Genomic DNA, 111,742 nt, shown 5'->3' with positions numbered 1-111,742 from the left:
GTGCTCAGGTTGGCGCCGTTGCGGGTACCCGAGCTCGCGGCGTCGGACTTGTCGTCCCTGCGCACGCCGGACGCGCCCGCGCCACCCTCACCCGAGGAGTTCAGCCCGTCCAGCAGCGCCGCGAACATGTCCAGCTCGGCGGGGTAGGTGTGCTCGGCCCTGTCGTACTTTCGTGAGATGGGCCGGAACACCTCGGCGGCGGCCTGGTACGCCTGGTTGACCAGTGCCCCGGCCTTCTTGGGGGTTTCGAGATTGATCATGATGACCTTCCGAAGTCGGTGAGCGGGGCGCTCAGAGCAGGACGACGCCTTCCAGCACGCCGATGGCGCGCAGGTCCCGATACCAGCGCTCAACCGGGTGTTCCTTGACGAAGCCGTGTCCGCCGAGCAGCTGAACTCCGACACTGCCGATCTGCATTCCCTTGTCCGTCGCGAGCTTGCGGGCCAGCGCGACCTCCCTGGCGTACGGCTTGCCCTGCTCGGCCCGCGCGGCCGCCCGCAGCATCACCAGCCGGAGCCCTTCGAGCTCGATCGCCATGTCGGCAACCTGGAAAGCGACGCCCTGCCGGTGGCTCACCGGCTCGCCGAACGCCTGACGCTCGTTGACATAGGGGACGACGTAGTCGAGCACGGCCTTGCCGGTGCCCGCCGCCAGTGCCGCCCACCCCAGGCGGGAGAGCCGGACGACCTCCGTGACGACCTCGGCCTTGCCGTCGCCGAGCAGCGCGCCAGCGGGCAGCGAGACCTTGTCCAGGTGCACACTGCCGGTCGCGGCGCCGCGCAGGCCCATCGCGGGCTCGGCCTCGATGCTCACGCCCGCCGTGGACGACTCGACGATGAACAGCGCCGGGCCGCGCCCCTCCAGATCGGCGGACACGATGAACAGTTCGGCCTGTGCCGCGCGCGGCACGAGCGACTTCACGCCGTCGAGCTGGTAGCCCTTCGGGGTACGCCGGGCCTTTGTGGTCGGCTTGAAGGGGTCGAACAGCGCGACTCGCTCCTGCAGTGCGAGCGCCGCCGCGGGCACGTTCTCGCCGACGAACGACGGCAGGTAGGTCGCCTGCTGTTCGGCGTCGCCCCACTGCACGAGTGCCGTGCTCACCGCGGACGGCGCGAGCACAGAAACCGCGAGGCTCAGATCCCCGTGTGCCATGGCCTCGGCCACCAACGCGCCGGTCACCACCGAGCGCTCGGTGCCGATGCCGCCGAGTTCCTCGGGAATCCCGACGAGGGTGACACCCAGTTCGGTGGCCCTGCTCAGCAGACCGTCCGGTGCGGCGGCCTTCGCGTCGGCCTCCGCCGCGGCCGGGCGTAGCTGCTCGGCCGCGAAGTCGGTGACCGTGTCCACGATCATCTGCTGCTCTTCCGACGGCGTCAGGTCGAACAACCCGGTGTCGTGGCTCGGCGCCAGGCGGGCGGGCTTGCCGAGGCGCTGCACCGACTTGAACGTCCGGTTGGCCGCGCCGGCGGCCCGGAAGCCGTTGCGGGTCCCGGCCGAGACCAGATTCTGCACCGGCTTGCGCAAGCCGATCCGGTCGATCGCCTTGGTTCCGGCGAGCCGGGTCAACGCGGCAAGGCCGAAGCCCATCGCGTCTCGTTTCTTCTGCGGCGCAACCATCGTCGCGTCTCCCATCAGCCGGGGTCCGGCCTCGCTTACCTACTCGCCAGTAGGTTAGCGTCTCGCGTCCACCCACGCCAGTACCGGGTCACGTCCCGCGGTCGAATTGGCAGTTCCGGCGCGTGAGTTGGCAGTTCCGGGGCTCGAACTGGCAGTTCCGGTGGGGTTCCCCGGGATCAGAGCCCGAGGACGGCGCTCATCATCGCCGTCAGCTCGGCAGCGAGATGCGGCCGTCCGCTCGTCCGCCGGGTACGCGCCAGGTCGTTGGCGACGGTCAGCGCCGCGTGCACGGTGATCTTGACCTCGCGCGGCCCCAGTTCGGGGCGCACCACGGCGAGCAGGTGCAGCCATTGGGCGACGTAGTCCCGCTGGATGCGGATCAGCTCGGCCCGGTCGCGTTCGTCGGTGACGCCGAGCGGACCACCCGCGAAGGAGACCGCGAGTTCGGCGCTACCGGTGAGCGTGCGGACGTAGGACTCCGCCAGGCGCCGCAACGCCTCCCGTTCGTCGGCGGGGGCACTCGTGCGCAGGGCGTACTCGGCGCCCAGTGCGAGCCGTTCGGCCGCCCGCTTGCCGATCGCGGTGACCAGGCTCGCCTTGCTCGGGAAATGCCGATAGACGCTCGGGCCCGCGATACCGGCCGCGGCGCCGATGTCCTCCATGCTCACGGCGTGGAAGCCGCGCTGGTGGAACAGGTCGGTTGCCGCGCTGAGCACCTGCTCCCTGCGGGACGCCGTGCCCAGGCCCAACGCGGGTGGCACGGGGGAGTGGTCGGCGTCCTGCTCGGGGAGCCGTACGTGCAGTACTCGCTGCGCGAGCTGGACCAGCAGTTCGCAGAACCGCTTCTTCGCGATGCTGGTGTGGTGGACCGACACGCTGCCGAACACGCTCATCCCGGCCCAGCAGAGCAGTTCCGCGTCGTCCTCGCCGAGTTCCGGACGAATCTGCCGCAGGGCGTGGGACCAGGAACGCAACATCGCCGCGGAGCGGTGGCGGATCTCCCGCTGGTCCTCCTGCGCCAGGTGGCGCCCCTCCCACCGCCACAGGGCGGCGGCCTCCCTGCGCTCGACGGACTTGCGGGCAAGTTCTGCCAGCAGGGCTTCGACCTGGTCCGCCGACGGCTGCCCTGGACCGGCCAGGGTCTGCTCGGTCGCCAGTTCCATCTCCTCGATGCCGGCGAGCAGCACGTGCGCGAGGATCGCCTGCTTGTCGGCGAAATGCCGGTACAGCGCGGGGCCGGTGATCCCGGCCTCGGCGGCGATGTCGTTGATCCCGACGCCGTGGTAGCCACGGGCACGAAACAGCTGCGCCGCGACGGCGGCGAGCTGGCTCTTGCGGTCGCGCGGGCGGCGGGTACGCGTGGCGGTCGGTTCCATAGGTGAGAACACTGTAGCTGCCTTTGTGGGGATCGCCAGTGCTGCGTTCCCCGTCAGGTAACCCCTGGTGTGGAGTAGGTCCCAACCCATTGACAGGGTCTGCCGAAGGTGGATTATGTTAGTCAGGATTAGCATGAACGACCTGCAAGTTCCGGTCGTTGTAACCGCCCCGTACACGCAGTGCTGCAGGAAGGACCGTGGGTGTGAGTAATGAGGCGTTCATCTACGAGGCGATTCGTACGCCTCGTGGTAAAGGCAAGAAGGGGTCCCTGCACGGGACCAAGCCGCTGGACCTCGTCGTCGGCCTGATCCGGGAACTGCAGGTCCGGCACCCGAACCTCGACCCGGCCGCGATCGAGGACATCGTCCTCGGTGTCGTCTCGCCGGTGGGTGACCAGGGCGCCGACATCGCCCGCGCCGCGGCCATGGCCTCCGGCCTGCCGGACACCGTCGCCGGTGTGCAGCTCAACCGCTTCTGCTCCTCCGGTCTCGAGGCCGCCAACCAGGCCGCGGCCAGGGTGCGTTCCGGCTGGGAGGGCCTGATCCTCGCCGGTGGCGTCGAGTCGATGTCGCGCGTGCCGATGGGCTCCGACGGTGGGGCGATGTTCACCGACCCGGCCACCAACTACGACACCTACTTCGCCCCGCAGGGCATCGGTGCCGACCTCATCGCGACCATCGAGGGCTTCTCTCGCGAGGACGTCGACCGCTTCGCCGCCTGGTCGCAGGAGAAGGCCGAGGCCGCCTGGTCCGCTGGGTACTTCGCCAAGTCCGTGGTGCCGGTCAAGGACGTCAACGGCGTCACGATCCTCGATCACGACGAGCACCGCCGCCCCGGCACCACCGTCGAGGCGCTCGGCAAGCTCAAGCCGTCCTTCGAGGGCATCGGCGAGATGGGCGGGTTCGATGCCGTCGCGCTGCAGAAGTACCACTCGGTGGAGAAGGTCAACCACGTGCACACCGGCGGGAACTCCTCCGGCATCGTGGACGGCGCCGCGCTGGTGCTGCTCGGCAACGAGCAGGTCGGCAAGGACTTCGGCATGGCTCCGCGGGCGCGCGTGGTGGCAACGGCCATCACCGGTTCCGACCCGACGATCATGCTCACCGGCCCGACCCCGGCCACCCAGAAGGTCCTCGACATCGCCGGGCTCACCGTCGACGACATCGACCTCTTCGAGCTGAACGAGGCCTTCGCGTCGGTCGTCCTGAAGTGGATGAAGGACCTGAAGCTGCCGGAGGAGAAGGTCAACGTCAACGGCGGCGCCATCGCCATGGGCCACCCGCTCGGCGCGACCGGCGCGATGATCCTCGGGACCATGGTCGACGAGTTGGAGCGTCGCCAGGCGCGGCGCGCGCTGCTGTCGCTGTGCATCGGCGGCGGCATGGGTATTGCCACCATCATCGAGCGCGTCTGAGCGCCGGGGCGAGAAGAAGAGGCGACAAGCAGATGACCGAAGCGAAGACCATCCGTTGGGAGCAGGACTCCGACGGGATCGTCGTGCTCACGATGGACGACCCGAACCAGTCCGCGAACACGATGAACTCCGACTACATCGAGTCGATGGGCGCCACCGTCGACCGGCTCGAGGCGGAGAAGGACTCCGTCACCGGCGTCGTGATCACCTCCGCGAAGAAGACCTTCTTCGCCGGTGGTGACCTCAACGACCTGATCCGGGCCACGCCGGAGCACGCCGAGGAGCTCACCAAGCGCGGCAACGAGCTCAAGGCCCAGTTGCGCAAGCTGGAGACGTTCGGCAAGCCCGTCGTCGCCGCGATCAACGGCGCCGCCCTCGGGGGCGGCCTGGAGATCGCGCTGGCGACGCACCACCGCATCGCGGCCGACGTCAAGGGCAGCCAGATCGGTTTGCCCGAGGTGTCCCTCGGCCTGCTGCCCGGTGGGGGCGGTGTCACCAGGACCGTGCGGCTGCTGGGGATCCAGAGCGCGATCATGAACGTGCTGGTGCAGGGACAGCGGCACAAGCCGGCCAAGGCGCTGGAGCTGGGCCTCGTGCACGAGCTGGTCGGTTCCGTCGAGGAGCTGCTGCCCAAGGCCAAGGAATGGATCAAGGCCAACCCTGAGGCCTCCGTGCAGCCGTGGGACGCCAAGGGCTACAAGATTCCCGGGGGCAGCCCGTCCAACCCGTCGTTCGCGGCGAACCTGCCCGCGTTCCCGGCGAACCTGCGCAAGCAGCTCAAGGGCGCGCCGATGCCCGCCCCCAGGGCGATCCTCAGCGCGGCCGTCGAGGGCGCGCAGGTGGACTTCGACACCGCCTCGCTGATCGAGACGCGCTACTTCGTCAGCCTGGCCACCGGCCAGATCGCGAAGAACATGACCAAGGCGTTCTTCTTCGACCTGCAGCACATCAACTCCGGCGGCAGCCGCCCGGACGGGTTCGAGAAGTACACCGCCAAGAAGGTCGGTGTGCTCGGCGCGGGCATGATGGGTGCGGCGATCGCCTACGTCTCGGCCAAGGCCGGGATCGACGTCGTGCTCAAGGACGTCTCGCAGGAGAACGCCGAGCGCGGCAAGGGCTATGCGGCCAAGATCGAGGAGAAGGCCCTCTCCAGGGGCAAGACCACCCAGGAGAAGTCCGACGCACTGCTCGCGCGGATCACCCCGACCGCCGACCCGGCCGACTTCGCCGGTGTCGACTTCGTGATCGAGGCGGTCTTCGAGAGCACCGAGCTCAAGCACAAGGTGTTCGGCGAGATCGAGAACATCGTGAACCCGGATGCCGTGCTGGGCTCGAACACCTCCACGCTGCCGATCACCGGCCTTGCCGAGGGTGTGCAGCGCCAGGAGGACTTCATCGGCATCCACTTCTTCTCGCCGGTGGACAAGATGCCGCTCGTGGAGATCATCCGCGGGGAGAAGACCTCCGACGCCACGCTCGCGAAGGTGTTCGACTACACGCTGCAGATCAAGAAGACACCGATCGTCGTCAACGACAGCCGTGGCTTCTTCACCAGCCGCGTGATCGGCACGTTCATCAACGAGGCCATCGCGGCGCTCGGTGAGGGCGTCGAGCCGGCGAGCATCGAGCAGGCCGGTTCGCAGGCCGGGTACCCGGCGCCGCCGCTGCAGCTGATGGACGAGCTCACGCTGACCCTGCCGCGCAAGATCCGGCAGGAGACGCGGGCAGCGGTCGAGGCGGAGGGCGGCACCTGGAAGGAACACTCCTCCGAGGCCGTGATCGACCGGATGATCGAGGAGTTCGACCGCAAGGGCCGCTCCACCGGCGCCGGGTTCTACGACTACGACGAGAGCGGCAAGCGCGTCGGCCTGTGGCCGGGGCTGCGGGACGCCTTCAGGTCGGGCAGCGGTGACGTGCCGTTCAAGGACCTGCAGGAGCGGATGCTCTTCGCCGAGGCGCTGGAGACGGTGAAGTGCTTCGACGAGGGCGTGCTCACCTCGGTGCAGGACGCCAACATCGGTTCGATCTTCGGCATCGGGTTCCCGCCGTGGACCGGTGGCGTCATCCAGTACGTCAACCAGTACGAGGGTGGGTTGAAGGGCTTCGTCGCGCGCTCGCGTGAGTTGGCCGAGCGCTACGGTGACCACTTCACCCCGCCGCAGTCACTCGTGGAGAAGGCCGAGAAGGGCGAGATCTTCGAGTAGGCACCGCGGTCTGACTGAACGGCCCGCCGCTCGCATCCCGCGAGCGGCGGGCCGTTCCACGTCGCACTCCCTCCCTCCCTCCCTCCCTCCCTCCCTCCCTCCCGCGCGGCCCCGCACTTTCCCGGGAAAGTGCGATACCCCGCGCGTGCAACGCCCGCACTTTCCCGGGAAAGTGCGGGAGGAGAGGGGGAGGGCTCGCGGCTTGATTTGATGTCTGTCAATATAGATACATGTCGAATCAGCTCCCCCCGGCCGAGACCGGCGCCGAGGACGTGTGTTGCACGCCGCTGGCGAGTGAACCGCTGTCCGGAGACCAAGCCGCCGAGTTGGCCCACAAGTTCAAGGCGATCGCGGATCCGGTGCGGCTGCGCCTGCTCTCGATGATCGCCTCGCACGACGGGGGAGAGGTGTGTGTCTGCGAGCTGACACCGCGGTTCGCTCTCACCGGCCCGACCATTTCCCATCACCTCAGGGTGCTGCGCGAGGCCGGTCTGATCACCGGGGAGCGTCGCGGCACGTGGATCTACTACCGCAGTCATCCCGCGGAGCTCGCACGGCTGTCCGGCGTGCTGGTGCCCGAGTTGGCGATGGCGGTGACCGCATGACGGACGGAGTGGTCGCCAAACTGTCCACCCTGGACCGGTTCCTTCCACTGTGGATCGGCGCCGCGATGGTGCTGGGCCTGCTGGCCGGAGACTGGATCCCGGGCCTCGACACGGCGCTCAACGCGGTCGCGATCGACGGGATCTCGCTGCCGATCGCGATCGGCCTGCTGGTGATGATGTACCCGGTCCTGGCCAAGGTGCGCTACGACAAGCTCGACTCGGTCACCGGTGACCGCAAGCTGCTGTGGTCCTCCCTGGTGCTGAACTGGCTGATCGGGCCCGCGCTGATGTTCGCGCTGGCCTGGGTGTTCCTGCCGGACCTGCCGGAGTACCGCACCGGGCTGATCATCGTCGGCCTCGCCCGCTGCATCGCCATGGTCATCATCTGGAACGACCTGGCCTGCGGCGACCGGGAGGCCGCTGCGGTGCTGGTGGCGCTGAACTCCGTCTTCCAGGTAATCGCGTTCGGTGCGCTGGGTTGGTTCTACCTGTCCGTGCTGCCCGGCTGGCTCGGCCTGCCGCAGACCGACCTGGCGGTGTCGGGCTGGCAGATCGTGAAGAGTGTGCTGATCTTCTTGGGTATCCCACTGCTGGCCGGGTACCTGTCCCGGCGGATCGGCGAGCGGACGAAGGGCCGCGACTGGTACGAGTCCAAGTTCCTGCCCCGCATCGGCCCGGTCGCGCTCTACGGGCTGCTGTTCACCATCGTGATCCTGTTCGCGCTGCAGGGAAACCAGATCGCCAGCCGCCCGCTCGACGTCGTGCGGATCGCGCTGCCGCTGCTGGCCTACTTCGCGGTGATGTGGGCGGGCTCGTATGCGTTCGGCGCCGCACTCGGACTGAACTACGAGCGGACCACGACCCTGGCTTTCACCGCTGCGGGGAACAACTTCGAGCTGGCCATCGCGGTGGCGATCGCGACGTTCGGCGCCACCAGCGGGCAGGCGCTCGCCGGGGTCGTCGGCCCGCTGATCGAGGTGCCGGTGCTGGTGGCGCTGGTCTACGTCTCGCTGGCGCTGCGCAAACGTTTCACCCCCAAGCCCGCCGAATCCGAGCGGATGCGGTCATGACGCACGACGAGTACGACGAGACCTGCCGGGACACCGAGGACTGCCGGCTCGACGATCCGCACGTCCAGCTGCTGCTCGACCGTGAGGCCGAGGAGCTGGCCCGCCGCTTCGACGGAACGTTCTCGATCGAGACCGTCCGCGCCTGTGTGCACAACTCCTTCGAACAACTCAACAGTGGCGCCCGCGTCCACACCTACCTACCTGTCCTCGCCGCCCGCTTCGCTCGCGAGCGGCTGGAGTCCACAGCCAAGAACCAGGGAGACACCGTGTCCGAGATTCCCGAAGTGCTGTTCGTATGTGTGCACAACGCGGGCCGATCGCAGATGGCCGCCGCGCTGCTGCACCACCACGCCAAGGGCAGGGTGCTGGTGCGCTCGGCCGGTTCGGCTCCCGCGGAGTCCGTCAACCCGGCCGTAGTGGAGGCCATGTCGGAACTGGGACTGGACCTGACCCAGGAGTTTCCCAAGCCGTTGACCACCGAGGCCGTGCAGGCCGCGGACGTCGTGATCACGATGGGCTGCGGTGACGCGTGCCCGGTGTTCCCCGGCAAGCGGTACCTCGACTGGCAGCTCGACGACCCGGCCGGCCAGGGCGTGGACGCCGTGCGCCCGATCCGTGACGAGATCGACCGAAGGGTGCGCGCGCTGCTGGACGAGCTGGTTCCCGCGGCCACCTGATCCGCTGAATCGGTGACTTTCTGACGTTGGCCATGGGACTATTCGGTGCACTGCTGACACTGGGGAGGTCTCATGTACCGCCGTCTCGCGTTCGTCACCGCACTGCTCCTGGCGCTCACCACCGTGGTACCCGGCACCGCGTTCGCCGCGACACAGGTACGAGTGCTTCAGCTCAACATCTGCCACAGCGGGGCCGCGAGCTGTTTCACGGGCGACAAGGTGATCACGAAGGCCCGGTCGGTGATCAGTACGACCAAGCCGCACGTGCTCTCGGTGAACGAGGCCTGCTCGGGTGACGTCGCGACCTTGCGTGACGCGATGGGCGGTGCGCGGACGAAGTTCGTCGCCGCACAACGCCCGGACGGCTCGGCGGTGAAGTGCCGGAACGGCCAGAACTACGGCAACGCGATCATGGTGGTGAATTCGGTCGCCACGGGCACGGGGGTCAGTGGGCGGTTCCGCAATCAGGACAGCAGCAACGAGAAGCGGGTGTGGGCCTGCCTGCCCGCCGGTGCGCTGAGCGCCTGCACCACGCACCTCGCGGCCCGCGACGGCGCGGTCGCGCTCGCCCAGTGCAAGGAGTTGATGAGCCGCGCGGTCGACTACGCAAAGCGCGCGCCGGTCGTGGTGTCCGGTGACATGAACCTGCGCTACGGCGGCACGCCGAACGCTCAGGACTGCAACCGCAGCGGCTTCTACCGAAAGGGCGACGGCGGGCTCCAGCACGTGTTCGCCACGAAGACGCTCACGTTCGTCAGCGGCAAGAAGATCGACATGGCCGGCACCACCGACCATCCGGCGTGGCTGGTCACGGTCACCAAGTCCTAGCCCGACCCCTGACTTTGCGGTTCCCGCGCGCGAGTTGGCAGTTCCTGCACGGGAGTTTGCCGTTCATGTACACAAGTTCGACATTCGCGTACGCCCGAACTGCCAACTCGGGTCAGAGGAGGGGTGGGATCATGGCGTCGATCAGGTGGGGGCCGGGTTCGGCCAGTGCGGTGCGGAACTGGTCGGCGAGTTCCTCGGCCGTGGTGGCTCGGGTGGCGGGGACACCGAGGCCTTCGGCGATCTTGACGAAGTCCATGTCCGGCGTGGACAGATCGAGTAGCTCGGCGGCCTTTGGCCCGGACCCCTCGGCACCGACCCGCTGCAACTCCATCCGCAGGATGGCGTAAGCCCGGTTGTTCAGCAGCACCGTCGTTACGTTCAGGTTCTCCCGTGCCTGCGTCCACAACGCCGACATCGTGTAGAGCGCACTGCCGTCGGACTCCAGGTTGATAACCGGGCGATCGGGCGCGGCAATCGCGGCCCCGGTCGCCACCGGAATGCCCTGGCCGATCGCCCCACCAGTCAGGGTGAGCACATCGTGCCGGGGCGCGCCCGCCGTCGCGGCCGGCAGCAGCAGCCCCGACGTGTTGGCCTCGTCGGAGATGATCGCGCCCTCCGGCAGCAGCGCGCCGATGACGTCGACCCAGTTCTGCGGCGTCAGGTCCCCCGTGGGTAGCGCGGGCCGCCCTGCCTCCTGCACGACGGGCTCGGTGCCGGGAGCCACCAGATCGGCCAGATCCGCCAGCGCCGCGACCATGTCCTGATCCACCTCGGCCAGGGTGTGCACCTGCGCGCCCTCGGGCACGAGGTCGCCTGCCTTGCCGGGGTAGGCGAAGAACGACACCGGCGGCCGTGTCCCGGCCACGATCACGTGCTTGACGCCGTCGAGCTGGTAAGCCACCTGCTCGGCCAGGTACCCGAGCCGCTCCACCATCGGCAGGCCCGCTCCGCGCTCGATCCGGGCGGGGAATGTCTCCACCAGAACCTTGGCTCCCGTGGCGGCACCGATGCGCGCGGCTGCGCGCAGCCCGGCTTCCCGGCAGGCTCGCCCGCCGATCAGCAGCACCGCTGGCTCGCCCGTGCGCAGGACCTCGGCGACCGACTTGATCGCGCTCTCGCTGACCGAAGGAGCCGTGCGCGGCGGCACCGGCTCACACGCCTCGCCACCCTCCCCCCACGACACATCCGCGGGCAGGATCAGCGACGCGACGCGGCCCGGCGGGTCCATCGCCGCCGCGACCGCGGCCGCGGCGTCGGCGCCCACCTCGGCAGTGGAGGCAGACCTGCGAGCCCAGCCGTTGAGCGTGCCGGTCAGGGCCTCGATGTCGGATTCCAGTGGCGCGTCGTACTTCTTGTGATAAGTCGCGTGGTCGCCGATCACGTTGACCACCGGTGTGTTCGCCCGTCGCGCGTTGTGCAGGTTCGCGAGTCCGTTGGCCAGTCCGGGGCCGAGGTGCAGCAGCGTGGCGGCCGGCTTGTCCGCGATCCGTGCGTAGCCGTCGGCGGCGCCGGTCACGGCGCCCTCGAACAGGCCGAGGATCCCGCGCATCTCGGGCACGGTGTCCAATGCCGCGACGAAGTGCATCTCCGAGGTGCCTGGGTTGCCGAAGCAGACATCCACTCCGGCGTCGACGAGGGTGCGGATCAGGGACTGCGCGCCGTTCATGCTGCTCACTTTCTACTGGTTCTCAGAGTCTTTTGATAACGCGCGTCACGATCGACTCGGCGGGGCTCGGACTCACAGTCGGCTCTCACCACCGCGAGTCATCCGCCCCGCCTCGCCACTCGTGGGCTTCGCCGCGCGCGTTCTCTGGTTACCTTCGCCATATCGCTCCAGTTCACCAGGTGGTTCTCAGAGAAGAACGCCGGGGTTGAGGATTCCGGCCGGGTCGAACGTCTGCTTGATCCGGCGCAGCAGGTCCAGTTTGGCCGGGTCCTCCAGTTCCAGGAAGTGCTCCTTCTTCGCCCTGCCGATCCCGTGTTCCCCGGAGATCGCCCCGCCGAGATCCATCCCCACGGCGAAGATGTCGTGCAGCAGGGTGGCGCGGCGCTGCGGGTCCTTCTGGAAGACGGCGAGGTGCACGTTGCCGTCCCCGGCGTGCCCGCAGCCGACGACACCGGACTCCGCTTCGGTGGCGAGCTCCCGTGCCTTGGCAAGGAAGGCGGCCATCGCAGAGCGAGGAACCACGACATCGATCACGTCATCGGCGCCCGCCGCCTTCGCCGTCCAGAAGGCCTTCTCCCGTGCCTCGATCAGCTTGCGCGCACTGGTGCCCTCCAGGACGTAGACGTCCGCGGCGCCAATGCCGGTGAGCAGTTCGCCCAGCGTCTCGACGTCGCTGTGCAGCCGCTCGGAGTCGCGGTTCTCCATCCCCACGACCAGGTAAGCCTGCGATGCCTCGCGCACGTCGTCGGGCACGCCGAGGGTCAGTTCTGCCGTGTAGGTGATCGCGGCCATGGTGAAGGCGTCGATGTACTCCAGGATGTTCGGGGCGAGACCGCTGGAGATGATCTCCGGGACCGCGGCGAGCACCTGGTCGAGATCGGTGAACGGTGCGAGCACGGTGGCGGTGTGCGCCAGGCGGGGCTGGAGCTTGACGATGACCTCGGTGGCCAGTGCGAGGGTGCCCTCGGAGCCGATGATCAACTGGGTGAGGTCGTAGCCGGAGGAGACCTTCGTCGTCCTGCCACCGGTCCGGATGATCTCGCCGGTGCCGAGTACCGCCTGCAGCCCGAGCACGTTGTGCCGGGTGACGCCGTACTTGATCGCCCGCATACCGCCCGCGTTGCTCCCCACGGTGCCGCCGACGCTCGCACTGAGCTCCCCGGGGTAGACGGTGTAGCTGAGCCCGGCCTCCGCTGTACGTTCGTCCAGTTCGGACAGTGTCACGCCCGGCTGCACCACGGCCACATGGTTGACGGTGTCGATCTCCAGCACCGCGTTCATCCGCTCGAAGGAGATCACGAGTCCGTCCGGCTGTGGCCGGGCCGCGCCGGAGAGGCCGCTGCCGGAACCGCGCGCTGTCACCGGAACACCGAGCTCGCCCGCGGCGACGAGAAGCGCGGACACCTCCTCGACGGTACCGGGGCGGACGACGTGGCGGGGAAGTTGTGGTTCACCGGTGAGTGCCTCGTCGTGGGCGTAGTCCTCGGGGACGTCGGGGCCCGTGATTACGTTTCCCGGGCCGACGATCTCCGCCAGCCGCACCGCCACCTCTGGGGAGTCGACCTTGCTCATGGCGATGCACCGCCCTCTCGTTCCCGCGCCTCACTGCACTGTTGACGCGAAGCCTAGTCGGCGGGTCCACCAACCCGCCATGAAGGATATTCATGTTCTGTGGATTTAGGGAGAGCTAAATCTCTCGCGGTCCGCCGCTGCTGGGCTGACGCTGCCGGCATGACTGTTTCACCCACCTTCTCTTTCGACGACACCCTTTCGGTGCGCCGTGTGGGCTTCGGCGCCATGCGGCTGACCGGTCACGGTCGCAAGCCGCCCGGTGAGCACGAACAGGCGGTGGCCGTTGCCCGCCGGGCGGTGGAACTCGGCGTCGAGTTCATCGACACAGCGGACTCCTACGGTCTCGGCGCGAACGAGGAACTGCTCGCCGAGGCGCTCGCGCCGTATCCCGCGAACGTGCTGATCGCGACCAAGGCAGGCCAGAGCAGGCCGGGTGGCGCGTGGGTGCCGCTCGGCAGGCCCGAGTACCTGCGGCAGCAGGCGGAGCTGTCGCTGCGGAGGCTGCGGATCGAGCGGATCGAGTTGTTCCAGCTGCACCGGATCGACCCGCTCGTCCCGCTGGAGGACCAGATCGGCGCGCTCGCGCAACTGCGCGCGGAGGGCAAGGTCAACCGGATCGGGCTGTCCGAGGTCTCGGTCGAGCAGGTCGAGGCCGCGCGCGGGATCACCGACATCGCGAGCGTGCAGAACCGCTACAACCTGAGCGACCGGGCGTGGGAGGACGTGCTGGAGTACTGCGAGGCGGCGGAAATCGCCTTCGTTCCCTGGCTTCCGATCGCGTCCGGGCAGCACGCGGGGTCACGGGGTGCGCTGGGCAAGGTGGCAGCCGAACTCGGCGCCACGTCCGCGCAGGTGTCGCTCGCCTGGCTACTGCGTCGTTCGCCGGTGATTGTGCCGATTCCCGGAACCGGCTCGATGGAACATCTTGAGGAGAATTGTGCCGCTGTGTCACTGGAATTGTCCGAGGAACAATTCCGGACGTTGAGTTCCGTGGGCTGACTCGAGTGTGGCGTGGGGCCGGTCCGCGCCAACGATCCGGCCCCACGCCTCAGTTCCGGCTAGCTCAGATCAGCCATCCGAGAACGTGTGCCAGTGATGCCAGCACGCTCGTGACGATGTCGTCGGCGTGGTGGGCATGCGCGGCAAAGAACTGCATTGAGGGGCTCCTTAACGGATTCGAATTAACAGAGATGTGCGCGCACTGCTTTCGAAAGCGAGAAGAAGATTTTCACCGATCCGGGGACGTGTCAAAGCGCGCTGGGTCGGCGCGACGGGCGAGGCGAAATCCTCTCAGGATAAACACGTAACTCTTTCGGATTTTGCGCGGGGCGCGCTGCTCGGCGCCGAGATACCGACGGTGGCCACGAGCTGGTAGGTCGCCTGGCGTGTTGTTGGGCTTGATGCGACATACGGGCGCTCCGGCTACCCGACCGGGTGATCTTCCTGCCACGAATGGTGATCTTGAAATTCGGTGCCACTCTCACTCGGACAGGTGAGGGCTTGCCCGGGGTGCAATCCGTCAGGGCCGCCTCGGCGTGCCCGACGCAGCCAAGACGGCCCTGACGGATTCCGGTCCTACTCGGCCCTGGCGAAGCTCAGCGTTTCGCCCTCGACCCCACGCAGCCACAGGTCCTGTGCCGCCGCGGCCATCTCGTCCAGGCCCTCGGTGATCGAGGCGAACACGTTGCCCGGCACCCAGCCCGCGTCGCCGTTGATGAGCAGGTTGTTGCGCCCGTAGAAGATCGCCAGGTCGGTGGCGCCCTGGTCGCTGTGCGCCTCGCTTCCTTCGTCGTAGCCGTAGGCGGGATTGCCGATCTCCCATGCCTCGAAGCCGAAGTACACGACGTCCCCCGGAATCGGGGTCACCGTCGGGTTCTCCCGGCCGGGCTTCGGTTCCGCGAACGGCGGCACGAGGGTGTAGACCTCGTTGCGGGCGTACTTGGCGTGATAGGCCGAACCGCTCTGCGGCAGCGAGTCCCAGACCGCTTTGCAGGTGCGCGGCGCCTGGTCGTCGAGCAGCAGCGCCCGGCAGGAGACGCCACGCTTGTCCAGCGTGATGGTGATGTAGCGGGCCACGGATCGGACCTCTCAGTTCTTGGTGGCGGCGGCGACCGCGTCGGCCCAGATCGCCAGTGCCTCGTCGATCTGCTCCGCGGTCACCACCAACGGCGGGATCATGCGCACGACGTTCATGTGCGCGCCGCAGGTGAGCAGCAGCAGCCCACGCTCGGCCGCGGCCTTCTGCACGGCCTGTGCGGTGGCGTTGTCGGGGCCGCCGTCGGCCGTGGTGAACTCCGAGCCGACCAGCAGGCCCAGCCCTCGTACGTCGCCGATCTGCGGGGTCTTGTCAGCCACCAGCTTGGCGCCGTCGAGCAGTTGCCTGCCCCGCGCCGCGGCGTTCTCGACCAGACCCTCTTCCTGGATGACCTCGAGTGTGGCCTTCGCGGCGGCGCAGGAGACCGCGTTGCCGCCGTAGGTGCCGCCCTGCGAACCGGGCCATGCCTTGGCCATCAGCTCGGTCGAGGCCGCGATGCCGGACAGTGGGAAGCCGCTGGCCAAGCCCTTCGCGATGGCGATGACGTCCGGTCGGACGTCAAAGTGGTCGTGACCCCAGAACTTGCCGGTGCGGCCGAAGCCGGTCTGCACCTCGTCGATCACCAGCAGGATGCCGTGCCGGTCGGCGCGCTCCCGCAGTCCGGCGAAGAACTCGGTGTTGCCCGGGACGTAGCCGCCCTCGCCCAGCACCGGCTCGATCACGAAGGCGGCCGTCTCGTTGGGCGCGCTCATCGTGGCGAAGAGGTAGTCCAGTTCCTGCAGCGCGAACTTCGTCGCCGTGGCCTCGTCCCAGCCGTAGCGGAACGCGTTCGGGAACGGTGCCACGTGCACGCCGGCCATCAGCGGCGAGATGCCCGCGCTGAACCGCGTGCCGGAGGTGGTCATCGACGCGGTCGCCACGGTGCGGCCGTGGAAGCCGCCGTGGAACACGATCACGTTCGGCCGCCCGGTTGCCTGGCGGGACAGCCGCAGGGCTGCCTCCAGCGCCTCGCTGCCGGAGTTGGCGAAGAACAACGAGTCCAAGCCCTCGGGGAGCACATCACCGAGGCTTTCGGTGAGCTCGAGCAGCGGCTTGTGCATGACCGTCGTGTACTGACCGTGAATCAGCTTGCCGATCTGCTCCTGTGCTGCCGCGACCACCTTCGGGTGGCAGTGACCCGTGCTGGTGACGCCGATGCCCGCCGTGAAGTCGAGGTTGCGTCGCCCGTTCGTGTCGTACAGGTAGACACCCTCGCCGTGGTCGACGACGACCGGGGTGGCCTGCTTGAGCAGTGGGGAGAGCTGAGCCATGGCAGCGTTGCTCCTTAGGGTTGCGAGGGGTGTTGTCGATTGTTGACAATATGCATAGCATGGTACTCGGACCAGGCGCAATCAAGCGAGGAGCACGATGAGCGACATCAGCGAGGCAGGCGTCGTCGACGCGGTCGGCAAGGACCTGTTCATCGGCGGCAAGTGGACGGCCGCCACGGGGGGCAAGAGTTTCCCGGTGCACGACCCGTCGACCGGCAAGGTGCTCTGCGAGGTGGCCGACGCGACACCGGAGGACGGCAAGGCCGCCCTCGACGCCGCGGTCGCCGCACAGGCGGATTTCGCCGCCATGGCACCGCGTGAGCGCGGGGAGATCCTGCGCAGGTCCTACGAACTGCTGATCGCCCGCGCGGACGAACTCGCACTGCTGATGACCCTGGAGATGGGCAAGCCGCTGGCCGAGGCCAAGGGTGAGATCACCTACGCGGCCGAGTTCTTCCGCTGGTTCGGCGAGGAGGCGGTGCGGATCGACGGTGGCTACGCGGTCGCGCCCAACGGCAGCGGCAGGTTCCTGGTGCACCGCCAGCCGGTGGGTCCGACCCTGCTCATCACACCGTGGAACTTCCCGATGGCCATGGGTACCCGCAAGCTCGGCCCGGCGATCGCCGCGGGCTGCACCTCGGTGATCAAGCCCGCTGCGCAGACGCCGCTCTCGATGCTCGCGCTGGCCGGGATCCTCGTCGAGGCGGGACTGCCCGCAGGTGTGGTAAACGTCGTCACCACCTCGAACTCCGGCGGCTTGATGGAGCCGCTGATCCGCGACGGGCGCGCTCGCAAGCTGTCCTTCACCGGCTCCACCGCCGTGGGGCGCAAGCTGCTGGAGCAGTGCGCGGACAAGGTGCTGCGCACGTCCATGGAACTCGGCGGCAACGCGCCGTTCCTGGTCTTCGACGACGCCGATCTCGACGCTGCGATCGAGGGCGCGATGCAGGCGAAGATGCGCAACATCGGTGAGGCGTGCACGGCCGCCAACCGGTTCTACGTGCAGCGCGGGATCGTCGAGGAGTTCTCCCGCAGGCTCACCGAGCGGATGTCGGCGCTGCCGATGGGCCGCGGCACCGAAGAAGGTGTCGTGGTCGGTCCGCTGATCGACGAGGCGGCCGTGGAGAAGGTCAGCAGCCTGGTCGCGGACGCGGCCGATCGCGGTGCGCAGGTGCTCACCGGCGGGTCCGCTGTGGACGGCCCGGGCAACTTCTACCAGGCCACTGTGCTCACCGACGTGCCCAAGGACGCGAAGCTGGCCACCGAGGAGATCTTCGGGCCGGTGGCGCCGATCTCGGTGTTCGACACCGAGGACGAGGCGGTCGCCGCCGCCAACGACACCGAGTACGGGCTGGTGTCCTACCTCTTCACCAACGACGTCAAGCGGGCACTGCGGGTGTCGGAGCGCCTTGAGGCCGGGATGATCGGACTGAACCAGGGCATCGTCTCCAACCCCGCCGCGCCGTTCGGCGGGATCAAGCAGTCCGGCCTCGGCCGCGAGGGCGGCACCGTGGGTATCGACGAGTTCCTCGAGACCAAGTACATCGCGGTGAGTCTGTGAGTTCTGCCGACCGGAGCTACCGGATCGCGAGCATTCCCGGCGACGGGATCGGGACCGAGGTCACGGCCGAGGCGACGAACGTCCTCGGCCGGGCGGCCGAGGTGTACGGCTTCGATCTGCGCTGGTCGGAGTTCGACTGGAGCTGTGAGCGCTACGCCGAGACCGGCCGGATGATGCCGGAGGACGGGATCGACCAGCTCGCGGTGTTCGACGGCATCCTCCTCGGTGCGGTCGGGTTCCCCGGAGTCCCCGACCACGTTTCGCTGTGGGGTCTGCTGCTCCCGGTCCGCAGGGCGTTCGCGCAGTACGTGAACCTGCGGCCCGTGCGGCTGCTGCCGGGGACCGCGAGCGCGCTCGCGGGCCGCTCGGCCGACGAGCTGGAGATGGTGATCGTCCGGGAGAACTCCGAAGGTGAGTACTCGGAACTCGGCGGGCGGCACAACAGAGGGCAGCCCGGCGAGTTCGTGCTGCAGGAGTCGGTGTTCACCCGGGTTGGCGTGGAGCGGATCATCCGTTACGCGTTCGACCTGGCGCGGACGCGCACGGGACGGGTCTGCTCGGCGACCAAGTCGAACGGGCTGGTCCACTCGATGCCGTTCTGGGACGAGATCTTCGCCGAGATCGCGGCGGAGTACCCGGATATCCACAGTGAACAGATGCATGTGGACGCGCTCGCCGCGCGGATGGTGCAGCAGCCGGACCGGCTCGACGTCGTGGTGGGGTCGAACCTGTTCGGCGACATCCTCAGCGACCTCGCGGCGGCCGTCACCGGTGGGCTCGGCATGGCGCCCTCCGGCAACATCAATCCGCCGGGGCAGCACCCCTCGATGTTCGAGGCGGTGCACGGCAGCGCACCGGACATCGCGGGCAAGGGCATCGCGAATCCCGTGGCCCAGGTGCTGGCGGGCGCGATGATGCTGGAGCACCTCGGCGAGCCCGAGGCCGCGCGGGCCGTCCGTTGCGCGGTGGAAAAGGTGCTCGCCGACGGTGCTGTGGCGACGCCCGATCTCGGGGGTAGCTCCACCACCGCCGACCTCGGCGCCGCCGTCACCGCCGAGCTCTGACCGCGTTCGCGCAGCCCGGGTTCGTCACTCGGGCTGCGCGAACGCAGGGCAGCTGAGCTGGTCAGCTCGGTTCTCGGACGCTCTCTCAGTCCGCGTGCAGACTCGTGCCCGGGACGAGGCGCTGGACGGCATCCTCCATATGGGCCTCCAGTAGCGCGAGGACCAGATCCTGGTCGCCCTCGCGGATCGCCTCGATGATGCGGTTGTGCTCGTTGACCCGCTCCTCGACGCGTTGGTAGGTCTGCTGGAGCAGGGAGAGGCACATCCGGGTCTCGATCAGCAGGGTGCGGGCCATACGGACCAGTCTTTGGCTGCCCGAGGCGCTGATCAGGGCCTCGTGGAAGCGCAGGTCGGCCTCCGACAGCGCGGTGGGATCGTCGTCGTCGGCGGCGGCGGCCATGTCCTGGACAGTCTCGTCCAGCACGGCCGCGGCCGCCTCCCGGTCCCCGCGCAGGATGCGGATCGCCGCCGCCCGCTCGATCGCCGACCGCGCGACGTAGATGTCGTAAACGTCGCCCGGTTCGAGGTCGATGACGAACAGGCCGCGATGCCGCTCGCTGCGCAGCAGGCCTTCCGAGACCAGTCGCTGCATCGCCTCCCGGAGCGGCCCGCGTGACACCTCGAACCGGGCGGCCAGTTCGGTCTCGCCGAGTTGGGCGCCGGGCGGCAGCGAACCGTTCATGATCGCGTCCCGCAGCTGCCGCGCGATGATCGCCGCGGTGGACTCCCGGCTCACCGGTTCGATGTCGGCCAATGGCATGTCAGCGGCCCCCTGCCCCAACCGGCACCGAAAGGGTGCGGAACAACGCGCCGAGGGACTCCACGACGCGCCCGGCACCGGCCAGGCGAAGTCCTTCCCACACGGTCACCTGGTTGGCGGTGAGAACCGGCTTGCCGAGGTGTTCTTCGATGTCGCCCAGGAGTGCGAGGGTGCGCATCGCCGTGTCCGGGATCAGCACCGCGTCGGCGTCGCGATGGTCGTGCGTGCGGACCAGATCCAGCACGGCTTCCGGCGTGAGCCTGCCGACCTCAGCCGCGGTGTCGATGTCCGCGCTGGACATCGAAACGACCTCGACACCGCCCGCGGCGAGGAATTCCACGAAGAGGCGGGCGACGTCATCGGGGTAGCTGGCCGCGACGGCGACGCGGCGCAGGCCGAGCGCGCCGGCGGCGTGGACGAAGGCGAAGGAGGTGCTGGACGCCGGGATGCCGCCAGCGGCCTCGGACAGCTTCGCCACCTGCTCGGCCGCGCCTTCCGGGCCGTAGACGAAGCTGCCGCTGGTGCAGGCCCACACGATGGCGTCCGGCCGATGCGGCGCGAGCAGCTGGGCGCCCTCGGCCAGTCGTTCCGGACTGCCGAGGTCGAGCAGTTCGGCGACCGCGTGCAGGTCAGTGCCGTAGATGTGCTCCACCGCGAGCCGGACGTCGCCGAGCAGGCCCTCGGCCAGCGGGTAGTCGTCCTCGGCGGCGTGGTCGGGATAGATGAACCCAACGGTCGTCATCGAGTACCTCCAGCAAGATTGTCAACAATCCTAGTAGATGCGCCAACGTCGACGGCGTCAAGGGTGTGGCGGATCAGGTGACCTCACGCAGCCATTCGCCCGGGCCGACGACCGGCAGCTGCATCCGCTTCAGGCAGGCCCACATCGTGAGCTGGTTCGCGGTCAGCACCGGCTTGCCCAGTGCCTGTTCCAGCGGCTCGATCAGGTCATAGGTGGGCAGGTTCGTGCAGCTGACGAAGATCGCCTCGGCGTCGTCGTGGTTGGCGGCGATGATCCGCTCGGCGATGGTCCGGTAGCTCACCTTCCAGATGCCGCCACCGAGGCCGAGGTGGTCACTGGAAACGGTGCGTACACCCAGCTCGGTGAGGAAGTCGTGCAGTGCGCCGGTGAGGTCGGCATCATACGGCGTGAGTACCGAGATGCGGCTCAGATTGAGCTGCTGCAGCACTTCGGCGAGGGCCCCGGAGGTCGTGACCGCGTCCGGAGCGCCCGCGTCACAGATCGCCTTGCACAGGGAGCGCTCGTAGTCGATGCCGTTGACGAAGCTGCCCGAGGTGCACAGGTACGCGACCACCTCGGGTTCCACGTGCAGCACGTCCCGGGTGGCCGCCGCCAGGTGCTGGCTGTTGCTGACGAGGTGCGCCATCTCCATGCTCACCGGCACGGGTTCGTACGGCGTTCGGGCCAGGTGCAGGGAGACCTCCATCGGTACCCAGCGCCAGAGCTCCCGCTCCAGCGCCAGGTCGAAGGGGGCGATGACGCCGATACCGCGCTGGGCCAATGGCCCTTCGAACGCGGGGAAGTCCAGCGCTGTGAAATCCAAGGCTCAGCCTCCGGCCGATCTCTGAAGGAGTGCCTCCGGGGTGGCCCTCGGATTGTTGACAATCATACGACCGACTCATACCGTGTCAATGTGAGCGGCACGGAGACCCCGGTGCTGGCGGTGTTGTGTGGCGATCAACACCCTCCAGCCATGGGCAGCATCGAGCAAACGGCAGAAGTTCGTTACACCCGCGCCGACGGCCTCGCCGAGGCGCTACGCGGGGCAGACGCACTGTTCGTCTACGACTTCCTTTCCACCGCGGTCCCCGACGCGTGGCACGGAGCGGACAGGTTGCGCTGGCTGCACATCGCGAGCGCGGGCGTCGATCCGGTCCTTTTCCCCGAACTGCGTGACAGCGATGTGGTCCTCACCAATTCGCGTGGTGTGTTCGACGACCCGATCGCCGAGTACGTGCTCGGCGTGATCCTGGCCTTCGCGAAGGACTTCGCCGGATCGCTGCGGTTGCAGGACGAGGCCCGCTGGCAGCACAGGGAGACCGAGCGGATCTCCGGAACGCACGCACTGGTGATGGGCACCGGCCCGATCGGGCGTGCGATCGCCCGGATGCTGCGCGCCGCGGGCATGAAGGTGGCGGGCGTCGGGCGCAGGGCCCGTGAGGACGACCCCGACTTCGGCACGGTGCACGCTTCCGACCGGCTGGCCGAGCACCTTCCCGCGGCGGACTACGTGGTGGCCGTCGCCCCGCTGACCGAGCAGACCAAGGGCATCTTCAACGCGACTGCCTTCGCGGCGATGAAGCCGACAGCGCGGTTCGTCAACGTCGGCAGAGGCGAACTGGTGGTGACCGGCGACCTGATCGAGGCGCTCCGTTCCGGACAGCTCGCCGGCGCCGCGCTCGACGTCTTCGACACCGAACCACTGCCCGCGGACAATCCACTCTGGAGTATGCCGAACGTGCTGTTGTCGCCGCACATGTCGGGCGACTTCATCGGCTGGCGCAACACGCTGGTAGAGGTGTTCGCGGACAACTTCCGGCGATGGACCTCGGGTCTTCCGCTGCGCAACGTCGTCGACAAAACACTTGGCTACGTGCCGTCACCCCCGCAAGAGCGCTGAGGAGAAGAATGCCAGCCAACACCACCACCCTGCTGACGGCGAGCGAGCTCGTGGCCGCCTACTCGTCGGGGGAGGTGTCACCGGTAGAAGCTACGCAGGTCGCGCTGGACACGATCGCCGAGCGGGACGCGGAACTGAAGTCCTACTCGCTGGTCGACCCCGAGGTGGCACTCGACCAGGCGAAGGGCTCCGAGGAGCGCTGGCGCGAGGGCAACCCCATCGGCTGGCTCGACGGTGTGCCCAGCTCGATCAAGGACATGTTCCTCACACAGGGTTGGCCGACACTGCGGGGTTCGCGGTGCATCGACCCGGACCAGCCATGGGATGTCGACAGCCCGGTGACCGCGCGGATGCGGGAGAACGGGCTCGTGCTGCTCGGCAAGACCACCACCCCGGAGCTGGGCTGGAAGGCCGTCACCGACAGCCCGCTGGTGGGGGTCACCCGCAACCCGTGGGACCCCTCGCGCACGCCGGGTGGATCGAGCGGTGGCAGCGCGGCCGCCGTCGCGGCCGGGATGGGTGAGCTCTCGGTCGGAACCGACGGCGGCGGCTCGGTGCGGATTCCCGCGTCGTTCTGCGGAATCGTCGGCTTCAAGCCCACCGGCGGCCGGATCCCGCTGTTCCCGGCGAGCCCGTTCGGCGCGCTGGCGCACGCGGGCCCGATGGCTCGTTCCGTGGACGACGTCGCGCTGATGCTCGACGTGCTGGCCGCGCCCGATCATCGCGACCCGAACGCGCTTCCCCCGCCGCTGAGCGTGTACCGCGAGGCGGTGCGCCGGGACGCCCGCGGGCTGAACGTGGCGTACTCCGGCACGCTCGGCTACGTCGACGTCGACCCCGAGGTCGCGCGGATCGTGCTGTCCGTCGTGGCCGCGCTGAGCGAGGCCGGGCTGCAGATCGAGGAGACCGATCCGGGATTCAGCGATCCGCTGGACGCGTTCGACGTCCTCTGGTCGACGGGGGCGGCGAAGTGGCTGAACACCTTCCCCGAGGGCTCGGACGAGCTGGTCGATCCCGGCCTGCGCAAGGTCTGGGACAAGGGCATGACCTACTCGGCCGCCGACTACCTCGAGGCCAATGCGCAGCGGGCCGCTCTCGGGATCCACATGGGCGAGTTCCACACCCGCTACGACGTGCTGATCACCCCGACCGTGCCGATTCCGCCGTTCGAGGCAGGTCACGACGTGCCGCCGGGCAGTGGTGTGGAGAGCTGGCCGCAGTGGGCCCGGTTCAGCTACCCGTTCAACCTCACCATGCAGCCCGCGATCAGCGTGCCTGCCGGGTTCACGGCGAGCGGGCTCCCGGTCGGGCTGCAGATCGTCGGCCCGAGACATTCCGACGACCTGGTGCTCGCGGTGGCGAAGCTGGTCGAGGAGATCCGTCCCTGGCCCACCTCCCACCCCGCCGGCATCAAGCACTGATCACCCCGCCGACGCGGCACACCCCCAAAGCATGGAGTGCCTGCAAGTACCACCAAGCAAGATCATTACTGCGTTTTCCGCTACCAAGCCACGTCCCAAGCGGTCGGGCTTGGTAGCGGTTAGCGGTGATGTCGATCTTGCTTGGGGGTACTTGCAGACGTACCAACCTGGGTGCGGGAGGTTAGGGGACGGGGGCCGTGCTCGTGCGGGACAGGGTGCGAATGTCTTGGCAGAGCAGGGCTGCTCCGGTGGTCAGCACGATCAGGATCGCGCCGCCGGTCAGGGTGACCGCCGTGCCGAAGCGCTCGGCCAGCGGACCGGCGGCCACCTCGCCTGCCGGTAGCGCGATGAACGACCCGAGCATGTCGTAGGAGTACACGCGCGCGAGCCGGTCCTGCGGGATGTTCTCCTGCAGCGATACGTCCCACGCCACCACGAACTGTTCGATGGCGACCCCGGCCGTGAACATCGCGACCAGCAGCGGGATCACCGCGGGCGCCCAGGCCAGGGTGAGCATGGGAATCGCCTCGACCACGATCACGGCGACCCCGATCCGCAACAGGTGCCGCGGTCGCCAGCGGGCGGCGAGGAAGCCTCCGGCGAAGGCGCCCGCCGTCTGCGCCGCCAGCACGAACCCCCAGGCGCCGCGCCCGATGGTCTCGTCCGCGATGGCGGGTCCGAGCACGACCACACAGCCCGCGATCACCGCGTTGACCACCATGAACTGTGCGACCACCACCCACACCCATGTCCGGGCGGCGAACTCGCGCCATCCCTCGGCGAGTTCGGCCAGCGGCCGGGCGCGCTCCGTGCGGACGGCGACGGGCAGCCGGACCCCGCGATAGCATGCCGACGCGAGCAGGAACAGCGCGGCGTTGACGCCGATGGTCCAGCCGGAGCCCATTGCCGCCACGAGCACGCCACCCAGTGCGAGCCCGGTTATCCGGCCGGAGTTCGACCCGATCCGAACGAGAGCGTTGGCCTGGGTCAGCAGACTGCCAGGCACGGTCTGTGGCGTCAGCGACGCGGCCGCGGGCAGGGACAGCGCCGCGGCGGCACCGTTGACGAAGCTCAGCGCGACGAGTAGCGGGATCGTGGCGAATCCGGACAGGACACTCACCGCGATGGCTGCCTGGGTGACAGCGGCCAGCAATGTGGTGCCCTGCAGGATGAACGACCGCGGCAGACGATCGGCGAGCATGCCGCCGAGCAGGACGAGCAGCACGTTCGCCACGGAGCGCGCACCGACCACGATGCCGAGGTCCACAACGGACCCGGTGAGGTCGAGCACCACGAACGCCAGCGCGACCGGTGCGATCGCGTTGCCCAGCTCGGTGGCGGTGCGTCCACCGGTCAACGCGCGGAAGTTCCTGTGCCGCAGTGGTTCCGTAAGCCCCGCGCTCACCGGTTCTGGTCCATGGCGAACATCGCGATCGTGGTGCTGACGCGCCGGGTCCCCGGTGTACGCGGTGGTTTCGCTGCCTCGTGCAGTACCCGGCTCAGCTCCCTCGCCTGATCGAGGCAGTGTTGCCAGACCCGGGGATCCACCCACAACTCCGCGTCGGTCGTGGCGCCGGAACCGGGCAGCCGGTACGCGGTCCGCCTGCGCAGTTCCGCACCCAGTACCGCGGCGAGCAGCTGCTCCTCCTCCTGGTCGTGCGTGTGCATACCGCCTCCGCTGTCCGGATCATGGCGGTAGCGCTTGGCCCTGCCACCTCGGATCGAGACCTCCTCCGCGATGTACAGCATTCCGGCGTCCTGCAGTCTGCGGAGGTGATAGCTGACGTTCGGCTGACTGTCGCCGAGTTCGCGGGCGACCTCGGCGGCACTCATGGCGGCGCCGGTGAGCAGCGAGAGGATGCGCATCCGCAGTGGATGCGCCAGGACACGCAGCTTGCTCAGTTCGGGATTGTGCACGCCGGGGAGTGTCCAGAGCGCCGGCGCATGCTGTCAAACATCTCTTTGGGGGTCACGGCGGCCCCACGTTCACCGGAACGCGGGGCCGCCTGAGTTGGTCGGTCAGTCGAGGACGGCGAACGCCTCGACCTCGACGAGCACGTCAGGCTCGAACAGGTAGTCGATGCCGATGAGCGACAGGGGCGGCAACGGCCGTGGAATCCCGAGCTCGTCGGCAGCGCGTTCGACGCCCGCCATGAAGGCGTCCGCTTTCTCGGGGCTCCACCGTGTGACGAAGAACCGCAGACGCACGACATCGGCGAAGCTCGCGCCTGCGCCGTTCAGACCGAGCGCGGTGTTGTGCAGGGCCTGCACGACCTGACCGGTGAGGTCACCCGTCGCGACGGGATTTCCCTTGGCGTCGCGGGCGATCTGGCCGGCCACGTGTACCTGCCGAGTGCCCGTGCCGATCGCGACATGGTGGTAGGGAACGGGCTGGAACATGCCCTCAGGAGTCAACAACTGCACGGTCATGACGTGCCCTTCGCTTGTCGGACTTCAGGTATCCAACGTCTACCTGGTATACGAAGGGAACTTCAACGATACTAGGTTTCGTGCCGGAAACCGCCCACCCCACAGCCGACGGTCCACAGATCACCGCGTCGCATCGTGAACTGCTCGACCAGGTGCTCGACAAGTGGTCGCTGCAGGTGCTCGACGCGCTGTGCGAGCGCCCCTCGCGTTTCAACGAGCTACGCCGGGCGATCCCCGCCGTGACGCAGAAGTCGCTGACGGCGACGCTGCGGCGCCTCGAGCGCAACGGAATGGTCGAGCGTGTCATCGTGAGTTCGCGACCGCTCGCCGTGGAGTACCGCATCACGCCGCTCGGAACGACGCTGCAGGACCTCATCGACGCACTCCTGCGCTGGACCACCGTCACCATGCCCGACGTCGAACGCGCACGCGCGCGGTTCGACGACCAGGAGGCCTGACCGGCAGGCCGCTACTTGGTCGCGGCCTCCAGTTCGGACAGCGCCGTGTCCAGGTGGGTGAGGATGCGCTGCAGGTGGGGCACGCTGCGCCTGCAGCCGGTGATGCCGAAGTCGAGGTTGTCCCCGTTGCTGGTGAGGGTGATGTTCAGCGCCTGGCCGTCGAGCAGCACCGAGGCCGGGTAGACGCCGTCGAGCTGGGCGCCGTTCCAGTACATCTGCTTACGTGGGCCGGGCACATTGGAGATGACGACGTTGAACGGCGGCGGGGTGTGCCCGACGAAGCCGGGTATGGGGGACGCTCCGAGCGCGGCGACGTTGACCCCGGACAGCAGCAGCGTCTGCAGTGGAGTGAGTTCCTTGAAGATCCGCTTGCCGTCGCGCATGGACCGCTGGATCACGGCCAGCCGTGCGGCGGGATCGGACTGGTCGGTGCCGAGATTGCACAGCAGTGCGCCGATGTTGTTGCCCGAAGCCTCCCTTGCGTCGGACTTGCCCCGCAGTGACACGGGCACCATCGCGATCAGTGGTGCGTCGGGCAGTGCCCGCTGCTCGATGAGGTAGTCCCGGAGCGCGCCGGAACACATCGCCAGCACGACGTCGTTGCGCGATGCTCCGGACGCGGTTGCGATGGCCCGCACCCGTTCCAGCGGCCAGGACTGGGCGGCGAACCGCCGAGCCCCGCCGATCGGCACGTTCAACATCGTCTTAGGCGCCTGCAAAGGCAGTGTGAGCCGCTGCTCCCGTACCGCCTCGTTCGCCACTCGTGCCGCGGCGGGCGCGAGACCGGCGAGCTGGCTGAGTGAGCTTCCCGCCGTGGAGAACAGGGAACGGGGGTTGCGCGCGGGGCGGGCTCGCTGGGGGGCGCGCGAGCCCCACGGCGGTGGGCAGTCGCGCGCGTCGGGGTCCTCGGACAGGGTGTTCTGCAGGTGCCGCAGCGCCGAGACGCCGTCCAGCAACGCGTGGTGGATCTTGCTGTACATGGCGAACCGGCCGTCCTGCAGGCCCTCCACCAGGTGGATCTCCCACAGTGGACGGTGCCGGTCGAGCAATGTGCTGTGCCAGCGGGAGGTCAGTTCGAGCAGTTCGCGAATCCGGCCGGGTTGTGGCAGCGCCGAGTGGCGGAAGTGGTAGTCGAGGTCGAGTTCGCTGTCGTCGGACCATGCCACATGACCGAGGGTGTTCACCGGTTTGGCGGGCCTGCGCCGGAAGATGCTGCGAACGTTGGAGTTCTCCAGCAGGTCGTGACGGAGGGTGCTGAGGTAGTCCGGCCCCGCCCCTTCGGGTTTCCGGAACAGCTGCAGGCCGCCGACGTGCATCGGATGTTCGCGTGTCTCGACGAGCAGGAACATCGAGTCGGTCACGGGCATCATCGGCATGGGGATACCACCTCTGTCGTCTCGTCACGGCAGCGTCCTGTCCGACACGGCAAGAACACGTTCCCGATCGCGTCGAGTGGCCGAGTCTACGCACACTGCCACGAAAGGGGACAGGCACTAATCTGGACGGCATGGCGATTCCGACAGACCCGGAAACCGGGGAGTTCGTCCGCTCCGCCAATCATTTCGACGCCCGCATCACCGCGGACGGCTCGTCCGGCTGGCCGGTCGAGCCCGGCCGTTACCGCCTCGTGGTGAGCAGGGCCTGTCCGTGGGCCAGCCGTGGCCTCGTCGTGCGGCGACTGCTCGGTCTGGAGGACGCCGTCTCCCTCGCGGTGGCCGACCCGATCCAGGACGAGCGGAGCTGGCGCTTCACCCTCGATCCTGGCGCGGTGGATCCGGTGCTCGGCATCGAGTTCCTTTCCGAGGCCTACTACGCGGCCGACCCGGACTACGACGGCGGGATCAGCGTTCCGGCCGTGGTCGACGTCCCGAGCGGGGAGCTGGTGACCAACGACTATCCGCAGATCACCCTCGATCTGTCCACCGAGTGGGGCGCGTACCACAGGGACGGCGCGCCGGACCTCTATCCGCAACGGCACCGCGGCGAGATCGACGAGATCAACCGGCAGGTGTATGCCGACGTCAACGCGGCGGTGTACGAGGCCGGTTTCGCCTCGAAACAGGCCGCGTACGACGACGCCTACAGCCGGCTGTTCGCCCGGCTGGACGCGCTTGAGAAGCGCCTGGCCACCCGCCGTTACCTCGTCGGCGAGACGATCACCGAAGCGGACATCCGGCTCTTCACCACACTTGTCCGGTTCGATCCGGTCTACCACGGACACTTCAAGTGCAACCGGAACAAACTGGCCGAGATGCCCGTGCTGTGGGCTTACGCGCGTGACCTCTTCCAGACGCCGGGGTTCGGCGACACCGTCGACTTCGACCACATCAAGCGGCATTACTACCAGGTCCACGACGGGATCAACCCGACCCGCATCGTCCCGAACGGACCGGACCTCTCGTTGTGGGCGACGCCGCATCACCGGGAGGAACTGGGCGGCAGGCCGTTCGGAGAGGGCACGGCACCCGGCCCGCCGCCATCGGCCGAGGTGCTGCCCGCACAGTGGTGACGGCCGCCGTGGCCGGTCCCTGAGCGATTTCGTTAGGCTGGACGGGTGCCGGAAACCGGAGCGCAGCGTTTTGCCGACGCGCTGGCCGATCTCGGCGTCGACGTCACGTTCGGCCTTCCAGGTGTCCACAACCTGCCGATCTGGGAATCTCTGGGCACCGCGGGGATCCGGCTGGTCGGCGTACGCCACGAGCAGGCCGCCGGATACGCGGCCGACGGCTATGCCCGTGCCAGCGGCAAGCTGGGAGTCGCGCTGGTCACCACGGGTCCCGGCGCGGCCAACACCATCGGCGCGGTGGGGGAGGCGATGGCATCGGCGTCGCCGGTACTGATCGTCGCCACCGACATTCCCTCGTCCCTGCGCAGACCCGGGGTGGTGCGGGGCGTGTTGCACGAGTCCAGTGACCAGCGGGCAATGTTCGCCCCCGTCACGAAAGCGGCTCTCACCGTGCCGTCTCCGGACGAGATCGCGCCCGCACTGCTGCACGCGGGCAGGACGGCGATGGCTCCGCAGAGTGGCCCCGTCTACCTGGGCATCCCGGCGGATTTTCTGCGGCAGCGGGCAGGGCGCGGGCCGGAGCAGGGCGGGACGGAACTCATACCCGCGGTGGACACAGGCGCGTTCGAGCGGGCTCGCGCTCTGTTGTCCGAGGCCGCGCGTCCACTCATCTGGGCCGGTGGTGGCGCCCTGCGCTCGGGAGCGGGAGCAGCGATCGGGAACCTCGCCGAACGGCTTGCCGCGCCGGTGGTGACCACGTTCGCGGCCCGTGGCCTGCTGCCTCCCGGACATCCGTGCCTCGCCGCCGATCCGGTACACGTCCCCGAGGTCGGCGAACTCTGGGACGAGGCCGACGTGGTACTGGGCATCGGCACGGACTTCGACGGCCTGATGACCCAGAACTGGCTGATGCCCCAGCCGCCCGCGATGATCGCGGTGAACGTGAACGCCGCCGACGCCGCGAAGAACTACCGCCCCGACGTGACCCTTGTCGGAGATGCGCTCGCCGTGACCGAGGGCCTGCTGACCGGCCTGGCGCAGCGACGGGGGCTCGACCGGCTCAGTACCCGGCTGGACCGGATCGAGCACCGCGTCCGGCGGCGGGTGCGGGCTGAGGAACCGCAGGCTGCCGAACTGCTGTCCGCACTGCGCGAAACCCTGCCGGACGGCGCGATACTCGTGGCGGACATGTGCGTCGCCGGATACTGGATCGGTGGCTTCCACCGCGTATCCGCGCCCCGCAAGCTCGTGTACCCGATGGGCTGGGGCACCCTCGGGTTCGCATTTCCCGCGGCGATGGGCGCGGCCGCGGCAGGTATGGGACGTGCCGTGTGCGTGTGCGGCGACGGTGGTTTTCTTTATGCGTGCGCGGAGTTGGCCACGCTGGTCCAGGAGACCCTGCCCGTCACAACGATCATCGTGGACGACGGTGGATACGGAATGTTGCGCTATGACCAGGAACAGGCGGGACTGCCTGCTCGCGGGGTCGACCTGGTGACGCCGGACTTCGTGGGACTCGCGCGGTCGTTCGGCGTCAGGGCCGACCGTGTCGACGGCTTCGGCAGGGCCTTCCGGCGGCGACTGCGGGAGTTCAGCCGGGCGGACGAGCCCACCGTGCTGGTGGTGCGGGCTCGGCTGCGCCCGCCGCTGAACACCTCACCCCGGTGGTACCGAGTCGGTACCGAGAATTGACCAACGACGGCAGGGGTCCACAGTGGAGATCGCACCCCGTCCAACGGAAGGAACCCGCTATGAATGAGACAGCCGAACGAATTCTGCGACAGTACCGCACGATCGCGGTGGTCGGCCTGAGCACGAATCCGGACAAGGCCGCCCACTCGGTGCCCGCGGCGATGCAGGCCGCGGGTTTCCGGGTGATCCCGGTTCATCCCGGCGCCGAGGAAATTCTCGGCGAACGCGCCTATCGTTCGCTGGCCGATGTGCCGGAGCCGGTCGAGGTGGTCGAGGTTTTCCGGCCGTCGCCCGAGGCCGCGGACGTCGCGCGGCAGGCCGTCCAGGTCGGGGCGAAGGCGCTGTGGCTGCAGCAGGGCATCGCCTCGGCCGAGGCGCGCGCCATCGCCGAGGAGGCAGGTCTGGACTATGTCGAGGACATCTGCATGGCCGTGGTCCGTTCGATCGCCCAGATCAGAAAGGACTGACTCCCACTCAGCTCAGGTGAAGATGTTCTGGACGAACGTGAGGATGGAGTCCGCCGCGTCTCGCAGACCGCCGAGGAGCGACTGCACCAGCGCTGCGGACTGTGTCGGCTGAGAGATCAGAAAGAACAGCAGCAGCGCGACCACGGCGATGGTCAGAACCTTCTTCATGGCCTCTCCTGATCGACTTGGGTATCCAGTTGGCTACCCAGCGCAGTGGTGTTCTATTCGCGCTGATTCTAGCGCTGTGCGCGGGACAGCGGGTGACCCGTCCCCGCAGCGCGTCCACATAGATCATGCGACTGAGACAGTCACCGGGCCGCGGAAGGTTTCCCGGTAGGCGGTCGGGGAGACCCCGAGGGTCGACTGCAGGTGCTGGCGTAGTGAGGCGGCGGTGCCGAAGCCCGCGTCCGCCGCGATCCGGTCGACGGAAAGATCGGTTTCCTCCAGTAGTTGGCGCGCCCGTTCGACTCGTTGCTGGGTCAGCCATTGCAGCGGCGAAATCCCAGTCTCCGTCCGGAACCTGCGGGTGAAGGTGCGCACACTCATCGACTCCTTGGCCGCGAGTTCGCGCAGCGTCAGCGGCCGCTCCAGGTTTTCGAGTGCCCACTGGCGCGCCGTCGCGGTAGAGGAATGCCCGCATTCGGGCACCGGACGCCGGATGAACTGTGCCTGACCGCCTTCGCGGTGCGGCGGGACGACTGTCCCCCGAGCCACCTCGTTGGCGACGGCGGAACCGTGGTCGCGCCGGATCATGTGCAGGCACAGGTCGATTCCAGAGGCGACTCCCGCGGCGGTGAGCACCTCGCCGTCGTCGGTGTAGAGCACATCCGGGTCGAGTCGCACCGACGGATGCAGTTGGCGAAACTGGTCGGCCGACCGCCAATGGGTGGTCGCGGTCCTGCCGTCCAACAGCCCGGCCGCCGCCAGCACGAACGATCCCGTGCAGATCGAGGCGATCCGGGTACCGGGCCGGACCAGTGCGAACGCGGCGGCGAGCGGTGCGCTCAGTGTGCCGTCCAGCGTCGGCTCGTAGTCCTCGTCGGAGGCCGGAACGACCACGGTATGCGCCTCGGCGAGGATCTCCGGGCCGTGCGCGACGTTGATGGTGATGTCGGCGTCGGTGCGCACCTCCCCGGGCGTCAACGCACAGGTGCGGACCTCGTACAGCGGTTCGCCGCCCGCGGAGCGGGCCTGGCTGAAGAGTCGCTGCACGATGCCCATCTCCATCGGCAGGAGTCCGTCGCGGACAAGGACGGCGACCGCGTGCCGCTCGGGGTGTTCGAAAAGCGCCATGGCTCGATTCTTTCATATATTGGCCATCAGGCCACTCGTGTCGGCCGTACCGGGGGCGCATGCTCGAACCGAGCGGCGCGGAACAGGTCCGGCCGCCCCCTTTGGAGAGGTGTGTCCCAGTGCAGGTGTTGTGGATTTTCGCTCACCCGGAACAGCGTTCGCTGAACGCGGCGTTGCGCGACGAAGGCGTACGTTCGCTGCGGGAACTCGGCCACCAGGTCGAGACGTCCGACTTGTACGCGATGGGCTGGAATCCGGTGGTGACTGCCGAGGACTTCGCGCACGATCCAGCTGACCGGTTGGTCGTGGGTGCGGAATCCAAGCGCGCCTTCGTCTCCGGGCGGCTCAGTGCGGATGTTCAGGCCGAACAGGACAAACTTCGCCGGGCGGACGCGGTGATCATCCAGTTTCCCCTGTGGTGGTACGGGATGCCCGCGATCCTGAAAGGATGGTTCGACCGGGTCTTCGTCAAGGGATTCGCGTACGGAGTCATGGACCCCGACTCCGGGCGGACGTTGCGGTACGGCGAGGGAGCGCTGGCCGGAAAGCGGGCGATGGTCGTGCTGACCGCGGGCGCCCGGGAAACGAGCATGGGACCGCGCGGGGTGAACGGGGAGACCAACGACCTGCTGTTCTCACTCCAGCACGGCACGCTGTGGTACAGCGGAATGTCGGTATTGCCGCCCGTCGTGGTGCACGGCGCGGACCGGGTGTCCGAAGACGCTTACGAGGTGGCTGCCAAGGAACTGCGTGCCCGGCTCGGCTCACTGCAGGACGAGGAGCCACTTCCGTTCCGGTACCAGAACGGCGGCGACTACGACGAGGATCTGGTGCTGCGCCCGGGTCTCGCCGCGGGCCGGGAGGGGCTCGCCGTGCACTACTCGTGGGAATAAGGCGGCGAGCGGATTGGCCAGTGGTGCCATCACCGGGGCGGTGCCCACACCGGAGCGCTCGCCCGTTCCCCCTTGCTCCCGCAGTGTCACTGCTGGACGGCCGTGGCGTCAGGGAGCAGCATCCGGTCCAGTTCGGCGGCGAGCGACGGTGTGCTCGCCACGACTCCGGTGTCGCGAATGGTCCAGCCGCCACCACCATAGTTGCGCAGCACACCACCCGCTTCCGTGAGCACAAGACTGCCCGCCGCGTGATCGACCGGTGTGCTTCCGCAGTCGACCAGGCACGACAGCCTGCCACGGGCGATGTTGCACAGGTCCAGTGCCGGTGCGAAGTTCACCACCACTCGGCGAAACCGGGAGCCGAGGATCCGCAGCGCTCGCAGACTCTCCCGCTCCAGTGCGGGCTCGAAGGAATAGGCGGTCGCGGCCATGGCTTCGGCGGCCGCCGCCGCGGAACCGGCGTGGATCGGGGATCCGTTCAGCCGCGCGCCGCTGCCGCGCTCCGCGGTGAAGAAGTCTCCCGTGACGGGGTTGTGCACGACAGCGGTGATCACCTCGCCGGCCTGAACGAGGGCTATCGATACGGAGAAGTACGGGTTGCCGGTGAGGTAGTTCGCCGTGCCGTCGAGCGGATCCACGTACCACGTGAACGACGAACCGGTGGATCGCCGCCCGCTCTCCTCTGCCTCATGGGAGAAGTCCGGAAAGTCCTGCCGCAGACGGGACAGACACACCTGTTCGGCCGCATGATCCATCGGCGTGACGACATCCTTGTCGCCCTTGGGGGCGGACGTGGTGCCTTCGGTGAACCGGGCCGCGAGCACCGTGCCCGCTGCGGATGCGGCCGCGATGGCGGTGTCGAGGTAGCTCCTCACGGGGGCAGCACCTCCAGTATGGGGCGGTGCAGTCGTGGTGCCGCTGCGAGCACGGTGTAGACGTGCGCGCGTTTGGTCGCCGGCGCGTCGTAGTCCAGCGGCGTGCCGTGGATGTCGGTGAAGCGCCCTCCGGCTTCCTCGACCAGGATCTGCGGGGCGACGCAGTCCCAGATCCGGCAGTTCCGGTGCAGAAAGGCGCCGTAGACACCAGTGGCGACCATGACCGCGTCGAAGACGCTGTTGCTCATGCGCAATCCTTGGCAGTGCGCCGAAACTGCCCGCAGGCTGGCGAAGTCCTGATGCGTCCGGGTCGTGCCGTGCACGTCGACGCCGTAGGCGACCAACGCCGTGGAAAGGTCTTGACCGTGGTCCGGAGCCAGTGCTGCTCCGTTGCGGATCACACCGGAACCGCTTTCGGCCAGGTAGACCTCGCCGAATGCGGGCAGCGCCACACCGCCCGCCACTGGCGTACCGCCACGGAGCACACCGATCATCACCCCGTACAGGGGGCTGCCCGCGGCGAAATTGGCGCTGCCGTCGATCGGATCCACGACCCACGTGATCGCCGAGGTGCCGCGAACGTCGCCGTCCTCCTCGTTGATCACTCCGTCTGCGGGGAAGACCCTGGTGATCTCGGTGATGATCGAGCGGCCGATCGCGAGGTCTGCCTCGGTGACGACCTGATCGGCGTCATCGTCCTTGTATCCGGGGACAACCTTGCCGAAGAAGCCGAGTGCGGCGTCGGCCGCCGCCGACAGCGTGGTCTCGAGAAAGGAAAGGTATTCGGCCACGTCATCCACTCCTCTGTGGAGTGGGCCGATGGGTCACGAGACCCAGGTAACGTTCCACGATGGGCTTTTCGGGGGCGAGGATGTCCGCGGGAAGTTCTGTCGGTTCGAAGAACCTCACCTCGCCGACCTCGGTGTGGTCCGGCTCGATCTCGCCCGTACTCGGTCGGGCCGTGTAAGCGACGGTCACGTTGAACACCTCGTCGCCGTGCGGGTAGCGATAGTAGTACTCCGGGCCGGAGAACACGCCGAGTAGTTCGAGCTTGTCGATCTCGAGGCCGATCTCCTCGCGGACCTCCCTGCGTCCTGTGTCCTCAAAGGACTCGCCAGGGTCCATGAAGCCGCCGGGCAGGCCCCAGTCGCCGGTGTCGGTGCGCCTGACCAGAAGTATCCGGCCGGCGTCGTCGACCAGCACCACCGAGGTGCCCGGCAGGATGAGCGGACGACTGCCGACCAGTCGCCGTAGTTCCGCGATGTAGTTCATACCGGAGATGACTCCCTACGAGTCCCAGGCTGGGGCAGTCGAGCGATAATGGCAGCCGAGTGTTCGTACGCCGCCTCGACAGCTTCGCAGACCTGATCCACGTCGGCGTCGCCCATATGCGCGAACAACGGGAGCGTCAGCGCCCGACCTGCCAGGTACTCGGTACCAGGCAGGTCGAGCCGCGGCGGGTGCTCTCGGTAGGCGCGCTGCCTGTGTAGTGGCGGATCGAAGTACGCTCGGGTGCTGATCCTTTCCGCTCGTAGGACGGCCGCGAGATCCGTCCTGCTGAGTCCGAAATCGGCGGGATCGACGAGGATGACGAAATCCTTGAACGTCGTCTGCCCCACGGTCTCCGGAAAGGCGATCCCGTTCAGCTGAGCGAGTCGTTCCCGGTAGCGTTCGGCCAGTCCACGTCTACGGTCCAGCACCTCGGGGAGGTGGCGGAGATTGTGTGTGCCCAGCAGTGCGGGGATTTCGCCCATCCTGCCGTTCAGGCCGGTGAACCTGCTGTCGTAGTCACCGGGATTGCCGTACTCCCTGGCCACCCGCAGTTCGGCGGCCAGACCGGCATCGTTGGTGGAGATCAGGCCGCCCTCTCCGGTGGTGAGCGGTTTGGTCGGGCTCAGGCTAAACACCTCGGCCGTTCCGCGGCCACCGACCGGTCGTCCGTCTCGATAGCGGGAGCCGAAGGCGTGCGCCGAGTCGAGCACCAACGGGACCCCGTGTCCGCCGGTTAGTACCTCGAGGTTGTCGACGTCGCACGGAGAGCCGAATGTGTGCACACCGAGGACCACGGCGGTCTTTGCCGTGGTCGCCTGCGCGACCGAGCGCGGCGAAAGCGTGCAGGTGCGCGGGTCGGAGTCGGCCCAGACGGGCTCCAGCCCGTTCCATACCGCCGCGTGGCCGGTTGCCATGAAGGTGAAGCTCGGCAGTACGGCCTGTCCACGGATGCCGAGACATTTGAGCACGAGCAGGAGCCCTGTGGTGCAGTTGCTGACCGCGACGACCTGCTCGACCTCGAGGAAGTCGGCCACCGCTCGCTCGAACTTCGCCACCTCGCGGCCGTTGGTGAGCATTCCGGACCCCAGGACGTCGTGGATTTCGCCCAGTAGCGTGGTGTCGGTGTGCAGTGTCGGCCGGGCGACCGGCAGGTCGTCGGTGCGAACAGGAACTCCGCCCAGGATCGCCGGAGATCTGGTCATCGGGGAAACACATCCTTCTCTCGGTCAGGAGATGCGTGGCGGGAAGGTGTTCTCTGTGTGGCGACGGAGTGCGCGGTCCGCGCGCCGTTCGCGGTGAGCACCGACAACAGCAGCAACGACAACAGGATCCCGACAGCCAGCGGGACGCCGGCGTGCGTGGGAACGGTGCGTCGGAAAAGGTCTGCGAGGATCGGGAACACCGCGGCGCCCGAGAGCGAGCACAACAGCACCAGTCGTGTGGTGCCGAGCGGTGCCGCGCCCAGTGTGGCCAGGGTGGCCAGCAGTGTGGGTAGCAATGGTCCGGCGAACAACCCCACCACAGCACACCCCGCGAGCGCGGTGGCCGGGTGTGCCAGCAACAGGCAACCGCCTCCTGCCCCCGCTGCCGCCATCGTGATCAGGCGGGTCGGGGGTACCCGATGTCCTACCGCTGCCGCGATGAGCCTGCCGATGGCCATCGCACCCCAGAAGCAGCTCATGTACAGCCCGACCGAGGATATTTCCAGCGAGCCGAGATGCTGGGGGAGCAGCCCACCCGCGACGTTCTCCACGCCCCCGTAACAGAACGCGGCGAAGAGCAGGATACCGAGCACAAACCGGTTTACGGTGCCCATGTCGGTCGCAGGGGCTACGGATGCCACCGGTGCCCGCGTGGCAGCGGGCCATCCCAGCACGAGCACCAGTGCGACGACGGCGGGCAGTGCCCACCAGGAACCGCCGCTGGTCTGGCTGGCGATGTAGGGGCCCGAGACGGCGCCGATGCCGAACAGTCCGTTGCCGAAGTTGGTGCGCCGGACCGCGTCCCCGCCGGTCGCCGCCGCCGCGTTGAGCAGCACGGCCAGCGCACCGAAGCCGGCACCGGCGACGAACGTCGCCGCGGGCACGAGAGCGAAGGGAGCAGCGACGATGCTCAGCGCGCCGGTAGCGGTCGCGACTACGGCACCGCCGAGGAGGATGCGATGCGGGAGCAGCCTGCGCGGCAGCCAGCAGACCAGGACACCGGCGGCGCTGCCCGCACTGAAACAGGCGAGCAGGTACGGCAGGGAATCCGGCCGGGCCCAACGATCGCTGCCCAGCCGGGTCAGTGCGACGGCCAGCCCGCCCTGGAGCAGCCCGATCGCGAGGAACAGGACGAAGACCCCGGTCGTGCCGCGTCTGCGGTCAGCCACCGTAGAACACCAAATGTGGCCAGCTCCCCTTGGCCCTGACGACTGCTCCAGGGGCGCGTGCACCCACCGATGCCAGTACGAGTTCGTGATCGCTGTAACGCAGATCGGTGAAGTCGTGGTATTCGCCAGAGTTGATCGCGCTGACGAGTTCCCGCACTCCCGTGGCCACACTCCGGCTCGCGGTGAAGCCGAGTTCCTCGTGGATCGCGGAGAAGTCCACCCGATAGTCCCGAAGGTCCTTCGACCCTTCTTCGACCACGACGGCCGCGCCTCCTGCTGCTTTCGCGATGATCGCGCCGACGTCGAGCAGCCGATAGTTCTCGCGGTCCGATCCGCAGTTGTATATGCGCGGTCTGCTCCCCGGGGTCGTGCCGGTGACGGCCAGGAGCACCGCCTGTGCGGCGTCGCGAACGTGCAGGAACGGCCGCCACTGCTCGCCACCGTGCACCGTGAGCCTGCCGGTCAGCGCTGCGTGGGCCGTCATGACGTTGACCGCCAGGTCGAAGCGCATTCGGGGAGAAAGGCCGTGCAGTGTGGCGAAGCGCAGGATTACCGGTGCGCACCCGTGGTCCCGCTGTGACAGAAGATGGTGTTCGGCATGAATCTTCGTTTCCGCGTACACGGACTGCGGGTGCAGGGGGGTTCCGGTGTTGGCGGGACCGCGGGAAGAGGCACCGTAGTTGCTGCATGTCGAGGCGAAGACGAACCGCCCGACCCCTTCGGCCCGGCACGCCTCCGCGAGGTGCACGGTCGCGAGGTAGTTGGTCTCCCAAGCGAGATCGTGGTCGACGGCACAGGCCGGGTCACCGACAATCGCGGCGAGATGAACGACAGCGTCCACACCACGCAACGCGGCCCTCCAGTCGTCGACGTCGCGGACGTCGGCCTGGATGTGGGATACCCCTCTTCCGGGCACGAAAACAGACGAGGTCAGGCCGTTGTCGATGGTTCGGACCGCACATCCTCTGTTCGCCAGTTCTCGGGTGAGCACGGACCCGAGGTAGCCTCGACCACCGGTGATCAGGACAGTTCTTCCCGAAAGATCAATATGGGACACCGAAACCCCCAGAGTCTTATTGGCGCTGCCAACAAATGCGCGTGCTGGAAAACTCGTGCTGTACAAACATGCCGCAGGACGCTTGGCGTCACCTGGCGAGTGTGAATTACTCGCTCTTCCTGTTCCCCTTGTCGGCCCGACGCTAGTGTCTTGAGTCAGTAGTTCGTTGGTAGTTGTAGGGTGTGGCGATGCCGAGCCCGAAGCTTGATCCGGTGTTGTTGTCGGACGAGGAGCGTAGCGTCCTGAGTGGATGGTCGCGTCGGCGGAAGACCGCGCAGGCGTTGGCGCTGCGGTCGCGGATTGTGTTGCGCTGCGCCGAGGGAGGCTCGATTGGTGAGGTCGCTCAGAGTGTTGGGGTCTCGCGGAATATGGTGTCGAAATGGCGGTCGCGGTTCCTGGCGCGTCGGCTTGAGGGGCTCTCGGATGACCCGCGTCCGGGACGACCGCGGGTGATCGCTGATGAGCGGGTTGAGCAGTTGATCACGAAGACGCTGGAGGAGACGCCTGGGCGGGACACGCACTGGTCGACCCGGTCGATGGCTGTGGCAACGGGCATGTCGCAGTCGGCGGTCTCGCGGATCTGGCGGGCATTCGGTTTAAAGCCGCACGCGATCGAGACCTGGAAGTTGTCGACCGATCCGCAGTTCGTGGACAAGGTCCGTGATGTCGTCGGCTTGTACCTGTCTCCGCCGGACAACGCGTTGGTGCTCGCGGTGGACGAGAAGTCCCAGATGCAGGCGATCGATCGCACCGCGCCGATCCTGCCGATCATGCCGACGACGCCAGCTCGGATGACCCATGACTACATCCGCCATGGCACCACCAGCCTGTTCGCCGCTTTCGACATCAACAGTGGCTCGGTGATCGCCCAGCACTACCGCCGACACCGCCACCAGGAGTTCCTGCGGTTCCTCAAGCTGATCGACGCCGCCGTCCCAAAGGAGCTGGACCTGCACCTGGTCCTGGACAACTACGCCACTCACAAGACCCCCAAGGTCAAGGAATGGTTGATCCGCCATCCCCGCTTCCACCTGCACTTCACACCAACCAGCAGCTCCTGGCTCAACCTGGTCGAACGCTGGTTCGCCGAGCTGACCACCCGCAAACTCCGCCGCTCCGCCCACCGCAGCATCACCGCACTCGAAGCCGACGTCCGCAAGTGGATCAACGAATGGAACAAAGACCCGAAGCCATTCGTCTGGACCAAAACCGCCGACCAGATCCTCGACACCCTCGCCGCCTACTGCCAACGAATTAACGACTCAAGACACTAGCAGGTGGTCTATACCACGGTCATTAGGCCGGGGGAGTGAACAGGAGAAGGGGCGGCCGCATCGGTATCTGCTCGCAAAGTCCTTGCAGCAGAACGTTCTTGGGTCAGTCCGGACAGTCGACAGTGAATGGCCGAGAGTGGCGCTCGACAGGATGAGCCGTCTGGTTCAAATGGGTGCGTTGTGCTGCATCCGCGAAACTTTCTGCGCCGTTCGGGGCAGGCAATAATCTCCGCGCCAGGGTTTCCGGTCATGCGCCGGAATGTTTTCCGGTTGTTCGTTTCGTGGACTGCGTGCGTGTCGACCGTCGTTACGCCGTCCCGGCCCGAAGGCGCGCTGCGGGTGACATCAATTCTCGGCCAGGACCACCGTGTTTCCGATGGCGTCGGCCAGTGCTGTCCGCGCGCTCTCGAGCGTGGCGGGTGACTGGGGGGTGAGAAGTTCGAGGCAGAGCCCGTCGATCAAGGCGAGCAGTAGCGTGCCGTGGCGTGCGCGGTCGCCGTGGCGGAGGGCGTCCTCCTGCTGGAGGACCGCCAGCCAGGCGTCGACGCGCCGGCGGGCGCGGTGGGCGAAGCTCGCCAGCAGTGCGGCTCCCTGTTCGGTACGGTCCGGGCCGACGGCTGAGGTGTAGAACGCCAGCCATCTCTCCAGATGCAGGACCTGGTCTTCGCTTGGCGGCAGGAACTGCAGCAGGCATTCAAGCAGTCGTTCGGCCGGCGGGATCGCGCGATCGTGGATCCGCAGGTTGCTCAGCTGATCGTCGAACGACCGGCCGACCACCTCGTCGTACAGCTCCCGCTGGGACGGGAAGTAGTAGCGAAGTGTGCTGGCGCCGATGCCTGCCGCCGCCGCGACGGCACGCACGCTGAGCGCGGACATGCCGCCCTCGGCCACGATGCGCGTCGCCGCGTCCAGAATCTGCTGCCGCCTGTCCTTCATGCCCGCCGATCTTTCCACAAGTTGACACAGCGTACTAGCACAGTGTACCAATTCGATGTTGGCACAGTGTACTAATCGGGAGTGACGATGGATGTCGAGCCTGGGGTGGTCGTGGATTATGTGCTCCACATGGTGTTACGAGCCCCTCATCTGTATCTGCTCACGGTTGCCTACTGGGGCTTGGTCGCCGCCGTGCTCGTCACTCGCTATGTGATGAAACGCCGCCGCGTCAGCGAGTTGTGCATGCGCGCGCTCGTCGTGCTCGGTTGCGTGGCCATCGTGCTCGCCTTCGTCGACGTGGCCGTGCGTGGGCAGGAACTCATCCAGATATCCCTGGTCGCCTATTTCGCGACGCCGCTGGGTGTCGGACGGTACTTCGTCAGGAAGTGGGATGGGCGTGCGTTCGCCGGATGGCGCGGGGTGGCCGTCCGAGAGGTGACCTATGTACTGGCGTTCCTGTCGTTCGTGGCGCTGAGCGTCCTCGACGGCAACCCGTGGTGGTTCAGCCGTCCCGAATTCGACCGCACGAGCGCACTGACGATCATCGAGAACACGAACTGGCTGCACTCCATGGCCACCGTTTTCGGGCTTACCGCACTGGTCGAAGCCGTCGGTCTTGGCGGTTTCCGGAGCAAGCAGGGAACAACGAGGAAGTCAGGTTGATACCCCGATCCGGACAAGGCTTTCCGCGGGTGTGGCGATACGTTGGGGAAAATTCAGGATCAGGGCAGCGCGCAGAGTTTGTATGCGATTCGTACGCGGCTGACTAGCCTGACTTGGCATGGGGTACAGGCCAATCCGGCGCTTCGCCGGGAGAACTTCGATCGTTGTCGCGGCCGTCGTGGGATTGGTGTTCGGGTCGGCCGTTCCTGCTGGAGCAGCCGTGACCGGATCGATCACAACCGCGGGTGATCCGCTCAACGTTCGCCGCGCGCCGACCACCAGCTCCACCGTCGTCGGCACGGTGAACAACGGCACCGAGGTGAGTATCGACTGCCAGACGCAGGGCACCCGGGTCAGCGGCAGGCTCGGCACGACTTCGTTGTGGGATTACGTCCCGTCACTCAACGGCTACGTGTCCGACGCCTATGTGCGTACCGGCTCGGACGGTCAGGTCGCTCCATCCTGCGGGGTGGGCACCGGGAGCGCCCAGTGTTCGTCCGGCAGTTGCGCCGGAGAGGGGCTCTTCCGCTCGTCGGACGCGACGTTCGTGGTGTGGGACCGCGCGGCGGACGGGAAGTCCGCGGTCGTCCAGTACTGGCTGGCAGGTGGTGTCGGCCCGCTGGTCGTGCGGCATTCGGGCGGTAGCGGCGGCAAGACCGAGAAGGCGATCAGTGTCGACTCGGGGGACTGGGTCTACTACAAGGTCTGCGTCCGCGACTACTCCGGCGGCACCGGCTTCCAATCCTGCAGCAACGGCATTACCGACTACGCGGCATGACACGCGCACGGCTTCCTGTCCACAGTTCGGCCTTTCAGGTCCTTCGGAGGAATTGACGCATGAGCCAGGTGAATCGCAGAGTGGTGCTGCTCGGCGGGCTCGCGAGCGCGGCAGGCGCTGTCGCGGCGTCCACGCCGTCCTGGGCAACCAGCCGGACCACGGCCGCGGCGCCGCCCATTCACGACCCGTTCCAGCTCGGAGTCGCCTCGGGCGACCCGCTGCCGGACAGCGTGGTCCTGTGGACCCGCCTCGCCCCCGCTCCGCTCAACCCGGACGGCTTCGGCGGTATGCCGAACGCGACGTACGACGTGGACTGGGAGATCGCCACCGACGAGAACTTCGCCTCGGTGGTGCGGCGTGGCACCGTGCCAACGGCCCGGGCGCACGGCCACAGCGTGCACGTCGAGCCGGGCGGGCTCGACGCGGGCCGTGACTACTTCTACCGGTTCCGCGCAGGCGGGCACATCTCACCGGTCGGCCGGACCCGGACCGCACCCGCCGCCGGTGCCGCCGTCAACCAGCTCAAATACTGCTTCGCTTCCTGTCAGCATTGGGAGGAAGGCTGGTACCACGCCCATCGCGGTATCGCCGCCGACCACCCCGACCTGGTGCTGTTTCTCGGCGACTACATCTACGAGAAGCCGTCCGGGCGCTCGGCGTCGGAGAAGGTGCGTGGCCTCGCGGTATCCGACGAGACCACCACGCTCGCGCTTTACCGGGCGCGGCACGCCCAGCACAAGACCGACTCCTATCTGCAGGCCGCGCACGCGGCGGCACCGTGGTTCGTGGTGTTCGACGACCACGAGGTGGTGAACAACTGGAACGCCACCACCGACCGGGCGAGCACCGCGCGCAAGGCAGCCGCATTTCAGGCTTTCTACGAGAACACGCCGATCCGCTCCACCGCGAAACCGAACGGGGCGAGCATCCAGCTCTACCGGCAGTTCATGTGGGGCAACCTGGCCCGGTTCCACATGCTCGACACCCGGCAGTTCCGCAGCAAGCAGGCCGGCAAGGGGAGCTGCTCGACGATGGCGGACCCGTCCCGCACGCTGACCGGCAGCGCGCAGGAGCGGTGGCTGCTCGACGCGTTCGAAACCCATCCGGCCACCTGGGACTTCCTCGGGCAGCAGGTGTTCTTCGCGCAACGCGATACCGATGGCAAGCGCTCGAGCTGTGATGACCGGTCCACCGACGCCTGGGACGGCTACCAGGGCTCGCGCGACCGCATCACCCAGGGCTGGATCGACCGTGGTGTGCCGAACCCGATCGTGCTGACCGGCGACGTGCACCGGCACTGGGCCGCCGACCTGCGCAAGGACTACTTCGACCACAGTGACCCGGTCGTCGGCTCGGAACTGGTCTGCACGTCGGCGAGCACCCAGAACCCGACCAGCAATCCGAGCGACACCTGGTTCCGCAACAACCCGCACGTCAAGTACAGCAAGAACGAGCGAGGATATGTGCGGGTCACCGCCACGCCGGACCAGGTGCGGGCGGACTTCCGGGTGGTCTCCAATGCGCTGGAGCGCGACCCGGGGAAGGTCACCGTCAGCACCGACCGCAGTTTCGTGGTGGCGGCCGGAACCCGCGGGCTCCATTCCGCCTGAGTTACCGCACTCGGCTTGGTCACGCTGACAGTGCGCGCGCCTTGCCGGTAGCTCACCGCCAAGGTCCGGCGGGATGGCTACCGGCAATGTCGGTGACGTGATGACGCAGCGGGTTCGCCGGCTCCGTTCTGGCGGCCACCGTGCAGAGCCCGATTGCCGGGAGGAGCCCTTGGACACGGTGTGCTGCCTGCCATCGAGGTACAACTGGGCGCCGCGTGAACCGACCCGCGATCCGCTCCTGCACCCGATCCAGGTTTGTGGTTCGAACGACCCACACGCTCAGCAATAGGCCTGCGCTACTGTCGTTCAAGCATTAGTCTGCGGCAGAAGATTCTTCAATACCCAATTCGAAGGGAACACAATGCCCCTTTTTTCGCGTCTTCCTGCGCTAGTCGCGGCAACAGCGCTGATTTTTTCGTCGCAGGTGCTCGCTACGGGCGGTACCGCAGCAGCATCTGGGTACAAGAAGCTCGATGTTGGACCTGTCAACATGGCCACATCAATGGAGTGCCGTGGGCAGCGAAAGTCTGTGGGTGACGCGTGGGTCACCCTCAACGGGGACTACGTCACAGTGCGAGACCACTGCGCTAACGGGAATCCGGTCATGGCACGGGTGCAGATGAAGGTCAACGGGAAGGTAAAGTATTGGTTTTGCTACAACAAGTCAGGCAATGGAACCACCAAAGTATGTAACCACAATTGGCCTGAAGGAAACGTCGGGGTCAAGACAGTGATCTTCTTCGCATGGGATGGTATCCGCGAATATAAAATGGGGACCATGAAGCACTGGCGGGATGGATAAGCGTTCAGAGCACAGAAATCTGGCTCTTCAGTCGTAAGTGTGGGTCAGGGCAGGGGGCAACTCGATCCACTGACGAGGACCCCGCTGTGTCCCGCCTGCTTTCCCGGTACAGCGCGGCGGGGTCCTCCGTCGGCGTCCCGGTCCCCCCCTGGGCGGTAGGTGGTGAAAGACGGCCTGATCGTCGCGCACTTCTATGACGTCGAGTGCGGCCGCATGGACCTCGACGCCCGCGGGAGCGGGCTCGGCTATGTCATTTGCGAGGCACCATCGTCGAGCACCGCCTGGAACGCGCCGAGGTGCGCCTGCTTGTCTCCGGCACCTACCGCCGCAGCCTGTTGGCGACACCGCCCGCGACCTCGGCGCCGCCGCCCGACAGCAACGGCAACAGCGCATCGAGGCGTTGCGCCGCGAGATCGACGGCACCGCTCGCATGATCAAGAAGTCCGCGGCGCGGAGAACCAGCAGGCGGCCAATCCCGATCTGCTCGACGCCTCCAGCTTGACCAGCGCAAACGCGACAAGAAAGCAAAAAGCCCGAACCCACATCGTGGGTCCGGGCTTTGCCGATGTCCTGCGACATCCCAGAGTGCCCTCGGCAGGATTCGAACCTGCGACACCTGCCTCCGGAGGGCAGTGCTCTATCCCCTGAGCTACGAGGGCCGCTTCTGTGCGACGTCGAAAAGCCTAGCGCATGCGCGCTCGCGCGCTGTCGCCGGGGGAAGCCCGTGTCGGGCGGTTTGACGTTTCGCGGGGCGGGAAGGTCCGGAAGAGGGATGGGAGGTCTGCGCCTCAGGCTTTAAGCTGCAAATGTCAGGTGAGCCTCACCTCTATTGCACTCATGCGCATATCACTATACGTTTCCCAGCAGTTGCAGACGAACCACGGGAGGCTGGGTCGATGGGTCACGGGCACGGCCATGTGCAGGTGCCGTCGTCGGGGAGCGCGTCAGGACGCTACGTGTGGCGGCTCGCTGTCGCACTGGCGATCGGCGCGGCCTTCATGGTGCTGGAGGTCGTCGTCGGGTTCGCCACGTCCTCGCTGGCCCTGATTTCCGACGCGGCGCACATGTTCACCGATGTCCTCGGCATCGCCATGGCGCTCACCGCCGTGCTGCTCGCCCGCCGTAGCGGGCCGACGTTCACTCGCACGTACGGGATGTACCGAGCCGAGGTGCTCGCCGCACTCGCCAATGCCGTGCTGCTCTTCGGCGTCGCGGGCTACGTGCTTTACGAGGCGGTCGACCGGATCACCGATCCTCCGGTGGTCCCCGGGCTGCCGGTCATGCTCGTCGCCGCGGCTGGGCTGGTCGCCAATCTCGTCGCGTTCTTCCTGCTGCGCTCCGGTGCGAAGGAGAGCCTGAACGTGCGGGGCGCGTATCTCGAGGTGCTGGCCGACCTGATCGGCTCGGTCGGGGTACTGCTCAGCGGTCTCGTCACGCTGACGACCGGCTGGCGCTACGCGGACCCCATCGCCGGTGTCGCGATCGGCCTCTTCGTCCTGCCGCGCACCTTCGTGCTGGCCAGACGGGCACTGCGCATCCTCTTCCAGCACGCTCCGCACGGGGTTGACGTGGGCAGGATCAGCGAGGAACTCGCCGCCCTGCCCGGTGTGGTGGACGTGCACGACCTGCACGTCTGGACGCTGACATCAGGGATGGAGGTGGCCTCGGCTCACCTGACCATCGATGAAGAGGCCACGTCCGCGACGGTGCTCACCGACGCGCAGAACCTGCTCAGAGGCAGCTACTCGATCGAGCACGCCACCCTCCAGGTCGAGCCGAGGGAGTCCGCGCGGCGCTGTGACGAACTGAGCTGGTGACGGCGAAGGCTCTGCTCCAGGGAAGGGGGCAGGCCTCACGGGAAGGGCAGCGGCTTCGCGTCCCGCTCGGCGAGCAGATCACGCATCAGATCCATCTCCGCGCCCTGCGAGCGAAGCATGCTGGTGATCAGCGCGTCGACCGCGGGCATCGGCGTACGCTCCTGCGTGTACTCGGCCATCTCGGTGCCGCCCTGATGATGGCGGAGCATCAATTGCAGGAAGTGGACGTCGAGTTCGGTGCCCGACAGTGCCCGCATCTGTGCCAGCTCGTCGTTGGTCGCCATTCCCGGCATCGGCGCGTCGCCCGCGGTCGCAGTGGTGTCCACGGAGCCGTGATCGCCGTGCCCGCCGGGTCCGGTCATCCACGTCATGTACTCACCGGTCGTCTGCTCCGGCTGGTCCCAGAGCATCAGCCAGCCCTTCATCCTGCCGACCTGCTCCAGCTGCGTGCTGCCGATGTCGAACGCGAGCTGCCTGATCCGTGGGTCGGTGCTGTGGTCGCGGGCCCAGTTGGCCATGGTCACCGCCTGCAGGTGATGCACCGACATGTCCTGCGCGAACCCGACCTCGACCGAGTCCGCCGCGGGCTCGGCGGCAGTGGTGGGCTCCGCGCGCATCGTCTGGGTGAGCAGCATCCCGATCGTCGCACCCACGAGCAGCACCGCGAGCGTGGCGGCACCGACGATCACAACGCGGGACCAGAGCGGCGTGCGCGTGGTGCTCGCGTCGTTCTGCTTCGGCCGGACGGCGTCGAGATCCTGCTCACCCATGGATCAGCTACCTGCTGGCGCCTGCGTGCCCGAGGGCTGCTGACCGTTGCCGGTCATGTCGTCCGGCGTCGCACCGTCGGTTCCCTGGTAATCCATCGGCTTGGCGTCGGGACCAGGCGGGGCAGGGTTGAACGGCGGCGGGTTGTCCGGGTCGAACTGGCCGGGGCCGATGGCATCACACGACGCGCCGACCTCGGGGTAGGTCGTCTGGTTCAGCCGCAGCGCGGCGATGAACTGGTCGATCCGCTCGTCGTCGACGCTGTCCACCTTGAGCTGGTGTCCCCAGGACTGCAGGGAGATCGGCGCGTCGAGCCCGGGGTAGGGCGACATCATCGAGTACGGCTTGCCCTCGACCCGCAGCTTGAGCTTGTCCAGTGCCTCACCGGTGACCTGCTCCGGGTTGTAGGCGATCCACACGGCGCCGTGCTCGAGCGAGTGGACCATGTTCTCCGTGCGCACCGCGTTCGGGTAGACGATCCCCGTGCATGCGGCCCAGAAGCCGTCGTGCGGGCCGCCGAACGGCGGGGACTGGTCGTAGTTCACGCGCTCGGTGGGCAGCACGTGCCTGCTGCCCTCGTACTGCTCGATCTTGATCCCCGCGAGTTGCGTCGAAGGGTCGGGGTTCTCGGCGGAGGGGACGAAGGCCGCAGCGGCCTCCTCGCGCTCGCTCTGCGCGCGCTTGTCCGCCGAGGCGATGTAGTAGTAGCCGAAGACGCCGCCCGCCAGAGCGAGGACCGCTATGACGGCGATGATCGTGCCCCAGGGCGTCTGCTTCTTGGTGACCACCGAGCCGCGCGCTGCCTGCACGACCTTCTTCGGCGTACCCTTCTTCTTGCTGCCGCTCGCCATGACTCCCGCGTTTCGTCGAGGTGTACCGCCGGTCCAGTGTAGGGACCCGGTGTCGGATCGTCGTCAACTCGGTCACCACCTGGGGTGCGGGAGCGTGTCGACCGGCTGACGAGTGGCCATACCTCACCCACGCGCGGGGCCGGGACCAGGTCGCACTTAGAATTCGACGAGTGACTCCCGCCGCTCTCGCCGACCTGGTCCGCGCCTCCGCCAAGCAGGTTCTGTCCTCCCGTGGCCTCGACCACGCCGTCCTCCCGGACCCGGTGACGATCGAGCGCCCGCGAAATCCTGAACACGGAGACTACGCGACCAACCTGGCGCTGCAGGTAGCGAAGAAAGTAGGGCTTGCTCCCCGCGACTTCGCCCAGGCTCTCGCGGACGAGCTCGCCGGCACCGACGGCATCGCGAGTGTCGAGATCGCCGGCCCCGGCTTCCTGAACCTGCGCCTGGCGGCCGACGCGCAGGGCGAGGTGGTCCGCAGGGTGCTCGCCGCCGGTGACGCGTACGGCACGGGTGCGGCTCTCGCCGGCCGGGTGATCAACCTGGAGTTCGTCTCCGCGAACCCCACCGGTCCCATCCACCTCGGCGGGACCCGTTGGGCAGCCGTCGGCGACGCGCTCGGCAGGCTGCTCACCGCGCAGGGCGCGAAGGTCACCCGCGAGTACTACTTCAACGACGCCGGCGCACAGATCGACCGTTTCGTCGGCTCGCTGGTCGCGGCGGCCAAGGGTGAGCCTGCTCCGGAGAACGGGTACGCGGGCGCGTACCTGTCCGACATCGCCGCGGAGGTGATCCGGCAGGAGCCCAGTGCGCTGTCGCAGCCCGAGGTCGAGCGCGACGAGATCTTCCGCAGGGTCGGCGTCGACCTCATGTTCAGTGAGATCAAGAAGAGCCTGCACGAGTTCGGCACCGACTTCGACGTGTACTTCCACGAGGACTCCCTGCACGCGTCCGGTGCCGTGGATCGCGCCGTCGCGCACCTCAAGGAGACCGGCAGCCTGTACGCCAAGGACGGCGCGTGGTGGCTGCGCACCACCGAGCACGGTGACGACAAGGACCGCGTGGTCATCAAGAACGACGGGGTTCCCGCGTACATCGCCGGGGACATCGCCTATCTGCGGGACAAGCGCGAGCGGGGGTTCAACCTCTGCATCTACATGCTCGGTGCCGACCACCACGGATACATCGCCCGGCTCAAGGCGGCCGCGGCCGCGATGGGTGACGACCCCGACGTCGTCGAGGTGCTGATCGGCCAGATGGTCAACCTCGTCAGTGACGGCAAGCCCGTGCGGATGAGCAAGCGGGCGGGCACCGTCATCACCATGGACGACCTCGTCGAGGTGGTCGGGGTGGACGCCGCACGGTACGAGCTGACCCGCTACTCGGTCGACTCCACTCTGGACATCGATCTGGACCTCTTGCGCAAGCACAGCAACGACAACCCGGTGTACTACGTCCAGTACGCCCACGCCCGGCTGTGCTCGCTGCGGCGCAACGCGGCCGACCTCGGTATCGCCGACGGAGACCCCGGCGACGCCGATCTCAGCCTGCTCACCCTGCCGAGGGAGGGTGACCTGATCCGCACGATCGGGGAGTTCCCGAGCGTGCTCACGAAGGCGGCCGAGTTGCGCGAACCGCACCGCGTCGCCCGCTACCTCGAATCGCTGGCGTCGGCGTACCACAAGTTCTACGACGTCGCGCGTGTCCTGCCACAGGGCGACGAGGAGGCCACCCCGCTGACCCACGCGCGGCTCACGCTGTGCGATGCCGCCCGGCAGGTCTTCGCCAACGGACTGGCGCTGCTCGGCGTTTCGGCTCCGGAACGGATGTAGAGAGACTTATGTGCGCTCACCCAGCGGGTCCTCGGCACGCCGAGGTTTACCCGCACGCCGACCAGTCCGGCTTTCCTCCGTCCACATCGGATGAGCTTGATCGGTTGTACCCGAAGGTATGGCCGCGCAACACCTACCGCGGCTCGGACGGTGTCGTCCGTATCGCCGGTGTGGACGTACGCGAGCTGGCCCAGAACTACGGAACGCCGCTGTTCGTGATCGACGAGGCGGACTTCAAGTCCCGCTGTGCCGAGTACGCCAACGCGTTCGACGATCCGTCCCTGGTGCACTACGCAGCCAAGGCGTTCCTCTCCACCGAGATCGCCAAGTGGGTCGCGAAGGAGGGCCTGAGCCTCGATATCTGCAGCGGTGGTGAACTCGCCGTCGCCCTGCGCGCGAACTTCCCCGTCGAGCGGATCACCTTCCACGGCAACAACAAGTCCGTGCCGGAGCTCGAAGAGGCCGTCGAGGCCGGGATCGGCACGGTCGTGCTCGACTCGTACTACGAGATCGCCAGGCTGGCCGACATCGCCGCTCGCAACGGCGTCGTCCAGTCCGTACTGATCCGGGTCACGGTCGGTGTCGAGGCGCACACCCACGAGTTCATCGCGACCGCGCACGAGGACCAGAAGTTCGGCTTCTCCCTCGCCTCCGGAGACGCGGCCGAAGCCGTCCGGCGGGTGCTCAACGCTCCGTCCCTGCGACTGGTCGGGCTGCACAGCCACATCGGTTCGCAGATCTTCGACGCCGACGGCTTCGAGGTCGCGGCGCGCCGGGTCATCGGGTTGATCTCCGAACTCGGCAAGGAGCACGGGGACGAACTGGTCAAACAGTTGTCCATTGTGGACCTTGGCGGTGGTTTCGGTATCGCGTACACCGACAAGGACAATCCTCCGCCGCCCGCGCAGATGATCACCCAGATCAGGGAGATCGTCCGCAAGGAGTGCGAGTTCGCCGGCCTGCCGGTTCCGCGGATCGCGGGCGAACCCGGCCGCGCCATCGCGGGGCCGGGAACGGTGACGCTGTACGAAATCGGCACCATCAAGGACCTCTCGCTCGGCGACGACAGCATGCGGCGCTATGTCAGCGTCGACGGCGGGATGAGCGACAACATCCGCACGGCGCTCTACGACGCGGCCTACGACTGCAGGCTGGTCTCCCGTGCGAGTGACGACGGGCAGCCCAGCGGGGTGGGTGCCGCGCTGTCCCGCGTTGTGGGCAAGCACTGTGAGTCCGGCGACATCGTGGTCCGTGACTGCTGGCTACCCGACACCCTGTCACCGGGCGACCTGGTGGCGGTCGCGGCGACCGGTGCGTACTGCTACTCGATGGCGAGCAACTACAACCGGCAGCCGCGTCCCGCTGTGGTCGCCGTACGCAACGGCAGCGCCCGGCTGCTGCTGCGCCGCGAGACGACCGAGGACATGCTGCGCCTGGAGGTGTCGTGAGCGAAAATCGCGAGACCGCTGCTCACGAAGGCCGACCGGGTACGGGTGTCCCGCAGAACACAGGAGGTGTCGTGAGCGATCAGGGCCGCGTTCCCCCGATCAAGGTTGCCTTGCTCGGGTGCGGGACCGTCGGCGGCGAGGTCGTGCGGCTGCTGACCGAGCAGGCCGACGAACTCGCGGCGAGGGTGGGTGCACCGATCGAGCTGGCCGGCATCGCCGTGCGGCGACCGGACAAGCATCCCGAGTTGCCCCAGGAACTGCTCACCGCCGACGCGGCAGAACTGATCGACTCCGACATCGACGTCGTCGTCGAGCTGATCGGCGGAATCGAGCCGGTACGCAGCTGGCTGCTGTCGGCGTTGCAGAAGGGCAAGTCCGTCGTCACGGCCAACAAGGCCCTGCTCGCCGAGTACTCGGGTGAGCTGGCCGAGGCCGCCGACGCCTCCGGTGCCGACCTGTACTTCGAGGCTGCCGTCGCAGGTGCGATCCCGTTGCTTCGGCCACTGCGCGAGTCCATGGCCGGGGACCGCATCACCCGGGTGATGGGCATCGTCAACGGCACCACCAACTACATCCTGTCCGCAATGGACTCGACAGGGGCCGGCTACGCCGAGACCCTGGACGAGGCGAGCAGGCTGGGTTACGCCGAGGCCGACCCGACCGCCGACGTGGACGGCTACGACGCCGCGTCCAAGGCGGCGATCCTTGCCTCGCTTGCCTTCCACACCAGGGTGACCGCGGCCGATGTCTACCGCGAGGGCATCGGCGGGGTCAGTGCCTCCGACATCGTCGCGGCCAGGGTGCTGGGCCGGACGGTCAAGCTGCTCTCCATCTGTGAGCGGGTCATCGACGAGAACGGGGCCGAGTCCGTCTCGGCCCGCGTGCACCCGGTGATGATCCCGCGCAGCCACCAGCTGGCCGGGGTCAACGGCGCCTTCAACGCCGTCTACGTCGAGGCCGATGCCGCTGGTGAGCTGATGTTCTACGGTCAGGGCGCGGGCGGCGCGCCCACCGCGAGCGCGGTGCTCGGCGACCTCGTCGCCGTCGCCCGTAACCGCGTCGTCGGTGGCCGGGGTCCGCGCGAATCGGCGCACGCGGCGCTCCCGGTGAGCCCGATGGGCCGCACGCTGACGCGTTACCACGTGAGCCTCGACGTCGCCGACCGTGCGGGTGTGCTGGCCCAGGTCGCGCAGGCGTTCGCGGCGCATGATGTGAGCATCGCGGCGGTCCGGCAGCGGGACCGGCATTCCACCGCGAGCCTGGTTATCGTCACGCATCTGGCACCGGACGCCGCGCTGCGGGCCACCGTGGAAGAGATCGGGCGGCTCGACGTCGTGCGCGAGGTCGTCAGCGTGATGCGCGTGGAAGGCGAGGACTGAGGCGAAGATGTCGACCACACCGGGTTGGCCCGGAATCATCAACGCCTACGCGGATCGGATTCCGATCCCGGAGGGCGCCACCGTGGTGACCCTCGGGGAGGGCAACACTCCGCTCCTTGCCGCGCCGCACCTGTCCGCGCTCACCGGTTGCGAGGTCTACCTCAAGGTCGAGGGCGCGAATCCGACCGGCTCGTTCAAGGACCGCGGGATGACCGTGGCGATAACGCACGCGCTGGCCAGCGGGCTGCAGGCGGTGATCTGCGCGTCCACCGGGAACACTTCGGCTTCGGCCTCGGCCTATGCGGCTCGGGCGGGACTCACCTGCGCCGTCCTGGTGCCACAGGGCAAGATCGCGCTCGGCAAACTCGCGCAGGCGGTGCTGCACGGAGCGCGGATCCTGCAGGTGGACGGCAACTTCGATGACTGCCTCGAACTGGCCCGCAAGACCGCGGCCGACCACCCGGTGACGCTGGTGAACTCGGTGAACCCGGTGCGCCTCGTGGGGCAGAAGACGGCGGCCTGGGAAATCTGCGACGTCCTCGGCAGGGCGCCGGACATCCACTGCCTGCCGGTCGGCAACGCGGGCAACATCACCGCCTACTGGTCCGGGTACGCGGAGTACGCGGCGGACGGTGTGGTCGAAACCACACCTCGGATGTTCGGTTTCCAGGCGTCCGGCGCGGCGCCGCTCGTGCACGGCGCTCCAGTATCGGAGCCGGAGACGGTCGCGACAGCGATCCGGGTCGGCAGTCCGGCGTCCTGGGAGCCCGCGGTGAAGGCGAAGAACTCCAGTGGCGGGATCTTCGAGGCGGTCACGGACGAGCGCATCCTCGCCGCTTACCGCCTGCTGGCCAGCAAGGAGGGTGTGTTCGTCGAGCCCGCCTCCGCGACGAGTGTCGCCGGTCTGCTGGCCACCGCCGCAGACGGCCGGATCCCGCGTGGTTCCACGGTGGTCTGCACGGTCACCGGGCACGGGCTGAAGGACCCCGCGACCGCACTGGAAGGCAACGTCGAGGTCGAGCCGCTCGCGGTGGACCCGGGCGCGGTGGCGGCGGCGCTGGAGCTGGTATGAGCGACATGCACCGTGTGCGAGTCGGGTACGGCTCCGAGCGATGTGCAGCCTGCCGGCGAATGAGGCATGGGATTGGCGACATGCACCGTGTGCGAGTCGGGTACGGCATCGAGCGATGTGCGGCCTGCCGGCGAATGAGGCAAGAGACGTGACCCCGGTGCGGTCGGTGCGGGTGACGGTTCCGGCCTCCACCGCGAACCTCGGCCCCGGCTTCGACGCACTCGGCATGGCACTCGGCCTCCACGACGTGGTCGAGCTGGAGGTCACCGGAGCGGGCCTGGAGATCGAGGTCGTCGACGCGGGTGCCGGTGGCGTGGACGAGGTACCGACCGACGAGTCCCATCTGGTGGTGCGCGCGTTGCGCAGGGCGAGTGCGCACCTGGGCATCGAGGTCCCCGGGATCCGCCTGCGTTGCCACAACGCGATTCCGCACGCGCGCGGTCTCGGCTCATCGGCCGCGGCAGTGGTCTCCGGTGTCGCCGCTGCCTACGCGATCGCGAACCGCGAACTGGACGCGCACGCGCTGCAGCTCGCGGCGGAGTTCGAAGGGCACGCGGACAACGCCGCGGCCAGCCTCCTCGGCGGCCTGGTGATCGCATGGTGCGACGCGGGTGAGTTCCGGGCCGAGCGGCTGACCCCGGCAGCGTCCATCCGGCCGGTGCTCGCCGTGCCGACCGAGCGTTCGTCCACCGACGCGACCAGGGGATTGTTGCCCGATCAGGTCTCGCATGCCGATGCCGCGTTCACCGCGGGCAGGGCCGCACTGGCTGTGCACGCGATGACCGCGCGTCCGGATCTGTTGCTGGCCGCCACGGCGGACCGACTGCATCAGGACTACCGCGCACCCGCATACCCCGCGAGTGCCGCGCTCGTGCGCACGTTGCGTGAGCACGGCGTGCCCGCTGCGATTTCGGGCGCGGGGCCGACTGTGCTCGCTCTCACGCGCGAGGGAATACTGCCGGAGGCGGTCGGCGTTACGTCTTTCGAGGTCATTGAGTTAACGATCGACCTGGTCGGTGTGCAGATCGTGACGAAGTAGCGATTCGGTTGCCGAATCCGCATTCCGGCGCGCCGGGTGGGGGTGGTTGTTGCACCTCGTACCAGGGCGGTCTACCCTCGGGGGCGTTCGTTCACCGTGCGCATCCGCACTCGGTGCCGGTTCCGGGATCGCTAACTCGGATCGCATCTACCGTCCAGCCACAGTTCCCGCGCTGCGGGATCTAGGCAGAGACACAGGCGGATGTGCGGTGGCCGATTCCGCGTGCCTCACCTGAGGCCCGCAACTCCCGTGCTGGCGGCCTCGCCGCTGTGACTCGCGCGTCTCAGCTGGATCTGCCTGCACCGGGCTAACAACGCCGTCTCGCAATTCGGACGCGGGCGGCAGTCCGCTGATCCACCGTGGAGGCGTGGGTCGGTAAGGAAGGACTTGTGTGAGCAACACCGATCTTTTGGGCGGCGACGTGGAAACCAAGGTGAACCCGCCCGCCGGCGGCGCTGACAGCGCGGACGCCGCGGCAGCTGGGGAGCACACGCCGCAGGACGCCAATGGCACCACGCCGAAGCGCCGCGCGGGCGGTCTGTCCGGCATGGTCATCGCTGACCTGCGGACACTCGCCAACGAGCTGGGCGTGGGCGACACATCCGGCATGCGCAAGGGGGACCTGATCGCGGCCATCCGGGAACGTCAGGGCAAGAGCAAGCGCCGCAGCGCCTCGGGCGAGGACACTCTCCCGCTCGAAGGCGTCACCGCGGAGCGCAGCGGTCCGCCGCAGGAGCAGCCAGCAGCGGCCAAGCAGGCCGATGCCAAGCGAGCCGAGGCCAAGCAGGCGGACGCCAAGCAGGCGGAGCGCAAGCCCGTCGACAGCGCGCCCGCCGACGCCAAGCCCGACAGCAAGCCCGCCGAGCGCAAGCAGGGCGAGCAGCGACAGGGCGGCGAGGGCCAGCAGCCCCAGGGCGACAGCCAGCAGGGCGAGGAGGGCGGCCGCAGCAGGCGTCGCCGCGGTTCCGGCAGGCAGGGTGGCAACGCCGACGCCGGCGGGAACCAGCGCGGTGAGGACAAGGACACCTCCGGCGACCAGCAGCGCGGCGGCGACCAGCAGCGCGGCGGTGGTGACCAGCGCAGGCCGAACGACCGGCAGCAGAACAACCAGAACCAGCGCAACCAGGGCCAGCAGGGCAACCGTGGCCAGGACAACCGCGGTGGCCAGGACGACGACGATGACGAGCGCGGTGGCCGCAGGGGCCGCCGATTCCGCGACCGCCGTCGCCGTGGTGGCCGTGGGGAGGGTGGCGGCAACCCCGACACCGAGATCCGCGAGGACGACGTCCTGCTCCCGGTCGCGGGCATTCTGGACGTGCTGGACAACTACGCGTTCGTCCGCACGTCCGGCTACCTCGCCGGGCCGAACGACGTCTACGTCTCGCTGTCGCTCGTGCGCAAGTTCGGGCTGCGCCGTGGTGACGCCATCACCGGTGCGGTCCGCCAGCCGCGTGACGGCGAGCAGCAGCGGCAGAAGTTCAACCCGCTGGTCCGGGTGGACACCATCAACGGGCTCGACCCCGACTCCGCGAAGAAGCGGCCGGAGTTCACGAAGCTCACCCCGCTCTACCCCAACGAGCGGCTGCGCCTCGAGACCGAGCCGAACCGGCTGACCACCCGGGTCATCGACCTGGTGATGCCGGTGGGCAAGGGACAGCGTGCGCTGATCGTCTCGCCGCCGAAGGCCGGCAAGACGACGATCATGCAGGACATCGCGAACGCGATCACCACGAACAACCCCGAGTGTCACCTGATGGTCGTGCTCGTCGACGAGCGGCCGGAAGAGGTCACCGACATGCAGCGGTCGGTGCAGGGCGAGGTCATCGCCTCCACCTTCGACCGCCCGCCGTCAGACCACACCTCGGCGGCCGAGCTCTCCATCGAGCGCGCCAAGCGCCTGGTGGAGATGGGGCACGACGTGGTGGTCCTGCTCGACTCCATCACCCGCCTGGGCCGGGCGTACAACCTCGCGGCCCCGGCATCCGGCCGGATCCTGTCCGGTGGTGTCGACTCGACCGCGCTGTTCCCGCCGAAGCGTTTCCTCGGCGCCGCACGCAACATCGAGAACGGTGGCTCGCTGACGATCTTCGCGACGGCGATGGTGGAGACCGGCTCGACCGGTGACACCGTCATCTTCGAGGAGTTCAAGGGCACCGGTAACGCGGAACTCAAGCTGGACCGCAAGATCGCCGAGCGCAGGGTCTTCCCCGCGGTCGACGTGAACCCGTCCGGTACCCGTAAGGAAGAGCTCCTGCTCGCGCCGGACGAGCTGGCGGTCACCCACAAGCTCCACCGGGTGCTGCACGCACTGGACTCGCAGCAGGCCATCGACCTGCTGCTCGACCGGCTGCGCAAGACGAAGACCAACACGGAGTTCCTGATGCAGGTCTCCAAGACGGCCCCCGGCCAGGACGACGACTAGTCGGACCGTCAGGCAGGTCACGGCCCGTAGACGGGTTCGCGACCGCGCGCTTGTGGACACCGACTAGTCGGCCACAGCACCATCGATGCCGTCAGGGCCAGCTTGCACAAGCTGGCCCTGACGGCATTTCGGTATCTGTCAGCGGCGGGGGACTGCTGCGGGGGTCCAGCCGCGGTAGCCCCGGTAGTAGCTGTAGCCGCCGCCGGACTTGGTGACGTGGCCGATCCTTCCCCCGACACTGGTGGCGTAGAAGCCGCCCGCGCCGTCGGAGATGCCGACGTGGCCGTACTGGCCGATGTTCCAGTAGACGAAGGCACCGGTCGGAGGGTTGTGGTTGCCGGGGTGCTTCGGGCTGGCGCCGAACCAGTGTGCGTTCGCCGAGGCCCAGACCCCGGTCACCCCGTACGCGTTCTCCACAGCTTTCTCGCACAGCTCCTGGTAGGCGGTGCTGCCGATGCGGTTGCGGAACCATTGGACGGCCCCCGCAGGAGTGCCGTCACCGGCTCCCTGCACGGAGAACCCCGGCTCGGCCGGGGCGACGGCGGGGGAGCCCGGTGCGGTGGCATCCGCCGTTGGTGCCGCGGTGGCGGCGAGCGGGGCAATTGTCAGCGTGGCAGCGGCCAGCACGGCCACTGTCGCCGGTTTACCGAGCGCGGAGAGCAGCTGTTTCGCGGACGTGATCACGGATCCGCCTTCTTTCTGCAGGTGGCCCTGCCGGGCCGCTGAACGGTCCAGCGCAGCTTTCCGGTGGTTCGTACAAATGGAGTACATTGCGGGTTGTGGTGCCGGAAGGGTCGGCCGGATACCCGGAACAACCTGAGCCACGGGCGCGTTGAACCCACTGCCAGCGCATCTGGCAGAATGAACCGCTGACGTCCGGCTCCGGTTCACCTCGTCGACGACATCGGCGGGGACCCGGCGGCCAAGTAGGAGAGGACCCCCATGAAGAGCGGTATTCACCCGGAGTACGTGGCCACCAATGTGACCTGCGGCTGCGGCAACACCTTCACCACCCGCAGCACGAAGACCTCCGGCGACATCCACGTCGAGATCTGCTCGAAGTGCCACCCGTTCTACACCGGTAAGCAGAAGATCATGGACACCGGTGGCCGGGTCGCACGCTTCGAGGCCCGCTACGGAAAGCGGCAGAAGAAGGACGACGCCAAGTAGCTTCGCCGACGGCGCCCATTCCCGGTAGCGGGAATGGGCGCCGTTTCTTTGTCCAGGATGGGACTGCGCCGGCAGGCGGGGTCGCGGGAAAAGAGGTAAGCGTGGAATCGAGTTCCCTGCAGGCACTGCTCGACGAGCATGCCGAGCTGGAGGACCAGCTGGCGGATCCGTCGGTGCACGCCGATCAGTCCCGCGCGCGCAAGCTCGGCAGGCGCTACGCCGAACTCTCGCCGGTGGTGAAGACGATCGGCGAGCTGGAGTCCGCCCGCTCCGACCTGGTCGCCGCGCGTGAACTCGCGGGGGAGGACTCCTCCTTCGCCGCCGAGGCCGAGGAACTCGCACGGAAGATCCCCGAGCTGGAGAGCAAACTGACCGAACTGCTGCTTCCGCGTGATCCGTACGACTCGGCCGACGTCGTGATGGAGGTCAAGTCCGGTGAGGGCGGCGAGGAGTCCGCCCTCTTCGCGGGTGACCTGCTGCGCATGTACCTGCGTTATGCCGAACGGCTGGGTTGGAAGGCCGAGGTGCTCGACGCCGTCGAGTCCGATCTCGGTGGTTACAAGGACGCCACGGTCTCGATCAAGAGCCGTACCGCGGACGCCGATGGGGTGTGGGCGCGGCTCAAGTACGAGGGTGGCGTGCATCGGGTGCAGCGTGTGCCGGCGACGGAGTCGCAGGGGCGCATCCACACCTCGGCCGCCGGCATCCTGATCTACCCCGAGCCGGAGGAGGTGGAGGTGGAGGTCGACCCCAACGATCTGCGCGTCGACGTCTTCCGCTCGTCGGGTCCGGGTGGGCAGAGTGTGAACACCACCGATTCCGCGGTGCGGATCACGCACCTGCCGACGGGAATCGTGGTGTCCTGTCAGAACGAGAAGTCGCAGATCCAGAACCGCGCCAGGGCGCTGCAGGTGCTGCAGGCACGGTTGCAGGCGATCGCGGAGGAGGAGGCCGCGGCGAAGGCCGCGGACACCCGTCGCTCGCAGATCCGGACGGTGGACCGTTCCGAGCGCGTCCGCACCTACAACTTCCCGGAGAACCGCATCTCCGACCACCGCGTCAACTACAAGGCCTACAACCTCGACCAGGTTCTCAACGGCGAACTCGACGGTGTGCTGGACGCGCTGCGTGACGCCGACAGGCAGGAACGCCTCGACGAGCAGACCGTGGGCTGAGCGGGGACGTGCGAACGCACGCCCGACCGGGGTGGACACGGGGGCGCGGCGAGCGAATGTTCCTGATGCCTGGCGGTGCGTGTGCCAGGCTTGTCCTGTGAGGATGGCAGTGTGAATCGGCAACCGTTGCGCCTGGCGATCATGGAGGCGATGCGCATCCTGGAGGCCGCTGGTGTGTCGTCCCCTCGGACGGATGCGGAGCTGATCGCCGCGCACGTGCTCGGGGTGGAACGCGGCAGGCTGCCCCTGGTGCCGCTGGTGGATCCGGCCGTGGTGGACGCCATCGGGCAGATGGTCGCCCAGCGCGCCAAACGGGTTCCGCTGCAGCACCTGGTCGGCTGGGCCGCGCTGGGGGACATCACGGTGGACGTCGGTCCGGGTGTTTTCGTCCCCCGTCCGGAGACCGAGCTGCTGCTCGAGTGGGGCCTGAAGCTGCTCAAGGGCCGCGAGTACCCCGTCGTGGTCGATCTGTGTACCGGCTCGGGCGCACTTGCCCTCGCGGTCGCGCACGCCAGGCCGGACGCCGTGGTCTACGCCGTGGACATCGACCCGACGGCGCTCGCGTGGGCCCGGCACAACGCCGAGCTGCGCGCGGCGGCTGGGGACAGCCGGATCCGCCTTTACTCCGGCGACATCAGCGACAGCGCGATGTTCGCCGAGCTGGACGGGCTGGTCGACCTGGTGTTGTGCAACCCGCCCTACGTCCCGGAGGGCACGTGGGTGCCGCCGGAGGTCGCCGAACACGATCCCGCGCACGCGGTGTTCGCGGAGGAGAGCGGCCTCGCCGTCATCCGCCATGCGGTCACCGTTGCCGCGCGGCTGCTGCGCCCTGGCGGCGGTCTGGCCATAGAGCACGACGACACTCATGTCGCGGCTGTGCCGTCCCTGGTACGGGCCCGACGCGTGCTCACCGACGTCGAGGACCATCCCGATCTCACGGGCAGACCCCGGTTCGTGACGGCCCTCAGAGGGTGATCGGAGGCTCGTGCCAGGATTGGGCATATGAGCGCGGTGTACGACTGCAACACCCAGGAGAGCAGGACAGACGGACTGAAGGCCGCCGCGTCGGCGGTCCGCAGCAGCAGGCTGGTGGTGCTGCCGACCGACACGGTCTACGGCATCGGTGCCGACGCGTTCGACGCGGGCGCGGTGCAGTCACTGCTGCGTGCCAAGAACCGTGGTCCGGACATGCCCGTCGGAGTGCTGGTCGGGTCGTGGACCACGGTGGACGGACTGGCGCTCGGGGTGCCGCCGCAGGCCAGGGCGTTGATCGAGGCCTTCTGGCCCGGCGACCTCTCGATCGTGCTGCCGCACGCCCCGAGTCTGACCTGGAATCTTGGTACCACCAGGGGGACGGTCATGCTGCGGATGCCGCTGCACCCGGTGGCTCTGGAGTTGCTTCGTGACGTCGGCCCGATGGCCGTGTCCAGCGCGAATGTCTCCGGACAGCCGCCCGCCAGTACGGCGCAGGAGGCGCAGGAGCAGCTCGGGGATTCCGTCGCGGTGTATCTCGACGGCGGGCCGACCGGTGATCCGGTGCCTTCCAGCGTGGTGGATCTGACCGGGGATTCGCCGATCATGCTGCGCGAGGGCGCGGTGAGTTCCGCGGCCGTGTCCGAGGTGCTCGGCATCCCGGTGCTGCCGAAGAGCTGACGGCCGCGCTCACCAGGCTGCGGGTGGCACACGGGGCTCACGGGGCGCGCGGTAGCGTTGCGCCCCGTGATCGCTCGGCACCGGCAGCCCCAGGGATAGCAGCGTCGTGACGCCCACCTCCACAGCAGGCCTCCCCATCCGGGAGTACGTCCTCGTCGCCCTCGTCACGGCGGCCCTCACTTTCCTGCTCACCGGTCTGGTTCGCCGGTTCGCCACCAAGATCGGCGCCATCGCGACTCCGAGAGCACGCGACGTGCACGTGATCCCCATTCCCCGGATGGGCGGACTCGCGATGTACCTGGGTGTCGTCGGCGGAATGGCGATGGCCCACCAACTGCCGGTGCTGCGACGTGCGTTCGAGTACTCACTGGACCCGCTCGGTGTGGTGATCGGTGGCGGCGCGATCGTGCTGATCGGCGCACTGGACGACCGGTTCGAGCTCGACGCGTGGACCAAGCTCGCCGGACAGGTCATGTGCGCGGGAATTCTGGTGATCTTCGGCGTGCAGTGGAACTCGTTCTGGGTGCCGTGGGGTGGTGTCGACGGAGTCGTCGGCTCCGTGGTGCAGCTGGACAAGAACCAGGGCGGCCTGCTGGCCGTGCTGCTCGTGGTGGTCATGGTCAACGCGATGAACTTCGTCGACGGGCTGGACGGCCTGGCCGGTGGACTGGGCTTCATCGCCGCCGCGGCCACCTGTGCGTTCTCCCTCGGCCTGCTCGCGAGCTCGGGCGGCGACGTGGGCAGCTACCCGCCCGCGCTGATCGCCGCGACGCTGGCGGGGGCGTGTCTTGGCTTCCTGCCGCACAACTTCCAGCCAGCGAAGATATTCATGGGCGATTCGGGGTCGATGATGATCGGCCTGATGCTCGCCGCTGCCAGCACATCGGCGTCCGGCAAGATCAACTACATCACCTTCAGCCCGTCGGACATCCTCGCGTTGCTCTCGCCGCTGTTCGTCGTCGCGGCGGTGCTGTTCCTGCCGCTGCTGGATCTGCTCCTCGCGGTGATCCGGCGGACGCGCCGCGGTGAGAGTCCATTCGCGGCGGACAAGATGCACCTGCACCACCGGTTGCTGGAGATCGGTCACTCCCAGCGCAGGGCCGTGCTGCTGATCTACCTGTGGGCGGCACTGCTGGCGTTCGGCGCGGTCTCGGTCACGCTGTTCGACAACACCGCGGTCTTCTGGATCGTCGGTGTCGGGCTGCTGCTGGCGGTGCTGATCTCGGGCGTGCCCCGACTGAAGCGGCAACGGAACGGAACCAGTTCCTGAGTTGTCCGCTGAGGGAGGTGCTGTGGAGCGAGGGACGAGCGGAGCAGGTGGCAGCTGTCTGAAGCGGCAACGGAACGGGACCAGTTCCTGAGTCGCCCCTCGCACTTTTGCGGGAAAGTGCGAGAACCGGGGCGTGGGGATACCGAAACCGGCTACGGCACCAGCTCACAGATCTCCGTGCGTTGCCCGCTGCCCGGCCCGCTGACTGCCCGTCCTCCCAGGTGCGAGACCATCGGAGCTGTTCTGGCACAGTTGGGGGTCGGGAATCAGCAGGGAGTGCAGCAGTGAGCGCAGCAAGCGACAGCGGGACCGAGATGAACGAGACGCGAAATCCTCATGCAGAGTCAGTGCTGAAGCTGGCTGATGCCATGGTGAAGACGGCGTTGTTGCCTGGGGTGGCCACAGTCGTGGTCGGTGCGATCGTGGCTACCGTCCTGGTCGGCTGGGCCGGTCTGTTCGGTGCGCTCATCGGCGGCGTCATCGCCTTCGGCTCCTCGTTGGCCACGCTGTGGATGATGCGCAAGTCCTCCGGCATGGACCCGATGGCCGTCATGGCGGTATCGCTGGGTGGGTACATCCTCAAGCTGCTCGTGCTGCTCGGGGTGATGACCCTGCTCGGCAACATCGACGCACTTCACCGCGAGTCGCTGGCCTTCACGATGCTCGCGGTCATCCTGGTCTGGGCGGCTGCCGAGGTGATCGCCTTCCGGCGGACCAAGATCCCGACGATCATCCCGGACAGTTCGAAATAGGGCGTCGGCCACATAAGGAGTACGGCCGTACGGCGGCGGAGTACCGGCTGGTATGGTCCGCGCAAGGAGGCGGCATCGCCGTTCCTCCCGGATGGTGTCTTCAAACAAGCAGCGTGGCGACTCCCAGTGAACTGCCGCTTACCCGCTTGAGGGAATTCGCCGGTTCCGGGAGTCACACCGTGTTCTACACACAGTGGGCATCCGCTTCCAAGTGCCTGATCGCTGTCAGGTACGTTAAGTCCAGATCGTGACGATTCCCCCGGCGGAGTGAACGCCGGCCGGGAGAACCGGAAGGAGCCCAGTTGGGCGCGCTGGTACCAGCCGCAGGCGGAGAGTTCACTCCCCCCGGCGCTGAAAGCTTCGAGCTGCCCCCGATCTTCCTCGGTGTCACCAAGCCGATGTTGCTCGTGGTGCTGTCGGTCATCATCATTGCGGCGTTCTTCATGCTCGCTTCGCGAAACATGAAGGTGGTCCCGAGCAAGTTCCAGTTCGTTGCCGAGTCGGTCTACGACATCGGCCGAAACAACATTGCCAGGGAACAGATCGGGTCCAAGGATTTCCGACCCTTCGTGCCGCTCATCTTGGCCCTGTTCTCCTTCATCCTGGTGAACAACATCTTCGGGATCATCCCGATCGTGCAGTTCCCGACGATGTCGCACATCGGTTTTCCGCTCGCGCTGTCGGTGCTGGTGGTCTACCCCGTTTACCACTACGTGGGTTTCAAGCGGTACGGCTTCACCGGTTATCTGAAGAACCAGCTGGTGCCGCCCGGTGCGCCGAAGCCGATTTACCTGCTGCTGACGCCGATCGAGTTCTTCCAGAAGTTCCTGTTCAACCCGATCACGTTGGCAATCCGAGTTTTCGCGGCGATGTTCGCGGGTCACCTGATCCTCATGGTGTTCACCGTCGCGGGCGAGTACCTCCTGCTCGAAGCGGGTGGAGCGCTGAAAGCGGTGTCGGCGGTGTCGTTCGCCTTCGCCATTGTGATGACCTTCGTCGAGGCGCTCATCCAGGTGATTCAGGCCTACGTCTTCGCCGTGCTGTCCGCCGGGTACATCGGCGCGGCACTGTCCGCCGACCACTAAGAGGAACAACACAAGCCCCCGATCCGCATAGCTGCGGACCGAGTTGAAAGGGAAATGCACGTGAGCAACATTGTTCTTGCGCAGGCTGCCGAGGCTGCGACCAACATCAACCCTGGTCTTGCCGCGATCGGTTACGGTCTTGGCGCCATCGGCCCCGGTATCGGTGTGGGTCTGATCTGGGCCGCCGTCATCAACGGCACCGCTCGCCAGCCCGAGGCTCAGGGCAAGCTGATGACCATCGCCTGGACCACCTTCGTGCTTACCGAGGTGCTGGCCCTGATCGGCCTGGTCATTTACTTCATCGCCTCTGCTGCCTGATTTGACCGAGGGCCATTTGGGAGACGCCGTGTTGGGAACACAGATGATCCTTGCGGAAGAGGGACTGGGCCCAGTGATGCCGCACCTGTCCGAGGTCATTCTCGGTCTGGTCGCGTTCCTGATCCTGCTGTTCCTGCTCCGTAAGTACGCGGTGCCGCGCTTCGAGAACCTCTACGAGGAGCGCACGGCGAAGATCGAGGGCGGGATCGAGAAGGCCGAGAAGGCCCAGGCCGAGGCCGAGCAGGCGCTGGAGCAGTACAAGGCGCAGCTTGCCGAGGCCCGGTCCGAGGCGGCCAAGATCCGCGACGATGCCCGGCTCGAGGCCGAGCAGATCAAGGAAGAGCTGCGGGCGGAGGCCCAGGAGGAATCCCGGCGCATCGTGTCCCAGGGTGAGGCCCAGCTGCAGGCTCAGAAGTCGCAGATCGTCGCGGAGCTGCGGGCCGAACTCGGACGGAACGCCGTCACGCTGGCCAGCCGCATCGTCGGTGAGTCGCTCGAGGACGAGGCCCGTCGTCGCGGCACGGTCGACCGGTTCCTCGAAGAACTCGAGACGACCAACGGTGCCGGAGCGAGGAAGTAGACGTAGATGATGCTGCATGCTGCGAGCCGGGAGGCTCTTCACCTCGCCGAGAACCGTCTCGGCGAGGTACTCGGCGACGCCGGTTCAGATCCGTCCGCCGTCGGTGAGGAGCTGCTCTCCGTCGTCGCCCTGCTCGGCAGGGAGGTCGGGTTGCGCCGGGCCGTCGCCGACGGTTCGTCCGATCCGGAGGCCCGCAAGCGGCTGATCCGGGCCGTGCTCGAGGGCAAGGTCTCCGACCCGGCACTGACCGTGCTCGACACGGTGGTCGGCAACCGGTGGTCCAGCCCTCGGGAGCTGGTCAACGGGGTCGAGTCGCTGGGCCGGTCCGCGTTGCTGACGAGCGCGGAGAAGGCGGGCAATCTGGACACCGTCGAGGACCAGATCTTCCGTATTTCCCGTATCGTGGCAGGAGAGCAGGCGCTCGAGCAGGCTCTTTCCGACCAGACCGCTCCCGCTGAGGCGAAGCGAGCCCTGGTGCGGAATCTGTTCGGGGACAAGGTCGATCCGGTCACGGAGATCCTGGTCGAGCAGGTCGTGGTCCGCCTCAACGGGCGGGGTGTCGAACTCGGTCTCGACGAGCTGGTCGAGCTTGCCGCCACCAGGCGCGAGCGGTCGGTCGCACACGTCGCCAGCGCGACCGAGCTGACCGCCGAGCAGCAGGAACGGCTCGGCGAGAAGCTCCGGCGGATCTACGGACGGCCGATCGCCCTGCACGTCGAGCTCGACAAGAGCATCGGCGCGGGACTCGTCATCCGGGTCGGTGACGAGGTCATCGACGGCAGCTCGGCAGGCAGGCTCGAAGCGCTGCGCAGGCAGCTCGCGAGCTGAGCCGGCGGCGGCATCACCACTTACTTTCAGACACTGGCAAGAACGAAGCGAGAGCGGGAACGACAATGGCGGAGCTGACGATCTCCTCGGATGAGATCCGCAGTGCGATCGAGAACTACGTCTCGAGTTACTCCCCGGACGTGAGCCGGGAAGAGGTCGGCACGGTCATCGACACGGGTGACGGCGTCGCCCACGTCGAGGGCCTCCCCTCGACGATGGCCAACGAGCTGCTGGAGTTCCCCGGCGGCATCCTCGGTGTGGCGCAGAACCTGGAGCCGCGCCAGATCGGTGTCGTCATCCTGGGTAACTACGAGTCGATCGCGGAGGGCCAGGAGGTCAAGCGGACCGGACGGGTCCTCTCCGCCCCCGTGGGCGAGAACTTCCTCGGCCGGGTCATCGACCCGCTCGGCAAGCCGATCGACGGACTCGGCGACATCGAGTCCACCGAGACCCGTGCACTGGAACTGCAGGCCGCCTCGGTGGTGCAGCGCCAGCCGGTGTCCGAGCCGCTGCAGACGGGTATCACCGCGATCGACGCGATGACCCCGATCGGCCGTGGCCAGCGCCAGCTGATCATCGGTGACCGCAAGACCGGTAAGACCGCGGTCTGCGTCGACACGATCATCAACCAGAAGAAGAACTGGGAGACCGGCGACCCGAAGCAGCAGGTTCGCTGCATCTACGTCGCGGTCGGCCAGAAGGGCTCCACGATCGCCGGCGTGAAGAAGTCCCTCGAGGACGCGGGCGCGATGGAGTACACCACCATCGTCGCCGCCCCCGCCTCGGACTCCGCCGGCTTCAAGTGGCTGGCGCCGTTCACCGGTGCCGCTCTCGGCCAGCACTGGATGTACGAGGGCAAGCACGTCCTGATCGTTTTCGACGACCTGAGCAAGCAGGCCGACGCCTACCGTGCGCTTTCGCTGCTGCTGCGTCGCCCGCCGGGCCGTGAAGCATTCCCCGGTGACGTCTTCTACTTGCACTCCCGTCTGCTCGAGCGGTGCGCGAAGCTGAACGACGAGCTGGGCGCGGGCTCACTCACCGCCCTGCCGATCATCGAGACCAAGGCCAATGACATCTCGGCCTACATCCCGACCAACGTCATCTCCATCACCGACGGGCAGTGCTTCTTCCAGTCGGACCTCTTCAACTCGGGGCAGCGTCCCGCGATCGACGTCGGTGTCTCGGTGTCCCGAGTCGGTGGTGACGCACAGATCAAGGCGATGAAGACGGTCTCCGGTTCGCTGCGTATCGATCTGTCGCAGTACCGGGAGCTGGAGGCGTTCGCCGCCTTCGCCTCGGACCTGGACGCCACGTCGAAGGCGCAGCTGGAGCGCGGTGCTCGTCTCTACGAGATGCTCAAGCAGCCGCAGTACTCGCCGGTCGCGGTCGAGGAGCAGGTTGTGTCGGTGTACCTCGGCACGAACGGTCACTTCGACCAGGTGCCGGTGGAGGACGTACGCCGGTTCAACAACGAACTGCTGCAGAACGTGCGCCACAAGCACGAAGGCATTCTCGCCGAGATCCGCGACACCGGTAAATGGAGTAGCGAGCTGGGCGAGCGCATCGTGGCCGCCGCGGAGGAGTTCAAGAAGGGCTTCACGACTTCCTCCGGCGAGTCGCTGCTGAAGGAGGCCGAGGTTGATTCCATGGACGCCGACAACGTCGGGCAGGAGACCGTGAAGGTCAACAAGCCCGCGCCGAAGAAGTGACCGGGTAAAGGCATGGCGCAACTTCGCGAGCTACGGCAGAAGGTTCGGTCGACCAAGTCGATCGGCAAGATCACCAAGGCGATGGAGCTGATCGCGACCTCGCGGATCAGCAAGGCCCAGGCCAGGGTCGAGGCTTCTCGCCCCTACGCCGAGGAGATCACCAAGGTTCTCTCCGCGCTGGCCGGAGCGGCGTCCAATCTGGACGATCCTTTCCTGGTCGAGCGGGAGAACCCGACACGGGTCGCCGTCCTGGTCATCACCAGTGACAAGGGCTTGGTCGGTGGCTACAACACCAACGTGTTGCGGGCCACCGAGGAGCTGCTCTCGTTGCTGCGTGAGCAGGGCAAGGAACCCGTTCTGCATGTGATCGGCGGTAAGGGCACGAACTACTACCGGTTCCGTGGCCGCGAGATCGCGGACAGCTGGACCGGGTTTTCCCAGCAGCCGCACTACGTAAATGCGGCCGAGGTCGGCGAGGCGCTGACCAAGGCATTCCTCGCGGGGACCGATGACACGGGCAGCAACCCGGGTCCGGACGGCGTGCTCGGTGTCGACGAGGTCCACCTGGTGTACACCAAGTTCACCTCGATGCTCACGCAGACGCCGACCGCGAAGCGGCTGGCTCCCCTCGAGGTCGAGTATGCCGAGGAGGAGACGGAAACCGCTCCTGCCGCTGCATCCGCCGATGTTCCCCCGACCTACGACTTCGAGCCGAGCGCGGAGAAACTGCTCGGCGCATTGCTGCCGAAGTACATCAACACGCGCATCTACTCCGCGCTGTTGGAGTCGGCGGCGTCCGAGCTGGCCGCGCAGCGGACCGCCATGAAGGCAGCCTCGGACAACGCCAACGAACTGGTGGAGACCTACACCCGGTTGGCGAACCAGGCCCGCCAGGCCCAGATCACCCAGGAGATCAGCGAGATCGTCGGTGGCGCGAACGCGCTGGCCGCCTCCGGCGGGAACGACTGACGGTGAGTGACATGGAAACTTCGACCTGCGGGCGCACGAGCTCAGGCACGCGATCGCGCTCCACCGAACACGGAAGTGAAGACTGATGACTGCCACCCAAGATGCCCCAGCCGCAACCAAGGGCCGAATCGTCTCGGTGACCGGTCCGGTCGTCGACGTCGAGTTCCCCCGCGGTGCGGTACCCGCACAGTTCAACGCCCTCAAGGTCGAGATCGAGTTCGAGGAGCTGCGCAAGACAGTGACCCTCGAGGTCGCTCAGCACCTCGGTGACAACCTCGTCCGGACGATCTCCCTGCAGCCGCAGGACGGTCTGGTCCGTGGTGCGGAGGTCACCGACACCGGCGCGCCGATCTCGGTGCCGGTGGGCGACAAGGTCAAGGGCCACGTCTACAACGCGCTCGGCGAGTGCCTCGACGAGCCGGGCTACGGCTCGGACCTCGAGCGCTGGGCCATCCACCGCAAGGCTCCCGCCTTCGACCAGCTCGAGGGTAAGACCGAGATGCTGGAGACCGGTCTCAAGGTCATCGACCTGCTCACGCCGTACGTGCAGGGTGGCAAGATCGGCCTGTTCGGCGGTGCCGGTGTGGGCAAGACCGTGCTGATCAAGGAAATGATCACCCGTGTCGCCAAGAACTTCGGTGGTACCTCGGTATTCGCCGGAGTCGGCGAGCGTACTCGTGAGGGAACCGACCTCTTCCTGGAGATGAGCGAGGACGGCGTCATCAACGACACCGCCCTGGTTTTCGGTCAGATGGACGAGCCGCCCGGTACGCGTATGCGTGTCGCGCTGTCCGCGCTGACGATGGCGGAGTACTTCCGCGACGTGCAGAACCAGGACGTGCTGTTGTTCATCGACAACATCTTCCGGTTCACCCAGGCCGGTCAGGAGGTCTCCACGCTGCTCGGCCGGATGCCGTCCGCGGTGGGATACCAGCCGACCCTGGCTGACGAGATGGGCACGCTGCAGGAGCGGATCACGTCGACCAAGGGACGCTCGATCACCTCGATGCAGGCGATCTACGTGCCGGCGGACGACTACACCGACCCTGCACCCGCGACGACGTTCGCCCACCTGGACGCCACCACGGAGCTTTCCCGTGGCGTGTTCCAGAAGGGCATCTTCCCGGCGGTGGATCCGCTGGCCTCCACGTCGACGATTCTCGACCCGGCGATCGTCGGTGACGATCACTACCGTGTCGCCTCCGAGGTCATCCGGATCCTGCAGAAGTACAAGGAGCTGCAGGACATCATCGCGATTCTCGGTATGGACGAGCTGTCCGAGGAGGACAAGCTCACGGTGAACCGGGCTCGCCGGATCGAGCGTTTCCTGTCGCAGAACATGCTGGTCGCCGAGCAGTTCACCGGTCAGCCGGGTTCGACGGTACCGATGGCCGAAACGGTCGAGTCCTTCGACAAGATCGCCAAGGGTGAGTTCGACCACTACCCGGAGCAGGCGTTCCTGGGTATCGGTGGCCTCGAGGACCTCGAGAAGAAGTACAAGGAAATCACCGGTAAGTGACCTTCTCGCGTACGGCGGGGCCGATTCCAGTTTGGTCCACAGTGGATTGGCAGGATGCCGGCCCCGTCGTTCGCGTAGGCGTACTCATTGCGGTCGGCGCGACCATTACACTTGGTTCCAGCGCCCGATGTGAAGGAGACCCACGTGGCTGAGATGTCCGTTGAGTTTGTCGCCGTTGAGCGGCGCCTCTGGTCGGGCAAGGCCACCTTCGTGGTGGCGCAGACCACCGAGGGTGAGATCGGTATCCTGCCTGGCCACGAGCCTGTCCTCGGTCAGTTGATCGAAGGTGGCATCGTCAAGGTCACCACTACTGACGGTGAGACGAAGACGGCCGCCGTACATGGCGGTTTCCTGTCCTGCACGGGCAGCGCGGTCAGTGTGCTCGCGGAGAGCGCGGACCTCGCCGAGGAGATCGACGTACAGGCTGCGAGGGCGGCGTTGTCCGGCGAGGACGAGGTCGAGCGCGCCAGAGCGAGTGCGAGGCTGCGCGCAGCGGGCCAGTCGGTCTAGAGCGAGCGACGAGCAGGAGCCGGCCGTGGGCATCGAACTGATTGTCCTGGCAGTCCTGCTCGGAGTGCTGTTCATTGTCGCCTGGTACCTCATCCGCTGGGTGCGGATGCGCAAACTCGGCGGCGTGAGTGTCGCGCTGCGGTGGCGGCCCGACCAGGAGCGGTCGGGCTGGCATCTCGGGATCGGTCGTTACCGGGGTGCGGAGTTCGTCTGGCACCGGGTCTGGAGCCTGCGCAACGGCCCCGACCGGGTGTTTCACCGCGACAGCCTGGAGATCGCCGATCGCCGTGATCCGATCGGCACGGAGTCCTACGCCGTGCCCGCCGGGGCGACAGTGCTTCGCTGCGAGTCCGACGCCCAGGAGGCGATCGAGATCGCCATGGGCCCAGGAGCCCTGACGGGCTTCCTGTCGTGGCTCGAGTCGGCACCCCCCGGCCGGCGCGTCCCCCGCGCCAGCTGACCCCCTGCACGTCGCGCACTTTCCCGGGAAAGTGCCGTTCCTAGCGTTCGCCGCCGGGCTTCCAGAGGACGTCGCCGTCGGGGTTGGCCACCCGGGCGAGGATGAACAGCAGGTCCGAAAGGCGGTTGAGGTACTTCACGGCGAGGACGTTGGTCCGCTCCGCCTCGGCCTCCATCAGCAGCCAGCCGGATCGTTCCGCCCTGCGCGAGACCGTGCGGGCCTGATGCAGCAGCGCCGCCCCCGCGGTGCCGCCCGGCAGGATGAATGACGTCAGCTTCGACAGCCGCTCGTTGAAGTCGTCACACCAGCGCTCCAGCTGCTCGACGTAGGCCTCCGTGACCCTCAACGGGGGATAGGGAGGGTTGTCCACCACCGGAGCGCACAGGTCGGCTCCGACGTCGAACAGGTCGTTCTGGATCGACCGCAGGACGTCGGCGACCTCGTCGCTGAGCCCGCCCAGGGCGATGGCCACTCCGATGACCGAGTTCGTCTCGTCGACATCGGCGTAGGCACCCAGCCTCGGTGAGGTCTTCGGAACTCTGGACCCGTCCCCGAGGGCGGTGGTGCCACTGTCGCCGACCTTTGTGTACACGCGATTGATCCGTACCGGCATGACACCACCCTAGCCCTCGGGGAGTGGTTCACCTCCGGCAGAAGTCGTGCCAGGCGGTCTTGCTCGCCTTGTCCCGCAGGCGGTAGTCGGAGTGTCCCTGCGGCCTGTAGTCGACATCGAAGTACTGCACCCAGAGCGCGCCGTGCTGGGCCAGATACTCAGTGGTTTCCCTCAGCCAGGCGGCCCGGCCGCTGCCGTCCTTGTCGCCGGATGCCAGTGCGCTCCCGAGCTCACCGATGGCGAGTGGCTTCCCCGCGGCCTTGTTCACCGCAACCGCGTTGCCCAGGATCTCTTCGGGCGAGCGGTAGTTCTTGGTCGTGCCCTTGATTTTGTTGTACGCATCCCAGGTCAGCACGTCCACGTAGGCCGAACCCGGGTAGTAGTCCTTCCAGTTACGTTCGGAGGGCGGGTCAGCGGTCCAGGACATCAGGATGAGCGAGGACCGCAGCCGCGGGTTGTTCGCCTGCTGTGCGATGCCGTGCAGATGCTTCCAGGCCGCGCGGAACTCGGCGGCGGTGAATTGTCCCTTCTCGATGTTGTCTTCCGGCTCGTGGTAATACGTCCAGTGCACGTCGACGTCCTTGGGGGTCTCGGCGAACCACTTCCGGAAATGCTGGTCGTGCTTGCCCGCCGTGACCTCCCTGGGATTGGCCTTGAACGAGACGCTGAGCGGGAGCTTGCCCGCGTCGACCTTGCCCGGCCAGTGCCGGGGCAGCCCGGAGTAGAACACCCGCACCGATTCGAGACCGTAGTAATCGTTTACCCGCTCGAACGCCTGCTGGTAGGTCTCGCCCTTGGTCTCCGGAAGGAAGGACGCGCCGCACGGCGGGGCGGCCGCGGCGGCCGGTGTGCCGCTGGCCAGTGGTGTCGGTATCAGCAGTGTGCCCGCGAGCACCGCGATAGCCGTTGTGACAGTACGCCCCAGCATGTACATCTCCTTCGAGTTAGGCGATTAGTTCGCAAATGAATAACAGAACTTTGCGCTGACGTCCAGCGAGCACCCACCTGCCGAAGGGGTAGATCGGTACGGCAGGCATGATGAACGCCCATGAGCGACCGGCACCGTGAGCGTCTGGGGTACGGCACTGAGCGATGTGCAGCCCGCCGGCGAGTGAGGCGAATGGCAGAGTGCGACCGGCACCGTGAGCGTCTGGGGTACGGCACTGAGCGATGTGCAGCCCGCCGGCGAGTGAGGCAAAAGGCATGAGCGAGCACTTCGACGTCCATGGCGGAGGACGGCTGGTCGGCGAGGTCGAGGTCGTCGGCGCCAAGAACAGCGTGCTGAAGTTGATGGCGGCCGCGCTGCTCGCCGAGGGCACAACGACCATCACCAACTGCCCGCAGATCCTCGATGTCCCCCTGATGGGAGATGTGCTTCGCAGCGTCGGTTGCGAGGTCGAGATCGACGGTGACACGGCGCGCATCACCACCCCCGCCGAGCTGTCGGCACGGGCGGATTCGCCGGCCATGGGGAAACTGCGCGCCTCCGTGTGCGTGCTGGGTCCGCTGGTCGGCAGGCTGAAGCAGGCGGTGGTCGCGCTTCCCGGCGGCGACGCCATCGGCTCGCGTCCCCTGGACATGCACCAGAACGGCCTGCGCAAGCTCGGGGCCACCAGCACGATCGAGCACGGCTGCGTCGTGGCGAAGGCCGACGGCCTGCACGGTGCGCAGATCTGGCTCGACTTCCCCAGCGTCGGAGCAACCGAGAACATCCTGATGGCCGCCGTGCTCGCCGAGGGCACGACCGTGATCGACAACGCGGCGCGCGAACCGGAGATCTCCGACATCTGCACGATGCTCATCGAGATGGGCGCGAAGATCGAGGGCGCGGGCACCTCGACCCTGACCGTGCACGGTGTCGACGAGCTGCACCCGACCGAGCACAGGGTGATCGGCGACCGGATCGTCGGAGCCACCTGGGCTTTCGCGGCGGCGATGACGCGGGGCGACCTGACCGTGCGCGGGGTCAACCCGCACCACCTGGACCTCGTGCTGGACAAGTTGCGTCTCGCCGGCGCCGACGTGACCACGTTCGACGGTGAGGGCTTCCGCATCGTGCAGAACGACAGGCCGCAGTCGGTGGACTTCGTGACCCTGCCGTACCCGGGTTTCGCGACGGACCTGCAGCCGTTCGCGGTGGCGCTGTCCTCAGTGTCCGAGGGCACGTCGATGATCACTGAGAACGTCTACGAGGCCCGGTTCCGCTTCATCGAGGAGATGATGCGCCTCGGTGCCGACGCGCGTACCGACGGGCACCACGCGGTCGTGCGCGGCGTGGAACGGCTTTCCAGCGCGCCCGTGTGGGCTTCGGACATCCGTGCGGGCGCGGGTCTCGTGCTGGCCGGGCTGTGCGCGGACGGCATCACCGAGGTGTGGGACGTCTTCCACATCGACCGCGGTTACCCGCACTTCGTGGAGAACCTCAACCGTCTCGGCGCGCGGATCGAGCGCGTTGTCGGCGACCCGGAACGGTCCTGACGGCCCGCTGGCCCCGGCGCGCGGGGCCAGCGGGAACGATCAGGGCAGCGCGACGAACGGGCTGAGGAACTTCCGGGCGCCGGGCGCGTCGAGCCGATACGTGACATTCGTGGCGTAACAGGGGCTGTCGCCGGTGATCGTGGTGGACACCAGGGTGCGCACGCCGTCGATCGTCGCGAAGTTGGGTCCGCCGGAGTCGCCGTAGCAGGCTCCGCCGTTGCCCTGCGGCGCCGTCATCGCCAGGCGCACCCATGTCTTGTTCAGCGCGTTGAAGGAGACCGGTGCCTTCATCCGCACACCGCCACCGGGATGCGTGTGTCCGCCAGGGCCCCGCTGGGCCTCCTGGGTGCCGTATCCGGCGACCACGAACGGCGTCGCGTCGAGCCCGCGCGGACCGAGCCGGTCGAGTTCCCCTGCCGACGGCAGCGCGGCCGGGCTGAAGGACCACCGTTCGGCCATCTCCGTGGCAGCCACCTCGATCACGGCGATGTCGTGGGAGTCGGCGGAGTTGCCCGGGTATTCCGGGTCCGAATGGGCGACACCTTCCACTCCGACACTCCGCGCGATATCGGCGGGCCGGTCGGGGAACCGATCCGCGGCCTCGTCGAGCCCGGCCTGCACGTTCTGTTCCAGCGAGACGTAGAACCGCACGTTGTCCGGCCAATCGCTGGTGCAGTGTGCCGCGGTGAGGAAGGTGTCGGCGTCGACCATAGTGCCGGAACAGACCCAGGCGACCCGGTCCGCCGTGGCCGGATCGTCGTCGTTGTCCCAGGTGGCCACGAGCGCGCCGACCTCGGTGCGCTCGGGGGCCGCAGTGGCGTTGTAGGAGTTGATACCTGACGCGGCGGTGGCGGCGCCCAGCAGTACCGCGGCGGTCGCCGCGGTGAGGGTGAGGGTGCGGCGGGTGGCCCTGGCCGAGCGTGACGACCCGGGGCGGTGTGACACGAAGGAGTGACTTGTCATGGCGAGGAACTCATCACGCGGCCGCTCGGCAGTCAAGGCTGTTCGGGCCGCGATCCGGTGACGCCTCAGGACTCGGCGACCAGCGCCGCGCCGAATCCGATCAGGGCCGTGCCGGTCAGGGCGTCGAGCGAGCGACGCACCTTCCTGCGCTGCAGCCAAAGCCGTACGCGGTGGACGAAGAGCAGCATGAGCAGGAGCCAGATGCCACCGAGGACGGCCACGGTGTAGGCCAGCACGAGCGCGTCGAACACCGTGGTTGTGGCGGGGTTGAGGAACTGCGGCAGTACCGAGAGGTACAGCACGAGCACCTTCGGGTTGGTCACGTTGGAGAGGAATCCCTCGCGCCAGCGGCGGAAACCGGAGGACTTGGCCTGCTTGACGTCGTCGAGGCCGCCGTAGTTGCCGCGCCAGGCGCCGCGCAGGGCCTGGAAGCCCAGGTAGCAGAGGTAGGCGGCGCCGACCCAGCGCAGGGTGAGGAACAGGGGCTGGGAGTGTGCGATGACCGCCCCGAGTCCGAGAGCGGCGGCGCTGCCCTGCACGACGTTTCCGCTGAAGATGCCGATGACCGACATCAGTCCGCCTCGCCAGCCGGCCGCCAGGGAGTTCTTCAACGTCACCATGGTGTCCGGACCGGGGGCGATGACCACCAGCAGGACGATCACCAGATAGCTGCCGTACACACTCCACGTCACGAGTTCCGACTCTAACGGGTGAGAAGGAGCGGGCCCGGCGGATTTCCGTCACAGTGTTGCCCTGGTAGTGGGCCCACACGTGTCGAGTTCCACTCGTCGCAGGATGTTACCGACGAGTATGCTGGATCGGTCGTCGATCTGGAGGTTTGTCGTGCCCTATCCATCGGATCGTGAACGCGATCGCCCGTGGGTCATGCGCACCTATGCGGGCCACTCCTCGGCGGCCGCGTCGAACGAGCTCTACCGCCGCAACCTGGCCAAGGGGCAGACCGGGCTCTCGGTGGCCTTCGACCTGCCGACACAGACCGGGTACGACCCCGACCACAAGCTCGCCAAGGGCGAGGTCGGCAAGGTCGGTGTGCCGGTGTCGCACATCGGCGACATGCGCCAGCTGTTCGCGGGCATCCCACTCGCCGAGGCCAACACCTCGATGACGATCAACGCCCCGGCGATGTGGCTGCTCGCGCTGTACGTCTCGGTGGCCGAGGAACAGGCCGAGGCCGAAGGACGTGATGTCGACGAGGTGCTGGCCAAGCTCACCGGCACCACGCAGAACGACATCATCAAGGAATACCTCTCGCGCGGGACCTACATCTTCCCTCCGGGACCGAGCCTGCGGCTGATCACCGACATGATCGCGTGGACCGTGCACCACGTGCCCAAGTGGAACCCGATCAATATCTGCAGCTATCACCTGCAGGAGGCGGGCGCGACCCCGACGCACGAGGTGGCCTACGCCCTCTGCACCGCCATCGCCGTGCTCGACGCCGTGCGTGACTCCGGCCAGGTCGACGCGGACGACATGGCGAAGGTGGTCGCCCGCATCTCCTTCTTCGTCAACGCCGGTGTTCGGTTCGTCGAGGAAATGTCCAAAATGCGCGCGTTCACCGAGCTGTGGGACGAGATCACCGCCGAGCGCTACGGCGTGACCGACGCGAAGGCGCGCAGGCTGCGCTACGGGGTCCAGGTCAACTCGCTCGGCCTGACCGAGGCCCAGCCCGAGAACAACGTGCAGCGCATCGTCCTGGAGATGCTCGCGGTGACCCTGTCTCGCGGGGCGCGGGCCAGGGCGATCCAGCTGCCCGCGTGGAACGAGGCGCTGGGCCTGCCGAGGCCGTGGGACCAGCAGTGGGCACTGCGAATGCAGCAGGTGCTCGCGTTCGAGACCGATCTGCTGGAGTACGAGGACATCTTCGACGGCTCGCGGGTGATCGAGGCGAAGGTCGAAGAGATCAAGACCGGCGCCCGCGAGGAGATCGCCAGGGTGCAGGAACTCGGCGGTGCCGTCACGGCCGTCGAGAGTGGCTACATGAAGTCGCAGCTGGTGTCGTCGCTCGCCGAGTACCGGCGGGGCATGGAGGCGGGCGAGCGAGTGCTCGTCGGGGTCAACAAGTTCGACACGACCGAGCCGAGTCCGTTGCAGGCCGAGGGCGCGAAAGCCATCGAGACGGTGGACCCCGCGGTCGAGAAGGAAGCGGTCGCGGCGATCGAGAAGTGGCGTGAGCTGCGCGACGACGAGCGGGCAGAGGGCGCGCTGCGGCGGCTGCGCACGGTCGCGAAGACCTCGGAGAACCTGTTCGACGCGACGCTGGAGTGCGCACGGGCCGGTGTCACGACGGGGGAGTGGTCCGGGGCGCTGCGCGCGGTGTTCGGCGAGTACCGGGCGCCCACCGGGGTGTCGGGGGCGGCGATGTCGTCGGGTGGTGTGGCCGAGATCGAGCGGGTCCGCGAGCGGGTCACCGCGACGAGCGAGGAACTCGGGGAGCGGCTGCGGATCCTGGTCGGCAAACCGGGTCTCGACGGGCACTCCAACGGCGCGGAGCAGGTCGCCGTCCGGGCGCGGGACACCGGATTCGAGGTCGTCTACCAGGGCATCCGACTGACGCCCGAGCAGATCGTGGCCGCGGCCGTTCAGGAGGGCGTGCACGTGGTCGGGCTGTCGGTGCTCTCCGGTTCGCATCTCGAGGTGGTGCCCGAGGTGGTGGACGGGCTGCAGGCGGCCGGGGCGGGCGACATCCCGGTGATCGTCGGCGGAATCATCCCGCCGGATGACGCGAGGCTGCTGACCGAACGGGGCATCGCCGCGGTGTTCACGCCGAAGGACTACGAGCTGACGGAGATCATGGACGGCATCGTGACGATCGTGCGCGAGGCGAACGGATTGCCGGGCCGGTAGACAGCGTCGCCCCGCCGGATGGAGACGGTTCCGGTCCCGGGTCCGGAGAAGTACCGTCGGAACATGGGCGAGTACGAGCACATCCTGTGCAAGCGTGACGGCGACACTCTCACCATCACCATGAACCGGGCGGCGCGGCGCAACTCGCTGTCCGCCGAGCACCTGGGCGAACTGCTCGCGGCCTTCAGGGACGCAGGCGAGTCCGATGCCAGAGGGATCATCCTGGCCGCGTCGGGACCGGTGTTCTCCGCAGGGCACGACTTCGGCGACGTCGCGGCGCGGGACCTCATGGGCGTGCGCGAACTGCTGCGCCTGTGCACCGATCTCATGCGAACGATCCAGTCGGTGCCGCAGGTGGTGATCGCCCGTGTGCACGGGCTCGCCACCGCCGCGGGATGCCAGCTGGTCGCGTCCTGCGATCTGGCGGTGGCGGCCGAGTCGGCCGGCTTCGCGCTGCCCGGCGGCAAGGGCGGCTGGTTCTGCCACACCCCGGCGGTACCGGTGGCGAGATCGGTGGGCCGCAAGCGACTTATGGAGCTGGCGCTGACCGGCGACGTGATCGACGCGGCCACCGGCCTGGAGTGGGGCCTGGTAAACCGCGTGGTGCCGGACGCGGACCTGGACGACGCCGTGGCCGAGCTGATGGCAAGGGCAACGCGGGGCAGCAGGGCGAGCAAGGCGATGGGCAAGCAGACGTTGTACGCCCAGCTCGACCGGCCGGAGCAGGACGCCTACGGGATCGCACTGGAGGTCATGGCTTCGGCGTCGCAACTGCCGGGTGCCCGCGAGGGAATGGCCGCTTTCCTGGAGAAGCGCCGCGCCGAATGGCCGGACTGACCCGGAGGGTGCACGATGGATTGCTGTGGGTGAAATTCATGATCGTCAAGTTTGTTTCGCCGGGCTTAATAGGCGGGCGTGTCGCACAATCGTGATGTTTGCCTTCTGTTCAGAGTTTCGCCTGGTCAAGGCGGAGATTCGATCCGGATAAGCAGACCGTCCACATCGGATCTTTTGGCATTTTCTTGAGAGGTCCCGGCTCGGGTCCTAGGTTGTACGGACGTGATCGACACGCAGGGCGATACGAAATCAGGCGAGGGAGTACAGGATGTTTACTGACGGTTGGACGCGACGAGACTTCTTCAGGCGGGCTGCGGCCGCCGGCGCGGTGGCCATCGGTGGTCCGACGTTGCTCTCCGCCTGTGGGGGCGAGGAAGGCGACACCCTCGCCACCGGACGCGAGCAGGGCTTCCTCCAGGTCGGCGTCGCCAACGAGCCGCCCTACACCGAGATCACCGCCTCCGGTGAGGTCACGGGCGTCGAGCCGGACGTGCTCCGCGCCGTGCTCAAGCGGTTGGGTATCCCCGAGATCGAGGGCGTCATCACCCCGTACGACCAGATGATCCCAGGCCTGAAGGCGGGACGTTGGGACGTGGTCGCGGCGGGCCTGTTCATGAAGCAGTCGCGCTGCGCCGAGGTGCTGTACTCCGAGCCGGACATCGTGTCGACTGAGTCGTTTGGCGTGCCCGCAGGCAACCCGAAGAACATCACCACGGTCAAATCGGTACTGGAAAACCCCGATGTGAAGGTCGCCGTGCTCAGCGGCGGTTTCGAGGAGGGCATTCTCAAGGGAGCCAATGTCCCAGAGGGACAGCGGGTGACAGTTCGGGATGGCCGCAGTGGTATCGAGGCGGTGAAGGCCGGTCGCGCGGACGCGTTCTTCCTACCTACTTTGTCGCTGAACGAGCTCGTCGAGAACGACCCCTCGATCGAGGTCACGCAGGCGGTGGAAGATGCACCAAAGACCGGTGCGGGTGCGGCATTCCGTAAGGCCGACACCACGTTGCACGAGGAATACAACAAGGAACTCGCCGCACTGAAGGCAACGCCGGAGTTCGGCGAGATCCTGACGAAGTGGGGCTTCAATCCTGCTGATGTCGAAGGGGTGACCACCGAGGAGCTCTGCCAGAACCCCGGTTGATCGCTCCTCGACATCAAGAGGTAATCACTCGTGGACGTTGTATTCGATAACATTCCCTTGCTCTGGCAGGGGTTACAGGTCACGCTCCAGGTGACTCTGCTGGCGTCGCTGCTGATGGTGTTCGTCGCGTTCACCGCGGGCCTTGCTCGGCTGTCCACTCACTGGATCATTCGTGCTCCGGCGGCGGTTTTCGTCGAGGTTTTCCGTGGTACATCGCTGATCGTCCAGATGTTCTGGTTCTTCTTCGCACTGCCGTTGTTCGGAGTCGAGATGACCCCGCTCATGGCCGGGGTGTTGGCACTGGGCCTGAACGAGGGTGCTTACGCGGCCGAGATCGTGCGGGGCACTATCAGCAGTCGGCCGAAGGGGCAGACCGAGGCGTGTATCGCTCTCGGCATCCCACCGGCGAAGCGCATGCGAAGGATCTTGATCCCACAGTCGATTCCCGCCATGTTGCCGCCGTTCGGCAACGTGTTGGTGGATCTCCTTAAGAACACCTCACTGGTCTCCTTCGTGACTGTTCTGGACCTCACGTATCAGGCGAACCTGCTGCGCACGAACACAGGTGAGACCACAGCGATCTACCTGACACTGCTGGTCATCTACTTCGCTTTGTCCCTGCTGCTCTCCTGGCTCATCCGCTGGTTGGAACGCAGGTTCGCGATCGACCGGAAGACCGGGTCCATGAAGGGTGGTCGCAAGAGGCTGCTGTTGGGAGGTGTGCGCGCATGAATTTCGAGTGGGACATGGACTTCGCGATTTCGGTAATGCCCGAATTGCTGGCCGGCTTCTGGGTGACCATTCAGATCACTTTCGCCGGTATCGCGATCGCGCTGTTGATCGGTTTGATCGTGGCGGTCATCCGCTATCTTCGCATTCCCGTCTTGTCGCATCTCTTCGACTTCTACGTCCAGTTCGTTCGTGGGACGCCACTACTTGTTCAGGCGTTCGCAGCCTTCTTCATCCTCCCCGAGTACGGCATCACCCTCACCCCCCTGGTTACCGGGATCATCGTGATGGGCGTGAATTACAGCGCCTACACGGCGGAGGTCTATCGCTCCGGTATCGAAGGAGTGGACAAGGGGCAATGGGAGGCAGCCACTGCCTTGAGTCTGCCGAAGAAGCCGACGTGGACCAGGATCGTCCTTCCGCAGTCGATAAGGACGATCGTGCCGATGCTCGGCAACTACTGGATCCAGATGTACAAGGATTCCGCGATTCTTTACGGCATCACCGTCATCGAGGTACTCGGAGCGGCGCAGATCATCGGATCGAGCAACTACCGTTATGTGGAACCATTGACCATCGCCGCCCTGCTGTTCCTTGCGGTCAGCTACCCGGCCTCGGTACTCGTCCGCAGATTGGAGCGCCGCCTTGTCGGCTGACATGCAACCACCGTACGACGGCACGCCAGTGCAGGAACAAACGTCGGACTACATGATCACCTTTGACGACGTCAGTAAGTCCTGGGGCGACAACCACGTGTTGAAGTCGCTGAACTTCGACGTCAAGCCCGGCGAGAAGGTCTCGATCATCGGGCCGTCCGGATCCGGTAAGACGACGATCCTGCGGATCCTGATGACCCTCGAGTACCCGGACCACGGTGTGGTCACTGTCGAGGGTGAGAAGCTGTGGAACGTCACGCGGGGAACCAAGATCCCGCGTGAGACGAAACAGATGCGGCTGACCCGGCGCAAGATCGGCATGGTCTTCCAGCAGTTCAACCTCTTCCCGCACATGACCACCATCGAGAACCTGATGGAGGCACCCGTGCAGGTCCTTGGCATGTCCAAGGACGAGGCGCGGGAACGCGGGATGGAACTGCTGGAGATGGTCGGCCTGAGCCAGCACGTCGATCACAAGCCACCGCAACTGTCCGGTGGTCAGCAGCAGCGAGTCGCGATCGCGAGGGCGCTGGCGATGCGCCCGAAGGTCCTGCTGTTCGACGAGCCGACCTCGGCGCTCGACCCGGAGTTGATCGGTGACGTGCTGAACGTGATTCGCGATCTCGCGACAAGCACGGACATGACCATGCTGATGGTCACGCACGAGATGCGGTTCGCGGAGGAGATCTCCGACCGGGTGGTCATGTTCGATCACGGCCGCGCCGTGGAGCAGGGCCCGCCGGAGCGGATCTTCAAGAACCCGGAGAACGAGCGCACCCGCGAGTTCCTCCGGGCCGTCCTGGAGCGTTAGCGGAAGTTCCCGAATGTGGCATTGGGGACGTTCAACGTCCCCAATGCCACATTCGGGACATCCTGTCCGCGACGTCAGCGCTCGTGGAGGAGCAGGAGGGTGTAGGCGGCGATCGACTGGGCGTCGGTGATCTCGCCTGCCGTGATCATCTTCTCGAACTCGCCTCGGCCGATCCACGCTGTCCGCATGTCCTGCTCCTCGACCTCACGTCGCGGTTCACCCTCGGTCAGGTCGGTGGCGAGGAAGACCCGCCCCTGCTGGCTGCTCAATCCGGGGGCGACGTCGAGCCCGCCGATGTCCAGGATGGACCGTGCGTGCAGTCCGGTCTCCTCCTGTAGTTCCCGTGCGGCCAGCTCCGGCGGGGCGACATCGGCGAGTTCGGGAGCCGTGCCCTGCGGGAACTCCCAGGTACGACGTCCGAGCGGGTAGCGGTACTGCTCGACAAGGTGTAGACGTTCGCCGTCCAGCGGGATGATCAGGGCATAGGTCGGTTTGTCGACAACGGCGTAGATGCCGTCGGAACCGTCCGGCCTGCGGATGCCGTCCTCGCGCATCGTCAGCCAGTTGTTGCGGTAGACCTCGCGGGTGCTGGTGCGTTCGATCGCGTTCACGAACTCCAGTCTCCCGTTCTGGCCACTGCACTGCCTGATCCGGGTAACGACTCGGGGTGGCCGATCGGGGAACTCACGGTGTCCCCTAGTCTCGCCGGGTGCGTTTGGTAATCGCTCGGTGTCAGGTCGACTATGCCGGCAGGCTCACCGCCCACCTGCCGAAGGCCACCAGGCTGCTCCTGGTCAAGTCGGACGGTTCGGTGTCGGTGCATTCCGATGACCGCGCCTACAAGCCGCTGAACTGGATGAGCCCGCCATGCTGGCTGATCGAGGACGGCAACCTCTGGATCGTGGAGAACAAGTCCGGGGAGAAGCTCGTCATCACCATCGACGAGGTCATCGAGGAGTTCTCGCACGAACTCGGCGCCGAGCCCGGTCTCGTCAAGGACGGGGTCGAGGCGCACCTTCAGGAGTTGCTCGCCGAACACATCGTCACCCTCGGCGAGGGATACACCCTGGTGCGGCGTGAGTTTCCCACGGCGATCGGCCCGGTGGACATCATGTGCCGCGACGCCGACGGCAAGTCGGTGGCCGTGGAGATCAAGCGCAGGGGTGAGATCGACGGCGTAGAGCAGTTGACCCGGTACCTCGAACTGTTGAACCGCGACCCCCGGCTCGCGCCGGTGCAGGGTGTGTTCGCCGCACAGCAGATCAAGCCGCAGGCGAAAACCCTGGCCGAGGACCGCGGTATCCGCTGCGTGACGCTGGACTACGACGCGCTGCGCGGCATCGAATCGGACGAATTCCGACTGTTCTGAATCGGCTGGAGGCACTGACGGTCCAGTAGATCGGCCTCGGCCTCTCGGAGGGACAGGCGCCCGGCGAGCACAGAACAGGCAAGACTCGGCGCGCACGATTGAAGCCGACTCATCGTTCGTGCGCGCCACAGGTCTGCATCACGTGCGCTCACCGGTCCAAGTCGTGCAGCCAGGCTGCTGACGCGTTCTGAATGAGTGCGTCCAGCGCGTGATCGCGATGACTGTCGTCTCCGTCGAACACCGCTACGACTGCTTGCCATTCGGCTCGACTCAGGGAGACAGAGTCGACGATGCGAGTACAGGTGGGGCAGGCATCTGGATGCACCGAGTCCTCCAACTGGTAAAGACGTCCTATCCAGTTGATACTGTCGTGTCATGCGGAAGTGGTCAAGACGTCAGTGCGTGTGGAGAATGGGGGCTGTGGTGGACCGAACGAGCGGCTTACCGGCCTTCCGTCAGGTTGCGGCCGACCTCAGAGCCAAGATCGCCTCTGGCGAGTACGAGCCTGGTGATCGTCTGCCCAGTGAGCGTGAGTTGGTGGAGAGCTACGGCGTCTCCCGGCCGACGATCAGGGATGCCGTCAACGTGCTGCGATCAGAAGGCATCGTGGTCGCGGAGCACGGGCGAGGTGTCTTCGTGCGGCGCCCCGCGAGGATTCGTCGCCTCGCCAGATCGCGGTTGTCCCGACAGGCGCGGGAATCCGGTCAGGGAGCGTTCCTTGCTGACGCCGCGACCGAAGGCTTCACGCCGTCTTCCTCCGTGAAGGTTGGCTTCGAGCCGGCGAGCGAGCGAGTGGCGCAACTTTTGCAGATCGAGCCTGGGGATGAGGTAACTGTTCGGGACCGCGTGATGCGGGCGGACGGTGCCGTCGTTCAGTTGGCGGTCTCGCGACTGCCGCGAACGCTGACTCGCCATACCGCGATCGAGCAGGTCGATACCGGTCACGGCGGAACCTACGCGCGACTGGAAGAGGCGGGGCACCGCATCGCGAGTTTCGCCGAGCATGTCGGCGCTCGGATGCCGGAACCCCAGGAGGCGTCGGCATTGCAACTCGGCTCCGGAGTTCCCGTAATCACGGTGACCCGCCTTGCGGTCACTGCCGAGAGAACTCCACTGGAGATCAACGACATCGTGCTCCCGGCTGATCGCTACGAACTGGCCTACGAGTGGCCCTCGGACTGAGGTCGTCGTCGTTCAACCCCAGACGGTGGTGACTCGCCTCGCCGCACGGCATCGTGCGTGATCAACTGTGCGCGGACAGCTAGTGGCTCCAGGATTCTGAGCGTCTTCTTGTGCTTCTGCCGACCTTGTCATCGCAGGCGCAACCGCACTTTTCGGATCTTTCGTGTCAGAACAAGACACGTCGGGCCGCCCGCGTTCATCTGTGGGAAAACATGCAGTAATGTGCGCTCGTCGCTAGTTCCTGGTGCTTCTTGTTGGATGATGTGCGAAGTGGGGTGGCTCGAGTGCACGTGCTGGCCGAGGCGGATCTGCGCCTCGATGCGAACGCGATCGACTATCTGTTGCTCGCGTTCTACTTCGTCCTGGTGCTGACGATTGGCTACCTCGCCCGCAGGCAGGTGTCGAGCAGCCTGGACTTCTTCCTTTCCGGACGATCGCTGCCCGCCTGGGTGACCGGCCTGGCCTTCATCTCCGCGAACCTCGGCGCCATCGAGGTCATGGGAATGTCGGCCAACGGTGCGCAATACGGGATGCCGACCGCGCATTATTTCTGGATCGGCGCGGTACCGGCGATGCTGTTCCTCGGTGTCGTGATGATGCCGTTCTACTACGGCTCCAAGGTGCGCAGTGTCCCCGAGTTCATGCGCCGCCGGTTCAACAACACCGCGCATCTGGTCAACGGCATCAGCTTCGCCACGGCGCAGGTCCTGATCGCGGGCGCGAACCTGTTCCTGCTCGCGAGCGTGGTCAACCTGCTGCTCGGCTGGCCGATCTGGGTGTCGGTGATCCTCGCCGCCGTCATCGTGCTGGCGTACACCGCACTCGGCGGGCTCTCCGCCGCCATCTACAACGAGGTGCTGCAGTTCTTCGTCATCGTCGCGGCGCTGCTGCCACTGACGATCGTCGGCCTCTACAAGGTCGGCGGCTGGGACGGCCTGGTCGAGAAGATCTCCGGCGGTCCCGGCGGTGCCGAGCAGTTGAGTGCCTGGCCCGGCAACGAGCTCACGGGCTTCGGCAGCAACTTCCTCTCGGTCCTCGGTCTGGTGTTCGGTCTCGGGTTCGTGCTCTCGTTCGGCTACTGGACCACCAACTTCGTCGAGGTCCAGCGCGCCATGGCGTCCAAGAGCATGTCGGCCGCCCGGCGCACGCCGATCATCGGTGCGTTCCCGAAGATGTTCGTTCCCTTCATCGTGATCATTCCGGGCATGATCGCCGGCGTCACGGTCACCGAACTTCTCGGCGAGAACAAGGCCGCCCTGATGAGCGGCGAGGGCGCACCCAGTGGGGCGACGTTCAACGACGCGCTGCTGCTGCTCATGCGCGACCTGCTGCCCAACGGCATGCTCGGTATCGCCATCGCCGGTCTGCTGGCCTCGTTCATGGCCGGTATGGCCGCGAACCTGAGTTCGTTCAACACCGTGTTCACGTACGACATCTGGCAGGCCTACATCAAGAAGGACCGGCCGGACGGGTACTACCTGCAGGTGGGCCGCACGGTCACCGCGGGCGCGACCATCCTCGCGATCGGCACCGCGTTCATCGCCTCCACCTACAGCAACCTGATGGACTACCTGCAGCAGCTGTTCTCGTTCTTCAACGCGCCGCTGTTCGCCACGTTCATCCTCGGTATGTTCTGGAAGCGGATGACCCCGACCGCCGGTTGGGTTGGTCTGGTCACCGGTACGTTCTCCGCCATCACGGTGTTCGTGCTCGCCGAGACCGGCGTCTGGGACCTGCCGGGCCAGGGTGCGGCGTTCGTCGGAGCCGGTGCGGCCTTCGTGGTCGACATCGTCGTGAGTGTCGCGGTCACCTACCGGACACAGCCGAAGCCGGAGGCCGAGCTGGCCGGTCTGGTTTACTCGCTCACGCCGAAGGAGACTCGCCAGCACTCCACCACTGGTGAGGACGCGGGCTGGTACCGCAACCCGGTCACACTGGCCGGGATCGCGCTGGTCCTGATCATCGTCCTGAACATCATCTTCTTCTAGGAGGGGCGAGCAATGGCAACGGATTCAGAATCGACAAAGCGCGCGGGTGCCTTTGACATCCGCATGGTGATCGCGCTGCTCATCGGCGTGTACGGGCTCGTCATCACGATCCTGGGCATCGGCTTCACCACCGAAGCCGAACTCGCCAAGGCCGACGGGCTCAACATCAACCTCTGGGCCGGACTCGGCATGCTGCTGTTCGCGGCGTCCTTCGTGGCCTGGGTGAAGATCCGCCCACTGCGAGTTCCGGCGGAGGACGGCGACCAGGAGCCGACGCCACGGTCTGAATGACCACGTCTCGCCACGGTGGCGGGGTCCGCCCCGCTACCGTGGCATCCGTGTTTCCCGCAGCTCATCGCCGCCTGCCGACCGTCGCGCTCGGCCTCGTCCTTGCCCTTGTCCTGGTGGCATGTGGTGGCCAGGACCTGGGTAAGGCCAACTTCCAGCGCACCACCGTCCCCGCGGAGCCGGGCAGCGGCAGCCAGGGCGAGGTGCCCACCGGTCCGATCACCGATCCCGCGGTCGCGGCCGAGGCGCTGCGCCTGGTCGATCCCTGCCCGCTGGTCGGACCGGATGTCCTGAGTGAACTCGGCACTCCCGGCGAGCCCCGCGTCTCGGGTTGGGACCGCTGTGCCAACACGGCGCAGGACGCGGGGGGCAAGAAGGTCAGCGTCTCCTTGCAACTGGGTGACCTGCTCGGCCTCGAGAAGCCGACCGGCAATGTCGAGGGCCTTCCGCTGGCGGAGAACTCGCTGGAGGAGGGCAACTGTTTCGTGAGCGCCCTGACGAGCCGCGACCCGGACCTTGGCATCACCGCGCAGGTGAAGTACGAGGGCGGTGACCCGTGCCGCGCCGGCCGGACCGTCCTGCAGAAGGTGATCACCATGCTTCGTGCGGAGCCCGCCACCGTCGAGCAGCCGGAAGGGTCAGTGGTCGGGCTCGATCCGTGTACCGGCCTGGATGACGCCGCCACGGGCGACGTCCTCACCGGCGAGGTCGACAAGCGCGCCACAAGCCTGCACGACTGCACCTGGAACTCCCGCGGCACCGACCTCACGCTTGGATACCGGCTGGGACACCTGCCGAGCGTCCAGGATGCGGCCGAGGAGGTCGACCTCGGCGGTGGGGTGACCGGCTACCAGAAGGTGACCTCACCGGACAGTGCACAGTGCGCCATCAGTTGGGTGCACCGACCGATCGACGAGACTCTGGGCGAGTTGGTCGCCCTCGAATACCGGAACCGCGACGCCGACGCGAAAACCGACGACGCCTGCGGGAAGGCGAAGGTTCTGGCCACGAAGGTGGCCGCCGGGCTGCCGTAGCCCGTCCGCGGCGTGTGCTTGGCGCGGGCGGGTGATCGACGGTAGGAATGGGGCGTACCCGCCCGCCCGAACGCCGGAGGTCAGCATGAAGAAGATCATCAACGATCCGGCGGCGGTGGTCGCCGAGTCGCTGCGCGGACTCGCCCTCGCCCACGCCGACCTGCTCAGGGTGCAGGAGGACCCGGCGGTCGTCGTGCGAGCGGACGCACCGTTGCCGGGCAAGGTCGCGGTGATCTCCGGCGGGGGTTCCGGGCACGAGCCGCTGCACGGCGGGTTCGTCGGGCCGGGCATGCTGCATGCCGCCGTCCCTGGTGAGGTCTTCACTTCTCCGACACCGGACGCGGTGCAGGCCGCCGTCTCCGCCACGACGGGCGAGGCTGGTGCTCTGCTCATCGTGAAGAACTACACCGGCGACGTACTGAACTTCGAGACCGCGGCCGAGCTGGCCGCGGCTGACGGGCAGGACGTGCGATCCGTGGTGATCGACGACGACGTCGCCGTCGCGGACTCCACGTTCACCGCGGGCCGTCGCGGTGTCGGTGGAACGGTGCTGCTGGAGAAGCTGACCGGAGCCGCGGCCGAGCGTGGGGACTCGCTCGATCAGGTCGAGGCGCTGGCACGCAAGATCGTCGGCCAGGTCAGATCGATGGGGGTCGCCCTGACCGCGCCGACCGTGCCACATGTCGGGGAGCCCAGCTTCACCCTCGCCGAGGACGAGATCGAGTTCGGCATCGGCATCCACGGGGAGCCAGGCCGCGAGCGCATCCCGGCCGAGTCGGCTGACGCGCTGGTGCGGCGATTGCTCTCCGCGGTGACGGAGGACCTCCCGTTCGAGCGCGGCGATGAGGTGCTGTTGTTCACCAACTCGATGGGCGGCACTCCGCAACTCGAGCTCTACCTCGCCCACGGCATCGCGGAGCGGCTGCTCGCCGAGCGCGGCATCACCGTGCGCCGTAGGCTCGTCGGTCCCTACGTCACCAGTCTGGAGATGCAGGGGATCAGCCTCACGCTGATGAAACTGGATGACGAACTGATCGAGCTGTGGGACGCGCCGGTGCGCACCGCCGCGTTGCGCTGGGGAGTCTGACATGGGATGTAGCGCGACCGACATCGCCGAGGCACTGCGGTCGGCGGCCGCTGTGATCGACGAACACCGGGACGAACTGGTGGAACTCGACCGCGAGATCGGCGACGGTGATCACGGCGAGAACATGAAGCGGGGGTTCACCGCGGTGTTGTCCACACTCGACACCGCTGTGCCGGATACCCCCGGGGCAGTGCTGAAGGTCGCCGCCACCACCCTGATCTCCAAGGTGGGTGGCGCGGCGGGACCGTTGTACGGCACGGCGTTTCTGCGAGCAGCGACCGCTCTGGGCGACCGGTCCGAGTTGGACGCCGCCGATGTGGCGACGGCACTGCGTGCGGCACTGGAGGGGGTGCAGGCCCGCGGCAAGGCGGAGCAGGGCGACAAGACCATGGTCGACGCGCTCGTTCCCGCGGTCGCCGCCGTGGAGGCCGCGAAGGGTGGTTCGGTCGCCGAGGTCCTGGCCGCTGCGGCGGATGCCGCCGACGAGGGTGCAAGGTCCACTGTGGATCTCGTGGCCCGCAAGGGGCGGGCGTCCTATCTCGGCGAGCGCAGCGCTGGTCACCTTGATCCTGGTGCCCGGTCCACCGCGTTGTTGGTTCGCAGTTTCGCGGAGGCGGCGAAATGACCGCCGACGTAATTTTTACCGCGGAGGCGGCGAAGTGACCGCCGACGTACTTTTTACCGCGGAGGCGGCGAAATGACCGCCGACGCGATTGCTACCGCGGAGGCGGCGAAATGACAGTCGGACTGGTGATCGTCTCGCACAGCGCGAAACTCGCCGAGGGCGTTGCGGAACTGGCGCGGCAGATGGCTCCCGATGTGGCCGTGCTGCCCGCGGGCGGATTGCCGGACGGCGGCATCGGCACGGACTACGACTCGGTGCTGGCAGCGGCGGGGGAGGCGAACACCGGTGCGGGCGTGGTGCTGCTCTACGACCTGGGCAGCGCGCAGATGACCGCGGAACTCGTGGTCGAGTCGCTGGCCGAACCGGACACCGCGGTCGTTGTGGACGCGCCGCTGGTCGAGGGCGCGGTGGCCGCCGCGGTGACCGCGCAGGGCGGCGCCGACCGCGACCGGGTCGCGGAGTCGGCCGCAGCGGCAGGAGCGGCGCCGGACCGTGAGACGACGCCGGCCGTGCTCGGCGCCGAAGCGGACCGGCGCATCGAGGTGACTCTGCGCAACGAGGTCGGCCTGCACGCCCGCCCCGCGGCGCTGCTGGCCCGCAGTGTGGCCGGGCTCGACGCCGAGGTGCGGGTGCGGCTCGGCGAGCAGGAGGCCGACGCCGCGAGCGTGCTCGCACTGATGTCGCTCGGCGCCCGACAGGGCGACCAGATCGAGATCCGGGTGCGGGGCGAGCAGGCTGCGGAGGCCGTGGAGCGGATCAACGCGCTCGTCGAACGTGACTTCGAATAGTCGTGGGACCACTGGGGAGAGTTCGCTCGTTCGTCGCATGTCTGGTGGCGGTCGTGGTAGCCGGCTGTTCCCCAGCTTTCGATGGGGTGCGGGAGCCGGTAGACACGACACCTCTGACCGCGAAACAGGTGTTCGGAGACTTCAGCACGATCGACTACTGCGGGTTTTTTGAACTCGGTCACAGCGGGCTGGACGGTGTACGGGTACTCGACGAGCGCCGGGACTTCGACGACTGTCAACTCCGGGTGGAGAACTCGGCGGGTGTGTCGGCGGATGTGTCGATCGGCGAGCTGGCCGATGAGTCGGACAGTGTGCTGCCCCGCGAGCCGGACGAGACGGTGAACCACAGTCGGGGCCTGCGGATCGATCGATACGACGACATCGATCCGGCAGCGTGTGTTCACTTCCTCCTGTTCCCAGACGACATCAGCCTGCAGATAACTGCCTCCGAAGAGGCTGCGGCCAAGGAGGATCTGTGTTCGATCACCGGGGTCGTTGCCGACGGTGTCCGGCGTTGGGTCGAGAGCGGTCGACCAGTCACGCGAATGGAGTTCGAGCCGAACTCGTTCGGGGTCGTTGATGCCTGCACGACAGCAGCTGAGGAGGATGTAGCCACCGCACTCGGGGTGGCGGCCGAGGCGAGAGTTCCCCCGTCTGGACATTGGTGCCTGTGGGGGCGCTTCGATGTGCAGGAGCCCTCCGCGATTGTGAAATTCAGTCTCGAAGACTCACTTCAGGAGTACGCGGATGACAGGTCCGCGGTGATTGGCGGGCGAGATTCCGTGTTGCGCGTGGAGGAACCCGGCTCGTGCCTGGTGCTGACGCAGCACATGTCGGCTGGACAGATCGCGCCCGGCACCGTGGAGATCGCCTCGGTCTTCGTGCGAGAGGTCGCCGCGCAGGATGCGTGCTCCGCGGCACGAAAACTCGCGAACGTGGTCTGGCAATCTCTTCCGACCGGGTAGTTCTGGCGGTTCTGACTCGATTCCGAGCGGCCGACGCCGGTACCGCGTGCCGTTCCCATGGCACTATCAGCCCCGAAACTACTAGCGAGTAACCATCGGAGGTCGGCCGTGGCGCGGGACATCAGCAGGGTGGGAGTGGTCGGACTCGGCACGATGGGGGCCGGAATCGCCGAGGTGCTCGCTCGCAGCGGTCTCTCCGTGGTCGCCGTCGAAATCGACGACGAGGGAGTCGCCCGGGGCAGGGGACATATCGAGCATTCCACGGAGCGGGCGCTCGACAAGGGGAAGCTGGACGATCGGGAGCGCGCCGACCTGCTCGGGCTGATCACCTACACGACGTCGCTCGCCGACCTTGCCGATGTGGAACTGGTGGTGGAGGCCATCCCGGAGAGCCTGGAGCAGAAGGCGGAACTGTTCGCCCAGCTGGACAAGATCACCGGGCCGGACACCGTGCTGGCCTCCAACACGTCCTCGCTGTCGATCACCGAGATCGGTGTGCACACGTCCCGCCCCGGCAAGGTCGTCGGGATGCACTTCTTCAACCCGGCTCCGGTGCTGAAGCTGATCGAGGTGGTGCGCACGGTGATGACCGAGCCCGACGTCGTCACCGATGTCGTGGCGTTCGCCGAGCGGCTGGGCAAGGAACCTGTGGTGATCGGCGATCGGGCCGGTTTCATCGCCAACGCACTGCTGTTCGGCTACCTCAACCACGCCGTGCGCATGTACGAGCAGCGCTACGCCACTCGCGAGGACCTCGACGCCGCCATGCGGTTCGGCTGCGGCTATCCGATGGGTCCGCTCGCCCTGCTGGACCTGATCGGCCTCGACACCGCGTACGAGATTCTCGACACGATGTACCACCAGTCGCGCAACCGGCTGCACGCCCCCGCGCCGCTGCTGAAGCAGATGATCACCGCGGGCCTGCTCGGCCGGAAGACCGGACGCGGCTTCTACGCCTATGACGCGCCGGACTCGCCGACGGTGGTGGCGGACTCGACGGCGGCGGAATCGTCCACACCGGACACCGCGATGGCACGCCCGGTGCGCAAGGTCGGGGTCATCGGGACCGGCACGATGGCCACCGGAATCGTGGAGGTGTTCGTCAAGCGGGGGTACCCCGTCGTGCTGCGAGCACGAAGCGCAGACAAGGCGGAGGCCTCGATCGCCCGGGTGAAGAAGTCGCTCGACAAGCAGGTGGTCAAGGGCAGGCTGTCCGAAGAGGACGCCGCGGCCGCGCTCGCCCGGATCGTGCCCGCGGTGGAGTTCGACGAACTCGCCGACGTCGACCTGGTGATCGAGGCCGTCGCCGAGGACCTGGCGGTCAAACAGGCTGTCTTCGCGGCACTCGACGAGGTGGTGAAGCCCGGCGCGGTCCTCGCCACCACGACCTCCTCGCTACCCGTGATCGAGTGTGCGGCGGCCACCTCCCGGCCCGGTGACGTACTCGGCCTGCACTTCTTCAATCCGGCCCCGGTGATGAAGCTGGTCGAGGTGGTGTCCACCATCGCGACGGCACCCGACGTACTCGCCACAGGGCACGCGCTCTGTGCCGCGGTCGGCAAACACCCGGTGCACTGTGGCGACCGGGCGGGCTTCATCGTGAACGCACTGCTCTTCCCGTACCTCAACGATGCGGTGAAGATGCTCGAGGCGCACTACGCCGAGGCCGACGACATCGACACGGCGATGAAGGTCGGCTGTGGTCTGCCGATGGGCCCGTTCGAGTTGCTGGACGTGGTCGGCCTGGACGTGTCGCTGGCCATCCAGCGCACCCTGTACAACGAGTTCCGTGAGGCCGGATTCGCACCGGCTCCGCTGCTGGAGCATCTGGTGACCGCGGGCAGGCTCGGGCGCAAGACCGGCAAGGGGTTCAAGGACTACACCCGGGGAGGGTCATTCACAAGTCGGTAGACGGGGCCGCCCCGGAGGGCCGGGCATGACCGCACATCGGCCGTGAGTGACCCGACCTATGAAGAAGACACAGCTGAGCGGACGGGTCAGCCGCAGCAGCCGCCCCCGCAGCAGCCGCCGCCCGCAGCGGGTGCCGGCGCCGTGCTGCCGCTGGCCGCTCCCGTCAGTGCGACGGTGGTCAGCAGTTTCACCGTGTCCACGTGCCCGTCTGGGCAACTGGCGGGGGCACTGGACTCGCTCATCGGCCGGTTCAGCTCGAAGGTGCCGGTGCACTCGCGGCAGCGGTATGCGTAGGTGGGCATGAGACCGATTATCACTGGTACTGCCCGTGGTGGAAAGCTGTTCGGCGTGGACGACCTGCCGACACCGGACGACAGCACACCGCACCTGGCCCAGCTGGTGCCATCCCTGCTCGCGATGCTCGGCGTCGAGGGGTTCGCCGGCACGCTCGACCTGCCGGAAGCAGGCAGCGCCTGTGTGCTGCTGATCGACGGCCTCGGGTGGGAGTTGCTGGACGAACACGCGGCCGACGCACCCGTGCTGACCAGCCTGCGAGCACGGCCGTTGCGGGTGGGCTATCCGGCGACCACGGCAGCGGGCCTAGCCGCGATCGGCACGGGTCTGCCATCCGGGGAGCACGGGATGGTCGGGTATTCCTTCGAGGTGCCCGGCGCGGGCGTGCTCAACGCACTGAGTTGGTGCGCACATCCCGGAGGGGAGGATCTGCGGGGTGCTGCCCCGCCGGAGGAGGTCCAGCCGGTCGCTACGACCTTCGCCAGGGCGGCCGCGGCCGGGCTCGACGTGCGGGTGGTGTCAGCGGCGCGGTTCGCCGGGACGCCGCTGACGAAGGCGGTGTTCCGCGGCGGGCGCTACCACGGCGTGCACGCCCTCGGGGACCTGGCGGCAGGGGCGCTCGCGTCGCTCGGGTCGCCGAACGGCTTCTGCTACGCGTATCACAGTGAACTGGACATGCTCGGCCACCTGCACGGGCCCGGGTCGCAGGCATGGCGGATGCAGCTGCGACAGGTGGACCGGCTGGTGGAGTCCCTTGTGGACAACCTTCCTCCTGGCGCGCTGCTCGCCGTGGTGGCCGACCACGGCATGGTCGCGCTCGACGACACCACGGTGGACGTGGACGACACTCCTGAATTGTTGGCGGGGGTGCGAGCGCTCGGCGGCGAGGTCAGGGCGCGGCACGTCTACGCGGAGACCGGTGCGGAACCCGACGTCCTCGAGGCGTGGCGCGCCGTGCTGGGCGGCCGGGCCTGGGTGGCGAGCCGCGAGCAGGCGATCGAGGCCGGCTGGTTCGGGCCGGTGGTGGCAGACCACGTGCGGGCACGGATCGGCGACGTCGTGGCAGCCGCCCGTGGACGCTCCGGCGTGCTGCGCGGTGCCGAGGAGCCGGTGGAGTCCTCACTGATCGGACAGCACGGCTCGCTCACCAGTGCGGAACAGCTGGTCCCACTGGCACTGGCGCTCGGCTGAGCTCCACCGTGACCGGGGAAGCGATGCCGGGACACTTGGCGTCGTGGTGGATGACATCGAACTGATCGGTGGGTTGGAGAAGCGCGAGATCCGCATCGTGGAGCACGACCCGAGCTGGCCGGAGCGGTTCGAGTTGGAACGGCGGCGGATCGTGGCGGCTCTCGGCGAGCTGGCGTCACGGGTCGATCATGTCGGATCGACCTCCGTGCCGGGGCTCGCCGCCAAACCGATCATCGACATCGACGTCAGCGTGCCCGACGTGCGTGACGAGGCGGCCTACCTCAGTCCGCTCATCGCAGCCGGGTACCGCCTTCGCGTCCGTGAGCCCGGCCACCGACTGGTCCGCACTCCGGAACGAGACGTGCACGTACATGTCTGCTCGTCCGGCAGCGACTGGGAGCGCAGACATCTGCTGTTCCGGGACTGGCTGCGCCGGGACGAGCACGACCGGACCGAGTACGAGCGACTCAAGTGGGAGCTCGCGCGCAGGGACTGGACCGACATGAACGCCTACGCGTCCGCCAAAGGACCGCTCATCGCCGAGATCACCCAGCGGGCCGAGGCCTGGGCGCGCCGTACCGGCTGGCGGGTATGACCGGCGCCGAGCGCCCGGCCCGCTGGAGTTCCCCAATGTGGCATTGGGGACATCCGCGGGCCGGTGTACCGAGGGCGGCCGACGCTCTTCTACCGTGGTCGTGTGCCCCGACGTAACCATCCGCACCGCGGCAGGCCCGCCGCCCCACCACCCGTGGGCGCTGCCACGGGCTGGGCGCGGTCGGAGGCTGGCCCGGACGGAGACTGGCTGGTCCGCAGCGTTCCCGGCGCGCAGGCGACCAAGTTCTACCGCTGCCCCGGCTGCGATCACGAGATCCGGCCCGGCACTCCGCATGTGGTGGTCTGGCCCGCCGACGAGACCGGTTCGGTCTCGGACCGCAGGCACTGGCACCGGGGATGCTGGCAGGCACGGGACCGACGCGGCCCCACCAATCACCGGCGGCGGTAGTACACCGCGTCGGCGCCTTCGTAAGGACCTCGCTTGCGCTCGAGGAAGCCGAGTTTCTCCGCCACCCGCCGAGCCTGCGCGTTGTCCACGTTCGTCACGACCACCACGGGTCGGTCCGGAACCTCCCGTTCCGCCCAGCCAACGGCGGCGGCGGCCATCTCGGGTGCGAATCCCTGTCCCCAGTACCGCGGCGCGAACCGGTAGTACAGGTTCAGCACCGCCTCCCCTTCGTGGTCGTTGGTCTGCACACCACCCGCGCCGATCACGGTGCCGGTCGCCGCTTCCGCCACTGTCCAGTATCCGAAACCGTGGATCTCCCAGTGCCGGAGAAAGTCGGCGACCAGCTCACGGGAGCGCTCCTCACTCGGCGCGCGCGGGTTGTGCCGGTTCGTCTCCGGGTCGGCATGGATGCGGACGAGCGCGAGTGTGTCAGCCTCGGTCATCGGACGCAGGAGCAACCGCTCGGTGCGGATCTCCCGCCGCAGGTCTGGAGGCATTCTCTGAAACTAGCGCCCTCGTCCGACAGAATGCGGGACATGGCTGAGCTCCCACTGGTACTCCTGCACGCGTTCCCCGTCGACGCCCGGATGTGGAATCCGGTCCGTGAGCCGCTTGCCGCCCGCCGCCGGTTGATCACTCCCGATCAGCGTGGCCTCGGGCGCACTCCGCTGCCGGAGTCCGAGCACGAACCGAGTCTGGACGTCGCGGCCAGGGACGTGCTGGCCATGCTGGACCGGCTCGAACTCGACCGCGTGGTGCTGGGGGGCTGCTCCATGGGCGGCTACGTGACCATGGCCGTGCTCCGCGCGGCGCCCGAACGCGTTGGGGGACTGGTCCTCATCGACACGAAGGCCACCGCCGACACCGAGGACGCCCGGAACACCCGGCTCACCGTGGCGCAGCGAGCTGAAGCGGAGGCGAGCACGGGCTGGCTCGCCGAGTCGATGATGCCGAAACTGCTCGGCGAGCAGACCCGCGAGGGACGCCCCGACGTGGTGGAGACGGTCCGGGACCTGGTGGAGTCGCAGCGGCCGGAGGGGATCGCCTGGGCCCAGCGCGCGATGGCCGCACGCCCGGACTCCACCGAACTGCTGCGCGGTACCGACGTGCCCACGCTGATCATCGTGGGGGAGCAGGACACCCTCACCCCGCCCGAGGCCGCGCGGGCGTTGGCGGAGTCGATGCCCTCGGCCGAGTTCGCGATGGTGGGTGGGGCCGGGCACCTCACCCCGCTGGAGGCGCCGGAGCGCGTGTCCACGGAGGTTCTCGGCTGGCTGGCGCGGCAGCGGGATTGAGTGCCGGGACTGGTGGGTACAACTCAGGCATGGATCCCGTACACGACCTTCATCCAGAGTTGGACGTCCAGGAGCAGCGCCATCCGGTGGTCGACGACGAGGACGGCCACCCCGGTGCCGAGGTGCCCTTGGAGGCTGACCCGGGCGATGTCGCCGAGCAGGTGCCCGCGGTTGTGCACGACGAGGACGAGTACCGGGAGGAGTGACCGGCGGTGACTTCAAGCCAGGCGCAGGCCACCAACGCACCGAACACGGCGGAACCGACCCGCATCGTCGTGATCGGCGGGGGATACGTGGGCATGACAGCGGCTCGCAGGCTGCGTGCCGCACTGAGCCCTGACGAGGCCAAGCTCATCGTCATCGACCCGCGGTCCTACATGACCTATCAGCCATTCCTCGCGGAGGCAGCGGCCGGTTCCGTCGAACCGCGGCACGTCGTCGTCCCACTGCGCGAAGTGCTGAACGGGTGTCAGGTGATGTCCGGTGAGGTGACGGGCGTCGAGAGCGCGCGCCGCGCGGTCACCCTGCGCGTCGCCGACGGGCACATCGAGCAGTTGAGCTACGACATCCTCGTGGTCGCTCCGGGATCGGTGTCGAAGACGCTGCCGATTCCGGGTCTCACCGAGCACGCGGTGGGCTTCAAGACCCTCGAGGAAGCCATCTACCTGCGCAATCATGTGCTGTCCCGGCTCGATGCCGCGGCCAGCACGCTGGACCCCGATCTGCGGCGGACCCTGCTGACGTTCGTGTTCGTCGGCGGCGGGTACGCCGGGGTGGAGGCCATGGCCGAGCTGGAGGACCTCGCCCGCCAGGCGGCTCGGAACTACGTCGGCGTGAGCCCCGACGACATGCGCTGGGTGTTGGTGGAGGCGGCGGACCGGATCATGCCCGAGGTCAGCCTGCCGCTGGCGCACTACACACTCGACCGGCTGGCCGAGCGCGGCTTCGAGAACTACCTCGGCACCACGCTGAAGTCCTGTGAGGACTCACACGTCGTGCTGGGTAACGGGGTCGAGTTCGACGCGGGCACGATCGTGTGGACGGCCGGGGTGAAACCCAATCCGATGCTCGCCGACACAGACCTGCCACTGGACGAGCGAGGCAGGGTGCGATGCACCGCGGCGTTGCGCGTCGAAGGCGTCCCGGGGGTGTTCGCGGCGGGCGACTGTGCGGCCGTGCCCGATCTGACCAGCGAGTCGCCGGACGCAGTCTGCGCACCCTCGGCACAGCACGCGACGCGACAGGCCAAACAGCTGGTCAAGAACATCCTCGCCGAACTGCGCGGCGGGGACCAGGGGAACTACCGCCACAGCTACGCGGGTTCCGTCGCCAGTCTCGGGTTGTACCGGGGAGTGGCCGAGATCTACGGCGTCAAGTTGCGCGGTGCCCCAGCCTGGGCGCTGCACCGCCTCTACCATCTCGCCACGATGCCGACCGCACATCGCAAGGCGCGGATTGCCGCCGACTGGCTGCTGTCCCTGCCGTTCGGCAGGCAGATCGTCGCCACAGGGGAACTGCACGAACCACACAAGCAGTTCGCGCGAGCCGGCAAGCGTCGGTGACCTGTCTTATTCATGAGTCCGGTTGTTCACCGCCGCCTTGGCCGCCGAACCGTTATCGGTGGCAGGTGTGGATCGGACCGGTCCGGGGTACCTACCGCGAACGAGCCCAGAGTTGCGGAGGTGACCAGGATGACCGAAACGTCCAGACTGCCGGTTCCCGTGGCGGAAACGTGGGAATGGCAACGTCTCGGCAACTGCCGCAATCTCGACAGCTCGGTGTTCTTTCATCCCGACGGGGAGCGCGGTTTCGCGCGCTCGGACCGGGTGGCGCGCGCCAAGCAGGTGTGCCGGAGTTGCCGGGTGATCGTGGAGTGCCGCCATCATGCGCTGACCGCGCAGGAACCGTTCGGGGTCTGGGGCGGACTGGACGAGCAGGAGCGACGGGACGCGATCCGCAGGCGGCGGCAGCTACCCGCGGCCTGAGCTGTGGACCACGTCCCGCCGCTCCTGGACGAGCTTGCCCGACTACTCCGAACGGCCGGGTAGTCGGCTGAGTACCTCGTACGGCGGCACCCAGCCACGCTCTACCAGGTCCTGATAGAGCGCGACGAGCGCACGCCTGGCCGCCCCGTTCTCCTCCGCGGCCACCACGAGTTTCCGTGCGGACTCGATGAGTTCGGAGTCCGGCTCAGGCGGAACGTCATCGGCAGGCCCAACGGCCCCGTTGTTCTGCGCCGCGCGGCGCAGCAAGGGCTCCAGGTGCTCGAGTTCCACCCGCGCCGCGAGACGGACCAGGATCTGCGCGACCTTGTACAACTTGACGTTGTGCTGTTGGGACAGCCGGACGAGGATGCGGAAGGCCTGCTGCGGCGAGCAGCGGTGCGCCACGATCAGGACGCCCATGGCCTGCTCGATCGTGGCACGGGTGCGTAGCGCCCGTCTGAGGCCGCTGAGTTCCTGCTGCAGCTCCGAGACGCGCACGCTCGGTTCTTCGGCGACGGGACCGTGTTGGTCACCGGTCGTGGTGTTGCCCACGTGTCGTACCGCCGGGCTCAGCCGGGCTGACCGGGTACGGCAAACGGGTACGGCAGGTGGTCGGGCATGGGGACTCCCCTCGGTCGGCAGGCGCGAAAGCGCGCGAACGAGAGGCAGCCCGGCGGCAGCAGCCACCGCGGGAACCGGCGGCCGGACCAGTACGCAGCCTCTCGCTTCGCGCGAACGCCAGGCTCCTTCGGCGGTGCCGGTGTGCCTGGCGCGCTGCGGCTGGTTGCTCAACCGCTTAGATCTTGCCTAAAGATAGCGAACTCCGTACGAGAGCGGCACAGCGACATGGCCTAGCGCTTGGTCTCACCTGTACGTGCGGTTGGGCTACAGCAACGAGACCAACGTGATGGTGGAGGTCAGGGTGACGAGTACCGCGACTCCGGCGATCATCGGTCCGCCGGCGGGGGCGGGCCGCGGCGCGGTGCGCAGCTGCCGGTCCCGATAGCGACCTGTGACGGCGAGCACGGCCGCGGTGATCGCCGCGAGCACGGCGGGCACGGTCGTGCTGTCCCAGTCCCGGTGGGCGGCGCCGTGGAACAGCAACAGGGAGCAGGCTGCGGCCGCGAGTGCCGTGCGTTGCCAGGCGAGCCTTGTCCGAGCGGGCTGCAGACCGTCGGGCGAGACCTGGGTGCCAAACGTCATCCGATGACCACCAGTGCCGCGGCGAACGCGGTGATCAACAGCACGCCGATGGTGACGACCAGCAGCATCCGGCTTCGGGGGAGCGGCTCGCCTCGCCGCATGGCCTGTTGCGCCCTGTGCCAGCGGGGATAGCTGGAGATGGCCAGTGCGGCCGCGAGCGCGAGGCACATCGCGGCGAGAGCGGTGCGCGCCCCCGGCACCGAAAGCCCTGGCACCAGTTGGTGGACGGCGACCCCGCCTGCCACCAGTCCGAGGGAGGTGCGGATCCAGGCGAGGAAGGTGCGCTCGTTGGCGAGCGTGAACCGGTAGTCCGGTTCGGTCTCCTCGTGCTCGGCCACAACACCTCCTGATGCGGCGAGTGTAACGGCCGCCGTGGCGAAGCAGCGGTTGGTGTTTCGGTGACTGTCGTCAGTGGCGGGCGAACACCCACAGCCGCAACAGGAAGAAGCGGCAGGCCCCGCCGAGCATGCTGGTGGCGACGAGGACCAAGGTCTCCAGCGTGCCGGTGGGCTCGGCGACCACGGAGCGCAGGACGAGCAGTACCAGCGAGCCGTAGCCCGCGTAGAACACGAAGGTGAGAGCGGCCTGCAGGTACCGCCGCCCGGCTGGGGCGGCGGTACCCGCGAAGGTCACCCTCCGGTGGAACTCCGTGTTGACCAGCGTTGTCGCCGCGATGGCCAGCAGATTGGCCGAGTAGGAGCCGAACGGTGTGCGCAGGGCGAGGAAGAGTCCGGCCTGAAGCGCGGTCGTAACTCCTCCCGCTGCCAGGTACCACGCGGCGTGTCTGCCGAATTCGCGGTGCCTCGACCGCGTGGCACCGGGCGGGTCGTCGCCGGTTACCGGTATCGCGGTGGGCATGACCGGTAACCTACATATCTTTCACAAAGTTTTGAAGCCAGAGAACTTACCCGGTCGTGTGATGTCGGCGACCGTTGTGGTGTTCGCTACTCACGCCGGGAGTACCGCCTTGGTGGCCGCGTCCCGCGTGGGGCGCACCGTCATCCTGTCCAGGCACCCGGTCACTTCGAGCGCGCGCAGCACCGGCCGTACGTCGGTGGCCAGGGCCCACGGGAGTTTCGCTCGTGCGGCCGCCTCGGAGAGTTCGATGAGGCAGGTGAGGCCCGCGGTGGCCAGGAACGTGACCTCGGTGAGGTCGACGACGAGACAGGTGGCGTTCCGCACTGCCGTGTCCAGGCACTGGCGTAGCGCGTCGGCGGAGCGGATATCGAGTTCGCCCGAGGCATGGACGACGACCACCCCCGGCTCCACGTTCTCGAGCGCAACAGTCAGGTCGTGTGCGTGAACGACGGTGTTGTGGTGGTCGGTCTGTTCGATGGTTTGCACGAGCTGTGCTCCTCCGGCTTCGCGAATCTGCGAATGATGTACCGGAGCGGGAAATGTCCGAGGGCTTCGCGATGTCCGGGGAGCCGCCTGCTGGACACGAGATGTTCCCGCTCCGCCGGCTGGTTGCTCAACCTCGTTTCCCACCGTAGCCATGAGCTGGGTGAGGAGCAAGGTGCTCGCCCATGTGAGGGAAACCGCCCGTTTGTCGGGCGGGCGGGTGGGGTAACTGCAACGAACGAGCAGAGAAGAGCCGAACCACGACAGCCGGGAGCAACAGTGGGCGACCGCGACGATGCACACAACCCGGATGCGGTTGAGACCGATCCGAACGCGCTGAGCAGCAGCGAGGGCCTGGACGAGGACCGGTTGCAGATGGATCCGCTCGAGGAGGGCATCGAACCACCCGAGCACTGGACCGCCGTCAACCGCTTCGGCATGACGCATTTCGAGCAGCAGCAGCGGGAAAGCCTCGAGGAACGGGTCCAGGAGGAGCAGCCGGACGTGCAGCCGCCCGAGGTGCCGGAGCGGCCGGTGGCCGCGACCCCTGCCGACCAGCTTGACGAGTCCGTGGACGATCCGGCCCGCGCCGCGGACGACGCTGACCGCGTCGTCCCTCCCGACGCCACCGACGGGCTGACCTCCTACGCTGTGGCGGAGGGCAGGGCTGCCGACGAGGCGGGCGGCTCGGTGGCAAAAGCCATCCGCACCCCACCCGAACCAGAGTGAGTGCTGGCGCGGGTTCATCACCGCGCGGTCATGAACCAGGACCGCACTTTTCCGCGAAAGTGACATACCAAGCGCGTGCAGGTACCGCACTTTCCCGGGAAAGTGCGTCGGGCAGAGTCCGTGATCTGCCCCGGAGTCGCTCCTCAGCCGCACTTTTCCGGGAAAGTGTGGTCAAGCGTTGTCGCCGGGCGCGTCGGCGTCCAGTGCCGCCCAGGTCAACTGGGCGGCGCGCCGGGCGGCCTCGCCGGGGCTGGCGAGGCCGGTCTCCCTGCCCAGTGCCTCCATCGAGGTCTGTTCTGCCGGCGCTTGGCCGACCAGCTCGACCAACGCGACCGCCAGATCGCGCAACTTCACGTTGAAGTGCTGGCTCGAGACGACCAGCGAGCCGAACGCGTTCTCGGCGTCACACCGCCGCACCGCCATGATCATGCCCTTGGCCTGCTCGATGACCCGCCGATGCTCGACCATGGCCACCAGCTGCTCGCCGCGGACCGTCTCGTCCGCGGCGAACTCCACGAGTGCGGCGGACATCGCCATCATGGGCTCGATGCGCTCGATCACGCGCAGGTCGCCAGGGGTCGCTTCGTGGTCGAGGTAGATGCTGAGCACGACGGGGCCCTCGTCGTCCCAGCTGCCCGCGACAGCGACCGCGGCGAGCTGACCGGGCACCGAGTCCAGCGTGGTGATCTTCGTCGCGAGCGAAGGCCAGCGCTCGTCCGTCTGGAGATTCGGCGAAGTGGCCGAACGCTGTTCCGTGGCGGCCCTGGGCACCGGCCCCTCGTCGAGTTCCCACTGCAGGGCGTCGATCGCTTCGGCGAGGCCGCTGACGGCGAGGGTGCCGCCTCCGCCGGAGGAGGTGTGCAGGCCTGCTCCCACGCAGCCCTCGACCTCCGAGCGGACGTAGTCCAGCAAGGTCATCAGCAGTTCGGGTCCCAGGGCTCGACGGGTAGCCGTCTGGTTCGCCCGCGGATTACTCGTCACGGTCATCTGTCGCCTCTCGGTTCCCACCGTGAGCGGCCAATCGGGTTTCGCGCCTCCATGTGCGGGAACCCGGACGGTTGCCCGTCGCCGATCGGCAGGCAGCATAGCGACGTGAGGGCGCCACCGGCATGGGAGCTTTCGATGACCACAACTCCGTACGAGGTCCGGGAGGTCCGTGAACTGGCCGAGCGGATGCTGACCCTGGCCAGGGCCAAGGATCTGAGCACGCTGGCCGTGTTGATCGGCAGGCTGGTGGGCAAGTACGCGCCGCAGCGGCACTTGCTCCGGCCACTGCTGCTCGAGCTGGTCGGGCACACGGTGGAGGCGATTCCGGCGCAGCGCGGGACGCATCCGCGAGAGGTGTTCGTGGCCGACCTGTCCGACGACCAGGGTGCGGGCGTGGAGGTCGACGAGGTGGACCCCGCGCTGCGGGCCATGCTGCGGGCCGTGCTCGCGGCACTCAACGGAGCCCCCGCCGACGTCGTGGATCAGGTGGACCTCGTGGTCGGCGACCGCGATCCCGTCGCGAAGTCGAATGCGGTGGTGCACGGCCTGCTGTGGATCGACCAGTTGACGCACGGTTCCACCGGACGAACCTTGACGGTCTCGCCTGACCTGCGATGAAGCCGAGTTGATCAGCCCGCTTCGCGCGGGCAACCCCGATCACCCCTACCGTGGGGGTGGCAGAGCGCAACGACCGCGACCGAAGGGAAGGTCGAACATGCTTGCCATGACCGACGCCGCCGCCGAGGCGATCAGCGCATTGACGGCGCAGCAGGAGAGCGCCGGACTGCGTTTCGCGGTCCAGGCCGAACAGGAGGCGGGAGCCCAGCTGGCGCTGTCCGTCGCCCCGGCTCCCGAGGAGGGTGACCAGGTTCTCGGTACCGAGAACGGGGCCAAGGTCTTTCTCGAGCCACAGGCCGCCGATTTCCTCGACGACAAGGTGCTCGACGTTCAGCAGGACGACGAGGGCCAGCTCAACTTCGCCGTGATGCAGCAGGGCGAAGGGGAGCCGACCCCGCAGTGACCAGGGGCGGACCGCCGGTCGCCGACCGGCGGTCCGCGCCGCTGCGGCTCTGGCTCAGTGGCTGAGCCAGCACCGCACCAGCTCGGCCGTCTGCTCCCGTAGCAGCGGGTAGGCATTCCTGGTCGCATACTCCAGTGAAGGAGCGTGATCGATCAGGGCCCTGCTGCCTGCGATACCCGCGGCAGCGAGATCGCTGGGCTCCAGCTGCACCCGGCCTGCGACGGCCAGCACCGGGATGCCCAGCGCACCGGCGCGCGCCGCGATGCCGGCTGGTGCCTTGCCGGCCAGACTCTGCCGGTCCAGCGACCCTTCCCCGGTGATCACCAGGTCGGCGCCGTTCATCGCGGCCAGTACGCCGGTCAGGTCGACCACCAGGTCGAAGCCGGACTCGATGCGGGCACCGAGACCCGCGAGAGCTCCTGCCGCGACCCCGCCGCCCGCGCCGCCACCCGGAATGTCCGCGAACGGCGCGCAGCCGGACCGCACGAGCGCATCGGACCAGGCGGTGAGCGATCGTCCGAGCGCCTCGACGTCGTCCGGCCCCGCGCCCTTCTGCGGTCCGAACACGGGGGCCGCGCCTTCGGGCCCGAGCAGTGGGTTCGTCACGTCGGTGGCGACCCTGACCTCCGCCGCGTCAAGTTTTTGCCGCACCGGTGCGAGATCCACGGTGCGCACGGCGCCCAGCGCACCGCCGCCGAGCCCGACCTGGTTGCCGTCGTCGTCCAGCAGGACCGCGCCGAGCGCCAGCAGCATTCCGGCGCCGCCGTCGGTGCTGGCCGTGCCGCCGACGGTGAGCACGATCCGGCTGGCGCCGTTGTCGAGCGCGTGGGCGACGAGTTCACCGACGCCGTATGTGTGGGCGGCCAGCGCCACGTCGGGTGCTGGCTCGACATGTTCGATCCCGCACGCCCTCGCGGACTCCACATAGGCCGTTCCGTCGAGCAGCACGTACCAGGCGTCGATCGAGGCGTCGAGTGGGCCGCGCACCCGTGCGGCGACCCTGGTGCCGCCCGCGGCGAGCAGGACGTCGAGGGTGCCCTCGCCGCCGTCGGCCACCGGGCACTCCCGCACCTCGGCGTCGGCCACGACGTCGCGCACCCCCTCGCCGATCGCCCGCGCGGCCTCGACCGCGGTCAGACTGCCCTTGAACTTGTCCGGCGCGACCACGACCCGCATCGACGTCGTCACGAGGCCACCTTCGACCGCACCGGGGTGAGCGCGGGCTCGTCGCTGAGCACCGCGGCCACGTTGCGCGCGGCGAGCAGGGCCATCTCGGTCCTGGTTTCCACGGTGGCCGAACCGAGATGTGGCGTGAGCACGACGTTGTCCAGCTCCAGCAGGCCGGGGTGCACGTGGGGCTCCTCCTCGAAGACGTCCAGTCCGGCCCCGGCGATGACACCGTCGGCCAGCGCGCGGGCCAGTGCGTCCTCGTCGACGACCGGACCCCTGGTGGTGTTCAGCAGGAAAGCACCCGGCTTCATCGCGGCGAGCGCGGACGCGTCGATCAGGTGCCGGGTCTGTGGTGTCAGTGGGCAGTGCAGGGACACCACGTCGGCGCTGGCGAGCAGCTCCGCCTGCGGGAGGAAGCGCGCGCTGAGCTCGGCTTCGACCTCCTCGGGGACCCTCCGGCGTCCCGTGTAGGCGATCTCCATGCCGAACGCCTTCGCCCGCCGGGCCACGGCCCTGCCGATCTGGCCCAGCCCCACGATGCCGAGCGTGCGGCCCTGCAGGCCCGCGCCGAGCATGAAGTCGAGGCGGAACTCCCACGGCCGTTGCTCGCGCACCAGTCGCTCGCCCTCGCCGATGCGCCGGGTGACCGCCAGTAGGAGTCCGAACGTGAGGTCCGCGGTGGCTTCGGTGAGCACGCCGGGGGTGTTGGTGACGAGCACGCCCCTTTCGGTGACCGCGTCGACGTCGATGTTGTCGTAACCGACCGCAACCGTGGCGACCACGCGCAGCCGCGGTCCCGCGGCTGCGATCACGCTGGCGTCGATCCGGTCCTGCAGCGTGCTCACGAGGGCGTCCGCGCCTGCCACCGCCCGGTGCAGCTCGGCCTCGGTCAGCCCGCGATCCGGTTGGGGTAGATCCACGTCCCCGGCCTCGCGCAGCAGCGCCAGTGCCGGCTCGGCGATCTGCCGGGTCACGACGATCCGGGGTGGGGCATGAGTCATCCGCGCTCCTTCGCCAGTGTGCCGTCGGGGCCACCCTAATTGCGTCCGCGCCGATTGGTCGTCGTTGACGGCGGGAGGTGAGCGAGATAAGTTCTTATATAGAACTTGTGTGCGTGATACGAACATTTGAGCTGAACGAGGTGTGCGGATGGCAGAGCTCGTCTCGCTGGCCGAAGGTGTGGCGCGGCTGGTGCGTGACGGAGACACCGTGGCGCTGGAGGGCTTCACCCATCTGATCCCGGTGGCCGCGGGCCACGAGATCATCCGCCAGGGGCGCCGGGAGCTGACCCTGGTGCGGATGACGCCGGACATCGTCTACGACCAGCTCATCGGCGCGGGGTGTGCGCGCAAGCTGGTGTTCTCCTGGGGCGGCAACCCTGGCGTGGGGTCGCTGCACCGCTTCCGGGACGCGGTGCAGCACGCTTGGCCGGCGCCACTGGAGATCGAGGAGCACAGCCACGCGGGAATGGCCAACCGCTACGTCGCGGGCGCGTCGGGGCTCCCGTTCGCGGTGCTGCGCGGCTACTCGGGCACCGATCTGCCCGCGCAGACGGCGACGATCAAGCAGATCACCTGTCCGTTCACCGGAGAACGCCTGGCCGCCGTGCCCGCGCTCAATCCCGACGTCTCGATCATCCATGCGCAGCGCGCGGACCGGGACGGAAACGTGCAGCTGTGGGGGCTGACCGGGGTGCAGAAGGAGGCCGTGCTCGCCGCGCGGCGCAGCCTGATCACCGTCGAGGAGATCGTTGACGACCTCACACCGGTCCCGGGTGGGATGGTGCTTCCCGGCTGGGCGCTGACCTGCGTCGCCGAGGTGCCGCGCGGCGCGTATCCGTCGTACGCCCAGGGCTACTACGAGCGGGACAACGGTTACTACCAGGACTGGGACGCCATCGGCAGGGACCGGGATGCCTTCACCCGCTGGGTGAACGACCATGTGCTGGCCGGGACGACAGCCGGAGGTGCGCGGTGAGCGAGCGGAACGAGTACAGCTCCGACGAGATGATGTCGATCGCAGCCGCGCGGGCCCTCACCGGTGGTCGTCGGTGTTTCGTCGGTATAGGCCTGCCGTCCACGGCGGCGAATTTGGCGCGCAGGACGCATGCCCCGGATCTTGTCCTGGTCTACGAGTCGGGCGCGCTGGGCGCCAAGCCGGGAAGGCTGCCCGCCTCGATCGGCGACGGGATTCTCGCCGAGACGGCGGACGCCGTGGTCAGCGTGCCGGAGGTGTTCAACTACTGGCTCCAGCCGGGACGAATCGATGTGGGCTTCCTCGGAGCCGCGCAGCTGGACCGCTTCGGCAACATCAACACCACGGTGATCGGGGCCGACTACCACGAGCCCAAGGTGCGCCTGCCCGGTGCGGGCGGAGCACCGGAGATCGCCGCTTCCTGCGGTGAGGTGTTCGTCGTCGTGCGGCAGAGCAGGCGCAGTTTCGTCGAGCAGGTCGACTTCGTGACGTCCGTCGGGCACGGTAGGGCGGCCGGTGACCGGGAGCGGCTCGGCCTGCGCGGCGCGGGCCCGACCCTGGTGATCACCGACCTCGGCGTGTTCCGGCCGGATCCGGAAACGCGGGAACTGGTACTCACCGAGTTGCACCCCGGTGTCGAAGTGGAGCAGGTGCGCGAGGCGACCGGCTGGGACCTGGGGGTCGCACCGGACCTGGCGCGCACCCCGGCGCCGACGAAGGACGAGCTGCGCGCCCTGCGCGCGCTGAAGGAGGCCTGATGGGCGACGTTTTCGTGCTGGACGCGGTCCGCACACCGTTCGGCCGCTACGGCGGCGCGCTGTCCGGGGTCCGCCCCGACGACCTCGCCGCTCATGTGCTCGGTGCACTCGCGGCCCGCAGTGACCTTGATCCGTCTCTTGTGGACGAAGTGGTGCTCGGTGACGCGAACGGCGCGGGCGAGGACAACCGCAACGTCGCTCGCATGGCGGCCCTGCTCGCGGGCTGGCCCACCACGGTTCCCGGGAGCACCGTCAACCGGCTGTGCGGCTCCGGACTTGACGCCGCGATGCAGGCCAGCCGCACGATCGGCGTCGGCGACGCCTCTCTCGTGGTGGCGGGCGGCGTCGAGTCGATGAGCCGGGCGCCGTGGGTGCTGCCCAAGCCCGGCAAGGCGTTTCCGAACGGCCACGAGACGTTGTACTCCAGCACGCTTGGCTGGCGCATGGTCAACCCGGCGATGCCCGAACAGTGGACGGTCTCCCTCGGCGAGAGCACCGAGTTGCTGGCGCAGCGCTACGGGATCGGCCGCGACGAGCAGGACGAGTTCGCCGTGCGCAGCCACCGCAACGCCGCCGCGGCCTGGGACAACGGGTTCTACGACGACCACGTGGTCGCGGTCCCCGGCACCGAACTGGAGCGGGACGAGGGCATCCGCCCCGACTCGTCGCAGGACAAGCTCGCCAAGCTGAAGCCGGCCTTCCGCGCGGAGGGCACGGTGACCGCGGGCAACGCCTCACCGCTCAACGACGGTGCCTCCGCCGTGCTGCTCGGCGACGCGGCTGCCGCCGAACGGGTCGGCACGGCGCCGCTCGCCAGGATCGCGGGCAGGGGAGCGGCGGGCGTGGACCCGGACGTCTTCGGCATCGGGCCGGTGCGCGCGGCCGAGATCGCGTTGGAGCGTGCGGGTATCGGCTGGGCGGACCTGGCGGCCGTCGAACTCAACGAGGCGTTCGCCGCCCAGTCGCTCGCCTGCCTCGCCGAGTGGCCGAAGCTGGATCCCTCGATCGTCAACGTCAACGGCGGAGCCATCGCCATCGGGCATCCGCTGGGCGCCTCCGGCGGGCGCATCCTCGGCACGTTGGCCCACGAGTTGCGCCGCAGGGGCGGTGGCTGGGGCCTCGCCGCGATCTGCATCGGCGTCGGCCAGGGGCTGGCCGTCGTCCTGGAATCCTGAGAAGAGGGAGATTCGCCCGATGACAACGACGACGGGGTCGGGACTGCGGTTGCCGAGGTACCGGAAGGATCCGGAGGGCACACACCCGCCGCTGAACTCGCCCGGCTACCGGTCCACCGGCCTGCGGTACCCCCAGCAGCCGTTGGTGCTGCTGCCGCAGAAACTCACCGAGGTCACCGGTCCGCTGCTGGGGCCCGGTCGCCTCGGCGACCACGACAACGACCTGACCCGGGGCCATGGGGGAGAGCCGCAGGGGCAGCGGATCATCGTGCACGGCAGGCTGCTCGACGGCGATGGCCGCCCGGTACGCAACTCACTGGTCGAGATCTGGCAGGCCAACGCGGGCGGGCGCTACAAGCACGTGTGGGACAACTGGCCGTGCGCGGTCGACCCGAACTTCGAGGGCGTCGGCCGCACGCTGACCGACGACGAGGGCCGCTACGAGTTCACCACCATCAAGCCCGGCGCCTATCCCTGGAAGAACCACGACAACGCCTGGCGTCCCGCCCACATCCACTTCTCGGTGTTCGGAACTGCCTTCACCCAGCGGCTGGTCACCCAGATGTACTTCCCGGACGATCCCCTCTTCGCGCAGGACCCGATTTTCAACTCCGTACCGGACGAGCGGGCCAGGCAGCGGATGATCTCCCGGTTCGATCTCGACCGCACGCGGCCGGAATGGGCGCTGGCGTTCGAGTTCGACATCGTGCTGCGCGGCCGTGCGGCCAGCGTCTTCGAGGAGGCGCACGAATGAGCACAGTCGGCAGCACCCCGTCGCAGACCGTCGGTCCCTACCTTGGGCTCGGCCTGCCGTGGCCGGACGGCCCCGATGTCGTGGCGGAGGACGCACCGGGTGCCGTATGGATCCGTGGCACCGTCCGCGACGGCGCGGGAGCGCCGGTGCCGGACGCCCTGATCGAGACGTGGCAGGCCGATCCGCAGGGCCGGTTCGACCATCCCGACGATCCGAGGGACGAGCGTGCGGACGGCTTCCGGGGGTTCGGGCGCTGCCCCACCACCGACGAAGGCACCTACGGAATCCGCACGGTGGTCCCCGGAGCGCTGCCGGGACAGGCGCCGCACATCGACGTCTCCGTGTTCGCCAGGGGACTGCTGCACCGGGTGGTCACCCGGATCTACTTCGCCGACCAGGCCGAGGCCAACGCCGCTGACGAGGTGCTCACGTCGGTTCCGCCCGAGCGGCGCGACACGTTGATCGCCTCCCGCACCGAGGACGGCTACCGCTTCGACGTGCGGCTGCAGGGTGAAGGGGAGACAGTGTTCTTCGATGTATGAGCCGGTGGCACAGTGGCGCAAACAAATGAGCGTTGTGCACAGACGCAGGTGCGGCAGACGTCCGTGTCTCACCTGCACCCGGCCTCCGCAGGCCGGGGGGTGATCGGGTGACGGTAGACCGGCCCGGACTGTTCGACGGCGTGCTCGCCGCGGGCCCGGTA

117 protein-coding genes and 1 tRNA gene (2 of these 118 cut by a window edge) are annotated in these 111,742 nt (G+C 67.7%); 76 read left to right on the top strand and 42 right to left on the bottom strand.

All coding sequences use genetic code 11. The features are described 5' to 3' along the window. From BM199_RS05355 to BM199_RS05345, 3 genes are all read right to left on the bottom strand, one after another. Positions 1 to 260 carry the beginning of an acyl-CoA dehydrogenase family protein gene (locus BM199_RS05355; protein WP_091670409.1) on the bottom strand. The gene continues 955 nt to the left of window position 1, outside the view, so 260 of the gene's 1,215 nt are visible here — the first part of the coding sequence; the start codon lies at positions 258 to 260; the stop codon falls past the left edge of the window. A gap of 31 nt (positions 261 to 291) precedes the next feature. Continuing rightward, complete coding sequence (locus tag BM199_RS05350) at positions 292 to 1,587, bottom strand: acyl-CoA dehydrogenase family protein (RefSeq protein ID WP_091670406.1); 1,296 nt, start codon at positions 1,585 to 1,587, stop codon at positions 292 to 294. A gap of 206 nt (positions 1,588 to 1,793) precedes the next feature. Further along, entirely contained in the window at positions 1,794 to 2,993 is a 1,200-nt protein-coding gene (locus BM199_RS05345; RefSeq protein WP_091670404.1) for a TetR/AcrR family transcriptional regulator, read from the bottom strand. A 203-nt stretch (positions 2,994 to 3,196) separates the two neighbouring features. Here BM199_RS05345 and BM199_RS05340 point away from each other — a divergent pair, with 203 nt between their 5' ends. The 6 genes from BM199_RS05340 to BM199_RS05315 all read left to right on the top strand — a co-directional run bounded on the left by BM199_RS05340 (position 3,197) and on the right by BM199_RS05315 (position 9,792). Then, a complete protein-coding gene (locus tag BM199_RS05340; protein WP_091670914.1) occupies positions 3,197 to 4,408 on the top strand; it encodes an acetyl-CoA C-acetyltransferase in 1,212 nt (403 codons plus the stop codon). Between the two features lie 32 nt (positions 4,409 to 4,440). Continuing rightward, complete coding sequence (locus BM199_RS05335) at positions 4,441 to 6,612, top strand: 3-hydroxyacyl-CoA dehydrogenase NAD-binding domain-containing protein (RefSeq protein WP_091670401.1); 2,172 nt, start codon at positions 4,441 to 4,443, stop codon at positions 6,610 to 6,612. A 230-nt stretch (positions 6,613 to 6,842) separates the two neighbouring features. Further along, positions 6,843 to 7,217, top strand: a complete 375-nt coding sequence (locus tag BM199_RS05330) for an ArsR/SmtB family transcription factor (RefSeq protein WP_091670398.1) — start codon at positions 6,843 to 6,845, stop codon at positions 7,215 to 7,217. Beyond that, positions 7,214 to 8,287 (top strand): ACR3 family arsenite efflux transporter, encoded by a 1,074-nt coding sequence (arsB, locus tag BM199_RS05325; RefSeq protein WP_091670395.1) that lies wholly within the window; start codon positions 7,214 to 7,216, stop codon positions 8,285 to 8,287. The genes BM199_RS05330 and arsB overlap by 4 nt, the downstream gene beginning before the upstream one ends. After that, positions 8,284 to 8,964, top strand: a complete 681-nt coding sequence (locus BM199_RS34435) for an arsenate reductase/protein-tyrosine-phosphatase family protein (protein ID WP_091670391.1) — start codon at positions 8,284 to 8,286, stop codon at positions 8,962 to 8,964. The genes arsB and BM199_RS34435 overlap by 4 nt, the downstream gene beginning before the upstream one ends. A 72-nt stretch (positions 8,965 to 9,036) precedes the next feature. Then, positions 9,037 to 9,792 (top strand): endonuclease/exonuclease/phosphatase family protein, encoded by a 756-nt coding sequence (locus BM199_RS05315; RefSeq protein ID WP_091670387.1) that lies wholly within the window; start codon positions 9,037 to 9,039, stop codon positions 9,790 to 9,792. 112 nt (positions 9,793 to 9,904) lie between these two features. Here the strand turns inward: BM199_RS05315 and BM199_RS05310 are convergent, their stop codons facing one another. Both BM199_RS05310 and BM199_RS05305 read right to left on the bottom strand, forming a co-directional pair. Beyond that, on the bottom strand, positions 9,905 to 11,458 hold the full coding sequence (locus tag BM199_RS05310) for an acetolactate synthase large subunit (protein WP_177242481.1): 1,554 nt from the start codon (positions 11,456 to 11,458) through the stop codon (positions 9,905 to 9,907). 186 nt (positions 11,459 to 11,644) lie between these two features. Further along, positions 11,645 to 13,030: an FAD-binding oxidoreductase gene (locus tag BM199_RS05305; protein ID WP_091670381.1), complete on the bottom strand. Its 1,386-nt coding sequence runs from the start codon at positions 13,028 to 13,030 to the stop codon at positions 11,645 to 11,647. A gap of 159 nt (positions 13,031 to 13,189) precedes the next feature. Here BM199_RS05305 and BM199_RS05300 point away from each other — a divergent pair, with 159 nt between their 5' ends. Further along, a complete protein-coding gene (locus BM199_RS05300) occupies positions 13,190 to 14,029 on the top strand; it encodes an aldo/keto reductase (RefSeq protein WP_091670379.1) in 840 nt (279 codons plus the stop codon). A 576-nt stretch (positions 14,030 to 14,605) separates the two neighbouring features. Here BM199_RS05300 and BM199_RS05295 read toward each other — a convergent pair. Together BM199_RS05295 and BM199_RS05290 are read right to left on the bottom strand one after the other, a co-directional pair. Continuing rightward, complete coding sequence (locus BM199_RS05295) at positions 14,606 to 15,106, bottom strand: DUF3830 family protein (RefSeq protein WP_091670377.1); 501 nt, start codon at positions 15,104 to 15,106, stop codon at positions 14,606 to 14,608. 12 nt (positions 15,107 to 15,118) lie between these two features. Next, the gene (locus BM199_RS05290; protein ID WP_091670375.1) at positions 15,119 to 16,375 is read right to left on the bottom strand and encodes an aspartate aminotransferase family protein; all 1,257 of its coding nucleotides are present in this window, start codon (positions 16,373 to 16,375) and stop codon (positions 15,119 to 15,121) included. Positions 16,376 to 16,472: 97 nt separating this feature from the next. Here BM199_RS05290 and BM199_RS05285 point away from each other — a divergent pair, with 97 nt between their 5' ends. Together BM199_RS05285 and BM199_RS05280 are read left to right on the top strand one after the other, a co-directional pair. Further along, positions 16,473 to 17,936: an NAD-dependent succinate-semialdehyde dehydrogenase gene (locus BM199_RS05285; protein ID WP_091670371.1), complete on the top strand. Its 1,464-nt coding sequence runs from the start codon at positions 16,473 to 16,475 to the stop codon at positions 17,934 to 17,936. After that, entirely contained in the window at positions 17,933 to 19,000 is a 1,068-nt protein-coding gene (locus BM199_RS05280) for a tartrate dehydrogenase (RefSeq protein WP_091670368.1), read from the top strand. The genes BM199_RS05285 and BM199_RS05280 overlap by 4 nt, the downstream gene beginning before the upstream one ends. Before the next feature lie 85 nt (positions 19,001 to 19,085). Here BM199_RS05280 and BM199_RS05275 read toward each other — a convergent pair whose 3' ends face one another. From BM199_RS05275 to BM199_RS05265, 3 genes are all read right to left on the bottom strand, one after another. Further along, positions 19,086 to 19,760: a GntR family transcriptional regulator gene (locus tag BM199_RS05275; protein WP_091670365.1), complete on the bottom strand. Its 675-nt coding sequence runs from the start codon at positions 19,758 to 19,760 to the stop codon at positions 19,086 to 19,088. A 1-nt stretch (position 19,761) separates the two neighbouring features. Next, positions 19,762 to 20,502, bottom strand: a complete 741-nt coding sequence (locus tag BM199_RS05270; RefSeq protein ID WP_091670362.1) for a maleate cis-trans isomerase family protein — start codon at positions 20,500 to 20,502, stop codon at positions 19,762 to 19,764. 73 nt (positions 20,503 to 20,575) lie between these two features. Then, positions 20,576 to 21,325, bottom strand: coding sequence for a maleate cis-trans isomerase family protein (locus BM199_RS05265; RefSeq protein ID WP_091670359.1), 750 nt, complete (start codon positions 21,323 to 21,325; stop codon positions 20,576 to 20,578). Positions 21,326 to 21,415: 90 nt separating this feature from the next. Here BM199_RS05265 and BM199_RS05260 point away from each other — a divergent pair, with 90 nt between their 5' ends. Both BM199_RS05260 and BM199_RS05255 read left to right on the top strand, forming a co-directional pair. Beyond that, on the top strand, positions 21,416 to 22,402 hold the full coding sequence (locus BM199_RS05260) for a D-2-hydroxyacid dehydrogenase (protein ID WP_177242480.1): 987 nt from the start codon (positions 21,416 to 21,418) through the stop codon (positions 22,400 to 22,402). A gap of 8 nt (positions 22,403 to 22,410) precedes the next feature. Continuing rightward, positions 22,411 to 23,823 carry an amidase gene (locus BM199_RS05255; RefSeq protein WP_091670357.1) on the top strand — a complete coding sequence of 471 codons (1,413 nt, stop codon included), beginning with the start codon at positions 22,411 to 22,413 and terminating at the stop codon, positions 23,821 to 23,823. Positions 23,824 to 24,004: 181 nt separating this feature from the next. On the opposite strand, the gene BM199_RS05250 is transcribed toward BM199_RS05255, so the two are convergent. The 3 genes from BM199_RS05250 to BM199_RS05240 all read right to left on the bottom strand — a co-directional run bounded on the left by BM199_RS05250 (position 24,005) and on the right by BM199_RS05240 (position 26,253). Beyond that, a complete protein-coding gene (locus BM199_RS05250; RefSeq protein ID WP_091670354.1) occupies positions 24,005 to 25,228 on the bottom strand; it encodes an MFS transporter in 1,224 nt (407 codons plus the stop codon). Beyond that, entirely contained in the window at positions 25,225 to 25,740 is a 516-nt protein-coding gene (locus tag BM199_RS05245) for an ArsR/SmtB family transcription factor (protein WP_281245665.1), read from the bottom strand. Before BM199_RS05245 ends, BM199_RS05250 begins: the two co-directional genes overlap by 4 nt. Before the next feature lie 102 nt (positions 25,741 to 25,842). Continuing rightward, entirely contained in the window at positions 25,843 to 26,253 is a 411-nt protein-coding gene (locus BM199_RS05240; protein WP_091670352.1) for a RidA family protein, read from the bottom strand. An 80-nt stretch (positions 26,254 to 26,333) separates the two neighbouring features. Between BM199_RS05240 and BM199_RS05235 the strand changes: the two genes are divergently transcribed. Beyond that, positions 26,334 to 26,711, top strand: coding sequence for a winged helix-turn-helix transcriptional regulator (locus BM199_RS05235; RefSeq protein WP_091670349.1), 378 nt, complete (start codon positions 26,334 to 26,336; stop codon positions 26,709 to 26,711). A gap of 11 nt (positions 26,712 to 26,722) precedes the next feature. Here BM199_RS05235 and BM199_RS05230 read toward each other — a convergent pair whose 3' ends face one another. Further along, the gene (locus tag BM199_RS05230; RefSeq protein WP_091670346.1) at positions 26,723 to 28,087 is read right to left on the bottom strand and encodes a WS/DGAT/MGAT family O-acyltransferase; all 1,365 of its coding nucleotides are present in this window, start codon (positions 28,085 to 28,087) and stop codon (positions 26,723 to 26,725) included. 131 nt (positions 28,088 to 28,218) lie between these two features. Between BM199_RS05230 and BM199_RS05225 the strand changes: the two genes are divergently transcribed. From BM199_RS05225 to BM199_RS05215, 3 genes are read left to right on the top strand one after another with little or no spacing between them, the layout of a single operon-like run. Then, on the top strand, positions 28,219 to 29,220 hold the full coding sequence (locus BM199_RS05225; protein WP_091670343.1) for a glutathione S-transferase family protein: 1,002 nt from the start codon (positions 28,219 to 28,221) through the stop codon (positions 29,218 to 29,220). A gap of 45 nt (positions 29,221 to 29,265) precedes the next feature. Then, complete coding sequence (locus tag BM199_RS05220) at positions 29,266 to 30,909, top strand: thiamine pyrophosphate-binding protein (RefSeq protein WP_091670340.1); 1,644 nt, start codon at positions 29,266 to 29,268, stop codon at positions 30,907 to 30,909. Between the two features lie 59 nt (positions 30,910 to 30,968). Further along, complete coding sequence (locus BM199_RS05215; RefSeq protein ID WP_091670338.1) at positions 30,969 to 31,376, top strand: CoA-binding protein; 408 nt, start codon at positions 30,969 to 30,971, stop codon at positions 31,374 to 31,376. A gap of 12 nt (positions 31,377 to 31,388) precedes the next feature. Here the strand turns inward: BM199_RS05215 and BM199_RS33740 are convergent, their stop codons facing one another. Together BM199_RS33740 and BM199_RS05210 are read right to left on the bottom strand one after the other, a co-directional pair. After that, positions 31,389 to 31,544 carry a hypothetical protein gene (locus BM199_RS33740; protein ID WP_177242479.1) on the bottom strand — a complete coding sequence of 52 codons (156 nt, stop codon included), beginning with the start codon at positions 31,542 to 31,544 and terminating at the stop codon, positions 31,389 to 31,391. A gap of 123 nt (positions 31,545 to 31,667) precedes the next feature. Beyond that, positions 31,668 to 32,669, bottom strand: a complete 1,002-nt coding sequence (locus tag BM199_RS05210; protein ID WP_091670335.1) for a GlxA family transcriptional regulator — start codon at positions 32,667 to 32,669, stop codon at positions 31,668 to 31,670. Positions 32,670 to 32,788: 119 nt separating this feature from the next. Between BM199_RS05210 and BM199_RS05205 the strand changes: the two genes are divergently transcribed. Next, complete coding sequence (locus tag BM199_RS05205; RefSeq protein WP_218160290.1) at positions 32,789 to 33,562, top strand: NAD(P)H-dependent oxidoreductase; 774 nt, start codon at positions 32,789 to 32,791, stop codon at positions 33,560 to 33,562. 86 nt (positions 33,563 to 33,648) lie between these two features. Here the strand turns inward: BM199_RS05205 and BM199_RS33735 are convergent, their stop codons facing one another. Genes BM199_RS33735 through BM199_RS05175 form a run of 6 tightly spaced genes read right to left on the bottom strand, consistent with a single transcriptional unit; the run spans position 33,649 to position 39,137 of the window. Further along, the gene (locus BM199_RS33735) at positions 33,649 to 34,437 is read right to left on the bottom strand and encodes an inositol monophosphatase family protein (RefSeq protein ID WP_177242478.1); all 789 of its coding nucleotides are present in this window, start codon (positions 34,435 to 34,437) and stop codon (positions 33,649 to 33,651) included. Beyond that, on the bottom strand, positions 34,434 to 35,228 hold the full coding sequence (locus BM199_RS05195) for an inositol monophosphatase family protein (protein WP_177242477.1): 795 nt from the start codon (positions 35,226 to 35,228) through the stop codon (positions 34,434 to 34,436). The genes BM199_RS33735 and BM199_RS05195 overlap by 4 nt, the downstream gene beginning before the upstream one ends. Before the next feature lies 1 nt (position 35,229). Beyond that, positions 35,230 to 35,709, bottom strand: a complete 480-nt coding sequence (locus tag BM199_RS05190; RefSeq protein WP_091670326.1) for an NUDIX hydrolase — start codon at positions 35,707 to 35,709, stop codon at positions 35,230 to 35,232. After that, a complete protein-coding gene (locus BM199_RS05185) occupies positions 35,706 to 36,911 on the bottom strand; it encodes a DegT/DnrJ/EryC1/StrS family aminotransferase (protein ID WP_091670323.1) in 1,206 nt (401 codons plus the stop codon). The genes BM199_RS05190 and BM199_RS05185 overlap by 4 nt, the downstream gene beginning before the upstream one ends. Continuing rightward, positions 36,908 to 38,080 carry an MFS transporter gene (locus BM199_RS05180; protein ID WP_091670320.1) on the bottom strand — a complete coding sequence of 391 codons (1,173 nt, stop codon included), beginning with the start codon at positions 38,078 to 38,080 and terminating at the stop codon, positions 36,908 to 36,910. The genes BM199_RS05185 and BM199_RS05180 overlap by 4 nt, the downstream gene beginning before the upstream one ends. After that, the gene (locus BM199_RS05175) at positions 38,073 to 39,137 is read right to left on the bottom strand and encodes an NAD-dependent epimerase/dehydratase family protein (protein WP_281245663.1); all 1,065 of its coding nucleotides are present in this window, start codon (positions 39,135 to 39,137) and stop codon (positions 38,073 to 38,075) included. The genes BM199_RS05180 and BM199_RS05175 overlap by 8 nt, the downstream gene beginning before the upstream one ends. A gap of 188 nt (positions 39,138 to 39,325) precedes the next feature. Between BM199_RS05175 and BM199_RS05170 the strand changes: the two genes are divergently transcribed. Next, positions 39,326 to 40,411, top strand: coding sequence for an IS630 family transposase (locus BM199_RS05170; RefSeq protein ID WP_091670899.1), 1,086 nt, complete (start codon positions 39,326 to 39,328; stop codon positions 40,409 to 40,411). Positions 40,412 to 40,756: 345 nt separating this feature from the next. Here BM199_RS05170 and BM199_RS05165 read toward each other — a convergent pair whose 3' ends face one another. After that, on the bottom strand, positions 40,757 to 41,347 hold the full coding sequence (locus BM199_RS05165) for a TetR family transcriptional regulator (protein ID WP_091670318.1): 591 nt from the start codon (positions 41,345 to 41,347) through the stop codon (positions 40,757 to 40,759). Between the two features lie 87 nt (positions 41,348 to 41,434). On the opposite strand from BM199_RS05165, the gene BM199_RS05160 reads away from it, so the two are divergent. From BM199_RS05160 to BM199_RS05145, 4 genes are all read left to right on the top strand, one after another. After that, on the top strand, positions 41,435 to 42,010 hold the full coding sequence (locus BM199_RS05160) for a hypothetical protein (RefSeq protein ID WP_091670314.1): 576 nt from the start codon (positions 41,435 to 41,437) through the stop codon (positions 42,008 to 42,010). 220 nt (positions 42,011 to 42,230) lie between these two features. Continuing rightward, positions 42,231 to 42,788, top strand: a complete 558-nt coding sequence (locus BM199_RS05155; RefSeq protein WP_245788167.1) for an SH3 domain-containing protein — start codon at positions 42,231 to 42,233, stop codon at positions 42,786 to 42,788. Positions 42,789 to 42,847: 59 nt separating this feature from the next. Continuing rightward, positions 42,848 to 44,398, top strand: a complete 1,551-nt coding sequence (locus BM199_RS05150) for an alkaline phosphatase D family protein (RefSeq protein ID WP_091670309.1) — start codon at positions 42,848 to 42,850, stop codon at positions 44,396 to 44,398. Between the two features lie 1,056 nt (positions 44,399 to 45,454). Continuing rightward, entirely contained in the window at positions 45,455 to 45,634 is a 180-nt protein-coding gene (locus BM199_RS05145) for a hypothetical protein (RefSeq protein ID WP_091670307.1), read from the top strand. Between the two features lie 152 nt (positions 45,635 to 45,786). On the opposite strand, the gene BM199_RS05140 is transcribed toward BM199_RS05145, so the two are convergent. Then, positions 45,787 to 45,859: transfer RNA gene (locus tag BM199_RS05140), tRNA-Arg, on the bottom strand. A gap of 237 nt (positions 45,860 to 46,096) precedes the next feature. Between BM199_RS05140 and BM199_RS05135 the strand changes: the two genes are divergently transcribed. Then, positions 46,097 to 47,017, top strand: coding sequence for a cation diffusion facilitator family transporter (locus BM199_RS05135; RefSeq protein ID WP_091670304.1), 921 nt, complete (start codon positions 46,097 to 46,099; stop codon positions 47,015 to 47,017). A gap of 35 nt (positions 47,018 to 47,052) precedes the next feature. Here the strand turns inward: BM199_RS05135 and BM199_RS05130 are convergent, their stop codons facing one another. Together BM199_RS05130 and BM199_RS05125 are read right to left on the bottom strand one after the other, a co-directional pair. Next, entirely contained in the window at positions 47,053 to 47,787 is a 735-nt protein-coding gene (locus tag BM199_RS05130) for a DUF305 domain-containing protein (RefSeq protein ID WP_091670302.1), read from the bottom strand. Between the two features lie 3 nt (positions 47,788 to 47,790). Next, entirely contained in the window at positions 47,791 to 48,636 is an 846-nt protein-coding gene (locus BM199_RS05125; protein WP_091670299.1) for a thioredoxin-like domain-containing protein, read from the bottom strand. A 170-nt stretch (positions 48,637 to 48,806) separates the two neighbouring features. On the opposite strand from BM199_RS05125, the gene argS reads away from it, so the two are divergent. The 6 genes from argS (at position 48,807) to rho (ending at position 57,828) form a co-directional block, all read left to right on the top strand. Further along, positions 48,807 to 50,468, top strand: a complete 1,662-nt coding sequence (gene argS / locus BM199_RS05120) for an arginine--tRNA ligase (protein ID WP_091670296.1) — start codon at positions 48,807 to 48,809, stop codon at positions 50,466 to 50,468. Between the two features lie 8 nt (positions 50,469 to 50,476). After that, positions 50,477 to 51,916 carry a diaminopimelate decarboxylase gene (gene lysA / locus BM199_RS05115; RefSeq protein ID WP_091670294.1) on the top strand — a complete coding sequence of 480 codons (1,440 nt, stop codon included), beginning with the start codon at positions 50,477 to 50,479 and terminating at the stop codon, positions 51,914 to 51,916. Between the two features lie 71 nt (positions 51,917 to 51,987). Next, on the top strand, positions 51,988 to 53,295 hold the full coding sequence (locus BM199_RS05110) for a homoserine dehydrogenase (protein ID WP_091670291.1): 1,308 nt from the start codon (positions 51,988 to 51,990) through the stop codon (positions 53,293 to 53,295). 7 nt (positions 53,296 to 53,302) lie between these two features. Then, positions 53,303 to 54,367 carry a threonine synthase gene (gene thrC / locus BM199_RS05105; RefSeq protein WP_091670288.1) on the top strand — a complete coding sequence of 355 codons (1,065 nt, stop codon included), beginning with the start codon at positions 53,303 to 53,305 and terminating at the stop codon, positions 54,365 to 54,367. A gap of 115 nt (positions 54,368 to 54,482) precedes the next feature. Further along, positions 54,483 to 55,406, top strand: a complete 924-nt coding sequence (gene thrB / locus BM199_RS05100; protein ID WP_425425495.1) for a homoserine kinase — start codon at positions 54,483 to 54,485, stop codon at positions 55,404 to 55,406. A 391-nt stretch (positions 55,407 to 55,797) separates the two neighbouring features. Beyond that, positions 55,798 to 57,828, top strand: a complete 2,031-nt coding sequence (gene rho, locus BM199_RS05095; RefSeq protein ID WP_091670285.1) for a transcription termination factor Rho — start codon at positions 55,798 to 55,800, stop codon at positions 57,826 to 57,828. A gap of 138 nt (positions 57,829 to 57,966) precedes the next feature. Here the strand turns inward: rho and BM199_RS05090 are convergent, their stop codons facing one another. Continuing rightward, entirely contained in the window at positions 57,967 to 58,509 is a 543-nt protein-coding gene (locus BM199_RS05090) for a CHAP domain-containing protein (RefSeq protein ID WP_091670893.1), read from the bottom strand. A 261-nt stretch (positions 58,510 to 58,770) separates the two neighbouring features. On the opposite strand from BM199_RS05090, the gene rpmE reads away from it, so the two are divergent. The 15 genes from rpmE (at position 58,771) to BM199_RS05015 (ending at position 71,826) form a co-directional block, all read left to right on the top strand. Continuing rightward, positions 58,771 to 58,998, top strand: a complete 228-nt coding sequence (gene rpmE, locus BM199_RS05085) for a 50S ribosomal protein L31 (protein WP_091670282.1) — start codon at positions 58,771 to 58,773, stop codon at positions 58,996 to 58,998. A 101-nt stretch (positions 58,999 to 59,099) separates the two neighbouring features. Continuing rightward, positions 59,100 to 60,173, top strand: a complete 1,074-nt coding sequence (gene prfA, locus BM199_RS05080; protein WP_091670279.1) for a peptide chain release factor 1 — start codon at positions 59,100 to 59,102, stop codon at positions 60,171 to 60,173. Between the two features lie 111 nt (positions 60,174 to 60,284). Then, positions 60,285 to 61,148 carry a peptide chain release factor N(5)-glutamine methyltransferase gene (gene prmC / locus BM199_RS05075; protein ID WP_091670276.1) on the top strand — a complete coding sequence of 288 codons (864 nt, stop codon included), beginning with the start codon at positions 60,285 to 60,287 and terminating at the stop codon, positions 61,146 to 61,148. 27 nt (positions 61,149 to 61,175) lie between these two features. Then, positions 61,176 to 61,826, top strand: a complete 651-nt coding sequence (locus BM199_RS05070; protein WP_091670271.1) for an L-threonylcarbamoyladenylate synthase — start codon at positions 61,176 to 61,178, stop codon at positions 61,824 to 61,826. A 106-nt stretch (positions 61,827 to 61,932) separates the two neighbouring features. After that, on the top strand, positions 61,933 to 63,096 hold the full coding sequence (locus tag BM199_RS05065) for a glycosyltransferase family 4 protein (RefSeq protein WP_091670269.1): 1,164 nt from the start codon (positions 61,933 to 61,935) through the stop codon (positions 63,094 to 63,096). A gap of 314 nt (positions 63,097 to 63,410) precedes the next feature. Then, positions 63,411 to 63,848: a Cg1360 family ATP-synthase-associated protein gene (locus BM199_RS05060; protein WP_091670890.1), complete on the top strand. Its 438-nt coding sequence runs from the start codon at positions 63,411 to 63,413 to the stop codon at positions 63,846 to 63,848. Between the two features lie 302 nt (positions 63,849 to 64,150). Continuing rightward, positions 64,151 to 64,933, top strand: coding sequence for a F0F1 ATP synthase subunit A (gene atpB, locus BM199_RS05055; RefSeq protein ID WP_091670266.1), 783 nt, complete (start codon positions 64,151 to 64,153; stop codon positions 64,931 to 64,933). A 60-nt stretch (positions 64,934 to 64,993) separates the two neighbouring features. Beyond that, complete coding sequence (locus BM199_RS05050; protein WP_091670887.1) at positions 64,994 to 65,251, top strand: ATP synthase subunit c family protein; 258 nt, start codon at positions 64,994 to 64,996, stop codon at positions 65,249 to 65,251. A 43-nt stretch (positions 65,252 to 65,294) separates the two neighbouring features. Continuing rightward, positions 65,295 to 65,831: a F0F1 ATP synthase subunit B gene (locus BM199_RS05045; RefSeq protein ID WP_091670263.1), complete on the top strand. Its 537-nt coding sequence runs from the start codon at positions 65,295 to 65,297 to the stop codon at positions 65,829 to 65,831. Between the two features lie 6 nt (positions 65,832 to 65,837). Next, the gene (locus BM199_RS05040; RefSeq protein WP_091670260.1) at positions 65,838 to 66,659 is read left to right on the top strand and encodes a F0F1 ATP synthase subunit delta; all 822 of its coding nucleotides are present in this window, start codon (positions 65,838 to 65,840) and stop codon (positions 66,657 to 66,659) included. A 65-nt stretch (positions 66,660 to 66,724) separates the two neighbouring features. After that, the gene (gene atpA / locus BM199_RS05035; RefSeq protein ID WP_091670258.1) at positions 66,725 to 68,368 is read left to right on the top strand and encodes a F0F1 ATP synthase subunit alpha; all 1,644 of its coding nucleotides are present in this window, start codon (positions 66,725 to 66,727) and stop codon (positions 68,366 to 68,368) included. Between the two features lie 12 nt (positions 68,369 to 68,380). Continuing rightward, positions 68,381 to 69,337 carry a F0F1 ATP synthase subunit gamma gene (locus BM199_RS05030; protein ID WP_091670255.1) on the top strand — a complete coding sequence of 319 codons (957 nt, stop codon included), beginning with the start codon at positions 68,381 to 68,383 and terminating at the stop codon, positions 69,335 to 69,337. A gap of 85 nt (positions 69,338 to 69,422) precedes the next feature. Then, positions 69,423 to 70,856, top strand: coding sequence for a F0F1 ATP synthase subunit beta (gene atpD / locus BM199_RS05025; protein ID WP_091670252.1), 1,434 nt, complete (start codon positions 69,423 to 69,425; stop codon positions 70,854 to 70,856). A gap of 144 nt (positions 70,857 to 71,000) precedes the next feature. Further along, entirely contained in the window at positions 71,001 to 71,366 is a 366-nt protein-coding gene (locus tag BM199_RS05020) for a F0F1 ATP synthase subunit epsilon (RefSeq protein ID WP_091670249.1), read from the top strand. 25 nt (positions 71,367 to 71,391) lie between these two features. Continuing rightward, on the top strand, positions 71,392 to 71,826 hold the full coding sequence (locus BM199_RS05015) for a DUF2550 domain-containing protein (RefSeq protein WP_091670246.1): 435 nt from the start codon (positions 71,392 to 71,394) through the stop codon (positions 71,824 to 71,826). 40 nt (positions 71,827 to 71,866) lie between these two features. On the opposite strand, the gene BM199_RS05010 is transcribed toward BM199_RS05015, so the two are convergent. Together BM199_RS05010 and BM199_RS05005 are read right to left on the bottom strand one after the other, a co-directional pair. After that, positions 71,867 to 72,439 carry a cob(I)yrinic acid a,c-diamide adenosyltransferase gene (locus tag BM199_RS05010; protein WP_091670244.1) on the bottom strand — a complete coding sequence of 191 codons (573 nt, stop codon included), beginning with the start codon at positions 72,437 to 72,439 and terminating at the stop codon, positions 71,867 to 71,869. A gap of 28 nt (positions 72,440 to 72,467) precedes the next feature. Next, positions 72,468 to 73,367 carry a glycosyl hydrolase gene (locus BM199_RS05005; protein ID WP_177242476.1) on the bottom strand — a complete coding sequence of 300 codons (900 nt, stop codon included), beginning with the start codon at positions 73,365 to 73,367 and terminating at the stop codon, positions 72,468 to 72,470. Positions 73,368 to 73,642: 275 nt separating this feature from the next. On the opposite strand from BM199_RS05005, the gene murA reads away from it, so the two are divergent. Then, the gene (gene murA / locus BM199_RS05000) at positions 73,643 to 74,917 is read left to right on the top strand and encodes a UDP-N-acetylglucosamine 1-carboxyvinyltransferase (RefSeq protein WP_091670238.1); all 1,275 of its coding nucleotides are present in this window, start codon (positions 73,643 to 73,645) and stop codon (positions 74,915 to 74,917) included. Positions 74,918 to 74,956: 39 nt separating this feature from the next. Here the strand turns inward: murA and BM199_RS04995 are convergent, their stop codons facing one another. Continuing rightward, positions 74,957 to 75,880, bottom strand: a complete 924-nt coding sequence (locus BM199_RS04995; RefSeq protein WP_091670235.1) for a trypsin-like serine protease — start codon at positions 75,878 to 75,880, stop codon at positions 74,957 to 74,959. A 65-nt stretch (positions 75,881 to 75,945) separates the two neighbouring features. After that, positions 75,946 to 76,572 carry a LysE family translocator gene (locus BM199_RS04990; protein ID WP_091670232.1) on the bottom strand — a complete coding sequence of 209 codons (627 nt, stop codon included), beginning with the start codon at positions 76,570 to 76,572 and terminating at the stop codon, positions 75,946 to 75,948. Positions 76,573 to 76,723: 151 nt separating this feature from the next. On the opposite strand from BM199_RS04990, the gene BM199_RS04985 reads away from it, so the two are divergent. From BM199_RS04985 to ehuA, 6 genes are all read left to right on the top strand, one after another. Next, the gene (locus BM199_RS04985; RefSeq protein WP_281245662.1) at positions 76,724 to 78,748 is read left to right on the top strand and encodes a protein meaA; all 2,025 of its coding nucleotides are present in this window, start codon (positions 76,724 to 76,726) and stop codon (positions 78,746 to 78,748) included. 63 nt (positions 78,749 to 78,811) lie between these two features. Then, entirely contained in the window at positions 78,812 to 79,585 is a 774-nt protein-coding gene (locus tag BM199_RS04980; protein ID WP_091670884.1) for an enoyl-CoA hydratase-related protein, read from the top strand. Between the two features lie 268 nt (positions 79,586 to 79,853). After that, the gene (gene ehuB, locus BM199_RS04975; RefSeq protein WP_091670226.1) at positions 79,854 to 80,726 is read left to right on the top strand and encodes an ectoine/hydroxyectoine ABC transporter substrate-binding protein EhuB; all 873 of its coding nucleotides are present in this window, start codon (positions 79,854 to 79,856) and stop codon (positions 80,724 to 80,726) included. Between the two features lie 30 nt (positions 80,727 to 80,756). Then, complete coding sequence (gene ehuC / locus BM199_RS04970; protein ID WP_091670223.1) at positions 80,757 to 81,458, top strand: ectoine/hydroxyectoine ABC transporter permease subunit EhuC; 702 nt, start codon at positions 80,757 to 80,759, stop codon at positions 81,456 to 81,458. Next, on the top strand, positions 81,455 to 82,111 hold the full coding sequence (gene ehuD / locus BM199_RS04965; RefSeq protein ID WP_091670221.1) for an ectoine/hydroxyectoine ABC transporter permease subunit EhuD: 657 nt from the start codon (positions 81,455 to 81,457) through the stop codon (positions 82,109 to 82,111). Before ehuC ends, ehuD begins: the two co-directional genes overlap by 4 nt. Positions 82,112 to 82,163: 52 nt before the next feature. Beyond that, a complete protein-coding gene (gene ehuA / locus BM199_RS04960) occupies positions 82,164 to 82,922 on the top strand; it encodes an ectoine/hydroxyectoine ABC transporter ATP-binding protein EhuA (protein WP_091670881.1) in 759 nt (252 codons plus the stop codon). Between the two features lie 74 nt (positions 82,923 to 82,996). Here ehuA and BM199_RS04955 read toward each other — a convergent pair whose 3' ends face one another. Next, positions 82,997 to 83,476, bottom strand: a complete 480-nt coding sequence (locus BM199_RS04955) for an NUDIX domain-containing protein (RefSeq protein ID WP_425425502.1) — start codon at positions 83,474 to 83,476, stop codon at positions 82,997 to 82,999. 155 nt (positions 83,477 to 83,631) lie between these two features. On the opposite strand from BM199_RS04955, the gene nucS reads away from it, so the two are divergent. The 10 genes from nucS (at position 83,632) to BM199_RS04905 (ending at position 94,159) form a co-directional block, all read left to right on the top strand. Continuing rightward, positions 83,632 to 84,291 (top strand): endonuclease NucS, encoded by a 660-nt coding sequence (gene nucS / locus BM199_RS04950; protein WP_091670216.1) that lies wholly within the window; start codon positions 83,632 to 83,634, stop codon positions 84,289 to 84,291. Between the two features lie 420 nt (positions 84,292 to 84,711). Next, a complete protein-coding gene (locus BM199_RS04945; RefSeq protein ID WP_091670213.1) occupies positions 84,712 to 85,473 on the top strand; it encodes a GntR family transcriptional regulator in 762 nt (253 codons plus the stop codon). A gap of 284 nt (positions 85,474 to 85,757) precedes the next feature. Continuing rightward, on the top strand, positions 85,758 to 87,461 hold the full coding sequence (locus BM199_RS04940; protein WP_091670211.1) for a sodium:solute symporter family protein: 1,704 nt from the start codon (positions 85,758 to 85,760) through the stop codon (positions 87,459 to 87,461). Positions 87,462 to 87,473: 12 nt separating this feature from the next. After that, a complete protein-coding gene (locus BM199_RS04935) occupies positions 87,474 to 87,752 on the top strand; it encodes a hypothetical protein (RefSeq protein WP_091670208.1) in 279 nt (92 codons plus the stop codon). 47 nt (positions 87,753 to 87,799) lie between these two features. Next, positions 87,800 to 88,783, top strand: a complete 984-nt coding sequence (locus BM199_RS04930; protein ID WP_177242475.1) for a DUF3558 domain-containing protein — start codon at positions 87,800 to 87,802, stop codon at positions 88,781 to 88,783. A gap of 85 nt (positions 88,784 to 88,868) precedes the next feature. After that, positions 88,869 to 89,870: a dihydroxyacetone kinase subunit DhaK gene (gene dhaK / locus BM199_RS04925; RefSeq protein WP_091670204.1), complete on the top strand. Its 1,002-nt coding sequence runs from the start codon at positions 88,869 to 88,871 to the stop codon at positions 89,868 to 89,870. A gap of 1 nt (position 89,871) precedes the next feature. After that, positions 89,872 to 90,495 carry a dihydroxyacetone kinase subunit DhaL gene (gene dhaL / locus BM199_RS04920; protein ID WP_091670201.1) on the top strand — a complete coding sequence of 208 codons (624 nt, stop codon included), beginning with the start codon at positions 89,872 to 89,874 and terminating at the stop codon, positions 90,493 to 90,495. A gap of 110 nt (positions 90,496 to 90,605) precedes the next feature. After that, the gene (dhaM, locus tag BM199_RS04915) at positions 90,606 to 91,283 is read left to right on the top strand and encodes a dihydroxyacetone kinase phosphoryl donor subunit DhaM (RefSeq protein ID WP_091670199.1); all 678 of its coding nucleotides are present in this window, start codon (positions 90,606 to 90,608) and stop codon (positions 91,281 to 91,283) included. An 86-nt stretch (positions 91,284 to 91,369) separates the two neighbouring features. After that, positions 91,370 to 92,248 (top strand): hypothetical protein, encoded by an 879-nt coding sequence (locus BM199_RS04910; protein WP_091670196.1) that lies wholly within the window; start codon positions 91,370 to 91,372, stop codon positions 92,246 to 92,248. Positions 92,249 to 92,356: 108 nt separating this feature from the next. After that, entirely contained in the window at positions 92,357 to 94,159 is a 1,803-nt protein-coding gene (locus tag BM199_RS04905) for a 3-hydroxyacyl-CoA dehydrogenase family protein (RefSeq protein ID WP_091670194.1), read from the top strand. An 86-nt stretch (positions 94,160 to 94,245) separates the two neighbouring features. Here the strand turns inward: BM199_RS04905 and BM199_RS04900 are convergent, their stop codons facing one another. Further along, positions 94,246 to 94,461, bottom strand: a complete 216-nt coding sequence (locus BM199_RS04900; RefSeq protein ID WP_091670191.1) for an FmdB family zinc ribbon protein — start codon at positions 94,459 to 94,461, stop codon at positions 94,246 to 94,248. On the opposite strand from BM199_RS04900, the gene BM199_RS04895 reads away from it, so the two are divergent. From BM199_RS04895 to BM199_RS04885, 3 genes are all read left to right on the top strand, one after another. After that, positions 94,460 to 95,644 (top strand): alkaline phosphatase family protein, encoded by a 1,185-nt coding sequence (locus tag BM199_RS04895; protein WP_091670879.1) that lies wholly within the window; start codon positions 94,460 to 94,462, stop codon positions 95,642 to 95,644. The two genes, BM199_RS04900 and BM199_RS04895, sit on opposite strands and share 2 nt — an antisense overlap. A 43-nt stretch (positions 95,645 to 95,687) precedes the next feature. Beyond that, positions 95,688 to 96,239 (top strand): GrpB family protein, encoded by a 552-nt coding sequence (locus BM199_RS04890; protein ID WP_218160289.1) that lies wholly within the window; start codon positions 95,688 to 95,690, stop codon positions 96,237 to 96,239. Positions 96,240 to 96,341: 102 nt separating this feature from the next. Then, positions 96,342 to 96,647: a hypothetical protein gene (locus BM199_RS04885; RefSeq protein WP_091670873.1), complete on the top strand. Its 306-nt coding sequence runs from the start codon at positions 96,342 to 96,344 to the stop codon at positions 96,645 to 96,647. On the opposite strand, the gene BM199_RS04880 is transcribed toward BM199_RS04885, so the two are convergent. Beyond that, positions 96,632 to 97,144 (bottom strand): GNAT family N-acetyltransferase, encoded by a 513-nt coding sequence (locus BM199_RS04880; protein WP_091670188.1) that lies wholly within the window; start codon positions 97,142 to 97,144, stop codon positions 96,632 to 96,634. The two genes, BM199_RS04885 and BM199_RS04880, sit on opposite strands and share 16 nt — an antisense overlap. 39 nt (positions 97,145 to 97,183) lie before the next feature. On the opposite strand from BM199_RS04880, the gene BM199_RS04875 reads away from it, so the two are divergent. The 4 genes from BM199_RS04875 (at position 97,184) to BM199_RS04865 (ending at position 99,927) form a co-directional block, all read left to right on the top strand. Next, on the top strand, positions 97,184 to 97,942 hold the full coding sequence (locus tag BM199_RS04875; RefSeq protein WP_091670870.1) for an alpha/beta fold hydrolase: 759 nt from the start codon (positions 97,184 to 97,186) through the stop codon (positions 97,940 to 97,942). 29 nt (positions 97,943 to 97,971) lie between these two features. Next, positions 97,972 to 98,148, top strand: coding sequence for a hypothetical protein (locus tag BM199_RS33730; RefSeq protein ID WP_177242474.1), 177 nt, complete (start codon positions 97,972 to 97,974; stop codon positions 98,146 to 98,148). Between the two features lie 93 nt (positions 98,149 to 98,241). Beyond that, complete coding sequence (locus BM199_RS04870; RefSeq protein WP_091670868.1) at positions 98,242 to 99,504, top strand: NAD(P)/FAD-dependent oxidoreductase; 1,263 nt, start codon at positions 98,242 to 98,244, stop codon at positions 99,502 to 99,504. Between the two features lie 129 nt (positions 99,505 to 99,633). Next, positions 99,634 to 99,927, top strand: coding sequence for a WhiB family transcriptional regulator (locus BM199_RS04865; RefSeq protein WP_091670186.1), 294 nt, complete (start codon positions 99,634 to 99,636; stop codon positions 99,925 to 99,927). A gap of 42 nt (positions 99,928 to 99,969) precedes the next feature. Here the strand turns inward: BM199_RS04865 and BM199_RS04860 are convergent, their stop codons facing one another. The 5 genes from BM199_RS04860 to BM199_RS04840 all read right to left on the bottom strand — a co-directional run bounded on the left by BM199_RS04860 (position 99,970) and on the right by BM199_RS04840 (position 102,474). After that, a complete protein-coding gene (locus BM199_RS04860) occupies positions 99,970 to 100,479 on the bottom strand; it encodes an ANTAR domain-containing protein (protein WP_091670183.1) in 510 nt (169 codons plus the stop codon). Between the two features lie 333 nt (positions 100,480 to 100,812). Beyond that, complete coding sequence (locus tag BM199_RS04855) at positions 100,813 to 101,130, bottom strand: DUF202 domain-containing protein (protein ID WP_091670180.1); 318 nt, start codon at positions 101,128 to 101,130, stop codon at positions 100,813 to 100,815. Next, entirely contained in the window at positions 101,127 to 101,468 is a 342-nt protein-coding gene (locus BM199_RS04850; protein ID WP_091670178.1) for a YidH family protein, read from the bottom strand. Before BM199_RS04850 ends, BM199_RS04855 begins: the two co-directional genes overlap by 4 nt. A 70-nt stretch (positions 101,469 to 101,538) precedes the next feature. Continuing rightward, a complete protein-coding gene (locus tag BM199_RS04845; protein ID WP_091670175.1) occupies positions 101,539 to 101,988 on the bottom strand; it encodes a GtrA family protein in 450 nt (149 codons plus the stop codon). A 90-nt stretch (positions 101,989 to 102,078) separates the two neighbouring features. Beyond that, the gene (locus tag BM199_RS04840) at positions 102,079 to 102,474 is read right to left on the bottom strand and encodes an STAS domain-containing protein (protein WP_245788164.1); all 396 of its coding nucleotides are present in this window, start codon (positions 102,472 to 102,474) and stop codon (positions 102,079 to 102,081) included. 276 nt (positions 102,475 to 102,750) lie between these two features. Between BM199_RS04840 and BM199_RS04835 the strand changes: the two genes are divergently transcribed. Then, complete coding sequence (locus BM199_RS04835) at positions 102,751 to 103,200, top strand: hypothetical protein (protein ID WP_091670170.1); 450 nt, start codon at positions 102,751 to 102,753, stop codon at positions 103,198 to 103,200. 171 nt (positions 103,201 to 103,371) lie between these two features. Here the strand turns inward: BM199_RS04835 and BM199_RS34430 are convergent, their stop codons facing one another. Next, positions 103,372 to 104,187: an ANTAR domain-containing protein gene (locus BM199_RS34430; protein ID WP_177242473.1), complete on the bottom strand. Its 816-nt coding sequence runs from the start codon at positions 104,185 to 104,187 to the stop codon at positions 103,372 to 103,374. Positions 104,188 to 104,322: 135 nt separating this feature from the next. Between BM199_RS34430 and BM199_RS33725 the strand changes: the two genes are divergently transcribed. Together BM199_RS33725 and BM199_RS04820 are read left to right on the top strand one after the other, a co-directional pair. Continuing rightward, positions 104,323 to 104,805 carry a hypothetical protein gene (locus BM199_RS33725; protein ID WP_177242472.1) on the top strand — a complete coding sequence of 161 codons (483 nt, stop codon included), beginning with the start codon at positions 104,323 to 104,325 and terminating at the stop codon, positions 104,803 to 104,805. Positions 104,806 to 104,902: 97 nt separating this feature from the next. Beyond that, complete coding sequence (locus BM199_RS04820; RefSeq protein WP_091670162.1) at positions 104,903 to 105,208, top strand: HesB/IscA family protein; 306 nt, start codon at positions 104,903 to 104,905, stop codon at positions 105,206 to 105,208. Between the two features lie 54 nt (positions 105,209 to 105,262). Here BM199_RS04820 and BM199_RS04815 read toward each other — a convergent pair whose 3' ends face one another. Both BM199_RS04815 and BM199_RS04810 read right to left on the bottom strand, forming a co-directional pair. Then, complete coding sequence (locus BM199_RS04815; RefSeq protein ID WP_091670866.1) at positions 105,263 to 106,384, bottom strand: glycerate kinase; 1,122 nt, start codon at positions 106,382 to 106,384, stop codon at positions 105,263 to 105,265. Positions 106,385 to 106,392: 8 nt separating this feature from the next. After that, entirely contained in the window at positions 106,393 to 107,379 is a 987-nt protein-coding gene (locus tag BM199_RS04810; RefSeq protein ID WP_091670159.1) for a 2-hydroxyacid dehydrogenase, read from the bottom strand. Positions 107,380 to 107,527: 148 nt separating this feature from the next. Here BM199_RS04810 and BM199_RS04805 point away from each other — a divergent pair, with 148 nt between their 5' ends. The 6 genes from BM199_RS04805 to BM199_RS04780 form a co-directional block, all read left to right on the top strand. Then, entirely contained in the window at positions 107,528 to 108,355 is an 828-nt protein-coding gene (locus BM199_RS04805; RefSeq protein WP_091670157.1) for a CoA transferase subunit A, read from the top strand. Between the two features lie 29 nt (positions 108,356 to 108,384). Beyond that, positions 108,385 to 109,110, top strand: coding sequence for a CoA-transferase subunit beta (locus tag BM199_RS04800; protein WP_091670863.1), 726 nt, complete (start codon positions 108,385 to 108,387; stop codon positions 109,108 to 109,110). Then, positions 109,110 to 110,285: a thiolase family protein gene (locus BM199_RS04795; RefSeq protein WP_091670154.1), complete on the top strand. Its 1,176-nt coding sequence runs from the start codon at positions 109,110 to 109,112 to the stop codon at positions 110,283 to 110,285. Before BM199_RS04800 ends, BM199_RS04795 begins: the two co-directional genes overlap by 1 nt. Positions 110,286 to 110,304: 19 nt before the next feature. Further along, on the top strand, positions 110,305 to 111,039 hold the full coding sequence (gene pcaH, locus BM199_RS04790; protein ID WP_091670151.1) for a protocatechuate 3,4-dioxygenase subunit beta: 735 nt from the start codon (positions 110,305 to 110,307) through the stop codon (positions 111,037 to 111,039). Next, positions 111,036 to 111,581 carry a protocatechuate 3,4-dioxygenase subunit alpha gene (gene pcaG / locus BM199_RS04785; protein WP_091670149.1) on the top strand — a complete coding sequence of 182 codons (546 nt, stop codon included), beginning with the start codon at positions 111,036 to 111,038 and terminating at the stop codon, positions 111,579 to 111,581. Before pcaH ends, pcaG begins: the two co-directional genes overlap by 4 nt. Positions 111,582 to 111,688: 107 nt before the next feature. Then, a protein-coding gene (locus tag BM199_RS04780) for a lyase family protein (protein WP_245788163.1) crosses the window boundary here: on the top strand, positions 111,689 to 111,742 show its 5' end (the start). 1,302 nt of this gene lie beyond the right edge of the window; 54 of the gene's 1,356 nt are visible here — the first part of the coding sequence; its start codon is at positions 111,689 to 111,691; the stop codon falls past the right edge of the window.

The sequence above is a fragment of the Amycolatopsis marina genome (assembly GCF_900111885.1).
GTDB classification, from domain to species: domain Bacteria; phylum Actinomycetota; class Actinomycetes; order Mycobacteriales; family Pseudonocardiaceae; genus Amycolatopsis; species Amycolatopsis marina.
Note: the sequence above shows the minus strand (reverse complement) of the source record. Positions and strands in the feature narration are given on the sequence as shown.

What these genes read in the sequence shown, in the direction of transcription:
- BM199_RS05350 (WP_091670406.1), bottom strand. Translation starts at nt 1,587, where the DNA reads ATGGGCTTCGGCCTTGCCGCGTTGACCCGGCTCGCCGGAACCAAGGCG.
- BM199_RS05345 (WP_091670404.1), bottom strand. Translation starts at nt 2,993, where the DNA reads ATGGAACCGACCGCCACGCGTACCCGCCGCCCGCGCGACCGCAAGAGC.
- BM199_RS05335 (WP_091670401.1), top strand. Translation starts at nt 4,441, where the DNA reads ATGACCGAAGCGAAGACCATCCGTTGGGAGCAGGACTCCGACGGGATC.
- BM199_RS05330 (WP_091670398.1), top strand. Translation starts at nt 6,843, where the DNA reads ATGTCGAATCAGCTCCCCCCGGCCGAGACCGGCGCCGAGGACGTGTGT.
- arsB (WP_091670395.1), top strand. Translation starts at nt 7,214, where the DNA reads ATGACGGACGGAGTGGTCGCCAAACTGTCCACCCTGGACCGGTTCCTT.
- BM199_RS34435 (WP_091670391.1), top strand. Translation starts at nt 8,284, where the DNA reads ATGACGCACGACGAGTACGACGAGACCTGCCGGGACACCGAGGACTGC.
- BM199_RS05315 (WP_091670387.1), top strand. Translation starts at nt 9,037, where the DNA reads ATGTACCGCCGTCTCGCGTTCGTCACCGCACTGCTCCTGGCGCTCACC.
- BM199_RS05310 (WP_177242481.1), bottom strand. Translation starts at nt 11,458, where the DNA reads ATGAACGGCGCGCAGTCCCTGATCCGCACCCTCGTCGACGCCGGAGTG.
- BM199_RS05305 (WP_091670381.1), bottom strand. Translation starts at nt 13,030, where the DNA reads ATGAGCAAGGTCGACTCCCCAGAGGTGGCGGTGCGGCTGGCGGAGATC.
- BM199_RS05300 (WP_091670379.1), top strand. Translation starts at nt 13,190, where the DNA reads ATGACTGTTTCACCCACCTTCTCTTTCGACGACACCCTTTCGGTGCGC.
- BM199_RS05290 (WP_091670375.1), bottom strand. Translation starts at nt 16,375, where the DNA reads ATGGCTCAGCTCTCCCCACTGCTCAAGCAGGCCACCCCGGTCGTCGTC.
- BM199_RS05285 (WP_091670371.1), top strand. Translation starts at nt 16,473, where the DNA reads ATGAGCGACATCAGCGAGGCAGGCGTCGTCGACGCGGTCGGCAAGGAC.
- BM199_RS05275 (WP_091670365.1), bottom strand. Translation starts at nt 19,760, where the DNA reads ATGCCATTGGCCGACATCGAACCGGTGAGCCGGGAGTCCACCGCGGCG.
- BM199_RS05270 (WP_091670362.1), bottom strand. Translation starts at nt 20,502, where the DNA reads ATGACGACCGTTGGGTTCATCTATCCCGACCACGCCGCCGAGGACGAC.
- BM199_RS05255 (WP_091670357.1), top strand. Translation starts at nt 22,411, where the DNA reads ATGCCAGCCAACACCACCACCCTGCTGACGGCGAGCGAGCTCGTGGCC.
- BM199_RS05240 (WP_091670352.1), bottom strand. Translation starts at nt 26,253, where the DNA reads ATGACCGTGCAGTTGTTGACTCCTGAGGGCATGTTCCAGCCCGTTCCC.
- BM199_RS05230 (WP_091670346.1), bottom strand. Translation starts at nt 28,087, where the DNA reads ATGCCGATGATGCCCGTGACCGACTCGATGTTCCTGCTCGTCGAGACA.
- BM199_RS05225 (WP_091670343.1), top strand. Translation starts at nt 28,219, where the DNA reads ATGGCGATTCCGACAGACCCGGAAACCGGGGAGTTCGTCCGCTCCGCC.
- BM199_RS05215 (WP_091670338.1), top strand. Translation starts at nt 30,969, where the DNA reads ATGAATGAGACAGCCGAACGAATTCTGCGACAGTACCGCACGATCGCG.
- BM199_RS33740 (WP_177242479.1), bottom strand. Translation starts at nt 31,544, where the DNA reads ATGAAGAAGGTTCTGACCATCGCCGTGGTCGCGCTGCTGCTGTTCTTT.
- BM199_RS05210 (WP_091670335.1), bottom strand. Translation starts at nt 32,669, where the DNA reads ATGGCGCTTTTCGAACACCCCGAGCGGCACGCGGTCGCCGTCCTTGTC.
- BM199_RS05190 (WP_091670326.1), bottom strand. Translation starts at nt 35,709, where the DNA reads ATGAACTACATCGCGGAACTACGGCGACTGGTCGGCAGTCGTCCGCTC.
- BM199_RS05185 (WP_091670323.1), bottom strand. Translation starts at nt 36,911, where the DNA reads ATGACCAGATCTCCGGCGATCCTGGGCGGAGTTCCTGTTCGCACCGAC.
- BM199_RS05170 (WP_091670899.1), top strand. Translation starts at nt 39,326, where the DNA reads ATGCCGAGCCCGAAGCTTGATCCGGTGTTGTTGTCGGACGAGGAGCGT.
- BM199_RS05165 (WP_091670318.1), bottom strand. Translation starts at nt 41,347, where the DNA reads ATGAAGGACAGGCGGCAGCAGATTCTGGACGCGGCGACGCGCATCGTG.
- BM199_RS05160 (WP_091670314.1), top strand. Translation starts at nt 41,435, where the DNA reads ATGGATGTCGAGCCTGGGGTGGTCGTGGATTATGTGCTCCACATGGTG.
- BM199_RS05150 (WP_091670309.1), top strand. Translation starts at nt 42,848, where the DNA reads ATGAGCCAGGTGAATCGCAGAGTGGTGCTGCTCGGCGGGCTCGCGAGC.
- BM199_RS05135 (WP_091670304.1), top strand. Translation starts at nt 46,097, where the DNA reads ATGGGTCACGGGCACGGCCATGTGCAGGTGCCGTCGTCGGGGAGCGCG.
- BM199_RS05130 (WP_091670302.1), bottom strand. Translation starts at nt 47,787, where the DNA reads ATGGGTGAGCAGGATCTCGACGCCGTCCGGCCGAAGCAGAACGACGCG.
- BM199_RS05125 (WP_091670299.1), bottom strand. Translation starts at nt 48,636, where the DNA reads ATGGCGAGCGGCAGCAAGAAGAAGGGTACGCCGAAGAAGGTCGTGCAG.
- lysA (WP_091670294.1), top strand. Translation starts at nt 50,477, where the DNA reads ATGTGCGCTCACCCAGCGGGTCCTCGGCACGCCGAGGTTTACCCGCAC.
- thrC (WP_091670288.1), top strand. Translation starts at nt 53,303, where the DNA reads ATGTCGACCACACCGGGTTGGCCCGGAATCATCAACGCCTACGCGGAT.
- thrB (WP_425425495.1), top strand. Translation starts at nt 54,483, where the DNA reads ATGTGCGGCCTGCCGGCGAATGAGGCAAGAGACGTGACCCCGGTGCGG.
- rpmE (WP_091670282.1), top strand. Translation starts at nt 58,771, where the DNA reads ATGAAGAGCGGTATTCACCCGGAGTACGTGGCCACCAATGTGACCTGC.
- BM199_RS05070 (WP_091670271.1), top strand. Translation starts at nt 61,176, where the DNA reads ATGAGCGCGGTGTACGACTGCAACACCCAGGAGAGCAGGACAGACGGA.
- BM199_RS05060 (WP_091670890.1), top strand. Translation starts at nt 63,411, where the DNA reads ATGAACGAGACGCGAAATCCTCATGCAGAGTCAGTGCTGAAGCTGGCT.
- BM199_RS05045 (WP_091670263.1), top strand. Translation starts at nt 65,295, where the DNA reads ATGATCCTTGCGGAAGAGGGACTGGGCCCAGTGATGCCGCACCTGTCC.
- BM199_RS05040 (WP_091670260.1), top strand. Translation starts at nt 65,838, where the DNA reads ATGATGCTGCATGCTGCGAGCCGGGAGGCTCTTCACCTCGCCGAGAAC.
- atpA (WP_091670258.1), top strand. Translation starts at nt 66,725, where the DNA reads ATGGCGGAGCTGACGATCTCCTCGGATGAGATCCGCAGTGCGATCGAG.
- BM199_RS05030 (WP_091670255.1), top strand. Translation starts at nt 68,381, where the DNA reads ATGGCGCAACTTCGCGAGCTACGGCAGAAGGTTCGGTCGACCAAGTCG.
- atpD (WP_091670252.1), top strand. Translation starts at nt 69,423, where the DNA reads ATGACTGCCACCCAAGATGCCCCAGCCGCAACCAAGGGCCGAATCGTC.
- BM199_RS05010 (WP_091670244.1), bottom strand. Translation starts at nt 72,439, where the DNA reads ATGCCGGTACGGATCAATCGCGTGTACACAAAGGTCGGCGACAGTGGC.
- BM199_RS05005 (WP_177242476.1), bottom strand. Translation starts at nt 73,367, where the DNA reads ATGCTGGGGCGTACTGTCACAACGGCTATCGCGGTGCTCGCGGGCACA.
- murA (WP_091670238.1), top strand. Translation starts at nt 73,643, where the DNA reads ATGAGCGAGCACTTCGACGTCCATGGCGGAGGACGGCTGGTCGGCGAG.
- BM199_RS04995 (WP_091670235.1), bottom strand. Translation starts at nt 75,880, where the DNA reads ATGACAAGTCACTCCTTCGTGTCACACCGCCCCGGGTCGTCACGCTCG.
- BM199_RS04980 (WP_091670884.1), top strand. Translation starts at nt 78,812, where the DNA reads ATGGGCGAGTACGAGCACATCCTGTGCAAGCGTGACGGCGACACTCTC.
- ehuB (WP_091670226.1), top strand. Translation starts at nt 79,854, where the DNA reads ATGTTTACTGACGGTTGGACGCGACGAGACTTCTTCAGGCGGGCTGCG.
- ehuD (WP_091670221.1), top strand. Translation starts at nt 81,455, where the DNA reads ATGAATTTCGAGTGGGACATGGACTTCGCGATTTCGGTAATGCCCGAA.
- ehuA (WP_091670881.1), top strand. Translation starts at nt 82,164, where the DNA reads ATGATCACCTTTGACGACGTCAGTAAGTCCTGGGGCGACAACCACGTG.
- BM199_RS04955 (WP_425425502.1), bottom strand. Translation starts at nt 83,476, where the DNA reads ATGCGCGAGGACGGCATCCGCAGGCCGGACGGTTCCGACGGCATCTAC.
- BM199_RS04935 (WP_091670208.1), top strand. Translation starts at nt 87,474, where the DNA reads ATGGCAACGGATTCAGAATCGACAAAGCGCGCGGGTGCCTTTGACATC.
- dhaK (WP_091670204.1), top strand. Translation starts at nt 88,869, where the DNA reads ATGAAGAAGATCATCAACGATCCGGCGGCGGTGGTCGCCGAGTCGCTG.
- dhaL (WP_091670201.1), top strand. Translation starts at nt 89,872, where the DNA reads ATGGGATGTAGCGCGACCGACATCGCCGAGGCACTGCGGTCGGCGGCC.
- dhaM (WP_091670199.1), top strand. Translation starts at nt 90,606, where the DNA reads ATGACAGTCGGACTGGTGATCGTCTCGCACAGCGCGAAACTCGCCGAG.
- BM199_RS04895 (WP_091670879.1), top strand. Translation starts at nt 94,460, where the DNA reads ATGAGACCGATTATCACTGGTACTGCCCGTGGTGGAAAGCTGTTCGGC.
- BM199_RS04900 (WP_091670191.1), bottom strand. Translation starts at nt 94,461, where the DNA reads ATGCCCACCTACGCATACCGCTGCCGCGAGTGCACCGGCACCTTCGAG.
- BM199_RS04880 (WP_091670188.1), bottom strand. Translation starts at nt 97,144, where the DNA reads ATGCCTCCAGACCTGCGGCGGGAGATCCGCACCGAGCGGTTGCTCCTG.
- BM199_RS04875 (WP_091670870.1), top strand. Translation starts at nt 97,184, where the DNA reads ATGGCTGAGCTCCCACTGGTACTCCTGCACGCGTTCCCCGTCGACGCC.
- BM199_RS33730 (WP_177242474.1), top strand. Translation starts at nt 97,972, where the DNA reads ATGGATCCCGTACACGACCTTCATCCAGAGTTGGACGTCCAGGAGCAG.
- BM199_RS04870 (WP_091670868.1), top strand. Translation starts at nt 98,242, where the DNA reads ATGACAGCGGCTCGCAGGCTGCGTGCCGCACTGAGCCCTGACGAGGCC.
- BM199_RS04865 (WP_091670186.1), top strand. Translation starts at nt 99,634, where the DNA reads ATGACCGAAACGTCCAGACTGCCGGTTCCCGTGGCGGAAACGTGGGAA.
- BM199_RS04855 (WP_091670180.1), bottom strand. Translation starts at nt 101,130, where the DNA reads ATGACGTTTGGCACCCAGGTCTCGCCCGACGGTCTGCAGCCCGCTCGG.
- BM199_RS04845 (WP_091670175.1), bottom strand. Translation starts at nt 101,988, where the DNA reads ATGCCCACCGCGATACCGGTAACCGGCGACGACCCGCCCGGTGCCACG.
- BM199_RS34430 (WP_177242473.1), bottom strand. Translation starts at nt 104,187, where the DNA reads ATGACCGTGACGAGTAATCCGCGGGCGAACCAGACGGCTACCCGTCGA.
- BM199_RS33725 (WP_177242472.1), top strand. Translation starts at nt 104,323, where the DNA reads ATGACCACAACTCCGTACGAGGTCCGGGAGGTCCGTGAACTGGCCGAG.
- BM199_RS04820 (WP_091670162.1), top strand. Translation starts at nt 104,903, where the DNA reads ATGCTTGCCATGACCGACGCCGCCGCCGAGGCGATCAGCGCATTGACG.
- BM199_RS04815 (WP_091670866.1), bottom strand. Translation starts at nt 106,384, where the DNA reads ATGCGGGTCGTGGTCGCGCCGGACAAGTTCAAGGGCAGTCTGACCGCG.
- BM199_RS04810 (WP_091670159.1), bottom strand. Translation starts at nt 107,379, where the DNA reads ATGACTCATGCCCCACCCCGGATCGTCGTGACCCGGCAGATCGCCGAG.
- BM199_RS04805 (WP_091670157.1), top strand. Translation starts at nt 107,528, where the DNA reads ATGGCAGAGCTCGTCTCGCTGGCCGAAGGTGTGGCGCGGCTGGTGCGT.
- BM199_RS04800 (WP_091670863.1), top strand. Translation starts at nt 108,385, where the DNA reads ATGATGTCGATCGCAGCCGCGCGGGCCCTCACCGGTGGTCGTCGGTGT.
- BM199_RS04795 (WP_091670154.1), top strand. Translation starts at nt 109,110, where the DNA reads ATGGGCGACGTTTTCGTGCTGGACGCGGTCCGCACACCGTTCGGCCGC.
- pcaH (WP_091670151.1), top strand. Translation starts at nt 110,305, where the DNA reads ATGACAACGACGACGGGGTCGGGACTGCGGTTGCCGAGGTACCGGAAG.
- pcaG (WP_091670149.1), top strand. Translation starts at nt 111,036, where the DNA reads ATGAGCACAGTCGGCAGCACCCCGTCGCAGACCGTCGGTCCCTACCTT.